The following is an 83,216-nucleotide window of genomic DNA, read 5'->3' on the forward strand; positions in this document are numbered from 1 at the left end:
TCCTCGGGATCGAACCTGTTCGGGAGGCGTCGGCCTGGGAAGGCGACGCCTCCCAGATCGAGAGTCACTCGAAAGCCGACCTCGTCCGGCGGTTGCTGGCGCAGGCTGAACAACACGTCAAGATCCACAAACTGTTCGCCGACCGTGAGTTCGACTCCCTGGAAGTCCGGGACGTGATCGACCGCCACGACATCACTTATCTCATTCCCAAACCAGTCTACGCCGCCGATCTCGACCAGATCGAGAAGCTAGAAGCGCACCCGCTCGCCGACGTTGCCGTCGAGCGAGCGGTGACACTCTCCGTGGATGGCCGGTCACACGAGCTCAGTTTCATGTACGTTCCGTCGACCGAGAAAGACGGAACGTACGCCGTCTTCACGACGAATCGCGACGTAACACCCGACCAGGCAATGGGACTCACCGCTCAGTACAGCAGTCGGTGGCAGATTGAAAGCGAGTATAAGACAATCAAGCACCACTTCCTCCCCGCTACAGCCTCGACAGATTACCGCGTACGGCTCCTGTACTTCGTGTTAGGCGTCGTTATGTACAACATCTGGCGCCTCACGAACCTTCTGCTTCGTGAGGCGCTTGCCGTCGACCTCGGCGCAAGGCCGCCACTCCGAGCCGGCGAAATCGTCGAACTCGTCGGCTTCTGCCTCGCGCCGCCCGACTGATCGGTGAGAGACCGCCCAGACCGCGGGACTCGGGAGTGACAACTCCCTCCCGAGTCCCGCTTTGTCACTCCATCTCTTCGGATACTACGACTCTCCACCCAATCGGTGCACTGATCCTGTCGAGCCCACACTCACCTCAGCCGCGAAACACCGGTCTTCACCTCCATTTCGTTTGTATTTTCGACATCCTCCGAACCTGTGAAGATGAGACTACAGCAGGTATAGAGGGGCCAGAATGCACAATTTCAGCCAATCCATCCTTCTGCAAGCGCTTCAAACTGACTCTCAGGAGCCATTTCTGATTACTATTCTAACTCTTTCGCGAATTAGCGATGGTTTGAACCAGAGCTGCCGCTGCTCATCCAGCATTCATTGCCTTGAAACACGGTTCCTAGCCGATTCCAGTCCACTTCAACAACGTGAGAGCAGTGTTTGCCGTTAAAACAGGCGACTGTTCGTATTCGATAGTTTCAATATATTTTCAATAAATTGGTTACATCCTAATAGAATGCGAGACGCAACCAAATACGAAATAGAGGATTCGTTCCGGTTAGTCTGACGAAGATCCGAACGCGGTACCAACACTCAAGTCGGAATGCTGGGAGAGATAGTACGCGGCAGCGAAGAGGCCAATAACACCGATCCCAAGGAGAACAATCGGACCGACGCCGAAACCGCTCGCGAGGAATAGTCCTGTTGCAACGGTACCGCAGAGTATTGCATACGGGATCTGCGTGTTCACGTGATCGACATGATCAGACCCAGCGAACATCGACGAGAGGACTGTGGTGTCGCTAATGGGCGAACAGTGATCACCGAACAGCGAACCGGTGAGGATCGCTCCGATAGCTCCTGGCAGCGGCGCGCCAAGTTGGTACGCAAGGGGAACTGCGACAGGAAACATGATTCCCATCGTTCCCCATGAGGTGCCGATAGAGAACGAAATAATGGTCGCAGCGAGGAATACAACCGCGGGGAGGAGTTCGGGGGTGATGATACCCTCAGCAACGCTGACGACATAGGGACCGACGCCAAGTGCTTCACTAACTGAACCAATGGTCCACGCGAGCGAGAGCACGGCCACAGGGAACATCACCATTTTAAATCCCTCGAAAATGGCGTCGCTCACGGCTTCGAGTTCGACGCGGGCGTGTCCCACGAGAATAGCGAGCAACAGAGCGCACGCCGAGAAAACGCCCCAGAGGATAGCGTCGGCGGTGGCTGCGCCCTTCAGCGCCTCGATGGGGGTCTTCGAGGGCCATCCGCCAGAGTAAAGCAGTCCGAAGCCAGTGACGGCGACAAGTACCACGATGGGCGCCGCGAAGTACCACCAGCGTGAATCGACGTGGTCCGGCGTAACGATGTCCTCCTCGCGCGTCTCAAGGAGGGGGTCGGCATCGTCACTGAGAACCTTTCCATCTTCTTTCGCGCGGCGCTCGGCGCGCTTCATCGGGCCGAAATCCCAGTCCATCAGAACGAGGATGAATACGAGTACAACAGCGAGTAGGCTGTAGAACCTAAACGGGATGCTCTGGAGGAACACCACAAAGGCACTTTGGTCGATACCGAGTGACGTAAACTGCTCTCTGATAAGACCGACTTCAAAGCCGACCCACGTCGAAACGACGGCAACGCTCACGACGGGTGAGGTAGTCGAATCGAGCAAGTATGCGAGCTTCTCGCGACTGATGTCGAACTTGTCGGTGATTGGACGCATCACTGACCCCGTAATCATCGTGCTTGCATAGGAATCAACGAAGATGAGCATTCCTAGGACGCTCGTTCCTAACGCAGCCTGTTTCCGCGTCTTGATACGAGCGATGATACGTCTGGCGAGTGCGTTCATACCCCCGGAAAGGAAGATCATCCCGAGCATTGCGCCCGAAAGGAAGGTGAAGAGGAGGAGTTTACTATTGAATGATGCAGTCACGTTGTCGATGACCAACTGGAGGGAGTGTGCTGCCCCCGCAACGGGATTCCAGCCCATCAATATGGTAGCACCAATCCAGATTCCGGTGAACAATGAGAGGAGTACCTGCCGGCTTACCAGCGTCAAAACGATTGCAAAGAGCGCTGGGAGTAGACTGATGATTCCGTACGTTTCAGTGGGCATAACGAATGTCGTGTTTTTAACGATAGAATATAAATGTTCCACCTCAAGCTCAGATCATAAAATAGAAAGAATTTATAAATTTATTCAGCGTGAGCAATTACATCCTCCTCTACACCTTCAGCTTTTTCACGTTACTCGCCTACACTCCGCTCATCCTCGGTCTCGGCGCGCTCCAAATCGGACTCGTGTTCTTCACCTGGGGGCTGTTACTGATCGTCGGGTCGGCAGTTCTATCCTCCCGCCTGAACCGGCAGTTTGGGACGCCGGAGGCCACCGGCGGCGCGCTCGCCGTCTTCGCGGGAATTCGGGGATGATGTGGCTCTCGAGCGAGAGTACAACCCTCCCCACTCGTCATCATCGATGGATTCCTCTGTGGAATTCTAAATGCAAACCTGACGCCCCTTGCGATGGGGATTTTCTCTCCCGGCCGTTCAGTGGCCTCAGGGGCGTTCAATAGCAACTCGTACCGTATGCATTGAGACGACTGGTCTCAACTTCTGAGCAGCGGTCCCAAAAACTGAACGTCGGATGCCAGCGACTCGACGCCCCACCGATCGCTTTCGGGAGGACGTGCCGGGTCGTTCAGCGAGCGTTCGGCCGATAGTATCTCGGAGGCGATTCCGGCGACGAGACCGAGGAGCACGACCGGGCCAGCGGCGAGAAGCGACGAACTAGCTCCCGACTCCCGCACGGGAGTGACGAATCCCCGGGTAAACGATCGGAGACCAGCACTGCCGATACCGCCTGTGATGGCCGGCGCAGATTCCGGACGACCTGTCTCCTACCAAGATGGGTTCGAACAGGAGTCGGTCGACGACTTACTGGCATCCCTGGCGACTCTCGGGACGTGAGAATCAGAGTACGTTGCCATGAGTGTGGACGACCAACGACATCGTATGAATCAACGGAACGACCGAAACTCGGCTGGCGCAGGCATCGGGATTGGCGTCGGAAGCGGAGCCTTCCTCGGAATTCTCGTCGCAGTGTTGGTGAACGTGGAAATCACCTACGGCATCGTCTTCGGTGCAGGTGCCGGGGTGCTGGTCGGGTTACTCACAGGAGCCTTCGTAGACCGTCGCCTGCTGCGTGGCGAATCACCGAACGGCGTCGTTCTCGGAGCAAGCGTCGGTCTCGTCGTCGGAAGTGGTGTCGGTCTCGTCGCGGCGTGGGTTCTCTCGGCCAACGTCGGCGGCGGAATCGTCCTCGGTGCCGGAACGGGACTGCTCGTCGGCGTCCTCCTAGGCGGGATACTTTCCCGCCTGCAGACGAAACCGGCTGGGAGAGAAGGGGATAGAAAGCACGCGATGTGAACGGTCATCAACGACGTGACGTAAGTGACGAAGGTGTCGTCCGACGGAATTCCGTCGGAGAGAAAGACAGACGAACGACGGAGTAATGAGAAAGATGACAGAATCGACGACGACACGACGCACGGCAGTTGGACCGCTCGGTGATTACATCAACGACGAGAACGTCTTCGTCAGATTCGTCGCCCTCTGGGTCGTCATGCTGACGTTGTTCATGACTACGTGGTTCGTCGGCTATTACCTCCTTCCGGAGGGTCTACTCAGACCGACGAACAAGGCGACCGTCCTTCCCGAGTACGCAGGAACAGTGTGGCGAGAGTTCGCGATGATATTCGCCATCAACCTGAGTGCGTGCCTGATAATCGCAGCGTCGAACACCTTCCGCTCGGTTCGAACCCCTGCGGGTTACGTCACCGTCGCCATCGTCTGGGTGCAGGGTGCCATCACCTGGGGGACGAACTCCCTCGCCATCGAGGCCGGTCGGTTGGCTCCCTCGCTCTCGGTTCTTCTCGGTCGGAGCGGCATCTTCGAGTTGACCGCGTACGTCGCAGTCGCCGTCGCCACCCGCGAACTGATGCTCTGGCACCAGCAGTCGGGTCCGCGATGGCGCGAGGAGTTCGAACGAGTCCGGTCGCCGCGTGACTGGCACCTCTCACGAGGTGAGTGGTTCGTCTTACTCGGTGGGATAGTACTTCTGGCGCTCGCAAATTACCGGGAAGCGCTGATGATCAGTCGAGTAGTCGGGTAGCGATGGTGCGACAGAAAGATTCGTGACGACGTCTGGACTCGGTTCAGAAAGCCATCGAGGTGCAAGCCTCGCTCACCGTCGTCGAACTCACCGATGCATTCGGATGTACTCCATCAGGCCACGAATCGTCGCCTGCAAGTCCGCTTTGTCGACCGGCTTTTCGAGCAGTGTCTGCGCGCCGCGACTGACGGCTTTCTGGCGCATCGGCGGTGGAATCTCCGCAGCGAGAACGAGTATCGAGATGTCGCGGTCGTTCAACTGCTCGCACCGCTTCCAGATGTCCTCGGTGAACCCGTCCACGTCGAGGACTGCAAGAGCGACGTCGTCCCGTCGGCCGAGGAGGGTATCGAACTCACCCATGCTCGTCGCTATCTCGACGTCGTAGCCTCCCTCCTGGAGCAGGCCAGCGAGCAGTTCGAGGTTGCGCTCTTTTTTCCCGAGCGCGAGGATGAGTGCGGCGTCACTCATCGGTCGACTCCGTTGGCTCCCGTACCCACTCGGGAGACCCAGAGAGGATACCACTGAGTTCGGTCAGGGGTTCGCCGACTTCGATTCCCTGGTCGGTGATGCGGAACTCTCGAAGCGTCCGCTCGAAATCGCTCGTCCGCTTTTTCAGGACGCCGATCGCTTTGCGCATCTCACCCGCCGTTTCGAGATGTCGAAGGAAGACGATGTTGTCGGTGAGGTAGCTGATACCCGCCTCGGTGGCCCGGAACTCGCCGGTGACGGCGTCGATTTCGTCCACGAGGATGACGGTGACGCCCATCGACTTCAGATATCGACCGAGGACGTGGAGTTTCCGAACCAACCCGTCGCCGTCGTCGGTTTGAAGTGAGAGGTTGTACCCATCGATTCCGTCTATCATGACGATGCTCGTACCGTTCTCCTCGACCTCTCGACGGACCCTGGCGGCGAACTCGGTCGCAGAGAGGTCGAGCGGTTCGATTTCTTCGACAGTGAGTGACCCTTGCTCTTCCATCCGGCCCACCGGAATGTCGACGTTTTCACTCCGTTCGAAGAAGGTATCGCGGCTCTCTTCGAACATGTAGATGACCGAGTTCTCGCCGCGTTCTGCCGCCGCCTTCATGACCTGGGTTCCCGTCGTCGTCTTGCCGACGCCGGTCGGGCCGCTGATAACCGTGACCGTCCCCCGTTCCAGACCACCGTGGAGCAGGTCATCCACCCCGGCGACGCCCGCAGGGATGGATTCGATGTCGAACGGTCGAGTGGTCTCGTCGAGGGCGAGTTCGGGAGAGACCGAAATGCCACCCGCTTCGATACGCATCGAGTGTGTTCCTTCGTGGACGGACGACCCCCGGAACTTCGGGACGCGGATGGTACGTCCGTGCGAGGAGTGTTCGAGTTCGATGGTGCCGTCGGTCATGTACTGGAGGTCGTCGTCCGAGGACTCCTCGCTGTGTTGTGACGTGAACAGAATCGTCGCGCCCTGCTCTTTGAGATAATGCATGAACGCGATGACCTGTTTCCGGAACTGATACTCGTCCGAGGTAAGATAACGCAACCGAGTCAGTGGGTCGATGAAGACGCGGTCGGGGTTGAGCGATTCGACGCGGTCGGTAATCGCCTGCGTGAGCGGTTCCTGTTCAACCTCGCTCGGCGTGAAGATGTCGTAGGACTGGTCGTCGACGAACACGTCAGAGTCGGGACTCAAATCGAGAAAGTGCACGTCCGAGAGGTCGATATCGAGCGTCGCCGCGTTCGCCCGGATGTCCGCTTCGGACTCCTCTAGATTCACGAACAGCATCGTCTCCCCTGCCCCCACGCCGGCGGTGAGATAGTTCATTCCGAGTATCGTCTTGCCGGTGCCGGGGTCGCCGCGAACGAGGTAGCTGCGTTTTTCGATGAATCCACCGCGTAAAACCTCGTCGAGGCCCGCTGTCCCCGTCGAAATCCGCCGTAATGAGGAGTCGGTCATTCGTAGTGATGGTATTTTCAACTACGGAATTAAATCTCTATCGGAGAACGAATGATGTTCGTTGGCGAGGTATAACAACCATCGAATAGGACGTCGACTTCGACCAGCGAGCCTTTGTGTGAGACACGAGAACGAAAGACGAGATGTACCGTGACCTATCACACCCGCTGGACTCGGCGACGACGGTGTATCCCGGCGACCCGACGGTCGAAGTCACACCGCACGCGACCCACGAGGGAGAGGGCTATCGAGTCGCTCGACTCGAGTTCGGCACCCACAGTGGAACGCACGTCGACGCTCCCTGCCACACCGAACCCGACGGGAAGACGCTCGACTCGTTCGCCGTCGAGACCTTCGCGTTCGACGCACAGTTGCTCGACTGCACCGAGTCGGACGCCCGCGAATCTATCGAGCCCGACCGGTTGCCCGAACCGACCGACGCCGACCTGCTCGTGTTCCACACCGGCTGGGACGCCCACTGGGGGACGGACGCGTACTTCGACCACCCCTATCTCACTGCCGACGCCGCCACGTGGTGTGCCGACCACGGCTATCACGTCGCCGTCGACGCCCTCAGCGTCGACCCCACGCCGAGCGAAAATGCCCGCGAGGACGAACCCCAGGGCGTTCCCGCCCACCACGCGCTTCTCGGAGACGACCGCCTCGTCGTAGAGAATCTGACCGATCTCGATGGGTTGCCGGAGCGGTGCAGGCTGTACGCGTTCCCGCTCTCGGTCGGCGATGCGGACGGTGCGCCGATTCGTGCCGTGGCGGACGTGGGCGGTCGTGGCGTCGAACTGACAGAGTGACGTGTCCGATTTCGTAGTGGTGATACGAACGAACCAGCCCTCCGACTTCGATTGAACCTCGTCGTCTTCTTTCTCGCCGTCGTCGCGTGACCCTCACGGCCGTCGCCGTCGAGATAGCGGGAGGAGATAGCCTCCTATGGCTGCAACGTTCTTCGTCGCGTTTCTCTCTCTCGCACTAGGGCTCGAAGGCGCGTGGATACCCGAAAAACAGGGGTGAGCGAATCGACTCAGGGCAGATGACGGGCGAACACGTTCTCGTGGAGCGTGTCACTGACCCGGTCGAGGATGGTCTCTAGATTCTGCGTGTCGTACTGGTTGTACCGGACGAGCGTCTCGAGTGCGTCCTCGTCGCCAGCCTCGTACTGGTGCCAGAGCCGAACCGCGTCCTCGCCGCTGATGTCCATCCCGCCGCGACTGATGCCGAGGTCCGACTCGACCGAACTCAGGCCGCCGGTCAGACCGAGGCGCTTGCAGGGGTACATCAGATCGACGTGCGGGACGTCGAGTGACAGGTCGAACTCGTGTTCGAGGAAGGGTTGGTCGAACCGCTTGCCGTTGAACGAGACGAGCAGGTCGGATTTCCCTAGTTCGCGCTGGAGCGCATCTCGCGTGAGGTCGTCGCCGCGAACGAGCGTCTTCGTCTCGCCGCCGCGGTGGAGACTGACCGTGGTGACGACGCTGGAGTAGTGGCTCAGGCCGGTCGTCTCGATGTCGAAAAAGCAGGTGTTCGGGCGGAAGTTCTCGTAGAGTCGCCAACTCTCGCTGCTCGGGAACTCAGAGGCGAAAAACCGCGAGTTTCCGTCGTCCAGGTGCTCGCTCGCGGTGGCGATGAACGACTCGATACGGTCGGCGGTCGTACTGCCGACGAACGAGGGGTCGAACTCGTCCCAGTGGGTGATACCGTTGCGCCACAGTTTCTGTTCCGTCTTCTCGCCCACGCCGCGGACGGGAATGAAACTGTTCTCGATTCGCATTGCCGAAGGATGTGACGAGAGGGTTAAAGTCGTTGTCTCTTGTGGACGAGAACGACGAAGGCGGCGACGGCGACGAGGAATCCGAATCCCAGTTGGCCGTCGCTTCTCACAGTCTGCGTGGCAGGTGTCGGCGACGTTCGATCGGTCGGAGTGGTGTCGGCGGTGGTTCGAGTGTGCGGCGTTTGGACGCTCGAGTCGGTCGTCTCGCCGGAGTCGTCCTGGCCGGTATCGGCAGGCGGCGCATTTCCGGCGTTCGATTCCGAGGTGTTCGGGTCGTCTCGGTCGACCGCGACGACGACAGACGAGAGGTCGGACACGGTCGCAGAGAAGTTCCGGCCGTTCCGTGAAGTGGAAACCCGTCGCCAGTCACCGGTCCGTCGTTGCAAGAGCACTACGTCGGAGAGCGTCGCATCCGCCGGGAGCCCACCGGGCGCGAGCGAGAACCGAATCGACGCCGATGCCACGTCACCGGTTCTGACGTATCGCTTCTCGACGTCGAGAACCGCGAGCGCACTCGATGGGGAACGCTCCGTCGGCGTCCGTGCGGCCAGCGTGAGTGCGGTACTGGCGTCGTTCTGGTCGAACGTGACGCCGAACCGCGTGAACCGAACACTGGCCGCGCTCTCGTCACCGAGGTCGGCCCACGCCGTCACCCCGTCGCGTCCGTTGAGCAGGTCGACCGCCACGCCGTCGTCGCCAGCCACGACGTCGACGATCGGCTCGCTTAATCCGCCACCGCCGCCACCGCCACCGCCGCCGCCCGTTCGGTCGTTTCCGTCACCTGCGACGACTTCGAACGTCCGGGTCGCGGAAACCTCGTGGCCCGCGGCGGCGACCACGAGACGTGCCGTGTGATTGCCGGGGCGAGGTCGGACAGCGGTGCTTCGAGGGAGGTTCCGGACACCTCCTCGGAGACGCGCTCACCGTTGACGAACAACGACGCGGTTCCTCGGGCGAACGTCGCCGAGACGACGACGTTCGAAACCTGCGTACCGTTCGCAGGCCGGAACGATTCGATTTCGAGGTCGGGGGTGAAATCGAACCCGACGCGTTCTCGTCTGACGTTCCCAGCCCTGTCGCGTGCGGTGACGACGAGTTCGGTCGGCCTCCCGGCCCACCTCGAGGTGTCGAGGGCGACGGTCGCGGACCCTCGTACGTCTGCGAAATCGAGGCGGCCGCTCTCGCTTCGGTTCGTCCGGTAGAAAACATCGGAAATGGCGGTGTCAGTGACGGTCACGCGCAGGGGCGTGCCGGGACGGACGTCTGCCCGAGTCGCCTCGACGGCGAGTTCCGGCGGGTCGGTGTCGACCGTCAGCGTCGCCACGTCGGACGCCGACTCGTGGGGGAGGGGGCCGGATTCGTTCACCAGTCGGAACGCCACCGAGTGATTTCCGGAATCGAGACCGGTGACGGAAAGCGGGGAGGACGCCGGCCGCCACGCGCCGCCGTCGATGGCGTACTCCGCGGTCGCACCGTCTGCGTTCGCCACGGCGTACGAGAGCGTCGCTTCGCTCTCGTTTACGAACCACCTGTCGCTCCCCGCCCAAATGGCGGGGGTTTCGGTCACGGACACGTCCATCGTCACGGCGTCGGCGTTCCCCGCGCCGTCGAACGCGATAACGCGTACCGTGTGCGACCCGACCGACTCGAACGCGTGTGAGACGGTGGAAGTCTCCGTCTCGACCGTCGTCCCGTCCTCGAACTCCCAGACGTAGCGAACCACGCCACCCGCGTCGGTCGTCCCCCCGGCGTCGAAGGTCGCAGGCACACCGACGGCGGTCGTCGTCGGGCCCGAGAGGTCGGCGACGGGTGCCCGCGTGTCCGATACCGAAATCGTCGCGTGGGTGCTCGCCGACGCACCGTCGTCGTCCATAGCCGTCACGGTCGGCGTGAACGTTCCGGATTCGTCGTACACGTGCGTCGCATTCGACCCAGTGGTCGTCGCGTCGGTGATGCCATCGCCGTCGAAGTCCCACCGGAACTCGGTTATCGCACCGCTTGCATTCGCGCCGAGCGAAACGGTGTCGCCGAGTTCCGCAGTAGTGGGAACGGTGACCCCGGCCACCTCGGGGGGGGGCTTCGGAGAGCGAGACCGTCACGTCGGTCGGACCGCGGACGTCGAGGTCACGAACCTCGCCGCCGGAAAAGCGGTTCGTATCGGGATGGTGGACCCGAACGGTCACCTTCCCAGTGAGTTCGAGACCCGGCGTCCCTCCGGCGACGAGGGTGCCGTCGGCGTCGGTTCGGAACGTCGCGTTCGTCGTCGCGCCCGTCGGACTCCGGTGGACGACCGTGACGCTCGCGTTCGAAACCGGCGTCCCGTCGTCGTCGCGGACCGTGACGTTCGTAGCGTAAGCAGGGGGCAATCGGCGCGCGAAGTGGTGCGATTCTGTCGCCTCGAACTATTCGATCGCGAATAGGTCGGAGACACCGTCTCGAGGGAGGCCGTCCTGCGAGAAGGTGAGCCAGTGAAAAGTCGACCCCGTCATTCGGTCGTCGAAGGGTACCGTGGTCTCGAACTCGCCGGAATCGTTCAGCGAAAAGGAGCGATTTTCGAGCCGAGAGTCCGGCTGGTCCGACGACGTGAAGACCCGCCCGGTTCGGATGCAGACCGTTCCGGACGCTGGTGCATCGTCGTGGCCAGTCAGTTCGCTGGACACGTCGATGGTCTCTCTCCACTCGTCCAGTCGAATCGTCAGCGTCGTCTCGTTGGTCACGGTGATGGCGTAGCGGTACCGACGCTGAACGAACCGCAGGTCGGTCAGTGCCGGTTGGACGACGACGGACACGTTTCCGGCGACTTCGATTCCGGCGAACGGAGCGTCGTGGGCGCGGTAGAAACCGTTCGGGTCGGTTTCGCCGAGAGTGCTGACCGAAGCGTCGGAGTCGGCGTCGTAGTCGCGTATCGAAACGTTCGCGCCGGAGACGGGTCGTCCACTCGCGTCGAGGACGTGACCTACCGGAACAGTGATTTTTGAAATATTTTCCGATAATTGACCTATGGCATACATATCAGTGACGCCGTCTCGCTCCCAGTAGTGGTCAGTCGTTCGCTGGGTGAACGCGATGGTTCCGTTGCCCGTCACCGCGAACGAACCGTTCTCGTCGGTGACCGTCGGACGATCCGTATCGTAGTCGAATTGCCAGACGAAGCCACCCGTCAACGGGTCGCCGTCGGGACCGACGACAGTGCCCGAGACGGTGCTCGACGTTCCCGAGTTCGTCGGGACGCGAGCGACCGCCGGAGCGAGGGCCACGACGAACACCAATCCGACGAGGAAGAGTACGAGGAGTCCAGTCGTCGGTTTCGAGTCGTCCGGAGCTGTCCGTCGAATTATCGCTTTCTATATACTAACTTCTGCGTGATAGAACATATTGCAGAGAGGTAATTCGTCACCTGTGACTGGGCAGCTATATAAGGAATCATGACAGTTCCGGGTGTGTATCGAAGGCCTCGGCAGGAAACCCGCCGAGTCAGACGTGAGACGGTCAGTCTTCGTCGAGCATCCCGCGAATCGTCGCCCGGAGGTCGGCCCGTTCGACCGGCTTTTCGAGGATAGAGCGGACACCGCGACTCACTGCCTCGCGCCGAAGGTGTGCGGGGGTCGAACCGGTGAGAACGACGGTCGAAACGTCCCGCGTCTGGAGATACTCACATCGTTTCCAGAGGTCCTCGGTGAACCCTTCGGTGTCGAGGACCGCGATAGCGACGTCGTCTCGCCGCCGCAGGACGCCGTCGAACTCCTCGACAGTCGACGCGACGTACGTCTCACACCCCTCCTCGCGTACCAGGTCGGCGAGGAGTTGGAGGTTTCGCTGATTCTTGCTCAGCGCGAGGACGAGCGACCGTTCAGTCATCGTATAGTTCGTCACGCGAGACGGTCCATTCGGGCGACCCCGAGAGGACACCACGGAGACCGGTCAGGGGTTCGCCGACTTCGATTCCCTGGTCGGTGATGCGGAACTCCCGAAGCGTCCGCTCGAAATTGCTCGTCCGCATCTTCAGGACGCCGATCGCTTTGCGCATCTCACCTTCGATTTCGAGATGCCGAAGAAAGACGATGTTGTCGGCGAGATAGCTGATACCCGCCTCGGTGGCCCTAAACTCGCCGGTAACGGTGTCGACCTCGTCCACGAGGATGACGGTGACGCCCATGTCCTTCAGATAGCGCGAGAGTGTGTGGAGTTTGCGAACGAGCATCTCCTCGTCTTTCCCGCGCACGGATAGTTTGTACCCCTGAAGACCGTCTATCATGACGATACTGATGTCGTTTTCCTCGACCTCTCGCCGAACGTTGCGCGCGAACTCCATAGCGGAGAGGTCCAGGGGTTCGACCTCCTTGACCGACAGCGCACCCTCTTCGATCATCTCTCGAACGGGGATATCGACGGCCCCGGTTCGCTGCATGAACGTCTTGCGACTCTCTTCGAACATGTAGATGAGCGAGTTTTCGCCGCGTTCTGCCGCCGCCTTCATGAACTGGGTCCCCGCCGTCGTCTTGCCGACGCCGGTCGGGCCGCTGATAACCGTGACCGTCCCCCGTTCCAGGCCGCCGTGAAGCAAGTCGTCGATTTCGGGGACGCCGGACGGTATCGATTCGGGAACGAACTCCCGACTCGAACCGTTCGGTGTGAGTTCCGGATAGACGGCGATACCACCCTCTCCGATTCGCATCGAGTGGTGGCCTTCGTGGATGGACGACCCTCGGAACTTCGGGACGTTGATGGTTCGGCCCATCTCGCCGTGTCTCAGTTCGATGGTGCCGTCGGTCATGTACTGGAGGTCGTCGTCCGGAGAGTGAGCGGAGTGCTCGGAGGTGAGCAAAATCGTCGCGCCCTGTTCTTTCAGATAGCGCATGAACGCGATGACCTGCTTTCGAAACTGGTAATCGTCGGAGGTGAGATGGCGAAGTTTCGTGAGGGGGTCGATGAAGACGCGGTCCGGATGAATCGCTTCGACGCGGTCGGTAATCGCCTGCGTGAGCGGTTCCTGTTCGACCTCGCTGGGCGCGAAGATGTCGTAGGACTGGTCGTCGACGAACACGTCGGAATCGGGGCTCAAATCGAGAAAGTGCACGTCAGAGAGGTCGACACCGAGTGTCGCCGCGTTCGTCCGGATGTCCGCTTCGGACTCCTCTAGATTCACGAACAACACCGTCTCCCCCGCCCCCACGCCGGCAGTGAGATAGTTCATCCCGAGTATCGTCTTTCCGGTACCGGGGTCGCCGCGAACGAGATAACTGCGGCCCGGAATGAGACCGTCTCTAAGTATCTCGTCTAACCCGGGCACGCCCGTCGAGATTCGTTTCGGCGAACTACCACTCATACAGGTACGGTATCGAACCAGGACACATATATCTTTACTGGGCGCGAAAGTAAGTAAATCGGAGGTATAGCGGCGCTAAGGTGGGGTTCGTGTCACAAAGGCAATTACGATGGGTGAGTACGCCGCTATCACGGTGGGTTCCGAGACGACCGACGACCAGCGTGAGTCGAGTGGCGTGTGACGCGCAGGAAACGTGTGATTTCGTGGTGGCGGTTCGAAGTAAGCTACCCGGTCCATCGGATGGGTCCGCGAATAACAAAGAACGATGGGTCCCTAGCGACAGCGATTGCGCTGACTGCGTCCAGTTTCCCACTGCACCGCAGGGAGCGCGGGAGAACACATGTATGTCAGAGGCGGATAAGTATCCGGAAGAAACGTCTCGCCGTCGTTTCGTCAAAGGAGTCGTCGGAAGCGCGACATTGGCAGGTATCGGCACGGGAACGGCAGCGATGTTGAACACAGCGACGGCACCGTCGGGAGCGGGTGGCGGTATCGTCCAGTACTTTGGCGTCGAGAACACTGCTGGCCCTGCACCGAGAGCGATGCCCCAGATTCCGGTCGAAATCGACGACAACGGCGACCTACGAGGGGTCTGGCCGAACGTGCAAGAGGAACAACAGGAAGGACGGACGATAACCGTCGCACAACAGCAACTCGGTGGCGTCACCTACAGCTCGGAGTGGTTCCAGTATTGCGGCGTCCAGACGTACCCCGGCGTCAAACCGGACGCGGACCAGGACAACTTCTTTCGGTACACGTCCTCTTCGCAGTACGAGTGGCAATCGGAGGAGGTTTCGGGTGGCGACAGGGTGAACGTCGCAGATTTCGACGACTATCAGACGTGGGGGAACGGCATCGGCGAATCGGGACTCGGCAAACCGGCCACGGCGACGTGGCGTTCACAGGACGTGCCCCCGAGTGGGACGATTCCTGTCCAGATAATCCGGAGCACCCGGATCGCGGAGATGGCGAATCAAAACGAGTGGTTGCAAGCCAGCACGGAAGAAGGGTTCGTCGCCATCATGGACAAATGCACGCACTTCTGTTGCGTCCCGCTGTTCAAAGGCGACCCGGGTAGCGCGAAGTTCAACGCTGCCAACGAAATCTACTGTCCGTGCCACCAGTCGGTGTACGACCCCTTCTCCATCGAGAAGGTGTCGTTCGTCGCGCTACCGCGACCCGAAGACGATTCGGGCGGGGGAGGATAGTTCGCGTGGATGCGCGTGACGACTCGAACCGCGTGCGAACGGACACGTCCGAAACCCGGGGCGACGCAGACTGACGAACCGGCGAACCGAACGACCCTTCGCCGAGCGTGATTCTGCGAGCGAGAAAACCGCCGTCGGCAGGTTCTGGGATAGATATATGGATGGATATCTAGATAGCTATCCGGAAAGCTACATATCTCTCGACCGGGCTATCGGGCCACGTGGACCGGCCGACGAAATTCGGAAGAAACGTGGAGGAACGGTGGGGGTAAAACCCGTGACGGCGAAGGACGGAGCATGAACAGGCTCGTAGATGGCGAGTGGCGAACGGACGCCTCCGAGACGACCACCGACGAGGGGAGGTTCGAGCGACAGGAGACGACGTTTCGAGAGTGGGTCGAGGCAGACGAAGGGAGCGAGTTTCCCGCCGAGTCGGGGCGGTACCACCTCTACGTCTCGTACGCCTGCCCGTGGGCACACCGAACGCTCGTGACGCGGGCGTTGAAGGGGTTGGAAGACGCCATCTCCGTCTCCGTGGTCGACCCCTACCGGGAGGACGACGGGTGGGAGTTCTCGCCCGACAGACCCGGGTGCACCATCGACCCCGTCCTCGGTGCGGACTATCTGCGCGAGGTGTACGTCGAAGCCGACCCCGAGTTCACCGGACGTGTGACGGTTCCGGTCCTCTGGGACCGAGAGCGCGAGACCATCGTGAACAACGAATCGAGAGAGATCATGCGGATGCTCGATACCGCGTTCCACGACGTCGCGACGCGAGACGTAAGCTTCTATCCGCAAAACCACCGCGAGGAGGTCGACGAGGCCATCGACGCTATCTACGAACCGATAAACGACGGGGTCTACCGAGCGGGGTTCGCGGGAACACAGACCGCCTACGAGGAGGCCGTGACCGACCTGTTCGACGCCCTCGACCGCTGGGAGCAGGTACTCGCAGACCGGCGCTACCTCTGTGGACCGGCGTTGACCGAGGCAGATTTCGCCATGTTCACGACGCTCGTGCGCTTCGACGCGGTGTACCACACGCACTTCAAGTGTAACGTCCGTCGAATCGTCGACTATCCCAACCTCTGGAACTACCTGAAAGAGCTGTATCAACTGCCGGGAGTCCGCGAGACGGTGCGACTGGACCACATCAAAGAACACTACTATCGAAGTCACAGCGACATCAATCCGAAACGAATCGTGCCACGAGGCCCCGAAATCGACTTCGATGGAGTGCACGACAGGGACCGACTGCCGGGGAGACCACCCGACCGGCTTCGAGACTAGGGAACCTGCGATAATCGACCGTCGTTCGTTCGTCCACTCGAATCGCCGTTCGTTTCCTCACTCGTCTCTCGGCTTGGTTCACCGAGTACGGTGACGACGATTCGGTCCGGATTTTCGAGGCGTCCGCTGACGACATCTCGGTCGGGGAGTACTCGGCTCTCGCGCACGTGCGACCAGCCACCGTCGTACCGCCACAGTCGAAGGGTTCGTTCGTCCACGTTCGCGGACGACACCGCACGCGGGGCGTAGGCGATTTCCAGGTCGAGCTCGGCCTCGGCAGCGGTTCCGGCGACGACGACCGACCGACCGACAGTAACGCGGTCAGTCGGCACCGACGGTGTCCGTGTGGAATCGAGCGCGACGTTCGTCCCACCGAACGAGAGCCGAGTGCCGTCGACCGAGACGTTCGTCGCGTCGAGTTTCGAATCGCCCTCGGAGAAGACCGTCCAGTTGTCGTTTTCGACGGCGGTCAGGTTCTGGAACCGAACGGCGGAGTCGTTGAGATAGAGACCGGCGCTCGTCGCGCCGGGGACGGAAGTGCTCCCTGCCGTGGCGACGACTTCCGTGTCCGAGATGCGAGTGTTGGCCACGTCGAGTAACCCGATGCCGATGAAATCGTTTGCTTCGACTCGACTCTCGCTCAGCGAGTTGCGCCGTGAATCGAGGAAGTTGATTCCGACGAAGTTGCCGCCGGCGTTCGTTCTCACGAGGCTGACGCCGGACGACAGGACGACGCTCACACCGAGGAAGTTCGAACTGGCGTTCGCGTCGGTGACGGTAGCGTCCGTGGTGTTCTCGACGCCGACCCCGACTCGGTTCGAGACGGCGGAGACGTTCGCGAACGACCCGTTGGACGCGTTGTCAGCGAAAAATCCGACCGTATTCCCGGCGGCGACGCTGTTTCGAACCGCGTCGTTCGCCCCGCGAACGAAAAATCCCACCTCGTTCGAGGCAGCGACGCTGTCGGAGACCACGGTCGCTTCGGAGTCGACGAGCGACACGCCGCCGACGTTGCGCGAGACGTTCACGTCGACGATTCGAGTGGCGGTGCTTCCGACGACGAAGACACCTGCCGACTTCGACGGACCGGGGAAGGGACGCGCTTCGGGGTCGACGTTCTCGACGGCCGTGACGTTCGTGAGGGTCGCGTCGGTGGCGTTTTCGAGGTGGACGCCGGACCGGTCGTTGTCGGCGACGACCACGCTCCGAACGGTGCCATCGGTCGTGTTCGCCAAGAGAATACCCGTCTCCCAGGCGGTCACGGAGATATTTCGAACGGTGACGTTCGTCGCCCGCCGGACGGCGATACCGTCGGTTCCGTCGCTCCCGGCGCCATCGAGGACGTGGTCTCGGCCGTCTATCGTCACGTCGTCGGCGCGAACCTCTAGACACGTTTTTTCGGTGCTGTCGTCGATGTCGTCGGCGAGGACGTAGCGTCCGGGTTCGGTGATGGTAGTACAGGAGTCGAGTCGCGTCGGTTCAGGTCGCAGTGAGGATGCCGCTTGCGGCGAGGCGGCCGTCGCGGACATCGTCGTCGCGGCGACCAGCAGTCCCCCCACGAATACCACCGCCCAGGCCGACGGGACACGATTCCCCGAGCTCTCGACGGACGAGTCTCCTTCCGACGACGCCAGTACTCGCATACCCTCGCCACGGACGCACGGTGCTTTGTTATTGGTTACCAGCATCTGCGTAACGAGAGTCACGCCGCCGCCCGAGTCGGTAACGGCGAATACCGAGGGACCGGACGTGCGAACCGCGACGTGGACGAGGGGAACGAAACACGAAACAGGCCCGGACGAACGGATTTTTACGCTCGCCGAACGACTATCTGCTATGGTAATGAAAGAGTCCGAGGAGAAGATAGAGCGCGACGACCCGGTTCCGAACTTTGAACTGCGAGGAACCGACGAAGAGACGTACACCCTCTCCGATTTCGCGGAGTTCGACGCAGTCTTGCTCGTGTTCACCTGCAACCACTGCCCCTACGCGCAGGCCAAGTTCGACCTGCTGAACGATGTCGCTGCCGAGTACGACGACGTGGCCGTGGTCGGTGTCAACCCGAACGACGCTGAGGAGTACCCCGACGATTCCTTCGAGACGATGCAAGAGTGGGTCGAGGAGGGTCGCATCCAGTACGACGCCTACCTCCGCGACGAGACCCAGGAGGTAGCGGACGCGTACGGTGCCGTGTGTACCCCCGACCCGTTCCTCCTGCGGAACGAAGGCGACACGTTCACCCTGGCGTACCACGGCCGACTCGACGACGCACTCAACCCCGACGACGAACCCACAGAGTTCTACGTCCACGAGGCTATCGAGTCCGTGTTGGCGGGCGAAGACGTCGACCTGGAGTTTCTGCCCTCGCGCGGCTGTTCGATAAAGTGGAAGTAACCGATAACTACCAGAAAACGCACCTTTGTCGCCGCTCTAGCCGAACGACACTCCGGTCGCGGTAGGGCGATGACGACGGTTCGCCGCTCGCGCTCGGTTTAGCGGCGAATCTGCTCTGCGTGCTCCTGACCGCGCTCTTTCACGTCCTCGATGCGAGAGCGAGCAGTCACTCGCGTTTCCCCGATCATCGCACCGACGAACGCACCGACGGCACCGCCGGTACTGGCTGCCCGCTTGCTGATGAACCCGCCGACGGCACCACCGATTGCCGCACCGATTGCCGCGTGACGAGCGCGACTCAATGCGCGTTTGAGACGAATCGAACGCATACTGAGTAACTAGTCGTCCAGACAGATAAATCCGTTCTCGAACGGAACGTCTCGACGAGTACGACGAGGACGGGAGCCGAGGCGGGGACGTGGAGAGATGGCTGTTCACCGTGTTGGTGTCACCTACCGGTCCTCACGACCACCCATCTTTACCCCCGAGTCGGCCGAATAGCGACCAGTGGTGCCCGTACTCGAAGACCCACTTGACGTCGGGGGCGTCGAATGCCGAAACCGTCTCTACCGAGCACCCTTGCTCGAATGTGCGGGTAACGGCCCGGACGCGGTGGAGACGCTGATTCGAGAACTCGAACCCGCCGCCGAGTCCGGAGTGGGGCTCATCTGTCAGGGTGCGACCATCGTTCGCGAGGAGGGTGGCTGTGCCGCGCCCGGGATGACTCGCGTCAGCGACCCCGCGTTCGTCGCCCGACTGGAACGGCTGACCGACGCCGTCCACGACCACGGCAGTCGAATCTTCGTCCAGTTGGAACACGGCGGCCTGCGGAGCATGGAGACGTGGCACGCCGGGTTTCGGGCAGCAAACCCGGACCTGCAACAACTCGCCGTCTCGCGTCCGCCAGCCTCGCTCCGGGCGCTCGACCGGGTGGGGTTTCTTGACTACGACCCGCACATCCTCGACACGGAGGAGGTGTACGAACTGGCGGCCGATTTCGGTCGAAGTGCCGAGTACGCCGTCGACGCTGGCTACGACGGCGTCCACATCGCCGGAGCGAACATGGGCATCGTCCAGCAGTTTCTCTCGCCGTTCTACAACCGGCGTGACGACGAATTCGGCGGGTCGCTCGCCGCACGAACGCGGTTCCTCGAATTCGTCTATCGGGAGATTCGAGAGCGCGTCGGACCCGACGTACCGGTCGTGACGAAAGTGCCCGCCGAGACGACGGCACCGCCGTTCGTCAGACGACACCTCTCGCTCGACGACGGCGTCCGAATCTGTGAGCGACTCGCCGACATCGGCTTCGACGCCCTCGTTCCGGTACAGACGTCCGTGTTCTGGGACGCGAGTATCGTCCGCGGGGCCTTCCCCGCCCGTGCGTGGCGCGACGAGCGGTTCCACGACGGCTACGAAGACGCGTTCGGAAGCAAGACGCGGGCGGCCCTCGTCGCCGTTCTCAACTGGGTTCAGTCCAGAGCGTACGACTTCGAACCGGCGTGGAATCGTCGGTTCACCCGACGAGTCGCAAAACGCGTTTCGGTCCCGGTTCTCGCGGAGGGCGGCATTCGAACGCGACAGCAGATAGACCGGTTGCTCTCGGCGGGAGCCTGCGACGCGGTAGGGATGGGGCGGCCGTTCTACGCCGAACCACGCCTGCCAGCCCGATTGTTGTCGGGGGGTGTCGAACCCGACGACGGCGAGAGTGAAGCGGACGACAGGAGCGTCGGGAACGAAGAGAACGTCGCCGTGGTCTGCGAGAACTGTAACAACTGCACGGTTCCGCAGGCGACCGGGGCACGCGGCGTGTGTCGAACCCCCAGCGTCCTCGAAGCGCGCGGAGCGCTCCGTAAAGTGGGAGCGTACGACCGCGAGGGGAGCACCGACGACCGCGAGGAGTCGTAACGGGTATCTCCCGGGAGTCCCAACCACCGGTCAGTGACCGACGAGGAGTACGAGATTTCGGATTTCTACGACGCGATAGAGACCATCGGACGACCAGTGCTCACTGCAGAGGAGGTCGCACGTGCTCTCGACTGTTCGCACGAGGAAGCGAGTCGTACGTTAGAGCGTCTAACCGACCAGCGAGCGGTGACTCGCCTCGACGTCGAGAGCGACCCGGTCGTCTGGTTTCCGACCGAGTGGGAACGACTGGCAGACCGGGAACGAATCGTCGTCTTTCCGAAACGCCGTGAAATCGTCGTCGACCAGCCTCGGCAGTTCACCAGAGCGCAACTCTCGCAGTTCGCCCACCTCACCGACACGACGCGGACGGGCGGCTACGCCTACGAGGTTCGTCAGGAGGATATCTGGTCTGCACCCTACGACGACCTCGATAACCTGATGCGAACGGTGAAACAGGTGTTGCCCGAGTCGGTACCGGACTTAGAGGAGTTCATCGAACAGCAGTGGAAACGCGCCAAACAGTTCCGTCTCTACACCCACGAGGATGGCTACGTCGTCTTGCAGGCCGCGAGCGACGACCTGATGGGCAACGTCGCTCGCCAGAAGTTAGACGAGAGCTATCTGCGCGCGGACATCGCCGACGACGAGAGCTGGGTCGCAGAGGAGAAGGTCGCCGAAGTCAAACGAGTCCTCTACGAAGCGGGCTATCCGGTACGGGACGAACGCGAACTCGACGCCGGCGACGAACTCCCCGTCGAACTCCATCTCGACCTGCGCGAGTACCAGCGTCGCTGGGTCGAGGAGTTCGTGGATACGAAATCGGGTGTCCTCGTCGGCCCGCCGGGGAGCGGGAAAACGGTCGCCGCGATGGGCGTCCTCGAAGCCGTTGCCGGCGAAACGCTGATTCTCGTCCCGAGCAGGGAACTGGCGGGGCAGTGGCACGACGAACTGCTGGCCCACACCTCGCTCTCGCCCGAACAGGTCGGCGAGTATCACGGCGGCGAGAAGAACGTCCGCCCGGTGACCATCGCCACCTACCAGACCGCAGGTATGGACAGACACCGACAGTTGTTCGACCAGCGTCGGTGGGGGCTCATCGTCTACGACGAGTGCCAGCACATCCCGAGCCGAGTGTTCCGGCGGAGTGCGAACCTCCAGACGAAACACCGACTCGGCCTCTCCGCGACGCCGGTTCGGGAAGACGACAAGGAAAAAGACATCTTCACGCTCATCGGCCCGCCGATCGGAACCGACTGGGACGCCCTGTTCGAAGCGGGGTTCGTCGCCGAACCGGAAGTCGAGATTCGGTACGTCGGTTGGGACGACGAGACGTACCACGACGAGTACGCCAGCGCCGACCAGCACAGCAAACGCCAGATAGCGGCGTCGAACCCGGCGAAGATGGACGAGATACGGTTTCTACTGGCCGAACATCCGTCCGCGAAAGCGCTCGTGTTCGTGGAGTTTTTAGAACAGGGCGAGTTCATCGCGGAGGCGCTGGGCGTCCCCTTCGTCAGCGGGCAGATGCGCCACGCAGAACGCGAGCGTCACCTGCAATCGTTCCGGGACGGACGCCTCGACACCCTCGTCGTCTCTCGCGTGGGGGACGAGGGAATCGACCTCCCGGACGCCGAGATAGCCATCGTGGCGTCCGGACTCGGTGGCTCCCGACGGCAAGGTGCTCAACGTGCGGGGCGAACCATGCGACCCGCCGGGCGTGCGCGGATGTACGTCCTCGCTACGCGCGGCACCCGCGAGGAGGAGTTCGCCCGCCAGCAGTTGCGTCACCTGGCGTCCAAGGGGATTCGAATCCAGGAGGCGGTCGCGGACGAGACGATCACCGACGTCCGGGATATCGACCCAACGACCACGGAAGAGTGAGCCGCGGCGAGACCGGCGTCCACCGGGTTTCGCCGAGATTGAAGTGCGGGGAGGCGAAAACTCGTCTATGGCCCGCGAAGTCCGACACACTGCGACCGGCCCGTTGAAACTCGACGAGGACGACTTCGACGACGAGAAAGGCAACGTCGCACTCTGTCTGTGCGGCCTCTCCGACGAGTACCCCTTCTGCGACGGGTCACACCGCGCGACGAGTGACGAAGAAGATGACGTCGTCTACCGGTACGAAGACGGCGAGCGCCGCGTGGTCGAGGAGATTCGGTACGCAGACGAGTAGAAGTATCGACGGAAAACGCCACCGAATAGACGGGTGGCAACAACCGATAACTGAACCTGTGGCGTGTCGACGGTATGCAAGTTGGGAGAGCGACACTCGCGCTGTTCGTTCTGGGGGTCGCCGCTAGCGGGTTCGGTTCCACGCTCGCGGGGGCATCACAATCGGTGGTCCTACCGACGGCGGACGTCGAGTACACGTGCGAAAACGTGACCGTGTCGGTCGAACCAGAGTGGGTGAACTACAGCCTCGTCATCACCTACCGGGACACCGTGACGGACGACGAAGGAAAGGCACTGGTCGGGCCGCTGAACGGAACGGTGACGGAGCCCTACGGCCCCGAGTTCGTGTTCACGAGCGTCGAAGTGCTGGTCGGGGGAGCGACGGTCGAGACGGGATACGTTCCGTTGCGGTGTTTGAGAAACTACTCGGAGACGAGCGTCCGCACTCGTTCCGAGAGGTCGGACAACTGAACCGCGTGAGGCGACGGGGTGGTCGCCGACCGTTCGCGGAACCCGGTACCCGTCGCCACCGCGACGACGTGGTCCTCGCGCGAGATCTCACCGTCTTCCGAGAGTCGACGAATCCCCGCCAGCGTGGTCGCCGAAGCCGGTTCGACACAGAGACCGGCCCGGCGAGCGAACGCGCGTTTCGCGTCGAGGATGGCGTCGTCCGACACCGAGAGCACAGCACCACCGGTTTCGGCGACCGCCGCAAGCACACGATTCCCGCTCGGTGGTGAAGCGTTGGCGATGGAGTACGCCACCGTCTCGCCGCCCTCGACGGAAGTTACCTCGTCTGCGTCCGACCGATAGGCCTGGGCGATGGGGTCGCAGGCCGCCGCCTGGACGAAGTAGAGGCGGGGGAGCGTGTCGATTGCCCCCGCTGTTCGGAGTTCGCGCAGGGCTTTCCAGATGGCGCTGGCGTGGCCGCCGCTGCTGACGGGGGCGACGATGGCGTCGGGGACACGGTCGTTCTCGGAACCGGTGGACGACGAGCGTGGCGAATCCCGAGCGCCGACGAACGCCTCACAGACCTCCAGTGCCGTCGTCTTTTGCCCCGCGACGCGGTGAGGCGTATCGGAGTTTTCGAACCGAACGTCCGGGATGTTCAGACTCTCGGCGTAGAGTCGTCCGTAGTCGCCGTCGACCTGCACGATTTCTGGGTCGTACTGTGCGATGTGAGCGAGTCGTTCGGTGGGAATGTCATCGGGAACGAGGACGAGACAGTTCAGTCCGGCGCTGGCGGCCGCCGCGGCCATGCTCATCGCCATGTTGCCGTGCGAAACGGTGCCGACCCAGTCGTCGCCCGCTTCGAGCGTGCGGGCGACGCCGACCGCGCTCCCCCGGTCCTTGAAACTCCCCGTCGGGTTCCGACTCTCGTCTTTGATCCACAGGGTACACCCGGCGTACTCGTCCGCCCGCGGAACGCGAAAGAGTGGCGTCCCCCCGGCGACCGACCCGACGCCCGAGGGTGGCGACACCGGGAGCAGGTCGGCATAGCGCCACACACCCGATGCGGTCGAGACGTCCGATGCGGCCGACTCCGGCCACGAGAACCCCACGGCGTCGGTCGAGAGCCAGAGCGGTTCGCCACAGACACAGCGTGCGCCCGTCTTCGCTTCGTGTCTACACTGATAGCAAACGAGCGTCGATTCGGTCGTCATCAGGTCGCGTCCTCGTACGCCCGTCTCGCCCGTGTCGCACCCTCGACGAGGTAGTCGAAGTCGATACCGACGACCTGAAAGTCGAACCCGGCGTCCGCCCAGCGCGTCACGTCGTCGGGGTCGAGCGCGATGGTTCCGACGGGCGTGTCGGCTGCGTGGGCCGCGTCGAGGACAGCGGAAACCTCGGTGTTCAACGAATCCGTCTCGCCGAACCGACCGACCGACGCGGAGAGGTCTGCCGGGCCGACGAACAGCGCGTCGATGCCGTCGACTGCGGCTATCGCGTCCGCATTTTCCACGCCCGTCGCGGTCTCTATCTGGACGACGACGAGCAGTTCGTCGTTCGCCCGTTCGAAGTAGTCGGCCAGGTCGAGACCGTACCTCGACGCCCGCGACCCGGCGACGCCCCTGATTCCCTCCGGCGGATAGCACGTCGCTTCGACCACCGAGCGCGCCTGTTCGACCGTCTCCACCATCGGGACGATAACACCGGAAACGCCGGTGTCGAGCACGCGCTTGATTCGGGCCGGGTCGGCGTCCGGCACTCGGACGAGTGGTTCCGTCTCGCCGCTCGCGGCGTCCACTGCGCGAGCGAGATTTTCGACCGATTCGAGCGACATCGAGGAGTGTTCTGCGTCGATGACGGCGAAGTCGAAGTCGAGTTCGGCACTCAACTCGGCGACTGTCGGGTGGCCGATAGTGATCCACGTCCCGACGACCGACTCCCCCGCGAGTATCGAACGTCTGAGTTCGTCCATGTGACACCCGACGGATGGAGGGCAAAAATAGCTACGTGGTCTGCCCAGTCTGCAGTTTCGGTCGGTCCCGTGGTCGCGCCAGCCGACGATACCGACGTAAAGGTCCGTTCGAGTCCGGTTTCGTTCAATCGGCCCCCGTCACGCTGTAGATGACGAAGAGATAGCCGACCGTCGAAACGGCGTAGTTCACCGTGAGCAGCACGCGGCTGTTCTCGAACCCGGTCAGGAATGCGCTGAACGTGGTCGCTATCGCGGCGGCGACGAGAATCGAGAACCCGACGGAGAGTACGAGCATCGACCGGCGAGACGTCTGAACGTATGCCCGCATCGCCAGACCGACCATGGTCAGTCCGGTCGTCGCGAGGATGACGCTGAGCCCGATGTAGGTGATTCGATAGGTTGTATCTGATGTGTCGCCCCAGTTACCGTCAACCACAAATCAGCCAGCATATATAAAAGGATTCCATACAGCAACTCTGTCGGTCGTCCGGGAAGTGCGACACCACCGAACGGGGAAAACGCGCGGAGAAGGGTACTATTTCTGAACAGTTTCTCAGTCGAGCGCATTTGCGACCTTCTCGATGGGGTGGGGCGGTCGCGTCCCGTCCCCATCGAGTTGCGTCCGACAGGACGCACCGGGAGCGACGACACGCTCGGCGTCGCTCTCCTCGACCTGTTCGAAGAGGATTCGACCGATAGCTCGCGAGAGGTCGTACTGCTCGGCGCGGTAGCCGAAACTGCCAGCCATCCCACAACAGCCGCTGTCGAGGGGGTCGACTCGGTAGCCTGCACGGCGGAGGACGCCGACCGCGTGGTGGTCACGCCGGAGCGCCTTCTGGTTGCAGTGGCCGTGGTACGCGAGCGATTCGTCCACCGCACCGAACTCGATGCCGTCGTCGAGTCGCTTGCGGTCGACGAACTCACAGACGCCGAAGGCGTTCGCGGCGACCCGTTCGACCGCCTGCGACACCGCCGAGTCCGCGATCAGGTCGCGGTACTCGTCCTGGAACATCACCGCGTCCGACGGCTCCACGAAGACGACCGACCAGCCCTCCGCGACGCGAGGTTCGAGCGCGGCGACGTTCGACTCGGCGTGTTCGCGCGCCGTATCGAGGAAGCCCTCGGAGTACGCCGCACGACCACTGGGTTCGAGACCGGTGGGAACCTGCACGTGGACGCCCGCCGCTTCGAGGACGCGGACGGCGGCCTTACCGGGTGCGGGATAGCTGTAGTTCGTGAACGTGTCCGGAAAGAGCAGGACACGTTCCGTCGCCGCGTCCGCCGGGATGCGGGGACCGCGCGCGTCGAACCAGTCTTCGAACGTCTCACGACGGAACCGGGGAACCTCTCGCTCGCGGGCGATGCCGAACAGCCTCTCCGCGATGCGGTCCGCACCCGGAAGGTTCGTTGCCCAGTTCGAGAGGGGAGCGAGTGCGCTCCCGAGCGCGGAGACGCGGTCGACGTCTGCGAACAGGCGGTCGCGGATGCTCGGAGCGGAGCGTTCGTGGTGGACGTGTTTCACTTCGGCTTTCAGCTTGGCGAGGTCGACGCCGGTCGGACAGTCGCTGGCACAGCCCTTACAGCCGAGACAGAGGTCGAGTACCTCCTCCTGGAATCTGTCGGTGTAAACTTCCTCGGTTGGGAGTTCCCCGCTGATGGCGGCCCGGAGGAGGTTCGCCCGCCCGCGCGTGGTCGTCATTTCGTCTTTCATTCCCCGGTAGGAGGGACACATCGTCTCGCTCCCGGTCTGGCGGCAGGTGCCACAGCCGTTACAGAGTTCGACGAGGTGCGAGAACCCACCCTCGTCCGAGAAGTCCTGTTCGGTGGTCGGTTCGAGAGACGCGTAGTCGGGGCCGTAGCGGAGGTTCTCGCGCATGTCGGCGTCGTCCCGAAAGACGACCTTGCCGGGGTTCATCCGCCAGTCCGGGTCGAACGTCGTCTTCAGTTCCTGAAACGCACCCCAGAGCTGTGGTCCGTACATCTTCGGGTTGAACTCGGTTCTGGCGAGCCCGTCGCCGTGTTCGCCCGAGAACGAGCCGTGGTGGTCGAGCACGAGCGAGGTGACGTCCTCCGCGATGGAGTGCATCGTCTCGATGCCAGCCTCGTCTTTCAGGTTCAGGATTGGGCGGATGTGGAGGGTGCCGCTTCCGGCGTGGGCGAAGTAGGCCGCCGACGTGTCGTGGTCCTCCAGGACGCCCATGAACTCGCGGACGTACTCGGCGAGTTCCTCGGGTGGGACGGAAGCGTCTTCGATGAAGGGGTACGGTTTCGGGTCGCCCTCCATGCTCATCAGGAGCGGAATCGCCGCCTTCCTGAGTTTCCAGAGACGGGACTGGTCCGTTTCGGTGTAGGCTTCCAGCACGTCGAATGCCTCGCCCGCACCGACGAAGTGGGCCGTCGTCTCGGCGATAGCTCCCTCGAAATCGGAGTGGAGTTCGGAGTCGAACTCCAGCATCAGGGCGGCCTCGGCGTCCGCCGGAATCGGTTCCGCGTACTCCGCGAACTCGGTCGAGTTGCGGGCGAGGCGGAACACCTCGTCGTCCATCAACTCGACTGCACTCACGTCGAAATCGAGAGCCTTCGGCACCGCTTCCATCGCCGACACGATGTCGTCGTAACAGTAGAGCGCGAGCGCGGTCTCCTCGGGGCGAGTCACCAGGTCAAGCGTCGCGCGAACGACGACGCCCAGCGTCCCTTCCGCTCCGACGAACAGATTCGAGAGGTTGATACACGTCTCGCCGTCACGTTCGTAGACGACCTTGTGGAGGTTGTAACCACTGACGGAGCGTTTGAGCGTCGGATAGCGCGCGTCGATCTGCTCGCGATGCTCCGCGACCAACTCGCGGACGGTTCTGTAGAGGTCGGCTTCGCGGTCGTCCTTGCCGACGAGTTCGTCCCACTCCTCGCTATCGACGACGACTTCGCGGGTGTGGACGAGCGAACCGTCAGCCAGCACGACGTCCAGTTCCGCGGTGTAGGCGTCGGTGATGCCGTACCGAACCGAGTGTGCGCCGGTGGAGTTGTTGCCGATACCGCCGCCGACGGTCGCCCGGTTCGAGGAGGCCGGGTCGGGCGCGAACTTCAGTCCCCACTGGGCGAGATGGTCGTCCAGGTCGTCCTGCACGACGCCGGGTTCGACCGTCGCCGTTCGGGTCTCGGGGTGGACGTCCACGACGTCGTTCATGTGCCGAGAGAGGTCGAGAACGACACACTCCGACCCGACTGCCTGCCCGGCGAGTGACGAGCCAGCGCCGCGCGGGAGGACGGGCGCGTCGTGTTCGGCGGCGATTCGAACCGCGTTCTGGACGTCTTCGACGCCGGTCGGAAAGACGACGCCCGCCGGACGGGCCTGATAGATGCTCCCGTCGGTCGCGTACAGTATCTGCGTGTACTCGTCGAAGCGGACGTCACCCTCGACGCCGTCACGCAGGTCGGCCGCGAGAGCGGGGTGGGCGTCCGGCGGGTCGTGGCCGAGTGATTCGCGGTACGTCTCGAAGTCGAGTTCGTCGCGGGTCGCCATGTGTGAGTGAAACAGGCAGGCCGGTATAAATCCGCTGTCGGCACAGCCGTCGCCGGTCGAATCGAACCGAGCGTCGGAGACTCCGTTCCGGTGACGTGACGAGCCGTGAAGATAGTTTACGGTTTGGTTGGAGACACCTAGTGTCGTACTTACGATAAATACGATTCCGGAAGGGACGCGAAGCGGTATCCGGAAAACCGCAAGCAAGCACCGATACGGACTCTGTTGGGCCATCACCCTTTTGTCTGTTGGATGAGTCTGTAACACTAGGGAGAACCATGCACGACCTGACTGGTTTCCAGCGGGACTTGCTGTACGTCATCGCTGGCCTAGACGAACCCCACGGTCTCGCCATCAAAGAAGAACTCGAAGCCTACTACGAGAAGGAGATTCACCACGGGCGACTGTACCCGAATCTCGACTCACTCGTGGACAAAGGGTTGGTCGAGAAGGGCCAACGAGACCGCCGCACGAACTACTACACGCTCACTCGCAGGGGAGCGCGCGAAATCGAAGCGCGCCGAGAGTGGGAAGAACAGTACGTCGGCGAGGACCTCGCGCAGACACAGACCGTCTGAGTCACACCATCCAGGGGGAGAAAGCCGTGCCGAGAACAGCCGCGTCCAGCGCTCTGACGCGGCCGAACACGGTGTTGGATTCGTTCGTTACGTAGCCGTTGCCGGACGCTTCTATCAACCCGAGATTCTCGAGGGGTTCGACGTGCATCCACACCGATTTTCGGGATAAACCGACGAGACCGTGGAGTTCCTCCTGCGTGAACTCCTCGTCAGCATCCATCGCGAGCAGTGCGTCTATCAACAACCGGACCGCTTCCGGACTGGCGAGGCCGCGGAAACCGTCCGACGCGCCGTATTCGTCGGCGGCACGCTGGAGTCGTTCGACGGCGGTTGCGACGATGCTCTCCGGATTCGGATGGTACGTCTCCCCTTCCTCGCGGAAGACGTGAAGGGCGACGAGGTCGTCCAAACTTCGCTCGACGCGTTTGTTACTCTGGTCGAGTTCGGCCGCGAGTTCGTCGGCGTCCCACTCGCCACCGGTCACGGCGGCGAGTCGAACCAGTTCGCGGGTGGCGGCGTCGCGGGTCAGAAACAACCACCCCGAGGGGTAGGCAAGCCGTGCTTCCCGAACGCCCTCTTCGTCTGCGAGTGACCACATCTCGTCCTGATTGTGCCTCGTGCGGAGCGTCCAGTCGCGGGAGTCTGTGTGAAGTGCCATTAGATTGCGTTCAGCACGCAATGGTATATAATATTTCACTCCCAGTGGAACGTCACGTATCCGGTTTCGATTCGCACGAGACGGACCACGAAACGTCCGAACGCTCCGTGAGGCGTCGGTAGATGGCCTGGAGCCCGGACGAGCGCGTGTCCGGTAGCACGTGTAGTTCGACAGACCCGTAGCGAACGACGACGCGAAACGTCGTATCACGGTCGTGGTCACGGACGAGGTACATCGGGACGGGGAGGTCGAACCAGTCACCCGAGGTGTACGGTTCATCGTCCAGAACGTCTTCCACGAGGGAAACGAGGCGTTCCTCGGAACAGTCGGAACTGGGCGAGAGTCGAAAGAGAGTCTCTCCCTCGTAGCGGACGCCACCCTGTCGAGGATATCGCCGTCGCGGGCGGTGGGGAATCGAGAACGACGGGTCGCTATCTGACATTTCTGCAGACCAGTGTTCCCCACGTATGCCGTCATCAGATAAATAGTTCAGCCACGGGTGCGAAGGAAAATTGCGCTTCCGGAGACGACGACCACCGCCACGACGTGCCCGACGAGCAAGAATACGAGCAAGTCGTCCTCCCAGACGAAGGGGACGAGCACGAGTTGGAGGAGTGAAAACCCGACGACGAGCGAATCGACCCGACGAAGTTCGGTTCGTGTTCCGGCGTCGGCCGGATACCGAAACGCAACCCAGAGACCGGTGACGCTCGCCCACCACGCAGTACCGATGCGATAGCAGACGTCCCAGAGAACGAGCAGGGTGAGATACACCGCAGAAATCGGCGGGTCTGCCCCTAGCAGTCGCTCGACGAGGGTCGTTCCACCCTGTCGAGGGTCGTAGACGAACAGGTACGTGACGAGTCCGACGTACGCCAACAGGCCCAACACCACTTCGATACTCGACCCGAACAGCAGTTTTCGGTAGGCGTCCGGCGTCGGCAACCGGCGGATACGCCGCCCGAGTTCGAGCATGAGGGCGCTCCCGGCGGTGGCGACGACGACAGCCGCAGTGCCCGCCGGGACGGCGTTCCAGAGGTCGTTTCGCCACGCAAGGACGACGAGTAGACCTTCGAAGAGTGCGAACTGAATCGTGAGCGCGAGCCAATCTGGGAACGAAACTCCCGGAATCGCGTCGACGATACTTTCGTACGTCCACTGGTACTCCGGACGAGTCATTCGACGGCGTCTCGAACGGCCTCCTCGAACGACGTCAACTCGACCGGCACGAGCGAGTGGATTCGGTCGTCTTCGACCACGGTTCGGGTCTTCAACCCGAGGATGAGCGGGTGGGCGACTTCCTTCGGGACGTCGGTCACGAGGTCGACCCAGTAAGCCGAGAGTTTCGGTGTGAGGACGGGAATGGGAACCATCACGGAGGGACGGTCCAGTATCTCACCCGTCGTGAGGACCATCTCGCCGTAGGTGATCACGTCTGCCCCACCGATTTCGTACGTCCCGCCCGCCGTCTCCGGAACGTCGAGGACGCCCACCAGGTAGGCCACCACGTCGTCGATGGCGATTGGCTGGCACTCGGTTCGCACCCACTGCGGCGTTATCATCAGGGGGAGTCGCTCGGCGAGCTGTCGAACCATCCGGAAGCTAGCACTCTCGGCACCGACGACGATAGCAGCCCGCAGTACGGTGCAGTCGAAGTCACCCTCGCCGAGGATGTACTCCACCTCACGGCGGGATTTGAGGTGGTCGGAGAGCGTCGCGCGCTCGCCGCCAAGACCGCTGAGATAGACGACGCGCGAGAGAGTCGTACCGCGTGCCGCGTCGACGAAGTTGCGCGCGGCGACCCGGTCACGCTCCATGAAATCACCGTCCTCGCCCATCGAGTGGACGAGATAGTAGGCGGCGTCGACACCCTCGAAGACCCCATCGAGACTCTCACGGTCGCTCAGGTCGGCCTCCACGACCGAGACGCCCTCCGGGGCGTCGTAGGTCGAGGCGTCTCGCACCAGTGCAACTACGTCCTCGCCACGAGCGACGAGTTCCGGGACGAGATGGCGTCCGACGAACCCGGTCGCCCCGGCGACGAGTACCGTCATTACCGGATACTTGGTCGCAATCGTCCAAAAGCTATGGGGCGACCCGAGGGGTTAACCGGGGCGAGTGCGACGAAACCGTATGGACTGGCTCCTCCTCGTCGCCCTCGCACTCCTGCTCGCGGGCGTTCTCGGGAGCGTCGTCCCGCTCTTGCCGGGCGTTCCGCTGTCTCTCCTCGGAATTTATGCCTACTGGTGGGGGACGGAGTTCTCGGAACCGGGGCTGCTCTTTCTCGTCGGCGCGACCGTCGTCGGGATCGTCGCGATAGTCGGCGACTACACCGCGGGAGCGGTCTCCGCACGAGTCGGCGGCGGGTCGCGCTGGACGGCCGTGGCGGCCGCCGTCGTCGGACTGTTAGCGCTCGTCACCACCGGGCCTCTCGGAATGCTTTTGGGCGTCGCACTCGCCACGTTCGCGGTCGAATTCTATCGAACGCGGGACGCAGAACGGGGGGCGCGAACCGCCGCATACGCCGTCGCCGGACTCCTCGCGTCCGCCGTCTTCCAGTTGGTGGTCACGGTTTCACTGCTCGTCGGCTTTCTCGTCGCGGTTCTCGTCTGAGGACGCCAGTCGCGGCGTGAGATTCGAGACGAACGCTCGTCGTTCGACTCGTGCAGTCGGAGACGAGTCGGGAGAAAAGAACTGGAGCGACACCCCGGATTTTTGTCGGTAGCCGACGTTTCGGGGAGCATGCGCGTGACCGCAATCCTGTTGGTCGCTGGAGTCACGGTGCTGGCTGGTTGTGCTGGATTGGGACTCGGGGGCGACGGGGCGAACCAGCAGACGGAGAACGCTACCCGGACCACGACGGACACCGAAGAGAACGTCACTGCTGCGTTCCTCACGGACGGGAATCGAACCTCGGTGACCCTCGAAGTAGCGAACTCCCCGGACGAACGAGCGAGCGGGCTGATGTTTCGGAAATCGCTTCCCGAGAAACACGGGATGGTGTTCGTTTTCGACAGTGCCGAGCCTCGGACGTTCTGGATGAAGAATACGCTCGTTCCGCTCGACATCATCTTCGTCGCCGCGAACGGAACCGTCATCAACGTCGCACACGCCGACCCGCAACCTAACGCCGACGACGCGGACCTCCGCCGGTATTCGAGCGACGCACCGGCGAAGTACGTCGTCGAGATGGAACAGGGGTTCGCCAACCGGACGGGCATCGAACCGGGGACGGAGTTGAGGTTCGTGGAGTCGCGCCCGACGACGGAGGAAAGCTGACCTTTCTTTCTGCAAACGAACTGGTGTATCAGTAGTGATACCATCCCTCACGGCGAAGTTGAGATATGGGAGAGACCGAAAGCCACCGTCTCGAGATTCGACCCGCGAACGAAGGCGATTTCGGTGCCATCCGGCGGGTCGCCCATCGTGCGTGGAACGAAGCGTACGACGACGTACTGGACGAGGACACCATCACGGAGACGGTGTCGTCGTGGTACTCGAACGAATCGCTCGCAGATGCGCTCGACAGGCCCGGAACGGCGTTTCTCGTCGCACTCACCGACGACGAACTCGTCGGATTCTGTCACGGCGTCTGCCACGAGGACGAGGGCGACGTCCTCCGACTCTACGTCGACCCGGACGACTGGGGCGAGGGTGTCGGCACCGCCCTACACGAGCGGCTGCGGGCCGACCTGCAGGATTTCAACATGAAGCGGATGCGGGCGATGGTGCTCGCCGACAACGAAATCGGCAACAAGTTCTATCGTGGACTGGGGTTCGAGAAAGACGACGAAGGAACGGTCGAACTCGGTGGACAGGAGTACAGGGAGAACGTCTACACGCTGGCGTTCTGAGGAGACAGCAGAACACAAAACATATACCCTCGCTGAGACAACGAGCAGTTACCTCGGGTAGGGGTACACGAGGTTTACTTTAAGCTATCGAGAGAGTGGCTACTCTCCGGCCCACCCGTCTTCGAACAACTGGTGCGCACTGGCGAGATCGACGAGCAGGCGTCGCTCGGGCGCGCCTGCCGTGTGCGCGCGCCGTCGCGTGGACGACCTGAGAGTACTGTACGGTCTCCTCACTGACGTCGGCGTGGTCGGGGCCGAACTCACCCTGCGAAAACGAGGCACGAATCGCGGCCCGCTGAAATCGCTCCAGCAGTTCGAACAGTCGCCAGTAGTCCACGTCGTCACGCCGTGTCCACGAGTGCGGAGAGAAGTCGCCGTTCGAACCGTGACTCCGGCGTCCCGAGCATCTCCGTGTCGTCTATCCCGAGCGCGGTCAGTATCTCGTTTGTATCCTCGACTGTCACAGTAGAACCCTATCTATGCTGTCATAATATCGTTACTGATACGCCACAGTAGACGTGAGGTGCCAGTACGTCTGTCCACGACCCGAGTAGTGGCCGTATCGGTTTTACCGATTGGCGTCGCACCGGCGTTCGGGTGGAAGAGATGAGTACGGAAGTAAGTGACACGACCGAACGGAGTACGGTAGACACGACGTGGCGAACCCTGATGGGAATGGGTGCGATACTCGCCGTCCTCGGTGTTATCGCCATCTTCTTCCCGTTCGTCACCGGTATCGCGCTGTCGATACTGCTCGGCGGGGCGCTGCTCGTCGGAGCGATACTACACGCAGTCCACGCGTTCTCGGCGGGCGACTGGAAAGGCGTTCTCTGGCAGGTGATTCTCGTAGTCGTCTACGGTATCGCAGGCCTCTCGTTGGTGTTCAACCCGTTGCTCGGGTTGACGACGTTGACGCTCCTCCTCGTCGCGTATCTCGTGGTAGACGGCATCGTCGAACTGGTCATGGGATTCGTGCTCCGCCCCGAGAAGAACTGGGCGTGGGTGGTGGCGAGTGGTTTCCTCTCGCTCCTGTTGGGCGGACTGCTCTGGGTGGGGTGGCCCGCGACTGCAGCGTGGGCGCTCGGACTCCTGCTGGGCGTCAGTCTCCTCACGAGTGGTCTGTCGATGGTCGGACTGGCCATGGGGGGGCGCGAGGCGGCGAGTCGACCGGCGGCCCAGCGGACCGATGTCCGAACCTAGTCCAGATTCTGGAAGGCGCTGACGAAGTCGTCGTGGTCGTTGAGATTCGCTCGCGCGTCGTCGACGACTTCGCGGAGCGTCTCGACTTTCTTCGTGAGTTCCCGATACTGGTCGCTCTATGCGAGTTCCGCCTCGTCTTTCTCGGCTTCGAGCACCGCCTTTTTCGACACCAGCGAGAAGTACTCTTGCATCTGGTTGTCGTACTCGATGCGCGACAACATTCCTTCGACGGTCGTGTAGAGGTCGTCTTTGGACACTGGTTTGACGAGATAATCGTCGAATCCCATATCGATGATGTCGAAGTCGGGTTTGACGGCAGTGACCATCACCACACGGGAGTTCAGGTCACGGTCACGAATTTGTTCGAGAACTTCGTCACCGGAGAGGCCGGGCATTCGGCGTAATGACTCATTCACCAAAGCATCTTTATATCTTGTGGTTGGGGAATCTGAGAACAAGAGAAATTAGTTACATATTTTCCGACTAGTCTCCGTATTCGGTCACGGTAACCCACGACCGGAACGACGGCAGAGCGTCGTCCGCTCGCGCCACGCTCACGTCGCAAACGACGCGCCCGAACGGCGAAATGGATTCTTCCAGATATCTCGAGTCGTTACGGTAATCGTCGAACGTTGCCGAAATCACCGTCCGCTTCATACTCGTCCGCCACGTGCCTAAGACACACGAACCATGCCGACGAACAGACGCGGACGGCTGTCGAAATCGCGACAGCCTCGAATCGACCCGCCACGGGAGCGAGTCGAACGGAACCGGATGCAGGCGTTCGTCCAACTGCGTGCAGAACTCGATACGCTTCGGCAACACATCGCCGAGGCCGAGGCCCGCCTGGCGGCACTCGAAGACGAGTGTCGACGCCGAGAGAAACGAATCAGGGCGTGTTCGATGTGCGGGCGTCTCAGCACCCGCCCCGGACCGGACGCCGAGTGTCCGTACTGTAAAAACGGGCGATTGAAGCCAGTGTGAGCTACTGGAACGCTCGAGCGATTCCCTGACTGGCTTGCTGGACGTTCCAGTTCGAGGTGAACGTCGCCATCACGTCGCTCAGGTTGGTGAGCGTCTCCGGTGGCACGGCGAGTCCGTGCGCGATGGACGGCGGTTGGTTGTTCGATTTCCGGAAATCGCGCATCTGCCCCCGCAAGAAGGGGCCGAACGGGTCCTTCGAAACGTCGGTTCGCGGCGAAATCGACCCTTTCTTCGGGTTGAACCGCTCCTGGGCGTCCACCGACCCCACGTAGCGCAAGAACTTGTTCGTCGCTTTCGGCGACGGGTTGTTCTTCGGATACGGGAACGAGTCCATATTGAGTGCGTACATCCCCGACGTGCCGGGGAACGGGACGTGGTTCCAGTCGCGTTCGAACTCGAAGCCCTGTTGGGCGCGGTACATGCCCGCGGCCCAGTCACCCTGATGGATGAACGCAGCCTTCCCGTTGATGATTTTCTTGTTCGCCTGTTGCCAGTCGATGGAACCGGCGTCCTGATTGAAGTACTGGCGGCATCGCTTGACGATTTCCAGGGAGTTTCGCACGGCTTGCTGGTTCGCCTGCACGTTCCCCTGCGTTATCGCGTCGTAGGTCTCCGCGCCGTGTTCGCCGAGGACGACCTGGGCCCACAGTTGCAGGGTAGACCACGGCGACTTCGTTTGGTGAGCCATTCCGACCGCGTCCGAGTTTCCTTGCACCCGTTTCAACACCCTGACGATGTCGCTCGGTTTCGAGACGTTCCCGGGGTTCACACCCGCCTCCTCGACGACCGAGACGTTGTAGAACAGATTGTTCAATCGGTGGATGTTGAGCGGGACGGTCACGTACGACCCCGCCGGTTTCGCGGCCTGCTTCGGCCCTTTCAGATAGGCCTGCTTCATGTCGTTGTTCGTCCACACGGTCCCCCCGATGTCTTTCAGTTTGTTCGCCTCGGTGTACGGCCGCAAGTTCGCACCGGGCCACGCCTGCCACGAACTCGGCGGATTGTTGTTCAACACCCGTTTCTGGATGACGGTGTGGAGATTCTGACCCGCTCCGCCGGAGACGGGGTTCTGGTTCACCGTCACGTCCGGATACCGTTGTTCGAACCCGTCGAACAACGCCTGAATCGCCTTGCTCCCGTCGCCGCCGGTCCACCAGTGCTGGACTTCGAGCGTCTGTCCCTGTGCTTCCGTCACTCCCGCGATACTCGCGAGTCCGAGCGCGCTCGCCCCTCGAAGGTACTCGCGCCTCGATACGGTTTCGTGTCGCATTCGTCTACCCCCCTCGATTGCCCACCTCCGGCGTCAAAAATCTGTGTGATTAGTTATCGATTATCAGTGGTAGTTCAACTCAGGACGACGAAGAAAGGCCGCTGACGTTCTGCTGGAGTCGAATCGTCGCCGTGAGCAAGAACGCACCGATCATCACGACGAAGACGCTCTCTACGCTCTCGACGACGAGCGGACCGAAACCGACGTAGACCCCGAGGTCTGCGAATCCGAGGAGTCCGGCGGAGACGAGCACCGGAAGCAGGTGTCGCCGGAGCGTATCGACCGACGTTCCCTGGGTCAACGACTCCAGTCGCTCGCCGAAAACGACGCCGTACACCGCGAACGAGATGCTACCGACGCCTTTGACGAACGCCACGACCGACCCCTGCCCGATGACGAGAACGACCAGCAGTTCGAGGAGGATGATGCCGACGAACCCCAGTTCGACTCGTCGCAGTCCCGCCAGCGATATCCGGCGGTCGTCCGGTGGCGGTGCGAGCGCGCTATTGTAGTACAACTCGCGCATCGCGAAGGCGAGAAACACCGTACAAAAGAGAAGCACCATGTGGCCGAGGGCGACGGGCCAACGACTGGTCGAAAGCGTCGCCACCACGCCGAGCACGCCGTACAGCACGCCGGTGAATCCAATCGAGACGAGATAGTACCAGAACGGTCGCTGTGACGCCAAGCGATTCAGCCGCAGGTTTCGATACGCGTAGAACCCGAAGATACCGGCAGAGACCGAAAGGAGGCCGGAGCCGACGAACCGAACGACGGTTGCACTGGCGTCGGTGCCGACCTGTGCGAGTTAGAGACCCATCTGTCCGTTACTAGATATATGTTCAGTTATTTATATTATTCGACCCACCGAACCGAGTCGAGCGCGTCGACGAAACGTTCGAACGCGGCGAGCAGGTCGTCTACCGTCTCGTACCGGTCCGGCTTTCGCTTCGCCATCGCTCGTTCGAGCAGGTCGTTTACGGCGTCCGGGAGGGTCGGATTTCGGTCCGTCGGTGCGGTCGGGGCGGTCGACGTGACCTGTTGGACGACGACGTGTGGTTCGCCGTCGAACGGTGTGTACCCGGTGAGCAGCGAATAGAGGAGCGTTCCGAGGCCGTACACGTCAGTCGAGTGGTCGATGCCGCCGAACGAATCCGGGTCGACGTGTTCTGGGGCCGCGTAGACCGGACGGGCGGGTGGCCATCGGACCGCCTTCGTGACGCTGGCGAGTCCCCAATCGCCGACGTTCGGGACGGGCCAGGTCGAATCGAAGGTCGTCGTAAACCGAACGGCGGTCGGACACAATCCGCCGTGTACCACACCCAGCGCGTGTGCTTTCGAGACGGTGCGGACGAGACGGTCTGCGAACCACAGCGACGCGTCGAACCCAGCGGTCGTCGTCGCTCATCGCCTGGACGAGGTCGGAGACGGGGACGCGGTCGGGTGCCTCCGCGGCCACCTCCGCGAGCGACCACGCGGCGCTCGCGCGGCGCCTGGGGTCGTCGGCGTCGAGCGACACGAAGAGACTCGAGACATCGCGTGTCGAGAGCGTCCTGACCTCCTGGCGCTGCTCGCTCGCCTGCAAATCGCGTACCTGTGGTTCGAACCGCGTCATCTTTCGAGGAGTACCGTTTTCCTATCGAAATGACGATAGGTGATAAGCGTTTTGTGCACGGTAGAATCCTCGTAAGGCGGTGGACGGTAGCGACGACCCCTCGAACCGTCGGCTGCCGTCGTGAAGAACTAGTAGCCGGTCGGACGGAGCCTGGCCGCTGGAACGTGGACATGGTGGCCGCTGAACGTGGACAGGACGTGTTCTCGAGGACTCGCTGCTCCGTGAGAGTGGGACGTACTCGCTGCTATCGTCGCCCCCATCGGTTCAGCCCCCACTGCGCTCTGGTGTATCCGAGGGCGAACAGCACCGTCCCGACCAGCATGAGCGAGCCACCGAGCAGCGGCGTCTTGACGGTCGTGCTGGGGTCGGCGAGGACGACCAGTGCGATACCCGCCACGAGGACGACGACTCCGGCGAGCGTCACGGGGTCGAAGAACACCAATCCGAGGTACTCACGCAGCGAGTACCTCGGGTCGTCCGAGTCGGACACGGTGGATACCTACGCTCTCCCTGCCGGGCGTTCGGTCTCCCCCTCGTGGACGCGGGCTTCGTCGGGTTCCATCTCCTCCGCTTCGAGTCCCGTCTTCGACCGGAGCATCCCGACGTTCCCTCCGTCTTCGATTCGCTCGACGCGGTCGGTCGTCCGGCGGTCCTGCCGAATGCCGTCGTGAACCGGCGCGCCGGTCTCCGCGCCCCACAGCAGGGTCGTCCCGCGCCGGTCGGTGATGCCCAGCGCAGCGAGTTGGCCACCCTCGTCGAGTGCCCTCCCGACGACCTGTCGTGTGTGCTCCCGAGTTTCGAGTGAGTCGTGTTCGACCCACCCCGGTTCCGGGCACGTCTGTTCGTGTTTCTCGCAGGCACTGCCGACGACTCGGCCATCGTGGCCGAACAGCACGAACCGTGCTCCGGTCGTCCCCTTGTCTATCGTGCCGACGTACGTGTCTGTCATTGGTTCCCCCGTTCGGTGCGCCGGTTCTCCCCACCCCCCGCCACACCACGTCACACAGACAACACGAAGAATAATGACGTTTTCCACCAGTTTCACCGGTGGCGTCGAACCGACCGAACGACGACGGAGCACGCTACAGGGATTTCCGCAGACAGGTCGCGCTGGCGGGACAGAGCCCGTCGAACTCCGTCGTCTGCTGGATGGCCGGCGGTGCGTCGGAGCGCTCTATCTCGACGTAGCCACGCCCGGCGAAGAAATCGGCGGCCGTCGTCGTCAGTAGATAGAGGGTTTCGACGCCGTCTGCAGACGCCCGTTCTTCCAGCAGATCACATAGTGCCGTTCCGAATCCGTCGCCGCGTACGGACCGTTCGACGACGACCGACCGCAACAGACCGTCCGTTCCGTAGACTTCGACGCCGCCGATTCCGACGGCGTCAGCCCCGTCGTAGCCGACGTAGAAACAGTCCACCTTCGACCGGACGTCTCGCGACGGTAACTCGTTGCGGTCCAACAGCGTTCGGATGTACGAGCGGTGGCTGTCGTCGGCCCGCCGGAGCGTGAGCGTCGCCCTACTCATATCGACCCGGTACGCGTTCCGAACTAAAGTCCGTTCGTCTGACCGTAATGGACGAACAGTTCGACGGAGACCGGATTAGTTTGCGTCCGCGATTCGGTCGAACTGCGCGTCGGAGAGTTCGATGTCGACGGCACCGACGTTCTCTTCGAGTTGGTCTGTCGTCCGCGCACCGACGATAGGAACGCAGGTGAACTCCCGCTGTTGGACGAGCCATCGAAGCGCGACCTGGGCGGGCGTCGCGTCGAGTTCGTCCGCGACCGACCGAATCTCGTCGAGAACCTGCCAGCCCTCCTCGGACACGTAATACTCGTCGAAGGAGTCGGTGAGGTCGGCGCGCGACCCTTCCGGGGTGTCCCCGTCGCGTTCGTACTTCCCGGTCAGGAAGCCACCCGCTAGCGGCGAGTACGGACAGACGCCGACTCCCTGGTCGGCACACACGTCGAGGTAGTCCTGGACCGTCTCGCCCGCCGCCGCGTGGTACATCGGCTGGGTGACTTCGAACCGCTCGAAGTCGTTCACGTCGCTCTGCCAGAGCGCCTTCGTCAACTGCCACGCAGCCATCGAACTCGCACCGAGGTAGTTCACTTTCCCCTCGCGCACGAGTTCGGTCAGCACGGAGAGCGTCTCCTCGATCGGCGTCGATTCGTCCCAGCGGTGGATGTAGTAGAGGTCGAGGTAGTCGGTTCCGAGGCGGTCCAGGGTACCCCGAATCTGCTTACGGATGTGCTTGCGCGAGAGTCCGCGGCCGTTCGGGTTGTCGTCGTCGAAGGGGAAGTACACCTTCGAGGCGACTACGAAGTCCTCCCGGTCGTGTCCGGCCAGCCAGTCGCCGATCCACTCCTCGCTGGTGCCGTTCGGGTCGCCGTAGACGTTCGCGGTGTCGATGAAGTTGATACCGTGTTCCCACGCCGTATCGAGGAGGTCGTGGGCATCGCCACGGTCCGTTTCGACGGTGCCGTTCGATTCCTTGCCGAACCGCCACGTGCCGAAACAGAGTTCCGAGACTTTCGTGCCGGTAGTGCCGAGATTTCTGTACTCCACGTGCGAAGCCACCGCATCCGAACAGGTAAATCTCCGGAAAGAGGCAGCCCGACGGATAGCGTCTCGCCGGCGAGTCACGAGTCTCTCGATTGGACGACGACGCGAATCACGTCGGCGACCGCCGGATACTGAAACCCATCGCCGACCCTCGCTATCGGCTGAACCGCGGCGTTCTCGTCCGGTCCCGTATTCGGCCCGGTCTGTCGCGGGGCCTGATTCGGCCCGGTGCCGGGCTGTTCGTTCTGCTCGGTGCCGGCGTCCCAGAGGAGCACCTGCGAAGTCACATTACCACCGATGGGATTGCCGTCCCGGAACAGCATGATTCCGACGCCGCCCGGCGCGAAAAAGAGGTCGTTCGACGGGATGAACATCGTGGCGAACGAGAGGCGGTCGCCCGGTCGCGCGTCGAAGTCGAACTGGTACACCTGTCCCGGTTCGAGCGGCTCCGGCTGGTCGCTCCCCCGTGGCTGGTCGAAGACGTCGCTCTGGACGCCTTGCTGATTGTCGAGCGAGCGTTCCAGCCGTGTCGGGTCGCCGTCCTCGGCGAGGCGTTCGAGCCCCTCCGCACCGCCCTGTCTGCCGGACGTGAACAGAGGGTTGCTACCGCGATAGACGGCGTAGGCACCCGGCGAGAGCGGAACCGGCTGGGTCTCCCCATCGGGCGGTTGGAGCGTGTCGTCGGTGGAGACGTTGCGGATTCTCACCGTGAACTCGGTTTCCTGTCCGCCGTCGTCCTGTGCGCCGACTGCACCGCTTCCGACAATACCGCTGAGAGCGGCGGTTCCGCCGAGTGCGGTCGTGCGGAGGACGTCCCGACGAGTGTGCCTCCGTGAGTGGTCGCGGTCGGGGTCGCTACGGTCGTGACGTTCGAATGGTCGTGTCATAGGTTTCCCCTCCTCGAAGAGTACGCAGGAAAGAATAAACGTAGAACATCATTCAGGGTCGTAAGCCGTCGATACGACAGTGAATCGAACGGTATCGAAAAAATGACCTCGGAGGCGTCGGTGATAACCACGATTACGCTCCCGTCGAATCGTCGTCCGGCAATCCGAGGAGGGTTTCGAAGAGGAACTCGCGTGTCTCGAAACGCGGATTTTCACTCCGCGTCCGACCACGTATCGAGCGTCTGTTGTACTAGCGCCTCGCCCACCGCCCGGCCGAGCACGTCGTACCCGGCGCGTTCGGCCCGGTCGTTCGAGGAGGCGATGAGGCGCGAGACGATGAACTCGGGGGTCGATTTTCCGACCGTGTCGAACCGTGGCTGGTAATCGACGAGCAACTCCAAGTCTTCGTTCAGCCCTTCAGCGAAGATTCCGTCCTTTCTGGCCTGTTCGGGGAGCGGATTCAGGTCGTCGGCGAGGTGGGTGACGAACACGCCGAGGGCACCTCTATCGACCGTCAGGCCGACGAGTCCGTGGAGGAGGTTGGCGGCGCTTCCCGGTTCCGTAATCGCCTCGAACTCGTCGACGAGCATGAGGGTGCGCCCGTCGTCGGTGAGCGGCGGGACGATACTCCGGAGCGTCGATTCGAGCACCCCGGCGTTGAAACTGGCGTGACGGCGGTGGAAGACGATGGCGTCCGACATCGACACCTGCGCACGTTCGGCGGGGACGGGAAGTCCCATCTGGGCGAGCAACGCGACCTGACAGAGCGTCTCGAGGAGGGTCGTCTTCCCGCCGCTGTTCGCGCCGGTCAGGACGGTCACCCGGTCGCCTTTCGGCGGTCCAGCAATCTCGTGGTCGCCGAGACCGTAGGTGATGGGCTGGACATCACCGCTCCCGGTCGCCAGAAAGAGGTTCCGCGAGTCTTCGACGGCGAACCCTTGCTCGACGAACTCGGGGCGCGTGAGGTCGAACTCGTCGGCGAAGCGGGCGAGCGACAGCGAGACGGCGAGGTCGCTCACCGCGGAAACGGCGGCGTCGATGGCGTCGCGTGCCTCCTCGATGTCGGTTTCGAGTTTCGCCGCGACCCGCTCTTCGCGCGCTTCGACGGCGGCGCGCTGTTCGGCGACGAGTTCGCGGAGCGACCCGCCGACGAAGTCGGTGGCGTCGGTCGCTTCTCCGACCGTCGCGTCGCGGACGCGCTGGGGTTCGACGTCCGTCTCGCGGGAGACGTACTCGACGTAGCTCTCGCGGAACTCGTCCGGGCCTCGCACGTCGCCGGATTGTACCGATTCGAGCACGTCGAGAGCACCGCTTTCGAGTCGTTCAACCCCCTCCAGCGCGTTCCGGAGTCGGTCGAGTTCGTCGTCCGCCCCCTCGGCGACCGAGTCGCCGTCGAGTTTGCCGAGAGCGCCGACCGCAGCGTCCAGGGCGTCGCCGTCGATGTCCGCGATGGGTGCGAACGCACCGTCGGTCACGCCGGTCGATTGCAGGGCGAGCGCGGTCCGAACCGCGGTGCGCTCGCTTCCGTCGTACTCCTCGTAGGCGGTGAGAACGGACTCGCGCGTCGCGTCGTCCAGTCGGTTCCACGAGTCGACGGCCTCCATCACCGAATCGAGTCGCTCGTCGGCCTCCTCGCGGGACCGAACCGGCGTCATGACGCGAATCCGGTCGCCAGCGTCGGGCGTCACGGCGTGCTTGCTGGCGAGGTCGAGCAGCGATTTGTAGACGGAGCGAGTGTCGCGGGTCGCCAGTACCGCCATTCCCTCACCACTGTTGGCCTGTCGGAGAATGCGGGTCGCTCGTCCGCGCGTCAGACCCGCCTCCGTCAGGGCGCGGACGTTGCTCGTTTCGATGGCTTCGATTGCCCGTTCGACCCCCAGCTCGGATTCGAGCAGGTCGCTCGTCTTCGGCCCGACCCCCCAGTAGTCCTCCAACCTCATACCTGTCGGCTGACGCGCACCACTCTTAACGGTTCCCGTTCGTCCAAAAGATACAGTACGCTACCAGCCGTTAATCGGAGCATGTCTTCGGTCGAAGAAAAGTCGACGCCGACGCGCGTCCTCCACGTCGGAACGCGCGACCGGGTCGAAACCCGAGCGGACGTCGAGCGAGTGACCCACTCGTCGACAGCGCTCGACCGGGCCGAGACGGTAGATTGTATGGTCTGTGAGCACGCACCGCCCAAACGCGACGCACTCGGCCTCCTCGAGGAGATTCGTGGCCGTGACCGGAACCTCCCGGTGCTGGTCGTGACCGACGACGAGAGCGTGATACGCGATGCGCTCGCGGCGGGTGCGACCGACTGCGTTCGGCCCGGTAGTCGTGTGCTACTCGAACACCGAGTCGAGTCGGCTCTCTAACAACAGCGTAAGGAACGGGCACTGTCGAGAACCGAAACCGTTCTCGAACAGCTTCCCGAAGCTCTCCTGACGGTGGACGCGCGTGGTGAGGTTCAGTGTGCCACCGACGGCGTCGAAGCCATCTTCGGATACGACGCCGACGAACTGGTGGGCGAGTCGGTGAGGAAGTTGATACCCGAACGACTCCGACCAAGGTACGACGAGGCGTTCGCACGACTCCTCGAAACCGACGAGGGGGCAGACTGGCAACACGTCGAGACGAGGGGCCGACACCGTGACGGCCACGAGGTGCCAGTCGAAGTGTCGTTTCGAGAAGAAAGCAAGGACGGTGAGCGACTCGTCACCGGAACGATTCGAGATATCTCCGCGCGAAAGACGGCCGAGGTGGAACTCGAAGCGTCGAACGAGCGATACAGGAAACTGATAGCGGCCTGTCCGGAAGCCATCCTGGTCGCCGACGCGGAGACGGGGATGATTCTCGATGCGAACCCGGCGGCAGAAACCCTCCTCAGCAGGTCACACGACGAGATACTCGACATGCACCACTCGGAGATTCACCCCAAGGAGAAACCAAAGACCTGCCGGGAACTCTTCGACAGCCACGTACGACGGGCGGCGACTGGAAGGTCACGGAGAGCGTCACGATACTCCGCGACGACGGCGAGGAGATTCCGGTCGAGGTGAGCGCGACCGTGACACGAATCGGCGGTCACAAGGTCGTATACGCCATCGTGCAGGACGTCTCGAAGCGGAGAGCACGCGAACGGACGCTCGAATCGCTGCGGTCGGCGACGCGCGAACTGATGGCGGCGGAGACGAAAGCCGACATCTGTGAAATCGCGACGACGGTGGCGGGAGACACCCTCGGACTACCGCTCGCCGCCGTCTACCTCACGGCGGACGGACAGACGCTTCGACCCGCCGCCGTCACGGAACGAACGAGAGAGGTCCTCGACGAGATTCCGTCGTTCGAGCGGGGGAACGCACTGGCGTGGTCGGTGTTCGAATCGAGTGAGTGTGCCGTGTTCGACGACGTGAAAAACGAACCGGGCGTGTACAACCCGGAAACGCCTATCGAATACGAGGTGATACTCCCGCTCGGAGAGCACGGCGTCTTCATGGTCGGCTCGCCGACGAAAACCGACCTCAGCGAGTACGTCTACGATTCCGCCAAGACCCTCGCCGCGAACGTAGAGGCGGCACTCGACAGGGCCGAACGCGAGGAGACGCTCGCGACACAGCGAACGGAGCTTACGGAGTTGAACCGTATCAACGCGGTCATTCGCGACGTAGACCGGACGTTGGTACAGGCGACCAGTCGAGAAGAAATCGAAACTTCGGTGCCCGAACGGATGGTGGCAATCGACACGTATCGGTTCGCGTGGGTCGGCGAGTACGACACCACTGCCGGAATCGTTCGACCGGTCGCACAGGCCGGAACGGGAGACAGCTATCTCGAAGCAGTCATCGACCGCGAAGACGACGTTCGAGACCCGGCGACGCGAGCACTGGAGAGCGAAGAACTCGTCGCCGTCGAAGATATCGCCACGGACCCCACGTTCGAGCCGTGGCGAGAGGAGTCGCTGGACAGAGAGTTCCGGTCGTTGGTTGCCATCCCGATTCGCTACGACGAGAGGTGTTACGGCGTCCTCGTCGTCTACGCCGACGAAGCCGGGGCGTTCGACGACCGAGAACGCACGGTCCTCGCCGAACTCGGTGAGACCGTCGGTCTCACCATCGCGGCAATCGAGAACAAGAAAGCGCTCGTCTCCGACTGCGTCACCGAACTGGAGCTACAGGTGGAGTCTGCCGACCACTTTTTCGTACGGATACCACGGCAGACGGACTGTGAGTTCGACCTGCTGGGAACCACTCTGTCGGCCGATGGACGACTCCTCTGTTTCGTGACCGCGACCGGGTCTCCGCCCGACGAGATTCTCGAACTGGCGTCACGAGACGAGACGATATCGGACTGCCAGATCGTCTACGAAACCGACGAGGAATGTCTGCTCCAACTGACCTACGAGGGGAAATCGCTCGTCGAGATGCTGGCCGACCGAGGAGGGTCGGTCAGCCACGGACACGCCGACGAGAACGGGGCGCGAGTGCTCCTCGAACTCCCCCGAAGTACGGACGTGCGGCGAACCGTCGAAGCGATTCGGGAACGATTCCCGAACACCCACTTGGTCGCCCAGCGCGAACGCGACAGACCCGAACCGACGCTCTCGGAGTTTCGGACGACGCTGGACGAGTCGCTCTCCGACCGCCAGTTGTCGGCGCTAAAGACGGCCTATCTCGCCGGATTTTTCGACTGGCTGCGCACCAGTACGGGGGAGGAAGTCTCCGCGTTGCTCGACGTGTCGCCGCCCACCTTCCACCAGCACCTCCGTCGTGCCCAGTCGAAACTCCTCGGTGCCATTTTCGACCGGTGAGGTTTTCAGTCCCCGGTGGGACGCTCTTGCCATGCGTCTCATTCAGGTGCTCGTCCCCGACGAGAGTCGGGACGAGGTGCTCGCTATCCTCGACGACGAGCACATCGACTACGTCCTCACGCGAGAGGAAAGCGGAAGAGACGCCGCCATCGTCCAGTTCCCGCTTCCGACACAGGCAGTCGACGCCGTTCTGGGCCGGCTCCGGGACGTCGGACTGGGAGACGAGTACACCGTCGTCGGGACGCTGGAGACGGCACGAACGCCGAACATCGGGGAGCTAGAGGACAAGTTCGTCAAGGGTGGCAACGAGGACGATAGCATCGCCACCGAAGAGATTCGGACCAAAGCACTCGGGATGAATCCCAGTCCGGTCACTTACTACGCGATGACCCTCCTCTCGGCCATCGTCGCGACGGCGGGGCTCCTCCTCGATTCGCCGGCCATCGTCGTCGGGTCGATGGTCATCGCACCGCAGGTCGGTTCCGCGATGACGACCAGCGTCGGACTCGTGTTGAACGACCGCGACATGATACGTGAGGGGCTGCGCTCGCAGGTCCTCGGTCTCGGCGTCGCTATCGTCGGAGCGACGATATTCGGCTGGGCGCTCAAGTCGGTGCAGTTCATCCCGCCCGCCCTCAACGTGGCGACGGTAACCCAGATAAGCCAGCGCATCTCGCCCGGATTCCTCTCGTTCGCCGTCGGTCTCAGCGCGGGGGCGGCGGGAGCACTCGGACTGGCGACCGCACTGCCCGTCTCACTCGTCGGCGTCATGATTGCGGCGGCGCTCATCCCCGCCGCTGCGGCGGTCGGCGTCGGGTTGGCGTGGGGACCGCCAGTCGTCGCGCTCGGTGCGTTCGTCCTGTTGGTCGTGAACGCCGTGTCCATCAACGCCGCCGGCGGGGGCGTCCTCTGGGCACTCGGCTACCGACCTGCGGACGGGACAACGCTCCGAAAAGCCGCACCGACACTCGTCGCGGTCACCATCTTGCTCGTCTCGTTCGCGGGGGCGGGAGTACTGATGAGCCAACAGATGCGGACCGAGAACGCGGTCAACGAGGAAGTGCAGAAAGTACTCCAGCAAGAGCAGTACAAATCGCTCGAACTCGTCAGGGTACAGGTTGAGTTTGACGACATGGGACTCGTCGACGACTCCCAGCAGGTGACGGTCGTCGTGAGTCGACCGGTGGACGAACGTTATCCACAGTTGTCACAGGAACTCGCCGACCGGATTTCGAGCCGACTCGATGGCCGAACGATAGTCCAGGTGGAGTTCACTGAGCGTCAGCAGTCGGTGGCGAAAACGTGAATCCGTACTCGTTCGTGATTCGATAGGCCGCCGTCCCCCAGATGTAATCCTCGCCGGGCCACCACGTCCGTGCATTGTTGAACCCACCGACGAGAACGCCGCTGTCTGAGTCCTCGGGGGCTGGCCGATAACTCACGCTCCCGCTGTCCCCGTCGGTGAAGTCGGTCTGTGACCCCCACTTCAGTTGGCCGCGCTTGCACACCTTCCCGTAGGCGCAGGTCAGACCGTCGATAGCCTGAATCTGCCCCGACGTGTGACCCGTGTTGACCGCGACTTTCTCCAACTTCGCACCACGCGCCTTGAGCGCCGCGAGGCCGTCCCGCGTGAACTGTCCGACGACGGACGAGGGCGACGCACCTCGAATCTCGCTCGTCGGCCGAAAGCCGTCGACCGGGTCGATGCGGACGAAGTCGTCCAGTTGGTAGCCTCGTCGCACTTCGCCGATTTTCCGTGGGCCACTGGGTCCGAAGACGAAGAACGGTTCACCACGGAACCGCTGGTCGTCGCCTCCGTACACGTGATTTGACGTGCTGAAGAACGGCCGTTCGTCGTCGTACAGCGCTGGAGCGAGCGTTCCGGCCGCGTCTCGATTCGCGCACTTGACGCTCCCCGGTACGGTTTTTCCCCGCACGGTGTCGGTCGAAGGGAGACCGGGTCGCGACCTGGACGACCCGACGCGGTTTACTTCGATTGCCACGTCGCCGACGGTCGCCGGAACCGCGCCACCCGCCTCGTCGTCGGTCACGTCCACCGAGATGGCGGCGTTTCGACCGCCGAACTCACCCGGCACGACGGCACTCCCAACGACGCCACGCCGCGAGAGAACGTCGAGTTGCCCGTGGGCGTCGAACGCGGCCCGGAGGTCGGCGAACCAGTCCGCCGGGACGGTCGTCGTCCGCGGTTCGACTCCCTCCGGCCCCCGGACGTGGCCGTAGACGAGCGGCACCTCGTCGCGGGCCGCCGCCGATACGTCCTCGGGCGTGAGCAGGGAGGCCATCGAACCGAAGCCAGCCTTCGCGAGCGTCGAGACGAACCGCCGTCGTCCCATCGTTCCGAGTCGTTTGTCAGCTATCGAGCGTACCGCTGGTCGCCTCCCGCAGTCGTCGTGTTCCCCCATCGTGTCGTTTCCCCATTCCCGGCGGGTGTACGGTGGGGGACTACTTGAAGTTCGACCGTCAGGTTCGACGAGTGGAAGGAAAATTTATCGAGTCGACGGTCGCGTGAAGTGTCTCGTCGTCGACGCCGGTTTTAGGCCCGCCGAAAAATGAGAAGGTTTACGTGCCTTTAGGCGAGCCTAAAACGTGAGCATGGTAGCAGACGAGTCGAAACGCGTTACCCGGCGACGATTCATCGCAAGCAGCGGTGTCGCCGGTGTGGCACTGCTCGCCGGGTGCACCGGCGAAAGTGACGACGGTTCGAAGAAGACAGACGGAACGAGTGATGGCGAAACGACGTCGCAGTCGGGAAGCTACTCCGTGACGATGGCCCCCGTCGGTGAGGTCGAATTCGAGTCGGTTCCGAAGCAGTGGGTGGTGTACGAAGCTGGATACGCCGACATGGGTGTCGCGCTCGGAATGGCTGATGGCCTGAAAGCGGTCGGTCTCCCGAGTCGGTACCACACGCAGTTCTACGACGAGCTGTCGGGTGTTTCGGTGGATAAGTCCTCGCTGACCACCCTCTACAGCGAAGGTGTCGACCGAGAGGTGTTCTACCAGCTCGACGCCGACGTGCACCTCATCGACCCGAACTGGCTGGTCAACAACTCCTCGTTCGGACTGAAACGGTCGGACGTCGACCAGATCAGTTCGCAGGTCGCCCCCTTCGTCGGGAACACCATCTTCCGCCGGACGGATTCGTGGCACGACTACCAGTACTACTCGATGTACGAAGCGTTTGGCGCGATTGCGAAGGTGTTCCAGCAAGAAAAGCGATTCCAGCGGTTCAAATCGTTCCACGACGAGTACATCTCCGGCCTCCAGTCGAAGCTGCCGTCGAAAAACGACCGTCCGAGCGCCATGCTCCTCTGGCAAGAGAAAAACGAACCCACGGAGTTCTACCCCTATCGCCTGAGCGACCAGGGGACGAACAAAAAGCAGTGGCACGACCTCGGGGTGACAGACGCCCTTTCCGGAACCGATATCGAGGGGCTCAGCACGTCCAAGCGCGGCACGGTCGATTACGAGACGTTGCTGGAGGTCGACCCCGAGGTCATCCTCTTGCGCGGCCACGAAACGAAGAGCAGGAAGCGGTTCGAGAACACGGTCGTCGCCTTCATGAAAGAACACAGCGTGGCGAGCAAGCTACAGGCCGTGAAGAACGACCGCGTCCTTCGGGGCGGTCCCATCTATCAGGGACCGATAATCAACCTCTTTACGACCGAGCGCGCCGCGACGTCCCTCTATCCGGACACCTTCAGCGGAAAGCTGTTCGACCGCGAGAAGGTCGCCAGCATCGTCACCGAATAGCATCGTCCGCAGAACGACCGACGCGAGTACGGTAGGCATCCAACTCGCGTCCCGTCCCATATCCCAACACCCACGATTCCGGTGGGTTTTTTCGAAATCGTCGCCACATCCGTGCCGGAAACCAAAGGCCTTATCCAGAGTTAGGTCAACCTAAAAGACGAAATTGCAATTCGCCGCCGAAGCAGTCGTAGACGATAGCAGCGGATTCGGACGAGTCGACGGCAACGATCAGATATGACGGAGGATTTGGAGACCGGAATTTGGGAAACGTTCGACGGGTCGCTTTCGGCGCTCGTTCTCGCCAGCGTCGGCATCGTCGTGCTGGGCGCGTTAGTACAGGTGCGCTTCGGCGCGTTTTCGATGACGTTAGAGGAGGCGTGGGGGGCCGTGTTCGACCCGACGATTCTCACCAACCCAGAGGTGCTTGCGGCGCTCTTGCTCGGCGACGAGATTCCGGTGGAGTTGAGCACGGAGACGAGCGTCGTGTGGAGTCTCCGCCTTCCCCGCGTCCTGGTCGGCATCCTCGTCGGGGCGAATCTCGCCGTCTCGGGTGCCATCTTTCAGGCCGTGACCCGAAACGAACTGGCGAGTCCGTACATCCTCGGCGTCAGTCACGGGGCGGGACTCGCAGTATTGCTCACGCTCGTCGTCTTCAGCGGCCTGTCCGTCTTTCTGCCGGCGTTCGCGGCGCTGGGCGGCGTCGTCGCCTTCCTCGTCGTCTACGTCATCGCGTGGAAAGGTGGGACCAGTCCGGTTCGCCTCGTGTTGGCTGGCGTCATCGTCGGCACCATCGCCCACTCCCTCCAGACCGCTCTGTTCTTTTTCGCACAGGACGTGGGCGTGGTCCAGAACGCCATCGCGTGGACGACCGGGTCGCTCACCGGCACCGGGTGGAAACAGGTGCGAGTCGCGCTGGTTCCGACCCTCTTCGTCGTACCGACCGCCGTACTGGCCGCGCGACAGTTGAACGTCCTCCTGCTCGGCGAGCGGACGGCCCGGTCGCTGGGGATGTCGGTGGAACGAATCCGATTCGCGCTCTCCGCGCTCGCCATCGTGGCGGCCAGTACCGCCATCGCGGTGGCCGGAATCGTCGGATTCGTCGGTCTCATCGTCCCGCACGTCGTTCGCAACGTCGTCGGGAGCGACTATCGAAAGCTCGTCGTCGGCTGTCTGTTCGCCGGGCCAGCACTGGTCGTCGGTGCGGATGTCGGCGCGCGACTCGCGCTCAACCCGGTACAGATACCGGTCGGAATCGTCACGGGGCTGGTCGGTGGGCCGTACTTCCTCTATCTCATGCGCAGACGAAAGCAGGTGGGTGAGATTTGATGAGGGGTGACGAAACCGAACTCTCCGACCGCCCCCGAACGGTCGACGCCAGCGACCACTCTCACACAGCCGACGCCAGCGAACTGCTCGGTGAGAACCTCGCGGTCGGCTATCCCGACACCGACGAACCGGTCGTCGAGTGTGAGTCCATCGTCGTCCCGGCAGGCGAGGTCACCGCACTCGTCGGGCCGAACGGGAGCGGCAAAAGCACGCTCCTCAAGGCCCTCTCCCGCGAACTCGAACCGGAATCGGGCGTGGTGCGACTCGACGGCGAGGACGTGCACTCGCTCGGGACGAAACCGCTGGCGCGGAAACTCGGCCTGCTCTCACAGGAAAACGAGTCGCCATCGACGCTGACCGTCGAAGAACTCGCCTACCACGGACGCTACCCGCATCGAGGCTTCTTCGAGTCGAAGACCAAGGCCGACCACCAGGCGGTCGCCCGTGCACTCGAACGGGCGGGCGTGGCCCACCTCAGGGACGAACCGATGGGCAGTCTCAGCGGCGGGCAGCGACAGCTCGCCTGGGTCGCCATGGTGCTCGCACAGGAGACGGACGTCCTGTTGCTGGACGAACCGACCACGTACCTCGACCTGCGCCACCAACTGCGCGTTCTGGAAGTCGTCAGCACGCTCGCGCGCGAGGAGGGGTTGACCATCGGCATCGTCCTCCACGACATCTCGCAGGCGGCCCGCTACGCCGACAACCTCGTGGCGCTCCACGACGGCGAACCCTACGACTGGGGACCGCCCAGCGAAGTCGTGACCGAAGAGCTGCTGGCCGACGTGTTCGGCGTCGAGGCAACCGTAGGGATGGGACCGGAGGGACCGGTCGTCACGCCGCGGCGTCCACTGTGAACCGGGTAAGGTCTGAAATCGGAATCAGGTGAGTTCGAGGGTCTTCGAGCTGAGTTTGGAGATTGGGCTGACCGGTCTGCCGTCGCGGTGGCGGTGCGGGGTGGGTATGAAAGGGGCCGCTCACTCGCGTGTACGTGGTCGTCTCGGCGACCCCTCTCGGGAAGGCGAGCGCGAGCGAGCCGCCCCGAGATGTCGGCGAACGGTCACGCGAACGAATGTGAGTGTGACCACGGCAGTCGCATGCCCGCGCAACGCAGTGAGCAGGAACGTCTGCCGGTGACCGCGAGCGGGCGGGGGCTTTCGAAGACTGCTTCTCAGCAATCGTGTCGGAATCAAAACGACGTAGGGGGCTTTCGAGACCACCGTCACTGCAGTAACCCGTGCGTCTCGAAGGCAACGCCAGAAACGTTCGAGGGCTGTGACCACCATTCCAGAACCATGGATAGAAAATCACCTCGATCGCTCGTATACAGTACGTTCTCGTACAGTTCAGTACAAACCATCGCCAGTACATATTAGTACAAAGTAGTACGTCCGCTGCTGGCCGAATCCGCTCATAGAAACCGAATTCACGAGCTAGGAACGTACCAGTACGATTTCGATTCTTAGAGCGCGTGCCACGTTCGGGGCGAGTCGTTCAGTCGCTCACAGCCGTCGTCGGTGACGACCACTAGGTCCTCGATGCGAACGCCGAACTCGCCGGGGACGTAGACGCCGGGTTCGACGCTGAACACCATGCCGGGTTCGAGTTCGCGGTCGTTGCCGGCGACGATGTAGGGGCCTTCGTGGACGTCGAGGCCGACACCGTGGCCGGTCCGGTGGATGAACTGGTCGCCGTAGCCGTAGGATTCGACGACCTCGCGGGTAGCGCGGTCGACCGATTCGGCAGTGACACCGGGTTCGACCGCCTCGACGCCCACCTGTTGGGCTTCGCGGACGGCGCGATGAACCCTGTCGAACTCCTCCGGGGGCGTGCCTGCGAAGACGACGGTGCGCGTCTGGTCGCCGGGGTAGCCGTCGACGAACGCGCCAAAATCGAGGACGACGGGGTCACCGGAGCCTATCTCTCGGTCTCCGTGGCCGTGGTGTGGTTTCGCCCCGTTCGGGCCTGAACCGACGATGGTGTCGAAGGCGAGTTCCTCGCCGCCCGCGTCGGCGAGGCGGGTCTCTATCTCCCGCGCCAGTTCGCGTTCGGTCATGCCGATGGCGTCCTCGCCAAGTTCTCGAATCTCGACGCAGACCTCGTCCGCGAGTTCGCCCGCGCGTCGGAGCGTCTCGACCTCGGATTCGTCTTTCTGCATCCGGAGCGGTTCCAGCACCTCGCTGGCGAGGCCGAAGGTCGCCTCGGCAAGCGCACTTCGGAGGTCCTGGGTGAACAGCGCCCACATCGTATCGTCCACGAGGAGGTGTCCACCGGGCAAATCGAGGTCGTCGGCGACGGCGGCGACGAGGTCGAGGGGGTCGTCGCCATCGCTCCACGTGCGCACGTCCGTGACCCACGACGCCTCGGCTATCTGTTCGCCGTACATGTCCGGGACGACGAAGACGGGGTCGCCGGACACCGGGACGAACAAGAAGAGGTGGCGCTCACCGGGGTGTTCTCGAAAGCCAGAGAGGTAATAGAGGTTGCTGCTCGGGAACAGGACGACCGCGTCCGCCTCGACCGCACGGAGTCGCTGTTGGCAGCACCGCGTTCGTTCGGCGAAGGGAGTGGGCATTACCGACGAAATCGAGTGGCGCCGATAAAAACCTCACTCTCGCGACCGGATGTGCGCGACGCTCGTGTCTCCGGTGACCGGGTCGATGTGGACGTTGAGCGTCTCGCCGTCGCCGTTCGCGCGGACTATCCACGTGTTGGCGGCGCGATAGGGTTCTTCGGTCACAGACACGTCGTCGTACCCCTCTCCGGCGAGTGCTTGTTTCGCGACGGTGGTCGCCTGTTCTACCGATTCGATGGTACGTTCGCCCGAGGCCCGGACGAGCAGGACGGGGATGGTGGCTTTGCGAACGACGCGCTCGGCGACGCTCCCCAGAAGCATCCGACCGACGCCCGACCGTCCGCTGGTCGCCATCACGACGAGGTCGATGTCGTGGTCGCCGACGTAATCGAGGATGCCGTCGGATGGGCGTCCCTCCAGCACCGTACCGACGGCGTCGAGTCCGTGTTCTGACGCGAGTTCGACGACGTCGTCGGTGGCACGTTCGCCCTCGGCTTCGCGTTCGCTGCGGTTCTCGCCCAGGTCGTCGCCGACGACGTGGAGAGCGTGAACCGTCGCGTCGTACTGTTTGGCGATGTCGATGGCGTGGGTGGCCGCGCCACGAGTCGCGCTACTACCGTCCGTGGGAACCAAAATCCGTTCGTACATCGAGTGGCGGTACGATTCGGTTCCGTAAAAACCCCGCCGGGATTCGCCCGAGGAGTCCCGACTGATTTACCTACGACGAACGTAGTGGACACCCATGGGTGGGGACTCGGGATTGCCCGGACAGCGGTCGCGGTTGGCGTGGTGGGTCGTCGGGAGCGTCCTGGGTATCGCGATGGTGTTCGTCCTCTATTCGTTCCTCGGGACGCTCGTCCTCGGCCTGTTCATGTACTACGCCACGCGGCCGGTGTACGACCGAATTGTCCGCCGACTCGGATACCGCGGACTGGCGGCGGCCGTCGCGCTGTCGGCGGTCGCACTCCCCATCGTCGTGCTGGTCGCCACGGCTGTCGCCGTCAGCGCGTCGGAGGTGGCCGCCGTCGCGGGAGAATCGCTGGCGGAGTACGAAGGCGTCTTTCGCCCGTATCTCGAGCTCTCGACGACGGTGTCGCCGGAGCAGATTCTCGAATTCGTCCGCGAGAATCGAGCCGAGTTCACTCGCCTCGGCGGCACGGAACTGCTCGGCGACGTCGTGAACGTCGTCAGCGCGTTCGGAACCGCGCTCTTGCAGTTGTTCGTCGCGCTGGCGCTCGCCTTTTACCTCCTGCGAGACGACGAGCGACTCGTCCGGTGGTTCGTCCGCGACATCGGCGGCGAACGGAGTACGGTCTACGCCTACACGGCGGCGGTCGACCGAAGCCTCCAGACGGTGTACTTCGGGAGCATCCTGAGCGCCTTCGTCGTCGCGCTCGCCGCCGCCGTGGTGTTCAATCTCGCTGACGCCGTCGCCCCGCCCGGACAGTCCATCCCGCTCCCGACGTTGCTCGGACTGCTCGCGGGCATTGCGAGTCTCGTCCCGGTTCTCGGGACGAGACTCGTCTCCATCCCAGTCGCGGCGTACCTTGTCGTCCGCGCGCTCGGCCAAGGAGTCGTCGCCCTCTGGTTCCCGCTGGTCTTCGTCGTCGTCTTCGTCGTTGTCGTGGACGTGGTGATCGACGTCCTCGTCCGGCCGTACACCTCCGGCGGCGAACTCCACGTCGGCCTGTTGCTGTTGACGTACATCTTCGGGTCGCTCCTGTTCGGCTGGTACGGTCTGTTTCTCGGACCGCTGTTGCTCGTCTTGCTCGTACAGTTCAACCGCGTCGTCCTCCCGGAACTGGTTCGGGGCGAGTCGATTCCGGCGCGCGTCGCGAGGAAAGAGGGGGTCGCTGACGCCCAGACGGAAGGACGAGGTGACGGTGGAGAGACGGCAGCGGGTGAACGTACCGAACCGTCAGAAACCGACGGCGCAGCGGAAACTGACGACGTATCGGAAACCGACGACGGCGAAGCGCCACCGAGCGACGGGACCGTCTCGGAAAGCGAAGACGCAGAATCGACGGCAAACGATAGAGGTGAGGGTGGAGACGAGAGAACCGAAAGCAACGACGAGAGCTGATAGACGGCGTTTCTCAGTACTGTTCGCGCTCCAACTCTTCCAGATGGCGCTGGATTCGGTCGAACTTCGAGACGTCCACGAAGGCGTACTCCGCCCCACCGAAGAACGAATCGGGGATTTCGGTGTCGGTGAGGTGTAAGTCCGGGTCCGAGTCGACGTGGTTCACCTTCTCGAACGGAATGACGCGCGCCAGTGGAGGGTCATCGTTAAGACAGACGACTGCGTGTTCCTGTACGAGCACGGCGTCGTACTCCTGTGCCTCGTATTCGTCCACTGCAAAGACGGTCGGCATAGGTGATTCGACGGGAAGCACGATAATAAAAATGGACGTGACCGAACTCGACCGACGACTGCGCGAGAAATTCGACTCGTCGGATGGTGCCCGACGGGTGGTCGTCCGGCAAGCCAGCGACCTGGCCGATTCCGGTCAGTTTCGCGAACACGCAGGCGTCGAGCTTTCTGCAGCGGCCGTCGTCCGGAACCTGCAGGACGCACCGGAGGACCTCCTGCTCCCCGAGAAGTGGAACTGGTGGATGGGGGCACTCGAAATCGCCTACGGCGGGTACACGGAGTTCCAGGTCGTTCGCTGGAAACACGACGGGCAGGAGCGGTGACACGACGGACGAGAGGGGGCGAGTCAGGCGGAGAGCTGTCCGGTCACCATCAGGTACGCGAGGAAAAACTGGATGGCGTTGAACGCACCGTGAATCAACACCGGAACGAGGAGGTTGCGGGTGTACTCGTAGGCCGCACCGAGGATGGGCGAGAGGACGAACAGGATGGAGAGGTAGACGAGTTTGCCCGCCCCCTGTAACGAGAAGACGTGGACGAACGCGAAGATGAGACTCGCGAGCGCGATGGCGGGCCACCGACCGAACGACTCTCGGAGGCGTTCCTGAACGACGCCCCGATAGAGCAGTTCCTCGCCCGGACCGATGAGCAGGAACGAGAGTGGAATCAAGAGCAAGAACACCCGCGGGTCCTGTTCGCCGAGGGTCGTGAGTTCGCTCTGTGCGGACTGGATTCCGAACGTGGCGAGGACGAGCGACACCGCGATGAGACCGCCGTAGAAGACGACGAATCCGCCGACGGTCCAGCCGAGGTCCGAGAGCGTCGGAAGCCGAACGTCGATGTACTCGAAGCCACGACCGGTGTACCGGAGGTACGCCAGCGCGAACAGGCCGAAGGCGACGCCTTGCCCCATCACCACCGAGACGGCGACGAGAAGCGAAGGCTGCTCCAAGACTGGGATGCCCACCGCGACGAGAGCGAAGGCGGCGAGCAGGACGAGCACCGCGGCGAACGCGTATCCCCCGAGGCCGAGGCTGATAGCGGCGAACACCGCGCGAGACCGCCGGTTCCAGAGTGCCGTCATGCGGTGGCCTCCCGGGACTCGGTCTGACGGTACCACGCGACGGTGCGACTAATACCCTCGTCGTAATCTACCCGCGGTTCGAAACCGACCGCATCCCGAAGCGCCTCACCGTCCATCCGGACGTCGTGAGAGAAGACGTGGAGGACTTCGCGCGCCAGTTCGGCACGCTCGCTGAACAACGCCGCGGTTCGGAGAAGCCACGGTGGGACGCCCCGGACACGACCATCGGTTCCCACCTCGTCGTACACCGAGCGGACGAACGCACGAACCGTAATCGGGTCGGTCCCGACCGTAAACCGCCGGTTACCCGACGATTCGGTGGGGTCGGGAGGCGACGAAGCGACCCGACCGGCGGATGGGTCGGCGACCGCGAGCAGCGCTCGTGCAGCGTCCTCGACGAACACGAACTCGTGGGGAACGTCGACCGGTGCCGGAAAGCGGACGTTTCGGCCGTCGATTGGGTGTGCGAACAGCGGGCGTACGAGGTCGTTCGTCACGCCCGGGCCGTAGAAATCCGGAAGGTGGACGACGGTGGTCGGAAACGGCGCACGAACGAGGGTATCGTCGGTCTCGGCCTTGATCTTCGCCACGCGAGAGGGCGGGTCGAAGGGCGTCTCGGGCGTGACGGGGTCGTCGGGGGTTCCGAAGACCCACGTGTTACCGGGGTAAACGACGTGTGTGTCGGAATCGTCGAGAGCGGCAGCGAGCAGGCGGGCCGATTCGAGGGTGTGATAGTAATCCGTGAGCGGAAAGCCGATGCAGTGAAAGACCACGTCCACGTCTCGAATCGCTCGGCGCACGGTGAGCGGGACGAGCACGTTTCCCCGAACGATTTCGACCTGCGCGTTCGGGAATCGGTCACGAAAGCGTCGTTTGCTCCGGACGAAGACGCGGAGACGGTCGTCCGAGTTCGATTCGAGCAGGCGTTCGACGACGGCACTTCCCAACGCGCCAGTCGCCCCAGTGACGAGATAGCGTCCCCCCATTCGATTTCGGTATCAGGTACGACCTGCGTGATAGTGATTGTTGTGTAGTTTTATTGTCACGATGTGGAAAGAGAGGAAGACAGAGAGGCGTTCGCACCAGGTCGGAGTCGGTCCGAGTTACGTACTACCGGCGTTGCAGGCCGTGAGCGCGTCACGAGGAATCACCGGCTCGATTCTGACTCCGACTGCATCCGACTCGCGAGCGCTGAAAGTGCCGCCGAACCGCCGGACCGAATGGGCGTGCCGTGACCCATACAGAGCACCTCGACCGACGATACGGACTCGGCGACGCGGCGGATACTCCGCCGAATCTCGCGCCTGTCGTAGGAGTCCCACCACCGGGCGGGGACAGAACGCCGTGGCGCTCCCAGACGAGGTCGCCGAGGAGACCGACGCCGAGTTCGTCGTGGACGTAGACCGTGTGTCCCGGATTGTGACCGGGGGTGTGGAAGGCCGTGAACCCGCCGACCTGCGCGCCGTCTTCCAGTGGGAACACGTCGAGATGGGCGGGAATCGTGACGAGTTCGCGCGCGAGGCGGTGGAACGCACCCTTGTGGTGTAACAGGGGTGGGTCGTAGACGCCGGAGAGGAGGTTGGCGTCGCGTTCACCGACGAAAACCGGCGCGTCGAGGTCGGGGAGGTTTCGCAGGCCGCCGACGTGGTCTACGTCGTAGTGTGTGACCAGCACCCGGTCTACGTCCGTCGGCGAGAAGCCAGCGTCCCGAAGTTCGCGACGCACACCGAACCAGGGCAGGCCCGCGTCGACGAGGGTCACTTCGCCGTCGTCTACGAGAAATGCGTTCGCACCGACGACCGGGAATCCGAGTTCGAGCAACCAGACTCCCGCCGCGAGTTCCTGTGCCATGCGCGTGCTACGTCGGCGAGTGGGTTAAGACTGGGAGTCGAATCGGCGGAGAAAAACGACCGTCGCGGGTGACGAGGAACCGACGGCAAAAACGGGTGCGGAAATCGAGAGGCGAAACGCCTTCACACCACGCCCCCAACGCCAAGTATGCGCCTTGAAGCGGTCGGAGCAGGGGTGTTGGTTCAACTCCTCGCGGTGCTCGTCGGTGCGACTATCCCGCTCCCACGGCGTATCAGAGTTACCGCCGCCGTCGCGCTCCTGACGGTCGGACTGGCCGGCGGGTACGTCGCCGGGTGGTTCGCGGGCGGTACCTGGCGCGACGGAGTCGCCCACGGCCTCCTCGCGGGAATGGGCGGGGGAGTCGTACTCGCCCTCGTCCTTCACTACACGATGACCACACCGGGAAGCGAAGTCGGAGCGCTGTGGGGGCTGAACTATCTGATCGCGACGAGCGGAATTCCGACCCAACTGGCCGCGGAGTTCGACGCCGAACTCGGTGTCGTCATCCCCGCGCTGGCGGGCCTGTTGCTCGCGCTAGAAGGCGCACTGGCGGGCGGTGCGGCAGGTACCGTAGGTGTCGAACCGCCACCGACCTGAGAGAGGATTGTATTTCGACCGAGGTGCACGAACCAGGCCACCAGAGTCACTCGAGCGCGACCGACACCGCCTCGCGCGGGTCGTCCGTTCCTCGCGCGTACCCAACTCCACCCTCGCGAATCACGTCGAACGCACGAATCGAGACGACCAACCGACCGGCCGGGACCGTCGCCCGAAGAACCGGTCCACGACTGGCGACGGTGACGTACGGCGGTGCTGGAACTGGCGTGGCCGGCATCGAAAACCCGGCGGCGGCCACCGCCCCCGAGAGGAGGTCCGGAAAACGCTCCAACAGGTCGGTTTCGCGGAGTTTCCGTGACAGCGGTTCGACGACCGCCGCGTTGTCGGTCACCCCGTCGTCGGCCCACGTCTCGGAGACCTCGTCCGCACAGCGCAGGACGGCGGTGACCGTCTCCTCGTGGGCGTCGAGCACGTACTCGCGCACAGCGATTTCCGCCTCGGTCGTGGCCGCCGAATCGGTCGCCTCCGCGTCGTTCGTCTCCGAATCTGGCATCCGTCTCGAGGAGCGCGGGCGGTGTACAAAACCGTGTCGAACGACAGTCACACCGAGAGGAAAACTTATGTCTGAAATCGACGAAATAACCCCCTGAGATGAAACGAATCCTCTCCCGCGTCGGAATCGGTGCCGCGCGTGTCGATACCGTCCTCCCGAAGACCACCCTGACGGCCGGCGAATCGGTCGAGGTCGAGGTCCACGTCGAAGGGGGGGGTCGTCCGAACAGGACGTCGACGCGATATATTTCCCCCTCCTGACCCGATACGAGACTGACGACCGCACCCGAACGGGCGTCGTCGACAAGTTCCGGGTCGCCGACCCGTTCACCATCGGCCTGGACGAAGAGAAGACGTTTCCAGTCACCGTCGACGTCCCCCTCGATACCCCCATCACGGCCGGGCGGACGAACGTCTGGCTCGAAACCGGACTCGACGTCGAGTGGGCAGTCGACCCCGACGACGAAGACCCGGTACAGATAGACCCCGGTCCGCGACTCGCCACCTTCCTCTCCGCACTCGATTCGCTCGGATTCACGCTCCGAACCGCCAACTGTGAGAAGGCTCCGGCGGTCTGTTCTCTAGCCAGCGGTTCGTCCAGGAACTGGAGTTCGTCCCCCGGTCCGGCCCGTTCTCCGGCGCACTGGACGAACTCGAAATCGTCCCCACCGAATCCAGTGGAACGCTCGACGTCAAACTGGAAATCGACCAAAGAGGCGGACTACTCTCGGAGATGGCCGACGTCGACGAACGCTGGGCACAGCTTTCGTTCACGGACGAGAACGCCAGCGAGATGGAGTCGAAACTCCGTACCGAAATCGAACGGCACGCCTGAGAACCGCGCCCGCCGGTTCGACTGCTCGCTCGCTTATTTCGGACACGACGGGGGTACGACGTAAGTACGACGAGTTCGTACCTCGGAGCGTGACCGAAAAAGTGGAGAAGCCACTCCGCGTCGCGGACGGAGACGAACTCGCTCGCATCGTCGAGGACCGCGACCTCGTGCTGGTCGATTGCTACACGAAGAACTGTCCGAAGTGCCAGGCGATAGAGCCCGTCGTCGGAATCGTCGCACGAGTGACCGACGCGACGGTCGTGATGGTCAACCCCGGCGACGACCTCTCGCTCGTAGAAGAGTACGACATCCGGAGCGTCCCGACCCTCCTGTTGTTCGAAGACGGAGAGCTTGTCAGACGGATGGCCGAGGGGTTTCAGGGGACCGAACGGGTCGTCGAGTTCGTAGAGAACCGAGGGACGTAACGACCTCGCAGGAATCACCATCCGAGATGAGCACACGACCCGGATGTGCGTGGAGAGGGAGACGAAATCGGCGTGTTACGGACGGGTGTCAACGACTCACACGGAGCAAAAAGCCTATAATTGCCACCCACAATGTTTAAGTACAGATGATAGTTGAAACGATTCCGCTGTTCGGGCCGGTTCCCGGCGGGATGGAACTCGCGGTGATTCTGCTCATCGCGGTGCTCCTGTTCGGGGCGAACAAGATTCCCAAACTCGCGCGCTCGACGGGCGAGGCGATGGGTGAGTTCAAGAAAGGGCGACAGGAAGTCGAGAATGAACTCAACGAGATGAAAGAGTCCGGTTCCTCGTCCAGCGAGACGGAGAGCGACTCGGTGGTCGAACCCGACGCGGAAGTTTAAGCGAGTTTCTGAGGTCGGGGGTTACCGGCCCGACGTTTGTTTTTCTCATCACTACACAGCGACTGATTCGTGACGTTTCGATTCGGCTTCGAGCGGCCAGGCGACGTTCTCTCAGCGCCGGTGCGGTCTCACCTCGAACGGCGGAGACTGCCGCTGTCTTGGTGATTCCGGAGAGTGGCCCGACGGTGACCGACCACAACGGAAAAGTCCCTCTCCCCCAAACGGAAGACTATGGCCGACGACACGACAGACGCGGAAGGTGACGATTCGGAGCACGAAGAGACGACCGGGGGGACAGGGTCGGGTTTCAAAACGGTCGCACTGATGGGTCTTTCGTTCGCCGCTGGCTACCTCGTCGGGAGGAGTCAGGGGAGCAAACCGAATCTCCGCGAGGAACTGGACGCGATGGAGCGTGCCGACGAGGGGCCGATGGAGATAGAGATTCGAGATACCGGAGAGCACCACGAAACCGAATCGAATGCAGAAAACGAAGAGACCGAATCGGACGAAAGCGCTTCTGGCGAGGACGAAAGCGCCTAACTCAGTAGCCGGCGGCACTGCCGTCTTTTCGCGGTTCGGTCGCACCCGAGAGAACGCCGTCGTCGTATCTCGCCAGTTGTGCACCGCCGAAGAGCGACGGTGGCAGTACGCGCACGTCGTGGCCTTTTCGAGCGAGTTTTGTCGAGCGATTGCCGTCCATCCGGCCCTCGACGGCGAGAGTGCCGTCTTCCCGGTATCGCCAGCGCGGTTCGTCGAGCGCGGCCTGCAGCGGCATATCGTAATCCACGAGGTTCGAGACCACCTGTACGTGACCCTGTGGTTGCATGTAGCCACCCATCACGCCGAACGCTGCCCAATCGTCGGTGTCGAACCGCGCGAGCCCGGGTATCAGCGTGTGGAACGGACGCTTGCCAGGTTCGAGGTGGTTCGGGTGCTCGGGGTCGAGCGAGAACGACGCACCACGGTTCTGTAACGCGATTCCCGTGTCACCAGCGACCAGGCCCGACCCGAATCCTGCGAAGCGCGAGTTGATGTACGAGACGACGTTGCCCTCGCTGTCGGCGACACAGAGCAAGACGGTGTCCGCGTCCTCCGCGTTCGCGTCTGGGACGCCGAAGCTCACGTCGTGGTTCGCTCGTTCGCCGACACCCGTCGCCCGCTTTCGTGCCCAGGCGTCGGACGCGAGCGGTGGAACGTCCTCGAACTCCGGGTCGGTGATGTAGCGATGCCCGTCGTGGAAGGCGAGTTTCATCGCCTCGGCGAAGTAGTGGACGCGTTCCGCCGAGTCGAGTGGGTGTTTGTTCGCACCGATTTCCTCGGCGATGTTGAGCGCCTCCAGGGCGATGAGGCCCTGGTTGTTCGGCGGGAGTTCGAAAATCTCCGCACCACCGTACGTCGTCGAGACCGGGTCGATGAACTCGGGTTCGAAGTCGGCAAGGTCGTCTACCGTCATGAATCCCCCGTGTGACTGGACTTCCGTCGCAATCTGTTCGGCGATAGCACCCTCGTAGACGACGTCTGCCCCCTCCGCTGCGATCGTCCGGAGACTCTCCCCGAGACGGGGAAGCGTCATCCGCTCGCCAGCATCGGGTGCGCGACCGTCTTTCAGGAACGCCGCTCGGGCGTGTTCGGACGTGAAGAGGTCCTCCGCACCCGTCCAGTGAGATGCGATGACCTCCGAAACGGGGTAGCCATCCGTCGCGTACTCGATAGCTGGCTGGAGGACGTCGCCGAGGGACAGGTGACCCAACTGCTGGACCGTGGCTTCCCAGCCCCGAGCAGTACCGGGGACGGTCACGGCGTGGGGGCCGAGGAACGGCATTCCGAGGTCGTCTGCATCCTGCGTTTCGTCGACTGCGTAGCCTCGATTCTCCGGGTACCAGTCCGAAGGGTCGTCACGGGCGGTGATAGACGAACGAACGTTCTCGATGGTCGCCTCGCTCGGCGCACCGCCGCAACTCCGCATCGCACCGACCTCGCCGTCCGCCGTGCGGTAGAGCGCGAAGACGTCACCGCCGAGGCCGGTGCTCGTCGGTTCGACGACGTTGAGCGCGGCGGCGGTGGCGACTGCAGCGTCGAATGCGTTTCCACCCCGTTCGAGTATCGAGACACCCGTTTGCGACGCGAGCGGTTGACTGGTGGCGACGATACCGTTGGGTGCGTAGACGGTCGAACGGCGTGATGTAAATCGGTCGAGGTCGGGGGTTGGCATACTCTGACATACTCGGAAGCCGTCCTAAAATACCCACCAAATAGTTCCGGTGTGGGGCTTATCGGAAGACGAACGAATGGGAAACGTATGACGTTCTCCATCTGCGTCCGAGAAGAATCGGACGAGGGAACGACCTTCGGAGTGGCAGTCGCCACCGACGCTCCGGCGGTCGGCGCACTCGCACCCTGCGTGACCCACGACGGCGCAATCAGTACGCAGAGCTTCGTCAACGTTCGTCTCGGAAGGCGCGGTGTCGCACTCCTTCCCGACCTCGCCGTCGACGACGCGCTCGAAGGCCTGCTCGCGCAGGACGACCACAGCGACCTCCGGCAGGTGCACGGACTCGACAGACGAGGAAACGCCTACGCCTTCTCCGGCGGCGACTGTGACGACTGGTTCGGCCACCAGGTTCACGAAGAGCAGGGCATTACGGTCGCAGGGAACATGCTCGTCGGCGAGGAGACCCTGGACGCACTCGTCGAGACGTTCGCCGAGAGCGAGGGTGACATCATCTCCCGACTCGTCGAGACGCTCGCCGCAGGAAAGGCGGCGGGTGGTGACAAACGCGGCCACACGTCGGCCGTCGTGCGGGTGAAAGCACCGAAGACGACCGCCTACCACGACCTCCGGGTCGACGCACACGACGAGCCGATAGCAGAACTCCGGCGCGTCTACGAGACGGCGAAAGAAGCGAGTAGCGGGTTCAGCGAAGAGTCGAAAGAACGAATCTTCGACTAATCCGAACCGGTCGGTTCGACCCGGTGACACGCGGCGACGTGTCCGTCCGCCGCGACCACTTCTGGAGGCGACTCCCGTTCACAGGGAGAGGGGAACGCCTCCGAGACGATTCGTTCTGCCTCGTCGCGGTTCTCACCAGCGAGCGCGCTGGCTGCTTCGTGGACGGCATCGTTCGCCTCCGGTGGAAGGTCGCTCGGATTTCGCGGGAGCAACTGTTCGACCAGATACGACGCGACGGTCGCGTCGTCGGTTCCGCGACCCTCGGCTCGAAGCCGATTCCGTGCAGCGTCAGGGTCGAGTTCGCCCGACAACACGCGGTTGCGGAACGTGAAGGCCGCCCGGAATCCGTCTTCGGTACCGACCCAGTCGTCGGGGGGGATCACGACCGGACACCGCGTGTGGAATCGACAGCCAGACGGCGGATTCATTGGCGACGGCACCGTCCCACGGAGGATGATGCGGTCGTCCCTGTCACCCGGGTCGATGCGCGGAACCGCCGAGAGGAGCGATTTCGTGTACGGATGCTGCGGGTCGTCGAACAGTCGCTCGACCGGAGCCGTCTCAACTATCTGACCGAGGTACATCACGGCGACGCGGTCGGCGACGTGGCGCACGACGCTCAGATTGTGCGCAATGAACACCAGCGAGAGCCCGAACTCCTCCTGTAGCTCTCCGAGCAGATTCAGTATCTGTGCCTGGACGGAGACGTCGAGCGCCGAGACGGGTTCGTCCGCGATGACGAGTTCCGGTTCCAGCGCGAGTGCGCGGGCGATGCCGACGCGCTGTTGCTGTCCCCCCGAGAACTGGTGTGGGTAGCGTTCGACGTGGGACGGTTTCAGCCCGACGCGTTTCAGCAGGTCTTTCGCCCGCTCCACCCGTTCTTCGTCGTCGGTTCCGATGCCGTGAACCTCCATCGGTGCGGTGACGATATCTCCGACCGGCTGGCGTGGATTCAGCGACGCCAACGGGTCCTGGAATATCATCTGCAAGTTCCGCCGGTAGGGACGCATCTCCTTCGCGGACAGCCCGGTGATGTCCTCTCCGCGATAGCGTACCGACCCCGCCGTCGCGTCGTGCAGGTTGAGGATGGTCCGCCCGAGCGTACTCTTCCCGCACCCCGACTCGCCGACGATAGCGAGCGTCTCGCCCTCTCTGACCGTGATATCGACGCCATCGACGGCGCGGACGCTGGCCGTGTCGCCGACGAGCCAGTCTATGACACCGCCCGACTGGTCGAAGTGTTTCTTCAGCCCTCGCACGTCCAACAACGGTTTTTCGTCGGCACGTTCGTCGGTTCTCGTCGTCTGCATGCTCATAACCGTTCTTCCTCCGGGCCGCGTCGAAGACACGCCGCGACGTGGCCCTCTCTCGAATCGCCGCTACTCGACTGGCTGTGCTGTGTCGCCCGTCCCACGGGACGGAAGTCGGGGTGGACCTCGTAACACTCCCTCTTGGCTTCCGGACACCGGGGTGCGAAATGGCAAGCGTATGGTATTTCGATGAGGTCCGGGACGTTCCCTTCGATGGGCCGGAGTTCGTTCGTCGGCGCGTCGAGACGCGGCGTGCTGGCGATGAGCCCCTGCGTGTAGGGATGCTGTGGATTCCGGAAGAGTTCGTCCGCGTCGGCGCGCTCTACTATCTCCCCCGCGTACATTACGTTCACGCGGTCACAGACCTCCGCGACGACCGCGAGGTCGTGGGTGATGAGCAGGATGGACGTATCGAAGGCGTCTTTCAGCTCACGGAGTTCGTCCAGAATCTGTGCCTGGATGGTCACGTCCAGCGCCGTCGTCGGTTCGTCCGCGATGAGCAGGTCCGGCTCCGCGGCGAGTGCCATGGCTATCATCGCACGCTGGCGCATCCCGCCGGAGAACTCGTGAGGGTAGTCCGACGCCCGACTCTCGGGTTCCGGAATCTCGACGTTCTCCAGCATCTCGATGGCTTTGCGCCACGCCTCGCCGTTTTTCGCGGCACCGAGTATCTTGCGCTTTATCTCGGCGGGAAGGCTCACCGACTCACCGACCGGTTGGTGGAGTCGAACCATCTCGGCTATCTGCTCGCCGACGGTCAGCGTCGGATTCAGACTGTTCATCGGGTCCTGGAACACCATCGAGATGGTGCCGCCCCGAATCTCGCGCCGTCGCTCCTCCGGCAGGTCCAGTAGCGACTCGCCGTGGAGTCGGATGTCGCCCGCCGCTATCTCACCGGGTTCTTCGACGATACCCATGATGCTCTCGGCGAGGACGCTCTTTCCCGACCCCGATTCGCCGACGAGACCGACGATTTCGCCGGATTCTATCCGCATGTCGACTTCGTTCACCGCGTCGACCGTTCCTCGCTGGGTGGGGAATCGAGTGTGGAGGCCGTCGACTTCGAGGACGGTCATCGGCTCTCTACCTCCCCTTCGCTCACGTCGAAGATGTCCCGGAGACCGTCACCGAGCATGTTGAACGCGAGCACGGTCACCATGATGGCCAGCCCCGGCATGACGCTTATCCACCACGCCTCGCCGATGAACTGGCGACCGTCCGACAACAGGAGTCCCCACGTCGGGGTCGTCGGCTTGACGCCCAGGCCGAGGAAAGACAGCCCCGCCTCTGCGAGTATCGCTAACGGAATCATCAGCGTCGCCTGCACGATGAGCGGGGCGACGGCGTTCGGCAGTATCTCGCGGGTCATGATGCGCCGGTCGGTCATCCCGATGGCACGGGCGGCCATGACGTACTCCTCCTCGCGGAGCGACAGCACCTCACCCCTGACGAGCCTGGCGAAGTCGTCGATGTAGGCGATACCGATGGCGATGACGACGTTCGTGACGCCCAGTCCACCGGAGATGGCGATGATGCCGACGCCGAGGATGAGTTCGGGGAACGCCCACTGGAAGTCGACGTACCGCATCAGCACGCTATCGACCCAACCGCCGTAGAACCCGGCGAGCAGGCCGATGGACGTCCCGAGCGAGAAGGCGACGGCGACCGTCGCCAGCGCGACGAGCAGTGAGACCCGCGCCCCGTAGATTATCCGTGAGAGGAGGTCGTGCCCGAACGAATCCGTTCCGAGTGGATGCCAGATGCGCTCGGTGCCGGGGTCCTGGTCGTAGTTGCCCTCCGAGTAGCTGTTCGGCCCTTTCATGAAGTCGAACGTCGCGTCCGGGTCGTGGGGTGCGACGTACGGCGCGAACACCGCCGTGAGGACGAACAGGACGACCACGACGGCCCCGAACAGCGCCATCCGGTCGTGCAATATGCCCTCAACGAGTCGCTGTCGGGTGGATTTGTGCTCTTCGTAGCGTTCTTCTTCCTGATATTCGGGCGGAACGTCGGCCGGACCCGGTTCGGCGGGTGTGTTCGGGCCGACGCCCGGTTCGCTGTGTTCCGTCATTGTTCACCTCCGTACCCGATTCGCGGGTCGATGACGGTGTACACGAGGTCGACCGCGAGATTCGTGAACACCATCACCGCGGCGACGAGGAGGATGACCGCCTGCGTCACCGGGTAGTTGCGGTCTAACATCGAGTCGACCAGCAGTCGACCGAGGCCCTGGATGCCGAAGACGAGTTCGACCGTGACGCTGCCGACCAGCACCAGTGCGAGCTGGATTCCCGCGACGGTGATGACCGGGATGAGCGCGTTCTGGAGCGCGTGTTTGTAGAGCATCACGCGATTGCTGACGCCTTTGGCACGAGCGGTCCGCATGTACGGCTCGTTCAACACCTCCAGCAACGACGAGCGCATCATCCGCATCACGACGGCGGCGTACGGGAGTCCAACCGCGATACCGGGAAGCAAGATGCTCTCCAGCCATGGGCGAATCCCCTGGCTCGGGGGCGTGTAGCCGAACACGGGAAGCAGGTTCAGCCAGACGCCGAACACGAGTGCGAGCAGGATACCGACGAAGAACGCCGGCATCGAGACGCCGAGGAATGCGGAGATAGTCGCCACGTAGTCGACGCTCTCGCCCTTGCGCGTCGCGCTGACGATACCTGCCGGAACGGCGATGCCGAGACCGACGATGATGGCGAGCACGCCGATGGAGAGGGTCTTCGGTGCGGCCTGTCCGACGAGCGTCGAGACCGACTGGCCCGTGCTCAGACTCTCGCCGAAGTTGAGCGTGAGCATATCCACCATCCAGTCGACGTACTGGACGTACAGCGGTTCGTTCAGGCCGAGCTTCTCGCGGAGTGCGGCCACCGCCTTCGGCGTCGCCTCCTGGCCCAGCATGGTTCGAACCGGCCCGCCCGGAATCAGGCGAAGCCCGAAGAACACCGTGGTCGCCACCAGCCACATGACGAACGCGGCGTGTGCGACGCGCTTTGCCACGTACCGGCGCATCTATCCTTCGACCCACGTACTGTGGAAGTTACGCATGAACGGGATGTGGGTGAATCCCTTCACGTTCGACCGTTTCGCGGCGATGTCGTTCTGGTGCATCAGGTAGGCGTGGGGCACCTGTTTGATGAGGTGGTCTTCTAACTGCTGGAGTACCTTCTTGCGCTCGTTTCGGTCGAGTGCTTTGCGCTGTTCCGCCAGCAGTTCGTGCGCCGTGTCGTCCTCGAAGTTGATCCAGTTCCACACGCCGCCGTCGTCGGGCTTGCGATAGAAGTTCCACAGCGACTGGTCCGGGTCGGGGTCACCGACGCTACCGCTGATGGTGGTGTCGTAGTTGCCTTTCTCGTAGCGTTCCCAGTACGTCGAACTCGTCACCTGTTCGATGCTGACGTCGAATCCTGCCTCGTTCAACTGCTGGCGCATCGCTTTCGCGCCGCGAAGGCTGCTACTCGTCGCCAGGATGTGGAAGGATGCGCCCTCGGCACCCGCCTCCTTGATGAGTTGCTTGCCCTGTTCGGGGTCGTACCCCTGGTCTTTCGGCTTGTCATCGCGCCACACCCAGTTGGTCGCCTTGTTTATCGGACCCGTGTCGGGAAGCGCGTTGCCGAAGTACGCCGCATCGACGAACGCCTGATTGTCGATGGATTTGGCGATTCCCATGCGAGCTTTCTTCGAATCGAACGGCTTTCTGCGCTCGTTCATGGCGAGGCCGTACCAGTTGATACCCGGCGCATCTAGCTTCTCGACGCTGTTCGCCGACTCTATCTTCTTCACGTTCTGGAGCGGAACGAGGTTGGCGAAGTCGATGTCACCGCTCCGGAGCGCGTTCACGATGGTCGCCGGTTCAGGAATTGGCTTGATGTCGATGCCATCGAGGTACGGGAGAGCGTTCCCTTCGCTGTCTTTCTCGAAGTAGTCGTCGAACGCTTCGAGGGTGACGCCGGAACCGACCTCGTGTTGTTTCACCTGGAACGGCCCGGTGCCGACCGGCATCACCTTGTACTTTTTCGCGCCCTTCTTCTCGATGGCCTCTTTGTTGACGATGGTCGCCGCACGGCCGGGGCCGCGCGTGAGGTAGACGAGCGCCGGGGCCATCGGTTCCTTGAAGTTGAGTTCGACGGTGTAGTCGTCTTTGACGACGACGCCACCATCGTCGACCGCCTTGAGCGACTCCAGTTTCGAAGCAGCCGGTGCCTCCTCGGATATCGTCCGGTTGATGGTGAATTTCACGTCCTCGGCGGTGAACTCCGTCCCGTTGTGGAATTTCACGCCTTTCCGCAGGTCGAACGTGAACTTCTTGCCGCCGTTACTGACCTGCCAATCTTTCGCGAGGTCACCCCGAATCGTGAGGTCTTTTTTCAGTGTGACCAGTCCGTTGAAGACGTTCGCGGCCACCTGGAAGTACTGACCGACGCTGATGAACGGGGGGTCGAGAACGTCGATGCTCCCGGTGAACCACCCGGCTTTCAGTCGGCCGCCACGCTGATTGGACGATGGAACTTCAGTGGTTCCACCGTCACCGTCGGTCGTGCCACCGCCGCCGGCACCGTCACCGCCGCTATCGGTACAACCGGCCAATCCAGTGATTCCTGCTGCACCGAGCAGTTTCAACGTCGTCCGCCGGTCGACTACTGGGCCGCTGAGGTCTGCATCCGAGATTCTGTCACCAGTTCCCATGGTACATATTCACAGCGATACGGCCACTTTGCTATACCACCGGATATATTCGGATTAACTAATCGCCGGGCGAGATGTCTCTAGAATCGTATCTCTCTATGAACAGAACCATAATATATACAGCACGAAAGCTTCAACCCGCTCGGTTCCCTCAATCGAAGTAATGCGAGAAGTGACGCTCCGGGTCCGACACCACGGCGAACCCGAGAGCGACATCAGTGCCGAATACCCCGCGATAACGCTTCGTTCCGTCTCCTCGATGACGGGAAGCGCCGCCGAACGAAAGCGCATCATCGAGATTACGGGACCGGAACGGTCCGTAGCGGGGTTCCTCGACGACTTCGCGGCAGCCGACGCGGTTCTCGGTGTCGACCCGCTGACCCCACTCGACGTCGGTCGGGTGCTGGTCGCCATCACCTACGACAGCTATCGGTGGGATAGCATCTCACAGCGGTTGACCGATATGGGCGTCCACTACCGAACCGGGACCACCATCACGGCCGGGTGGGAACGCTGGACCCTATATCTCGACGACGACGAGAATCTGAACGAAATCGTCGATTCGCTCGAACGTGCGGGCAACGAGACCGACCTGGTCAGAAACGTGAAACTCGGTGAGGTGACCGAACGGGAGCAACTGGAGTTCTCACGCGTTCTCTACGAACTCACCGACCGCCAGCGCGAGGTGCTTGGGACGGCCATCGAACTGGGCTACTACCGGCCGAAAAAAGAGACCAGCATCGAGGACATCGCCGACGCCGTCGGTATCGCCTCGACGACGGCGTGGGAACATCTCGCCCGCGCGGAAGCAAAGGTGATGGACGAGGTCGGAAAACATTTCATCTCAACCGGCACTCGTTCCGCGGACCGATAGCAGTATCCCGAGCAGGGACGCGACCGTCGCGAATCCCGCGAGAACTGCGAACAGGGCGCTCGGGGAGAAGTAATCGAGGACGACCCCCGCGATGGCCGCCCCCAGCGCGCCGACGCCGAACACCCCGAGGTAGGTGTACCCGTACGAGAGACCGCGCGTACCCGGCGGCGTGTACTCGGCGACCGTCGCCTGGTAGAGGGGCTGGACGACGAACAGCGCGAACCCGAGGACGAAACTGACGGCGAGCAGGGGGGCGATTCCGGCGTTCGCGGCGGGGATGAACGCGAGCGCGATGACCGCCAAGACGCCGAACGCGACTGCGATAGCACGGGCGTTTTCTACCCTGTCGGTCAGTTTCCCGCCGACGAACTGTCCGGCCATCCCGACGGTGAGGAGTCCGGCGTAGAGATACCGGGCCGGTTTCAGCGACTCGCCCGCGATTTCGACGGGGTCGAACAGCGCCAATCCACCGAGCAGGTCGGGGAGGAAGGTCAGAACGCCGCGATAGAACAGTCCCGACATCATGACGATGCCGAAGACTGCGACGAACCAGCCCGCGAAGAGCGTCCGCGAGTCGGCCAGAAACTCCGAGACGGAGGAGACGCCGCCGTCCGCACGTGCTTCCTGACCGTCGACTGCTGCCGCTTCGTCGATGTCGGTCCGGAACGCCAGTATCGCTGCCACGAGAGCGGGGACGGCGAGGATGGCGACGACGGTTCGCCAGTCGAATGCGAGGAGCAAGAGCGTCGTCGCCAGCGGGCCGAAGGCGATACCGAAGTTGCCCGCCATCCCGTGATAGGCGAACGCGCTCCCGCGCTCGCTGACGCCCTTGCTGAGGAGCGCGAGGCCAGATGGGTGGTAGACGCTCGCCGCCGCACCCCACAGGACGAGCGCCAGCGCGACGAACGGGAGGGTCGGCGCGACCGAGAGGACGAGAAACGACCCGCTCATGCCGAGAAGACAGGCGACGATGAGGCGGCGTGAGCCGTAGGCGTCCGAGAGGATGCCACCGGGTAGCGCGCCGAGGCCGAACAGTGCGTAGCCGACGGAGACGACGATACCGAGCGTCGCCGTCGAGGTATCGAACTCCGTCAGCCAGACGGTGAGGAAGATGGGAAAGGAGAGTTCGTAAGTGTGAACCATCGCGTGCGCGAGCATGGCGAGCGAGACGATGGTTCGGTCGTTGCGGTTCACGGTGGGTGATGGTTCGGTATCGGTTATAAAGGGTCGGCCGTATCGAATCGGGGGTGCTGTTCGGACAGAGTTCGACAATCGACAGAACAAAGAGCGCAGCGCGGGTCGATTGGGTTAGCATGACAGGCGTCGACGACACCGACGGAGGTACCACGAACACGAGCGAGGCGTTGGTTTCGGTTCTGGAATCGCTGGGGGTGGAGTACGTGTTCGGCTATCCCGGCGGCCGTGTCATCGAGTTGCTGGACGACCTTCCGGAGTCGGACGTGGACGTCGTTCGACCGCGCGACGAGCGCGAGGGAAGCGTCATGGCGGAGATGTACGGGCGTCTCCACGGGAAACCGGCTGTCCTCGCCGGACAGGGTCCGTGGATCGGAAGTCTCGGCGTCATCGGACAGATGGAGGCCCGCCTCGCCTCCTCACCGATGGTCGTCCTGACGGAGGCGAGCGAACGCGGCGACTACTCGACGCTCGCTCCCTATCAGCAGTCTCGGGGGGATTACGGCGGCCTCTCGTTGCCCAAAATCTTGGACGGCGTGACGAAAGAACACTGGTTCCCGCGGACGCCGACCGAGACCCTTCGGAGCGTCCAACTGGCGTTCAAACACGCGACGGCAGGGCGCTCGGGACCGACCGCGGTCATCCTCGACGGCGGAGCCATCACCGACGACGTGCCGGAGGACCCGACGCCACCGGTCTGGGACAGCGAGGCGCAGGTGCGAAACTGGGAGTCGAAACCGACCGACAGAGACGTGGCGGCGGCGAAAGACGCACTCGAATCGGCCGACAGACCCGTCGTCGTCGCCGGAAACGGCGTTCACTCGGCGGGGGCGTACGACGAACTCCGAGAGGTCGCAGAAGCCTACGACGCGGTGGTCACGACCTCCTACCTCGGTAAATCGACGATTCCGGAGACCCACGACCTCGCGGCGGGTGTCATCGGTTCGTTCGGTCACGAGGGCGCGAACCAGGTAGTCAGCGAGGCCGACACCCTCCTCGTCGTCGGCTGTCGGATGAATCCGATGGACACTAACTGGCAAGCGCCGTCGTTCATCCGGCCGGAGGAACAGACCATCGTCCACGCCGACATCGACACCCGGAACGCGGGGTGGGTGTACCCCGCCGACGTGGGACTCATCGGCGACGCGAAAGAGAGTCTTCGAGCGCTGGCCGACGCCGGAAACGCCGACAACGACTGGGCGAGCGGACGCGCCGAGAAAGCGCGAGAGTCGTTTTTCACCGAGAAGTGCGAGAGCGACGCCGCACCCATCAAACCACAGCGTGCGGTGAAAGAAATCGAGGCGATGGTGGACGAGAACACCATCGTCACGGCGGACTCGGGCAACAACCGTTTCTGGCTGTTGAACTACCTCCAGACCCCGGCCATCCGCACCTACTTCGGCAGTGGCGGCGTCGGGGGGATGGGCTGGTCTGCCCCGGCCGCGGTCAGTGCCGCCATTTCGACCGACGCCGACGTCATCGGCGTCGCGGGCGACGGCGGGTTCACCATGACGATGACGAGCGTCGAGGTCGCCGTCGAGTACGGCGTCGCACCGACGTTCGTCGTCCTGAACGACACCAGCCTCGGCATGGTACGCCAGATGCAGGAGGAAGATGGCGACATCGCGGGCGTCGAATTCCACGACACCGACTTCGTGAAAGTCGCCGAAGGTTTCGGAGCCGATGGGAGGCGAGTGACGACGCCGGGCGGGCTTGCCGACGCGCTCCGGGAAGGAAAAGCGAGCGACCTACCGTTCGTCGTCGACGCCCGAATCGACCGCGACGAGGATATGGCGGAACAGTTGCAGTCGTCGTTCTACGCGGAAGTCGGCGGACTGCACGAATAGACGAGTGGGTGCCTCGTCCGAACCGCTCACCGTCGGGGGGGACACCGAATACGAGCGTCGAGACACCGAGACGGACCCGTCAAACGTTATCCGTGTCCGCTCCGAGCCAGACGTATGACCGACGAGAAACGACTCGACGAGAACCGCTCCCACTGGGACGAACTCGCCGAACTCCATCCGGACACCGACTACTACGACGTCGAGGGGTTCCGTGACGGGGAGACGACGCTCGACTGGCTCGAACGCGAAGGCGTCGGAGACGTGAGTGGGCAGTCACTGTTGCACCTCCAGTGTCACTTCGGACTGGATACGCTGTCCTGGCTGCGCGAGGGGGCGAGCGAGGTCGTCGGGGTCGACTTCTCGGCGACCGCCATCGAGACCGCTCGCGATCTCGCCGAAGAGGTCGGCGAGTCCGACCGCGCGACGTTCGTCGAATCGGACCTGTACGCTCTCGACGACATTCTCGACGGGGAGTTCGACGTCGTTTTTACCTCGTACGGCGTGGTTAACTGGCTGCCGGATGTCGAGGCGTGGGCGGACGTGGTCGCCCAGTCCGTGAAACCGGGAGGGCGCTTTTTCATCGCCGAACTCCACCCGATAAGCCACGTCTTCATGGACCTGCACGTCGACGAGGACGGCACCGTGCGGTCGGACTGGCCGTACTTCTCCGACGAACCGCTGACCTTCGACGAGGACGGGACGTACGCCGATTTCGATGCGAACGTCGAACACACTGTCACCCACGAGTGGTCCCACTCGCTCGGAGAAATCGTCACGGCGCTCGTCGACGCCGGATTGACCGTCGACGAACTCCGCGAGCATCCGTTCGCTTCCTTCGAGCAGTTCCCCGACCTGATGGAAGAGCGCGCCGATGGACACTGGGAGATTCCCGACGAGGACTACCCGCTGACCTTCTCCGTGAGAGCACACAAGCCGACGTGAGCGCAGTCCTCTTTGATTTCGAAGATACCGTTCTGTTCGAGCCGTCGACTCACTCGTCTTCTATCGGTTCGTAGACGTGCTCTCGCGTCGGGAACGCACCGGTCTCGACTTCGGTAACGAACTCGGAGATGGAGTCACGAACGATTCCGTCGAGGTCTGCATACTGCTTGGAGAGTTTGTATCCCGACGCCCCGAATCCGAGCAGGTCGTTGACGACGAGCACCTGTCCGTCGGTGTAGCGACCGGCACCGATGCCGATGGTCGGCACGTCCACCGCGTCAGTGACGCGCTTTGCGACGGGTTCGGTGACGCCTTCGAGCACGAGCGAGAAGATTCCGGCGTCCACGAGTCGTCGGGCAGTGTCCACGAATTCGCCTGCGAAATCGGAATCCGGCCCCTCCCGACCCTGGATGACCGGGCCGCCGAGTTCGTTCATCCGTTGGGGGGTCAATCCGAGGTGTCCCTGAACCGGGATTCCGAGTTCGGTACAGCGTTCGACGATTTCGACGGGCGTCTCCCCTCCCGGTGCGGTCTCTAGCTTCACGGCATCGGCTCCTGCTTCTTGCAGGAATCGACCCGCCGACCGAACCGAGCGGGAGACGTCGGGGCCGTAGGACATGAACGGCATGTCGCCGATGACCAGCGCACGATCCGTTCCCCGGACGACGGCTTCCGTGTTCGTGAGTGCGCCGTCCAGCGTGACCGGGAGCGTGTCGTCGTAGCCCATGTGATTGTGTCCGGCACTGTCGCCGACGAGTATCATATCGACGCCGCCAGCCTCGACGCGCCGAGCGATCGGTGCATCGTACGCCGTGAGCATCGTCAACCGTTCGTCGTTCCGGTACTTTCGGTCGATGTCGCTGAGCGTGACTGCGGACATATCACGTCGTGAGTGCGACTCGATGTTAGGTGTTTTTCGAAGCGGATTTCGATTAGAAATCCAACACGAACGGGAACACCTTTACTTCTCGACAGTCGCCGTGTTGACGATGGAATCGTCCGGAACGACCTCCGGTATCGAACCGGCCGAGGCGTTCGCGTTGCTGAGCAGTGACATCAGACTGGACGTCCTCCGGGCGATATTCGAAACGTCGGACGGCGACGACGTTCGATTTACGACCATTCAGGAGTACGTCGGAGTCCGAGATACCGGCCACGTCAACTACCATCTGAACCAACTTCGGCCACACTTCGTCGAACGCACCGACGACGGATACCGACTGCGACGGCTCGGATACGACGCCCTCAGAGTCCTCCACACCGGTTCGCTCACGGCGGAAGGCTCCCTCTTAGCGCACGAACTCCCGACACCCTGCGTTCGCTGTGGTGGCACGCTCGAACTTCGGTATCGGAACGGTTTCGCGATGGTGTGTTGTCCCGAGTACACTGGTTCGTTCGATACGTCTTCCCGTCCGCCGCGCTCGACGGACGAACGAAATCGGAAGTCGCGACGGTACTCGACCACCGATGTCGGACGATTCGACGAGTCGGCAACGCCGGCGTCTGTCCGATGTGCAGTGGGAAGATGGGTCGTCGTCTCGTCTCCGACGACGAGTTCGGCCACGCCGTCAATCTGGAGTACACCTGTGAACGGTGTCTGTGTCGGTTCAACTCGACCCTCGGCGCGGCGTTCGTCTCACACCCTGCCGTCGTCGGCTTCTGTTTTCGGCACGGCGTGAACCTACGCGAGAAGCGACTCTGGGAACTCGACTTCGCGTTAGACCCCGACGCGGTCGGCATCCTCGAACGAGGAGCGAGCCGAGTCGTGCTGGAGATAGAACTGGAAGACGACGTACTCGAACTCGAAGTGGACGAGAACGGCGATGCGAGAGACGTGAGTGATTTCTCGTCGACTACCTCGTAGTAGCGGGCCCGTCGGTTAGCGGACGTCGTCGAGGACGTTATCGCCAGTGACGGGTCACTCCGTCTCCACCCCACCGGACGCCGGAGAACTCGCATCGCGCCGGTACAGGACGAACACCGTGACCAGCACCGCCACGACGGAGATTCCGGCGATGAGGGTGAACGCGGTCTGCAACCCGGCCCGCGAGATGAGCGCGCCGAACAGTGGGGGAGCGAGTGCGCTCCCGGTCATGGTGCCGACGGTGATGAGCGCGAAGTTGCGACCGAGGTCGCCCCGCGTCGAGAGGCGGTCGGCAAGTTTCGACCGGGCAGGGCCGGCGAGTGACCGGATGCCACCGACGACGAGCAGACTGCCGACCGCGACCGCCGCCGGAATCGCGAGCGTGGCGAGCAGGCCGACGAACAGGACGACGACGGTGTAGCTCCCAACGATGAGCGGCCCAGGCGAGAAGCGATCCGAGAGGTCGCCGCCGACGAGCACCATCACCGCGCCGACCACGAACATCGCCGAGAGGGTCAGGTTCGCGGCGTCGAGTGCGAGGCCATACCCATCTCGAAGGAAGACGACGGTGTAGGACGTGAGTCCCCAGCTCGCGGTCGATGCCACCAGCGCGAGGACGGCGAGCGCGAGGATAGACGGGGAAGCGAGGATGGCTCGAAGTTCGCGACGGGTGCGCTCGCCGAACGGTATCGATTCGCCGGAGTGACTCTCTGCTGGGCCGGGGGCAGTCAGGTCCGTCCCGACGTATCGCTGGAACGCTGCGACCGTAACGGTCGCGTAAACGGCACCGAAGAGGCCGATACCCGCGACGGCGTGTCGCCACGTCACGCCGGGAAGCGAGAGGGTCGCCGCGAAGAAGACGGGGGGAGCGGCGAAGCCGAGACTCCCGAGGAACCCCCTCACGCTGAACGCCCTGGCGCGAAGGTGTTCGGGAGTCGCGTCTGCGAGCAATGGGAAGTGAGTCGGGTGGTGACCGGCGATGCCGATTCCGAGCAGCGCCTGACCGAGGAGGAGGACTTCGAACGTCGGCGCGAACGCGACGAGAAACACGCTTCCCGTGCTGAGTGCGAGCGAGAGGCCGAGCGCGATGCGGCGGTCGTAGTTGTCCGAGAGGTAGCCGAACGGAAGCTGGAAGAGGGCGTTCGTGAACCCCTGGACGCCCATGGCGATGCCGAGCATGGCGAGGGAGGCGTCGAACTCGGTCGCGAGGATTTCGAGGATGGGTGGAAAGAGGACGAGATACGTGTGGTTGACGAACTCCGCACCGCCGATGAGGCCGACGACGAGCGCGGTTTCCCGCGAGATACTGGGGATGGAGAGTGACGGTCGCTTCACAGATGGTTCCCTTCGAACTGGTTCGACCGGAAAGATGAATCATGTGTTCGCGGAAATCCGTGCGGCGGAGGAGGTCACTCGACTGTCCTCGACGGGAAAGCGGCTAACGAAGGGAAGAAAACCTTTTCCCGTCACTCCGAGACTCCAAACGCATGGCGCAAAGCGAGACGGTGCTCGTCACAGGTGGGACAGGCTTCATCGGGTCGTACACGGCAAAAGACCTCGTCGAACAGGGACACGACGTGGTCGCCTACGACCTCTCGACCGACACGCGCATCCTGGAGAAACTCGGGGTCGCCGACGAAGTGGAGGTACGACGGGGCGACATCACCGACCCGACGGACGTGTTCCGGGCGGTCCGCGAGACGGGTGCGACGCGAATCGTCCACCTCGCGGCCCTGCTCACGACCACGGCACGCGAGAACCCCCGACTCGCCATCGACGTGAACGTACAGGGGACGAACAACGTCTTCGAGGCGGCACGCACGCTCTCCGACCAGGTCGAGCGCGTGGCGTGGGCGTCCAGCGCGGCGGTGTTCGCCCCGCCCGCGAACTACGACGACGGGTGGGTCACCGAAGACGACCTCGTCTACCCCGACACGCTCTACGGCGCGACGAAGGAGTTCAACGAACACCAGGCAAAGGTGTACTTCGAAGACCACGACGTCAGCCACGTCGCCCTGCGACCGACCGTCGCTTACGGACCGTACCGCGAGACGGGCGGATCTGCGTTCCTCGCCAACATCGTCGAAAAGCCCGCGCTCGGTGACGCGTTCAGCGTGGAGTACGGCGACCAGGTCATCGACTGGCAACACGTCGAGGACATCGCACAGGCGTTCCGCCTCGCAGCCTTCGTCTCCGACGACGAACTCAGCCAGCGCGTCTACAACGTCCGTGGCACGGTGGCGACGATTCGAGAGGCGGCCGAGACGGTCGAGAAAATTATGCCCGACGCCGACCTCGACGTGTCAGACGAGGGCGAACTGCCGTGGACCCAGAAGCTCGACATGACCGCGATTCAGGACGAGCTAGGCTACGAACCGCAGTACGACCTGGAGAGTGGCTTCCGGAAGTACATCAACGTGCTTCGGGAGGAGAACGGACTGGAGCAGGTCTGAGAAGCGGTAGTTCATTTTCGAAGCGTTCTCGGGGTCCAACTCGCGGTGTCAGGTGGATTCGAAGCGCCCTACAGCCAGATATCTGTATATATTTCTGTATAGCTATCTGGACAGCCATCCAGCTAGCAACCGGCGGGAGTGTACAGGAACGCAAGGGTGAGACACGCTATCGGCAAAGGAGAAAAGAGAGAGCGAAAGCAGAGAGCGCGTACTGAACGTCGATTCGAGAAGGATAGATAGATAGCTAACTAGAAATCTTACCAGATATCTAACCCGGTATCGAACCGGAAAGCATCGCATCAGGGTACCACGAACGGACCGAATCGAGAGAACGGTCAGTCCTCACGCTCGATGGGTTCGACGACCCACCCGTCGTTCGGGACGATAGCCTCGGAATCGATTTCGATTAGCTTCCCCTCGCGGACGAGGTTCGCAACCTCGACGAGCGTGCTCGCAGGGTAGTGTTCCTCGTCGAAGAACTCCCCTCTCGCGTCGTGGATGGCGCTAAAATTCTCCTCGGTGAGATGCGGTTCGGGCACGTACACCCGGACGCGGACGACGTCGTCCATCGTTCCGCCGACTGCGTGCAGGTCGGCCTCGATTTGCTCTAGCACGTCGCGGGTCTGGTCTCCCATTTCCAACTCGGGGTCGCGGGCAGTCAGCCCCGCCAGGAACACGCGCTTGTACTCGCGCATCTCGACGACGACGCCCTCCGAGTACGCCGGTTCCGTTTCGGTACCCTCGGTGTAGCCGATTCGTTCGCCTGCTTCCGGATTGATGATGGTCTTTCGCATGGTGTCGATGGTATCGAGGTCGGTCAAATCGTGATGTTCTTTCCCGACTGGCCGTCGAAGACGTGGGTCTCCGCCACGTCCACCGCGAGCGTGATGTCGTCGCCCGCCACTGCGGTGGTGTCGTTCGAGACGCGAGCCGTGAACTCCTCTTCCTCCGGTGATTCGGCGTCCGGAGCGAGCGTGAGGTCGACGTTCGACCCCATCGGTTCGACGACCTTGACATGCGCCCGGAACGTGGCTCCGGCGTCGGTCTCGTCCGTGTCGAGCAACGATGCGTCGTGGAGGTTCTCGGGACGAACGCCAAAGACGAGTCGCTCGAGGTCACCCTCCCAGCGTGCGAGTTTCGAACCCACGTTCTCGGGGACGGTGAGTTCGAAGGGGTCGGAGACGAGTCGCTGGTCACCGTTTCGTTCGACGAACTCGGCGTCGAAGAAGTTCATCGGTGGCTCGCCGATGAATCCCGCGACGAACCGGTTCGTCGGTTCGTCGTACACGCGCTGTGGGGAGTCGAACTGCTGGAGTCGTCCGTCGTTCATGACCGCGATACGGTCACCGAGGGTCATCGCTTCCTCCTGGTCGTGCGTGACGTACACCGACGTCTTGCCGACCCGGTCGTGAAGCTTGTTCAGTTCGGTTCGCATCTGGATACGGAGTTTGGCGTCGAGGTTCGCTAGTTGTCCACTCTGGCTCAAGAGACCAGTTGCTGACACGTAGTAGTCAGAATGAGGCGACTGAATCAGTCGCCTGATTCAGCCGCTGTCCGGATTGGTGCGTAATGAGGCTACCAAAACTCAAACGCATCCTCACAGATCCGGACGAGTTCCTTTCGAACGGCCAGTTGAAGTCTCTTAGCATGGAGTTGCTCGAGCTGATACCGATGGAAGGAATCGAGGGCTCCGGCCTCGATTCCGAGGAGATTATGGAAGTCGTCTTACGGGCTGCCGTTGACACGACTTCGGTCAACGGTGTGACGGAGAACACAGAAGACACTCCAAATCGCAAGACGGTGATGGACTGGTTGCACACACTGGAGAAAGAGTCGATGCTTGACGCTGTCAACGATATCCTCGCGCTGGTGGCAATGACGGTTCTCGACCGCAACCGGTCGAGAACCATCTGCCTCGATTTCATGGACAACCCGTTCCACGGGTTTCCGGATGACGAAGATGAATTCCGCCGGATGCAAGCCCGTGACGGCACGACGAAGTGCCATCGCTACTGTACGGCGTTCGTCATTGCACAGGGGAAGCCGCTGACACTGGCGGTTGAACCAGTTGACGGCGATGACAGCAAGGCCGACGCGGTCGAGCGCGTGCTCGCCCGCGTCGAGACGTA

89 protein-coding genes and 6 pseudogenes are annotated in these 83,216 nt (G+C 62.9%); 44 read left to right on the plus strand and 51 right to left on the minus strand.

Going from position 1 to position 83,216, the window contains the following annotated elements; all coding sequences use genetic code 11:
* Positions 1-677 (plus strand): transposase (locus ACR3FF_RS05235; protein ID WP_458186674.1); only part of this gene is annotated, 677 nt, incomplete at its 5' end.
* Between the two features lie 550 nt (positions 678-1,227).
* Here ACR3FF_RS05235 and ACR3FF_RS05240 read toward each other — a convergent pair.
* A complete protein-coding gene (locus tag ACR3FF_RS05240; protein ID WP_458186675.1) occupies positions 1,228-2,790 on the minus strand; it encodes a Na+/H+ antiporter NhaC family protein in 1,563 nt (520 codons plus the stop codon).
* Between the two features lie 89 nt (positions 2,791-2,879).
* On the opposite strand from ACR3FF_RS05240, the gene ACR3FF_RS05245 reads away from it, so the two are divergent.
* On the plus strand, positions 2,880-3,104 hold the full coding sequence (locus ACR3FF_RS05245; RefSeq protein ID WP_458186677.1) for a hypothetical protein: 225 nt from the start codon (positions 2,880-2,882) through the stop codon (positions 3,102-3,104).
* Positions 3,105-3,280: 176 nt separating this feature from the next.
* Here the strand turns inward: ACR3FF_RS05245 and ACR3FF_RS05250 are convergent, their stop codons facing one another.
* Complete coding sequence (locus ACR3FF_RS05250; RefSeq protein WP_458186679.1) at positions 3,281-3,481, minus strand: hypothetical protein; 201 nt, start codon at positions 3,479-3,481, stop codon at positions 3,281-3,283.
* Positions 3,482-3,686: 205 nt separating this feature from the next.
* Between ACR3FF_RS05250 and ACR3FF_RS05255 the strand changes: the two genes are divergently transcribed.
* Positions 3,687-4,100: a hypothetical protein gene (locus ACR3FF_RS05255; RefSeq protein ID WP_458186681.1), complete on the plus strand. Its 414-nt coding sequence runs from the start codon at positions 3,687-3,689 to the stop codon at positions 4,098-4,100.
* Positions 4,101-4,194: 94 nt separating this feature from the next.
* The gene (locus tag ACR3FF_RS05260; RefSeq protein ID WP_458186683.1) at positions 4,195-4,845 is read left to right on the plus strand and encodes a hypothetical protein; all 651 of its coding nucleotides are present in this window, start codon (positions 4,195-4,197) and stop codon (positions 4,843-4,845) included.
* 87 nt (positions 4,846-4,932) lie between these two features.
* Here the strand turns inward: ACR3FF_RS05260 and ACR3FF_RS05265 are convergent, their stop codons facing one another.
* Positions 4,933-5,313 carry a response regulator gene (locus ACR3FF_RS05265; protein WP_458186684.1) on the minus strand — a complete coding sequence of 127 codons (381 nt, stop codon included), beginning with the start codon at positions 5,311-5,313 and terminating at the stop codon, positions 4,933-4,935.
* Positions 5,306-6,781: an ATPase domain-containing protein gene (locus ACR3FF_RS05270; protein ID WP_458186686.1), complete on the minus strand. Its 1,476-nt coding sequence runs from the start codon at positions 6,779-6,781 to the stop codon at positions 5,306-5,308. Before ACR3FF_RS05270 ends, ACR3FF_RS05265 begins: the two co-directional genes overlap by 8 nt.
* A gap of 143 nt (positions 6,782-6,924) precedes the next feature.
* On the opposite strand from ACR3FF_RS05270, the gene ACR3FF_RS05275 reads away from it, so the two are divergent.
* Positions 6,925-7,590: a cyclase family protein gene (locus tag ACR3FF_RS05275; RefSeq protein WP_458186687.1), complete on the plus strand. Its 666-nt coding sequence runs from the start codon at positions 6,925-6,927 to the stop codon at positions 7,588-7,590.
* Positions 7,591-7,817: 227 nt separating this feature from the next.
* Here ACR3FF_RS05275 and ACR3FF_RS05280 read toward each other — a convergent pair whose 3' ends face one another.
* The 3 genes from ACR3FF_RS05280 to ACR3FF_RS05290 are packed head-to-tail and all read right to left on the minus strand — an operon-like array spanning position 7,818 to position 10,629.
* A complete protein-coding gene (locus ACR3FF_RS05280) occupies positions 7,818-8,564 on the minus strand; it encodes a ribonuclease H-like domain-containing protein (RefSeq protein WP_458186688.1) in 747 nt (248 codons plus the stop codon).
* Positions 8,565-8,587: 23 nt separating this feature from the next.
* Positions 8,588-9,403, minus strand: coding sequence for a hypothetical protein (locus ACR3FF_RS05285; RefSeq protein WP_458186689.1), 816 nt, complete (start codon positions 9,401-9,403; stop codon positions 8,588-8,590).
* Positions 9,289-10,629: a PKD domain-containing protein gene (locus ACR3FF_RS05290; RefSeq protein ID WP_458186691.1), complete on the minus strand. Its 1,341-nt coding sequence runs from the start codon at positions 10,627-10,629 to the stop codon at positions 9,289-9,291. The genes ACR3FF_RS05285 and ACR3FF_RS05290 overlap by 115 nt, the downstream gene beginning before the upstream one ends.
* Here ACR3FF_RS05290 and ACR3FF_RS05295 point away from each other — a divergent pair.
* Positions 10,616-10,984: a hypothetical protein gene (locus tag ACR3FF_RS05295; protein ID WP_458186693.1), complete on the plus strand. Its 369-nt coding sequence runs from the start codon at positions 10,616-10,618 to the stop codon at positions 10,982-10,984. The genes ACR3FF_RS05290 and ACR3FF_RS05295 overlap by 14 nt on opposite strands.
* On the opposite strand, the gene ACR3FF_RS05300 is transcribed toward ACR3FF_RS05295, so the two are convergent.
* From ACR3FF_RS05300 to ACR3FF_RS05310, 3 genes are all read right to left on the minus strand, one after another.
* The gene (locus ACR3FF_RS05300; protein WP_458186695.1) at positions 10,967-11,821 is read right to left on the minus strand and encodes a carboxypeptidase-like regulatory domain-containing protein; all 855 of its coding nucleotides are present in this window, start codon (positions 11,819-11,821) and stop codon (positions 10,967-10,969) included. The two genes, ACR3FF_RS05295 and ACR3FF_RS05300, sit on opposite strands and share 18 nt — an antisense overlap.
* A gap of 232 nt (positions 11,822-12,053) precedes the next feature.
* Positions 12,054-12,422 carry a response regulator gene (locus ACR3FF_RS05305; RefSeq protein WP_458186697.1) on the minus strand — a complete coding sequence of 123 codons (369 nt, stop codon included), beginning with the start codon at positions 12,420-12,422 and terminating at the stop codon, positions 12,054-12,056.
* Complete coding sequence (locus tag ACR3FF_RS05310; protein ID WP_458186699.1) at positions 12,415-13,890, minus strand: ATPase domain-containing protein; 1,476 nt, start codon at positions 13,888-13,890, stop codon at positions 12,415-12,417. Before ACR3FF_RS05310 ends, ACR3FF_RS05305 begins: the two co-directional genes overlap by 8 nt.
* A 344-nt stretch (positions 13,891-14,234) precedes the next feature.
* On the opposite strand from ACR3FF_RS05310, the gene ACR3FF_RS05315 reads away from it, so the two are divergent.
* Both ACR3FF_RS05315 and ACR3FF_RS05320 read left to right on the plus strand, forming a co-directional pair.
* A complete protein-coding gene (locus ACR3FF_RS05315) occupies positions 14,235-15,098 on the plus strand; it encodes a QcrA and Rieske domain-containing protein (RefSeq protein WP_458186701.1) in 864 nt (287 codons plus the stop codon).
* 297 nt (positions 15,099-15,395) lie between these two features.
* The gene (locus ACR3FF_RS05320) at positions 15,396-16,388 is read left to right on the plus strand and encodes a glutathione S-transferase family protein (RefSeq protein WP_458186702.1); all 993 of its coding nucleotides are present in this window, start codon (positions 15,396-15,398) and stop codon (positions 16,386-16,388) included.
* On the opposite strand, the gene ACR3FF_RS05325 is transcribed toward ACR3FF_RS05320, so the two are convergent.
* Positions 16,385-18,031, minus strand: coding sequence for a right-handed parallel beta-helix repeat-containing protein (locus ACR3FF_RS05325; RefSeq protein WP_458186704.1), 1,647 nt, complete (start codon positions 18,029-18,031; stop codon positions 16,385-16,387). The genes ACR3FF_RS05320 and ACR3FF_RS05325 overlap by 4 nt on opposite strands.
* Positions 18,032-18,224: 193 nt before the next feature.
* Here ACR3FF_RS05325 and ACR3FF_RS05330 point away from each other — a divergent pair, with 193 nt between their 5' ends.
* On the plus strand, positions 18,225-18,782 hold the full coding sequence (locus ACR3FF_RS05330; protein WP_458186706.1) for a thioredoxin family protein: 558 nt from the start codon (positions 18,225-18,227) through the stop codon (positions 18,780-18,782).
* Between the two features lie 98 nt (positions 18,783-18,880).
* On the opposite strand, the gene ACR3FF_RS05335 is transcribed toward ACR3FF_RS05330, so the two are convergent.
* Positions 18,881-19,111: a hypothetical protein gene (locus tag ACR3FF_RS05335; RefSeq protein ID WP_458186708.1), complete on the minus strand. Its 231-nt coding sequence runs from the start codon at positions 19,109-19,111 to the stop codon at positions 18,881-18,883.
* A 181-nt stretch (positions 19,112-19,292) separates the two neighbouring features.
* Between ACR3FF_RS05335 and ACR3FF_RS05340 the strand changes: the two genes are divergently transcribed.
* The 4 genes from ACR3FF_RS05340 to ACR3FF_RS05355 all read left to right on the plus strand — a co-directional run bounded on the left by ACR3FF_RS05340 (position 19,293) and on the right by ACR3FF_RS05355 (position 23,333).
* The gene (locus ACR3FF_RS05340) at positions 19,293-20,687 is read left to right on the plus strand and encodes an oxidoreductase (protein WP_458186839.1); all 1,395 of its coding nucleotides are present in this window, start codon (positions 19,293-19,295) and stop codon (positions 20,685-20,687) included.
* Between the two features lie 33 nt (positions 20,688-20,720).
* Complete coding sequence (locus ACR3FF_RS05345) at positions 20,721-22,568, plus strand: DEAD/DEAH box helicase (protein ID WP_458186709.1); 1,848 nt, start codon at positions 20,721-20,723, stop codon at positions 22,566-22,568.
* A 67-nt stretch (positions 22,569-22,635) separates the two neighbouring features.
* Entirely contained in the window at positions 22,636-22,863 is a 228-nt protein-coding gene (locus tag ACR3FF_RS05350; RefSeq protein WP_458186711.1) for a CDGSH iron-sulfur domain-containing protein, read from the plus strand.
* A gap of 74 nt (positions 22,864-22,937) precedes the next feature.
* Positions 22,938-23,333 (plus strand): hypothetical protein, encoded by a 396-nt coding sequence (locus ACR3FF_RS05355; RefSeq protein WP_458186712.1) that lies wholly within the window; start codon positions 22,938-22,940, stop codon positions 23,331-23,333.
* Here the strand turns inward: ACR3FF_RS05355 and thrC are convergent.
* From thrC to ACR3FF_RS05375, 4 genes are all read right to left on the minus strand, one after another.
* Positions 23,285-24,526, minus strand: coding sequence for a threonine synthase (gene thrC, locus ACR3FF_RS05360; RefSeq protein ID WP_458186714.1), 1,242 nt, complete (start codon positions 24,524-24,526; stop codon positions 23,285-23,287). The two genes, ACR3FF_RS05355 and thrC, sit on opposite strands and share 49 nt — an antisense overlap.
* Positions 24,526-25,284, minus strand: coding sequence for an HpcH/HpaI aldolase family protein (locus tag ACR3FF_RS05365; RefSeq protein ID WP_458186715.1), 759 nt, complete (start codon positions 25,282-25,284; stop codon positions 24,526-24,528). Before ACR3FF_RS05365 ends, thrC begins: the two co-directional genes overlap by 1 nt.
* 124 nt (positions 25,285-25,408) lie before the next feature.
* Positions 25,409-25,627: a DUF7521 family protein gene (locus ACR3FF_RS05370; RefSeq protein ID WP_458186841.1), complete on the minus strand. Its 219-nt coding sequence runs from the start codon at positions 25,625-25,627 to the stop codon at positions 25,409-25,411.
* Positions 25,628-25,837: 210 nt separating this feature from the next.
* Positions 25,838-28,804 carry an FAD-binding and (Fe-S)-binding domain-containing protein gene (locus tag ACR3FF_RS05375; protein WP_458186717.1) on the minus strand — a complete coding sequence of 989 codons (2,967 nt, stop codon included), beginning with the start codon at positions 28,802-28,804 and terminating at the stop codon, positions 25,838-25,840.
* Between the two features lie 278 nt (positions 28,805-29,082).
* Between ACR3FF_RS05375 and ACR3FF_RS05380 the strand changes: the two genes are divergently transcribed.
* Positions 29,083-29,382: a PadR family transcriptional regulator gene (locus tag ACR3FF_RS05380; RefSeq protein ID WP_266080104.1), complete on the plus strand. Its 300-nt coding sequence runs from the start codon at positions 29,083-29,085 to the stop codon at positions 29,380-29,382.
* Position 29,383: 1 nt separating this feature from the next.
* On the opposite strand, the gene ACR3FF_RS05385 is transcribed toward ACR3FF_RS05380, so the two are convergent.
* From ACR3FF_RS05385 to ACR3FF_RS05400, 4 genes are read right to left on the minus strand one after another with little or no spacing between them, the layout of a single operon-like run.
* Positions 29,384-30,040, minus strand: a complete 657-nt coding sequence (locus ACR3FF_RS05385; protein ID WP_458186720.1) for a hypothetical protein — start codon at positions 30,038-30,040, stop codon at positions 29,384-29,386.
* 52 nt (positions 30,041-30,092) lie between these two features.
* Positions 30,093-30,482 carry a hypothetical protein gene (locus ACR3FF_RS05390; protein WP_458186722.1) on the minus strand — a complete coding sequence of 130 codons (390 nt, stop codon included), beginning with the start codon at positions 30,480-30,482 and terminating at the stop codon, positions 30,093-30,095.
* A gap of 47 nt (positions 30,483-30,529) precedes the next feature.
* Positions 30,530-31,219, minus strand: coding sequence for a DUF7530 family protein (locus tag ACR3FF_RS05395; protein WP_458186724.1), 690 nt, complete (start codon positions 31,217-31,219; stop codon positions 30,530-30,532).
* Positions 31,216-32,094, minus strand: a complete 879-nt coding sequence (locus ACR3FF_RS05400) for an NAD(P)H-binding protein (protein ID WP_458186726.1) — start codon at positions 32,092-32,094, stop codon at positions 31,216-31,218. Before ACR3FF_RS05400 ends, ACR3FF_RS05395 begins: the two co-directional genes overlap by 4 nt.
* A 79-nt stretch (positions 32,095-32,173) precedes the next feature.
* Here ACR3FF_RS05400 and ACR3FF_RS05405 point away from each other — a divergent pair, with 79 nt between their 5' ends.
* The 3 genes from ACR3FF_RS05405 to ACR3FF_RS05415 all read left to right on the plus strand — a co-directional run bounded on the left by ACR3FF_RS05405 (position 32,174) and on the right by ACR3FF_RS05415 (position 33,894).
* The gene (locus ACR3FF_RS05405; RefSeq protein WP_458186728.1) at positions 32,174-32,653 is read left to right on the plus strand and encodes a DUF456 domain-containing protein; all 480 of its coding nucleotides are present in this window, start codon (positions 32,174-32,176) and stop codon (positions 32,651-32,653) included.
* 129 nt (positions 32,654-32,782) lie between these two features.
* Positions 32,783-33,319 (plus strand): DUF192 domain-containing protein, encoded by a 537-nt coding sequence (locus tag ACR3FF_RS05410; protein WP_458186730.1) that lies wholly within the window; start codon positions 32,783-32,785, stop codon positions 33,317-33,319.
* 65 nt (positions 33,320-33,384) lie between these two features.
* Positions 33,385-33,894, plus strand: a complete 510-nt coding sequence (locus ACR3FF_RS05415) for a GNAT family N-acetyltransferase (RefSeq protein WP_458186732.1) — start codon at positions 33,385-33,387, stop codon at positions 33,892-33,894.
* 79 nt (positions 33,895-33,973) lie between these two features.
* Here ACR3FF_RS05415 and ACR3FF_RS05420 read toward each other — a convergent pair whose 3' ends face one another.
* Positions 33,974-34,231 (minus strand): hypothetical protein, encoded by a 258-nt coding sequence (locus ACR3FF_RS05420; protein WP_458186734.1) that lies wholly within the window; start codon positions 34,229-34,231, stop codon positions 33,974-33,976.
* Positions 34,232-34,235: 4 nt separating this feature from the next.
* On the minus strand, positions 34,236-34,358 hold the full coding sequence (locus ACR3FF_RS05425) for a hypothetical protein (RefSeq protein ID WP_458186735.1): 123 nt from the start codon (positions 34,356-34,358) through the stop codon (positions 34,236-34,238).
* Between the two features lie 142 nt (positions 34,359-34,500).
* Here ACR3FF_RS05425 and ACR3FF_RS05430 point away from each other — a divergent pair, with 142 nt between their 5' ends.
* Positions 34,501-35,094 carry an HdeD family acid-resistance protein gene (locus ACR3FF_RS05430; protein WP_458186737.1) on the plus strand — a complete coding sequence of 198 codons (594 nt, stop codon included), beginning with the start codon at positions 34,501-34,503 and terminating at the stop codon, positions 35,092-35,094.
* Here the strand turns inward: ACR3FF_RS05430 and ACR3FF_RS05435 are convergent.
* A pseudogene (locus tag ACR3FF_RS05435) lies at positions 35,091-35,495 on the minus strand (HalX domain-containing protein); the annotation flags it as partial. The gene ACR3FF_RS05430 and the pseudogene ACR3FF_RS05435 sit on opposite strands and share 4 nt — an antisense overlap.
* A gap of 289 nt (positions 35,496-35,784) precedes the next feature.
* On the opposite strand from ACR3FF_RS05435, the gene ACR3FF_RS05440 reads away from it, so the two are divergent.
* Positions 35,785-36,078, plus strand: a complete 294-nt coding sequence (locus ACR3FF_RS05440) for a hypothetical protein (RefSeq protein WP_458186739.1) — start codon at positions 35,785-35,787, stop codon at positions 36,076-36,078.
* Between the two features lies 1 nt (position 36,079).
* Here the strand turns inward: ACR3FF_RS05440 and ACR3FF_RS05445 are convergent, their stop codons facing one another.
* The 3 genes from ACR3FF_RS05445 to ACR3FF_RS05455 all read right to left on the minus strand — a co-directional run bounded on the left by ACR3FF_RS05445 (position 36,080) and on the right by ACR3FF_RS05455 (position 38,668).
* The gene (locus tag ACR3FF_RS05445) at positions 36,080-37,348 is read right to left on the minus strand and encodes an ABC transporter substrate-binding protein (RefSeq protein WP_458186741.1); all 1,269 of its coding nucleotides are present in this window, start codon (positions 37,346-37,348) and stop codon (positions 36,080-36,082) included.
* 79 nt (positions 37,349-37,427) lie between these two features.
* Complete coding sequence (locus tag ACR3FF_RS05450; RefSeq protein WP_458186743.1) at positions 37,428-38,036, minus strand: hypothetical protein; 609 nt, start codon at positions 38,034-38,036, stop codon at positions 37,428-37,430.
* A gap of 167 nt (positions 38,037-38,203) precedes the next feature.
* Positions 38,204-38,668, minus strand: coding sequence for a protein kinase domain-containing protein (locus tag ACR3FF_RS05455; RefSeq protein WP_458186745.1), 465 nt, complete (start codon positions 38,666-38,668; stop codon positions 38,204-38,206).
* A gap of 25 nt (positions 38,669-38,693) precedes the next feature.
* Between ACR3FF_RS05455 and ACR3FF_RS05460 the strand changes: the two genes are divergently transcribed.
* Positions 38,694-38,996, plus strand: coding sequence for a hypothetical protein (locus ACR3FF_RS05460; protein WP_458186747.1), 303 nt, complete (start codon positions 38,694-38,696; stop codon positions 38,994-38,996).
* Positions 38,997-39,207: 211 nt separating this feature from the next.
* Here the strand turns inward: ACR3FF_RS05460 and ACR3FF_RS05465 are convergent, their stop codons facing one another.
* The 6 genes and pseudogenes from ACR3FF_RS05465 to ACR3FF_RS05490 all read right to left on the minus strand — a co-directional run bounded on the left by ACR3FF_RS05465 (position 39,208) and on the right by ACR3FF_RS05490 (position 44,354).
* Entirely contained in the window at positions 39,208-39,453 is a 246-nt protein-coding gene (locus tag ACR3FF_RS05465) for a hypothetical protein (RefSeq protein ID WP_458186749.1), read from the minus strand.
* A gap of 75 nt (positions 39,454-39,528) precedes the next feature.
* Positions 39,529-39,912 (minus strand): annotated as a pseudogene (locus ACR3FF_RS05470) (FGGY family carbohydrate kinase); the annotation flags it as partial.
* 133 nt (positions 39,913-40,045) lie between these two features.
* Entirely contained in the window at positions 40,046-40,489 is a 444-nt protein-coding gene (gene arsN2, locus ACR3FF_RS05475; RefSeq protein WP_458186751.1) for an arsenic resistance N-acetyltransferase ArsN2, read from the minus strand.
* Between the two features lie 75 nt (positions 40,490-40,564).
* Positions 40,565-41,530, minus strand: a complete 966-nt coding sequence (locus ACR3FF_RS05480) for an aldo/keto reductase (RefSeq protein ID WP_458186754.1) — start codon at positions 41,528-41,530, stop codon at positions 40,565-40,567.
* A gap of 74 nt (positions 41,531-41,604) precedes the next feature.
* A complete protein-coding gene (locus ACR3FF_RS05485; RefSeq protein ID WP_458186756.1) occupies positions 41,605-42,414 on the minus strand; it encodes a spondin domain-containing protein in 810 nt (269 codons plus the stop codon).
* 212 nt (positions 42,415-42,626) lie between these two features.
* The gene (locus ACR3FF_RS05490) at positions 42,627-44,354 is read right to left on the minus strand and encodes a MutS-related protein (RefSeq protein ID WP_458186758.1); all 1,728 of its coding nucleotides are present in this window, start codon (positions 44,352-44,354) and stop codon (positions 42,627-42,629) included.
* A gap of 81 nt (positions 44,355-44,435) precedes the next feature.
* Between ACR3FF_RS05490 and ACR3FF_RS05495 the strand changes: the two genes are divergently transcribed.
* The 4 genes from ACR3FF_RS05495 (at position 44,436) to ACR3FF_RS05510 (ending at position 48,512) form a co-directional block, all read left to right on the plus strand.
* Entirely contained in the window at positions 44,436-44,774 is a 339-nt protein-coding gene (locus tag ACR3FF_RS05495) for a hypothetical protein (protein ID WP_458186760.1), read from the plus strand.
* Between the two features lie 72 nt (positions 44,775-44,846).
* On the plus strand, positions 44,847-45,458 hold the full coding sequence (locus ACR3FF_RS05500) for a PAS domain-containing protein (RefSeq protein WP_458186762.1): 612 nt from the start codon (positions 44,847-44,849) through the stop codon (positions 45,456-45,458).
* On the plus strand, positions 45,455-47,206 hold the full coding sequence (locus ACR3FF_RS05505; protein WP_458186765.1) for a bacterio-opsin activator domain-containing protein: 1,752 nt from the start codon (positions 45,455-45,457) through the stop codon (positions 47,204-47,206). Before ACR3FF_RS05500 ends, ACR3FF_RS05505 begins: the two co-directional genes overlap by 4 nt.
* Positions 47,207-47,237: 31 nt before the next feature.
* Complete coding sequence (locus tag ACR3FF_RS05510; protein WP_458186767.1) at positions 47,238-48,512, plus strand: TIGR00341 family protein; 1,275 nt, start codon at positions 47,238-47,240, stop codon at positions 48,510-48,512.
* On the opposite strand, the gene ACR3FF_RS05515 is transcribed toward ACR3FF_RS05510, so the two are convergent.
* Complete coding sequence (locus ACR3FF_RS05515; protein WP_458186769.1) at positions 48,478-49,629, minus strand: hypothetical protein; 1,152 nt, start codon at positions 49,627-49,629, stop codon at positions 48,478-48,480. The genes ACR3FF_RS05510 and ACR3FF_RS05515 overlap by 35 nt on opposite strands.
* A gap of 190 nt (positions 49,630-49,819) precedes the next feature.
* Here ACR3FF_RS05515 and ACR3FF_RS05520 point away from each other — a divergent pair, with 190 nt between their 5' ends.
* The 3 genes from ACR3FF_RS05520 (at position 49,820) to ACR3FF_RS05530 (ending at position 53,160) form a co-directional block, all read left to right on the plus strand.
* Entirely contained in the window at positions 49,820-50,977 is a 1,158-nt protein-coding gene (locus tag ACR3FF_RS05520) for an ABC transporter substrate-binding protein (RefSeq protein WP_458186771.1), read from the plus strand.
* Positions 50,978-51,211: 234 nt separating this feature from the next.
* Complete coding sequence (locus tag ACR3FF_RS05525) at positions 51,212-52,303, plus strand: FecCD family ABC transporter permease (RefSeq protein WP_458186773.1); 1,092 nt, start codon at positions 51,212-51,214, stop codon at positions 52,301-52,303.
* Positions 52,303-53,160 (plus strand): ABC transporter ATP-binding protein, encoded by an 858-nt coding sequence (locus ACR3FF_RS05530; RefSeq protein ID WP_458186775.1) that lies wholly within the window; start codon positions 52,303-52,305, stop codon positions 53,158-53,160. Before ACR3FF_RS05525 ends, ACR3FF_RS05530 begins: the two co-directional genes overlap by 1 nt.
* 605 nt (positions 53,161-53,765) lie before the next feature.
* Here ACR3FF_RS05530 and ACR3FF_RS05535 read toward each other — a convergent pair.
* Both ACR3FF_RS05535 and ACR3FF_RS05540 read right to left on the minus strand, forming a co-directional pair.
* A complete protein-coding gene (locus ACR3FF_RS05535) occupies positions 53,766-54,878 on the minus strand; it encodes a M24 family metallopeptidase (RefSeq protein WP_458186777.1) in 1,113 nt (370 codons plus the stop codon).
* Between the two features lie 33 nt (positions 54,879-54,911).
* Positions 54,912-55,526 carry a universal stress protein gene (locus tag ACR3FF_RS05540; protein WP_458186779.1) on the minus strand — a complete coding sequence of 205 codons (615 nt, stop codon included), beginning with the start codon at positions 55,524-55,526 and terminating at the stop codon, positions 54,912-54,914.
* 94 nt (positions 55,527-55,620) lie between these two features.
* Here ACR3FF_RS05540 and ACR3FF_RS05545 point away from each other — a divergent pair, with 94 nt between their 5' ends.
* The gene (locus ACR3FF_RS05545) at positions 55,621-56,961 is read left to right on the plus strand and encodes an AI-2E family transporter (RefSeq protein ID WP_458186782.1); all 1,341 of its coding nucleotides are present in this window, start codon (positions 55,621-55,623) and stop codon (positions 56,959-56,961) included.
* A 13-nt stretch (positions 56,962-56,974) separates the two neighbouring features.
* Here ACR3FF_RS05545 and ACR3FF_RS05550 read toward each other — a convergent pair whose 3' ends face one another.
* Entirely contained in the window at positions 56,975-57,253 is a 279-nt protein-coding gene (locus tag ACR3FF_RS05550) for a hypothetical protein (protein WP_458186784.1), read from the minus strand.
* Between the two features lie 25 nt (positions 57,254-57,278).
* Here ACR3FF_RS05550 and ACR3FF_RS05555 point away from each other — a divergent pair, with 25 nt between their 5' ends.
* Positions 57,279-57,575 (plus strand): WNWW family protein, encoded by a 297-nt coding sequence (locus ACR3FF_RS05555; protein ID WP_472850148.1) that lies wholly within the window; start codon positions 57,279-57,281, stop codon positions 57,573-57,575.
* A gap of 23 nt (positions 57,576-57,598) precedes the next feature.
* Here the strand turns inward: ACR3FF_RS05555 and ACR3FF_RS05560 are convergent, their stop codons facing one another.
* The 3 genes from ACR3FF_RS05560 to ACR3FF_RS05570 form a co-directional block, all read right to left on the minus strand.
* Positions 57,599-58,336 carry a CPBP family intramembrane glutamic endopeptidase gene (locus ACR3FF_RS05560; RefSeq protein ID WP_458186788.1) on the minus strand — a complete coding sequence of 246 codons (738 nt, stop codon included), beginning with the start codon at positions 58,334-58,336 and terminating at the stop codon, positions 57,599-57,601.
* Complete coding sequence (locus ACR3FF_RS05565; protein ID WP_458186789.1) at positions 58,333-59,322, minus strand: NAD-dependent epimerase/dehydratase family protein; 990 nt, start codon at positions 59,320-59,322, stop codon at positions 58,333-58,335. The genes ACR3FF_RS05560 and ACR3FF_RS05565 overlap by 4 nt, the downstream gene beginning before the upstream one ends.
* Positions 59,323-59,473: 151 nt before the next feature.
* Positions 59,474-60,187 carry an MBL fold metallo-hydrolase gene (locus ACR3FF_RS05570; RefSeq protein ID WP_458186791.1) on the minus strand — a complete coding sequence of 238 codons (714 nt, stop codon included), beginning with the start codon at positions 60,185-60,187 and terminating at the stop codon, positions 59,474-59,476.
* A 147-nt stretch (positions 60,188-60,334) separates the two neighbouring features.
* Here ACR3FF_RS05570 and ACR3FF_RS05575 point away from each other — a divergent pair, with 147 nt between their 5' ends.
* On the plus strand, positions 60,335-60,784 hold the full coding sequence (locus ACR3FF_RS05575) for a hypothetical protein (RefSeq protein WP_458186793.1): 450 nt from the start codon (positions 60,335-60,337) through the stop codon (positions 60,782-60,784).
* A gap of 46 nt (positions 60,785-60,830) precedes the next feature.
* Here ACR3FF_RS05575 and ACR3FF_RS05580 read toward each other — a convergent pair whose 3' ends face one another.
* Positions 60,831-61,298, minus strand: coding sequence for a DUF7988 family protein (locus tag ACR3FF_RS05580; protein ID WP_458186796.1), 468 nt, complete (start codon positions 61,296-61,298; stop codon positions 60,831-60,833).
* A 98-nt stretch (positions 61,299-61,396) separates the two neighbouring features.
* On the opposite strand from ACR3FF_RS05580, the gene ACR3FF_RS05585 reads away from it, so the two are divergent.
* From ACR3FF_RS05585 to ACR3FF_RS05610, 6 genes and pseudogenes are all read left to right on the plus strand, one after another.
* Positions 61,397-61,558, plus strand: coding sequence for a sporulation protein (locus ACR3FF_RS05585; protein WP_458186798.1), 162 nt, complete (start codon positions 61,397-61,399; stop codon positions 61,556-61,558).
* Positions 61,555-61,806, plus strand: a pseudogene (locus ACR3FF_RS05590) (sporulation protein); the annotation flags it as partial. The gene ACR3FF_RS05585 and the pseudogene ACR3FF_RS05590, both read left to right, overlap by 4 nt.
* Positions 61,807-61,901: 95 nt before the next feature.
* A pseudogene (locus ACR3FF_RS05595) lies at positions 61,902-61,955 on the plus strand (hypothetical protein); the annotation flags it as partial.
* A gap of 266 nt (positions 61,956-62,221) precedes the next feature.
* Positions 62,222-62,557, plus strand: a complete 336-nt coding sequence (locus ACR3FF_RS05600) for a thioredoxin family protein (protein ID WP_458186800.1) — start codon at positions 62,222-62,224, stop codon at positions 62,555-62,557.
* A 146-nt stretch (positions 62,558-62,703) separates the two neighbouring features.
* The gene (locus ACR3FF_RS05605; protein WP_458186802.1) at positions 62,704-62,958 is read left to right on the plus strand and encodes a Sec-independent protein translocase subunit TatA/TatB; all 255 of its coding nucleotides are present in this window, start codon (positions 62,704-62,706) and stop codon (positions 62,956-62,958) included.
* A 231-nt stretch (positions 62,959-63,189) separates the two neighbouring features.
* Complete coding sequence (locus ACR3FF_RS05610; protein ID WP_458186804.1) at positions 63,190-63,498, plus strand: hypothetical protein; 309 nt, start codon at positions 63,190-63,192, stop codon at positions 63,496-63,498.
* 1 nt (position 63,499) lies between these two features.
* Here the strand turns inward: ACR3FF_RS05610 and ACR3FF_RS05615 are convergent, their stop codons facing one another.
* Complete coding sequence (locus ACR3FF_RS05615; RefSeq protein WP_458186806.1) at positions 63,500-65,170, minus strand: gamma-glutamyltransferase family protein; 1,671 nt, start codon at positions 65,168-65,170, stop codon at positions 63,500-63,502.
* A gap of 87 nt (positions 65,171-65,257) precedes the next feature.
* Here ACR3FF_RS05615 and ACR3FF_RS05620 point away from each other — a divergent pair, with 87 nt between their 5' ends.
* Complete coding sequence (locus ACR3FF_RS05620; protein WP_458186808.1) at positions 65,258-65,908, plus strand: DUF1028 domain-containing protein; 651 nt, start codon at positions 65,258-65,260, stop codon at positions 65,906-65,908.
* Here ACR3FF_RS05620 and ACR3FF_RS05625 read toward each other — a convergent pair.
* Genes ACR3FF_RS05625 through ACR3FF_RS05645 form a run of 5 tightly spaced genes read right to left on the minus strand, consistent with a single transcriptional unit; the run spans position 65,905 to position 71,913 of the window.
* Positions 65,905-67,224, minus strand: coding sequence for an ABC transporter ATP-binding protein (locus ACR3FF_RS05625; RefSeq protein WP_458186810.1), 1,320 nt, complete (start codon positions 67,222-67,224; stop codon positions 65,905-65,907). The genes ACR3FF_RS05620 and ACR3FF_RS05625 overlap by 4 nt on opposite strands.
* Positions 67,221-68,294 (minus strand): ABC transporter ATP-binding protein, encoded by a 1,074-nt coding sequence (locus ACR3FF_RS05630; RefSeq protein WP_458186812.1) that lies wholly within the window; start codon positions 68,292-68,294, stop codon positions 67,221-67,223. Before ACR3FF_RS05630 ends, ACR3FF_RS05625 begins: the two co-directional genes overlap by 4 nt.
* Positions 68,291-69,289 carry an ABC transporter permease gene (locus ACR3FF_RS05635; RefSeq protein WP_458186814.1) on the minus strand — a complete coding sequence of 333 codons (999 nt, stop codon included), beginning with the start codon at positions 69,287-69,289 and terminating at the stop codon, positions 68,291-68,293. The genes ACR3FF_RS05630 and ACR3FF_RS05635 overlap by 4 nt, the downstream gene beginning before the upstream one ends.
* Positions 69,286-70,239: an ABC transporter permease gene (locus ACR3FF_RS05640; protein ID WP_458186816.1), complete on the minus strand. Its 954-nt coding sequence runs from the start codon at positions 70,237-70,239 to the stop codon at positions 69,286-69,288. Before ACR3FF_RS05640 ends, ACR3FF_RS05635 begins: the two co-directional genes overlap by 4 nt.
* Positions 70,240-71,913: an ABC transporter substrate-binding protein gene (locus ACR3FF_RS05645; RefSeq protein WP_458186818.1), complete on the minus strand. Its 1,674-nt coding sequence runs from the start codon at positions 71,911-71,913 to the stop codon at positions 70,240-70,242. It abuts the gene before it with no gap.
* A gap of 163 nt (positions 71,914-72,076) precedes the next feature.
* Between ACR3FF_RS05645 and ACR3FF_RS05650 the strand changes: the two genes are divergently transcribed.
* Positions 72,077-72,787, plus strand: a complete 711-nt coding sequence (locus ACR3FF_RS05650) for a helix-turn-helix domain-containing protein (RefSeq protein ID WP_458186820.1) — start codon at positions 72,077-72,079, stop codon at positions 72,785-72,787.
* Here the strand turns inward: ACR3FF_RS05650 and ACR3FF_RS05655 are convergent.
* The gene (locus ACR3FF_RS05655; protein ID WP_458186822.1) at positions 72,758-73,981 is read right to left on the minus strand and encodes an MFS transporter; all 1,224 of its coding nucleotides are present in this window, start codon (positions 73,979-73,981) and stop codon (positions 72,758-72,760) included. The genes ACR3FF_RS05650 and ACR3FF_RS05655 overlap by 30 nt on opposite strands.
* A 119-nt stretch (positions 73,982-74,100) precedes the next feature.
* Here ACR3FF_RS05655 and ACR3FF_RS05660 point away from each other — a divergent pair, with 119 nt between their 5' ends.
* On the plus strand, positions 74,101-75,828 hold the full coding sequence (locus ACR3FF_RS05660) for a thiamine pyrophosphate-binding protein (RefSeq protein WP_458186824.1): 1,728 nt from the start codon (positions 74,101-74,103) through the stop codon (positions 75,826-75,828).
* A gap of 114 nt (positions 75,829-75,942) precedes the next feature.
* On the plus strand, positions 75,943-76,770 hold the full coding sequence (locus ACR3FF_RS05665) for a class I SAM-dependent methyltransferase (RefSeq protein ID WP_458186826.1): 828 nt from the start codon (positions 75,943-75,945) through the stop codon (positions 76,768-76,770).
* Between the two features lie 49 nt (positions 76,771-76,819).
* Here ACR3FF_RS05665 and panB read toward each other — a convergent pair whose 3' ends face one another.
* A complete protein-coding gene (gene panB / locus ACR3FF_RS05670; RefSeq protein ID WP_458186827.1) occupies positions 76,820-77,650 on the minus strand; it encodes a 3-methyl-2-oxobutanoate hydroxymethyltransferase in 831 nt (276 codons plus the stop codon).
* A gap of 160 nt (positions 77,651-77,810) precedes the next feature.
* Here panB and ACR3FF_RS05675 point away from each other — a divergent pair.
* Both ACR3FF_RS05675 and ACR3FF_RS05680 read left to right on the plus strand, forming a co-directional pair.
* A pseudogene (locus ACR3FF_RS05675) lies at positions 77,811-77,960 on the plus strand (DUF7347 domain-containing protein); the annotation flags it as partial.
* Between the two features lie 182 nt (positions 77,961-78,142).
* Positions 78,143-78,634: a DUF7351 domain-containing protein gene (locus ACR3FF_RS05680; protein WP_458186829.1), complete on the plus strand. Its 492-nt coding sequence runs from the start codon at positions 78,143-78,145 to the stop codon at positions 78,632-78,634.
* A gap of 54 nt (positions 78,635-78,688) precedes the next feature.
* On the opposite strand, the gene ACR3FF_RS05685 is transcribed toward ACR3FF_RS05680, so the two are convergent.
* Positions 78,689-79,969 (minus strand): MFS transporter, encoded by a 1,281-nt coding sequence (locus ACR3FF_RS05685; RefSeq protein WP_458186831.1) that lies wholly within the window; start codon positions 79,967-79,969, stop codon positions 78,689-78,691.
* 152 nt (positions 79,970-80,121) lie between these two features.
* Here ACR3FF_RS05685 and ACR3FF_RS05690 point away from each other — a divergent pair, with 152 nt between their 5' ends.
* On the plus strand, positions 80,122-81,087 hold the full coding sequence (locus ACR3FF_RS05690) for an NAD-dependent epimerase/dehydratase family protein (protein ID WP_458186833.1): 966 nt from the start codon (positions 80,122-80,124) through the stop codon (positions 81,085-81,087).
* A 335-nt stretch (positions 81,088-81,422) separates the two neighbouring features.
* Here the strand turns inward: ACR3FF_RS05690 and ACR3FF_RS05695 are convergent, their stop codons facing one another.
* Together ACR3FF_RS05695 and ACR3FF_RS05700 are read right to left on the minus strand one after the other, a co-directional pair.
* Positions 81,423-81,908, minus strand: a complete 486-nt coding sequence (locus ACR3FF_RS05695) for a RidA family protein (RefSeq protein WP_458186835.1) — start codon at positions 81,906-81,908, stop codon at positions 81,423-81,425.
* Positions 81,905-82,591 (minus strand): ABC transporter ATP-binding protein, encoded by a 687-nt coding sequence (locus tag ACR3FF_RS05700; RefSeq protein ID WP_458186837.1) that lies wholly within the window; start codon positions 82,589-82,591, stop codon positions 81,905-81,907. The genes ACR3FF_RS05695 and ACR3FF_RS05700 overlap by 4 nt, the downstream gene beginning before the upstream one ends.
* Before the next feature lie 65 nt (positions 82,592-82,656).
* On the opposite strand from ACR3FF_RS05700, the pseudogene ACR3FF_RS05705 reads away from it, so the two are divergent.
* Positions 82,657-83,216, plus strand: a pseudogene (locus tag ACR3FF_RS05705) (ISH3 family transposase); the annotation flags it as partial.

The sequence above is a fragment of the Haladaptatus ordinarius genome, from assembly GCF_054177595.1.

Coding starts and splice junctions, on each gene's coding strand:
- ACR3FF_RS05240 (WP_458186675.1), bottom strand. CDS start 2,790: ATGCCCACTGAAACGTACGGAATCATCAGTCTACTCCCAGCGCTCTTT.
- thrC (WP_458186714.1), bottom strand. CDS start 24,526: ATGACGACCGAATCGACGCTCGTTTGCTATCAGTGTAGACACGAAGCG.
- ACR3FF_RS05585 (WP_458186798.1), top strand. CDS start 61,397: ATGAAACGAATCCTCTCCCGCGTCGGAATCGGTGCCGCGCGTGTCGAT.
- ACR3FF_RS05575 (WP_458186793.1), top strand. CDS start 60,335: ATGCGCCTTGAAGCGGTCGGAGCAGGGGTGTTGGTTCAACTCCTCGCG.
- ACR3FF_RS05330 (WP_458186706.1), top strand. CDS start 18,225: ATGGTAATGAAAGAGTCCGAGGAGAAGATAGAGCGCGACGACCCGGTT.
- ACR3FF_RS05650 (WP_458186820.1), top strand. CDS start 72,077: ATGCGAGAAGTGACGCTCCGGGTCCGACACCACGGCGAACCCGAGAGC.
- ACR3FF_RS05310 (WP_458186699.1), bottom strand. CDS start 13,890: ATGAGTGGTAGTTCGCCGAAACGAATCTCGACGGGCGTGCCCGGGTTA.
- ACR3FF_RS05560 (WP_458186788.1), bottom strand. CDS start 58,336: ATGACGGCACTCTGGAACCGGCGGTCTCGCGCGGTGTTCGCCGCTATC.
- panB (WP_458186827.1), bottom strand. CDS start 77,650: ATGTCCGCAGTCACGCTCAGCGACATCGACCGAAAGTACCGGAACGAC.
- ACR3FF_RS05395 (WP_458186724.1), bottom strand. CDS start 31,219: ATGACTCGTCCGGAGTACCAGTGGACGTACGAAAGTATCGTCGACGCG.
- ACR3FF_RS05530 (WP_458186775.1), top strand. CDS start 52,303: ATGAGGGGTGACGAAACCGAACTCTCCGACCGCCCCCGAACGGTCGAC.
- ACR3FF_RS05280 (WP_458186688.1), bottom strand. CDS start 8,564: ATGCGAATCGAGAACAGTTTCATTCCCGTCCGCGGCGTGGGCGAGAAG.
- ACR3FF_RS05265 (WP_458186684.1), bottom strand. CDS start 5,313: ATGAGTGACGCCGCACTCATCCTCGCGCTCGGGAAAAAAGAGCGCAAC.
- ACR3FF_RS05515 (WP_458186769.1), bottom strand. CDS start 49,629: ATGGGGGAACACGACGACTGCGGGAGGCGACCAGCGGTACGCTCGATA.
- ACR3FF_RS05350 (WP_458186711.1), top strand. CDS start 22,636: ATGGCCCGCGAAGTCCGACACACTGCGACCGGCCCGTTGAAACTCGAC.
- ACR3FF_RS05320 (WP_458186702.1), top strand. CDS start 15,396: ATGAACAGGCTCGTAGATGGCGAGTGGCGAACGGACGCCTCCGAGACG.
- ACR3FF_RS05375 (WP_458186717.1), bottom strand. CDS start 28,804: ATGGCGACCCGCGACGAACTCGACTTCGAGACGTACCGCGAATCACTC.
- ACR3FF_RS05415 (WP_458186732.1), top strand. CDS start 33,385: ATGGGAGAGACCGAAAGCCACCGTCTCGAGATTCGACCCGCGAACGAA.
- ACR3FF_RS05570 (WP_458186791.1), bottom strand. CDS start 60,187: ATGGCACAGGAACTCGCGGCGGGAGTCTGGTTGCTCGAACTCGGATTC.
- ACR3FF_RS05580 (WP_458186796.1), bottom strand. CDS start 61,298: ATGCCAGATTCGGAGACGAACGACGCGGAGGCGACCGATTCGGCGGCC.
- arsN2 (WP_458186751.1), bottom strand. CDS start 40,489: ATGAGTAGGGCGACGCTCACGCTCCGGCGGGCCGACGACAGCCACCGC.
- ACR3FF_RS05605 (WP_458186802.1), top strand. CDS start 62,704: ATGATAGTTGAAACGATTCCGCTGTTCGGGCCGGTTCCCGGCGGGATG.
- ACR3FF_RS05380 (WP_266080104.1), top strand. CDS start 29,083: ATGCACGACCTGACTGGTTTCCAGCGGGACTTGCTGTACGTCATCGCT.
- ACR3FF_RS05405 (WP_458186728.1), top strand. CDS start 32,174: ATGGACTGGCTCCTCCTCGTCGCCCTCGCACTCCTGCTCGCGGGCGTT.
- ACR3FF_RS05620 (WP_458186808.1), top strand. CDS start 65,258: ATGACGTTCTCCATCTGCGTCCGAGAAGAATCGGACGAGGGAACGACC.
- ACR3FF_RS05370 (WP_458186841.1), bottom strand. CDS start 25,627: ATGGTCGGTCTGGCGATGCGGGCATACGTTCAGACGTCTCGCCGGTCG.
- ACR3FF_RS05610 (WP_458186804.1), top strand. CDS start 63,190: ATGGCCGACGACACGACAGACGCGGAAGGTGACGATTCGGAGCACGAA.
- ACR3FF_RS05615 (WP_458186806.1), bottom strand. CDS start 65,170: ATGCCAACCCCCGACCTCGACCGATTTACATCACGCCGTTCGACCGTC.
- ACR3FF_RS05640 (WP_458186816.1), bottom strand. CDS start 70,239: ATGCGCCGGTACGTGGCAAAGCGCGTCGCACACGCCGCGTTCGTCATG.
- ACR3FF_RS05365 (WP_458186715.1), bottom strand. CDS start 25,284: ATGGACGAACTCAGACGTTCGATACTCGCGGGGGAGTCGGTCGTCGGG.
- ACR3FF_RS05390 (WP_458186722.1), bottom strand. CDS start 30,482: ATGTCAGATAGCGACCCGTCGTTCTCGATTCCCCACCGCCCGCGACGG.
- ACR3FF_RS05335 (WP_458186708.1), bottom strand. CDS start 19,111: ATGCGTTCGATTCGTCTCAAACGCGCATTGAGTCGCGCTCGTCACGCG.
- ACR3FF_RS05540 (WP_458186779.1), bottom strand. CDS start 55,526: ATGTACGAACGGATTTTGGTTCCCACGGACGGTAGTAGCGCGACTCGT.
- ACR3FF_RS05565 (WP_458186789.1), bottom strand. CDS start 59,322: ATGGGGGGACGCTATCTCGTCACTGGGGCGACTGGCGCGTTGGGAAGT.
- ACR3FF_RS05495 (WP_458186760.1), top strand. CDS start 44,436: ATGTCTTCGGTCGAAGAAAAGTCGACGCCGACGCGCGTCCTCCACGTC.
- ACR3FF_RS05630 (WP_458186812.1), bottom strand. CDS start 68,294: ATGACCGTCCTCGAAGTCGACGGCCTCCACACTCGATTCCCCACCCAG.
- ACR3FF_RS05520 (WP_458186771.1), top strand. CDS start 49,820: ATGGTAGCAGACGAGTCGAAACGCGTTACCCGGCGACGATTCATCGCA.
- ACR3FF_RS05325 (WP_458186704.1), bottom strand. CDS start 18,031: ATGCGAGTACTGGCGTCGTCGGAAGGAGACTCGTCCGTCGAGAGCTCG.
- ACR3FF_RS05635 (WP_458186814.1), bottom strand. CDS start 69,289: ATGACGGAACACAGCGAACCGGGCGTCGGCCCGAACACACCCGCCGAA.
- ACR3FF_RS05525 (WP_458186773.1), top strand. CDS start 51,212: ATGACGGAGGATTTGGAGACCGGAATTTGGGAAACGTTCGACGGGTCG.
- ACR3FF_RS05625 (WP_458186810.1), bottom strand. CDS start 67,224: ATGAGCATGCAGACGACGAGAACCGACGAACGTGCCGACGAAAAACCG.
- ACR3FF_RS05270 (WP_458186686.1), bottom strand. CDS start 6,781: ATGACCGACTCCTCATTACGGCGGATTTCGACGGGGACAGCGGGCCTC.
- ACR3FF_RS05410 (WP_458186730.1), top strand. CDS start 32,783: ATGCGCGTGACCGCAATCCTGTTGGTCGCTGGAGTCACGGTGCTGGCT.
- ACR3FF_RS05665 (WP_458186826.1), top strand. CDS start 75,943: ATGACCGACGAGAAACGACTCGACGAGAACCGCTCCCACTGGGACGAA.
- ACR3FF_RS05660 (WP_458186824.1), top strand. CDS start 74,101: ATGACAGGCGTCGACGACACCGACGGAGGTACCACGAACACGAGCGAG.
- ACR3FF_RS05260 (WP_458186683.1), top strand. CDS start 4,195: ATGACAGAATCGACGACGACACGACGCACGGCAGTTGGACCGCTCGGT.
- ACR3FF_RS05550 (WP_458186784.1), bottom strand. CDS start 57,253: ATGCCGACCGTCTTTGCAGTGGACGAATACGAGGCACAGGAGTACGAC.
- ACR3FF_RS05385 (WP_458186720.1), bottom strand. CDS start 30,040: ATGGCACTTCACACAGACTCCCGCGACTGGACGCTCCGCACGAGGCAC.
- ACR3FF_RS05275 (WP_458186687.1), top strand. CDS start 6,925: ATGTACCGTGACCTATCACACCCGCTGGACTCGGCGACGACGGTGTAT.
- ACR3FF_RS05440 (WP_458186739.1), top strand. CDS start 35,785: ATGCCGACGAACAGACGCGGACGGCTGTCGAAATCGCGACAGCCTCGA.
- ACR3FF_RS05305 (WP_458186697.1), bottom strand. CDS start 12,422: ATGACTGAACGGTCGCTCGTCCTCGCGCTGAGCAAGAATCAGCGAAAC.
- ACR3FF_RS05445 (WP_458186741.1), bottom strand. CDS start 37,348: ATGCGACACGAAACCGTATCGAGGCGCGAGTACCTTCGAGGGGCGAGC.
- ACR3FF_RS05355 (WP_458186712.1), top strand. CDS start 22,938: ATGCAAGTTGGGAGAGCGACACTCGCGCTGTTCGTTCTGGGGGTCGCC.
- ACR3FF_RS05255 (WP_458186681.1), top strand. CDS start 3,687: ATGAATCAACGGAACGACCGAAACTCGGCTGGCGCAGGCATCGGGATT.
- ACR3FF_RS05490 (WP_458186758.1), bottom strand. CDS start 44,354: ATGAGGTTGGAGGACTACTGGGGGGTCGGGCCGAAGACGAGCGACCTG.
- ACR3FF_RS05400 (WP_458186726.1), bottom strand. CDS start 32,094: ATGACGGTACTCGTCGCCGGGGCGACCGGGTTCGTCGGACGCCATCTC.
- ACR3FF_RS05690 (WP_458186833.1), top strand. CDS start 80,122: ATGGCGCAAAGCGAGACGGTGCTCGTCACAGGTGGGACAGGCTTCATC.
- ACR3FF_RS05645 (WP_458186818.1), bottom strand. CDS start 71,913: ATGGGAACTGGTGACAGAATCTCGGATGCAGACCTCAGCGGCCCAGTA.
- ACR3FF_RS05545 (WP_458186782.1), top strand. CDS start 55,621: ATGGGTGGGGACTCGGGATTGCCCGGACAGCGGTCGCGGTTGGCGTGG.
- ACR3FF_RS05485 (WP_458186756.1), bottom strand. CDS start 42,414: ATGACACGACCATTCGAACGTCACGACCGTAGCGACCCCGACCGCGAC.
- ACR3FF_RS05510 (WP_458186767.1), top strand. CDS start 47,238: ATGCGTCTCATTCAGGTGCTCGTCCCCGACGAGAGTCGGGACGAGGTG.
- ACR3FF_RS05315 (WP_458186701.1), top strand. CDS start 14,235: ATGTCAGAGGCGGATAAGTATCCGGAAGAAACGTCTCGCCGTCGTTTC.
- ACR3FF_RS05535 (WP_458186777.1), bottom strand. CDS start 54,878: ATGCCCACTCCCTTCGCCGAACGAACGCGGTGCTGCCAACAGCGACTC.
- ACR3FF_RS05430 (WP_458186737.1), top strand. CDS start 34,501: ATGAGTACGGAAGTAAGTGACACGACCGAACGGAGTACGGTAGACACG.